Origin of the sequence: Nocardia sp. NPDC006982, from assembly GCF_042869435.1 — a bacterium.
Lineage (GTDB): Bacteria > Actinomycetota > Actinomycetes > Mycobacteriales > Mycobacteriaceae > Nocardia.
On the sequence record NZ_JBIAFV010000001.1, the window covers coordinates 505,322 to 620,664 of the forward strand.

General features: G+C 66.9%; 79 protein-coding genes and 1 pseudogene. 27 read left to right on the forward strand and 53 right to left on the reverse strand.

Features of this window, described 5'->3' with window-relative positions:
* Window positions 1–142 precede the first annotated feature (142 nt).
* Window positions 143–5,605 carry a carboxyl transferase domain-containing protein gene (locus ACFYOW_RS02385; protein ID WP_387283748.1) on the reverse strand — a complete coding sequence of 1,821 codons (5,463 nt, stop codon included), beginning with the start codon at window positions 5,603–5,605 and terminating at the stop codon, window positions 143–145.
* Window positions 5,606–5,944: 339 nt separating this feature from the next.
* On the opposite strand from ACFYOW_RS02385, the gene ACFYOW_RS02390 reads away from it, so the two are divergent.
* Complete coding sequence (locus ACFYOW_RS02390; RefSeq protein ID WP_387283749.1) at window positions 5,945–6,316, forward strand: hypothetical protein; 372 nt, start codon at window positions 5,945–5,947, stop codon at window positions 6,314–6,316.
* A gap of 5 nt (window positions 6,317–6,321) precedes the next feature.
* Here the strand turns inward: ACFYOW_RS02390 and ACFYOW_RS02395 are convergent, their stop codons facing one another.
* From ACFYOW_RS02395 to ACFYOW_RS02410, 4 genes are all read right to left on the reverse strand, one after another.
* Window positions 6,322–6,471: a hypothetical protein gene (locus ACFYOW_RS02395; protein ID WP_387283751.1), complete on the reverse strand. Its 150-nt coding sequence runs from the start codon at window positions 6,469–6,471 to the stop codon at window positions 6,322–6,324.
* A gap of 337 nt (window positions 6,472–6,808) precedes the next feature.
* A complete protein-coding gene (locus tag ACFYOW_RS02400) occupies window positions 6,809–7,435 on the reverse strand; it encodes a hypothetical protein (protein WP_387283753.1) in 627 nt (208 codons plus the stop codon).
* 103 nt (window positions 7,436–7,538) lie between these two features.
* Window positions 7,539–8,360, reverse strand: a complete 822-nt coding sequence (locus ACFYOW_RS02405) for an LLM class F420-dependent oxidoreductase (protein WP_387283754.1) — start codon at window positions 8,358–8,360, stop codon at window positions 7,539–7,541.
* Window positions 8,361–8,494: 134 nt separating this feature from the next.
* Window positions 8,495–9,772, reverse strand: coding sequence for a lipase family protein (locus ACFYOW_RS02410; protein ID WP_387283756.1), 1,278 nt, complete (start codon window positions 9,770–9,772; stop codon window positions 8,495–8,497).
* Between the two features lie 490 nt (window positions 9,773–10,262).
* Between ACFYOW_RS02410 and ACFYOW_RS02415 the strand changes: the two genes are divergently transcribed.
* Window positions 10,263–10,586 carry an LLM class flavin-dependent oxidoreductase gene (locus ACFYOW_RS02415; RefSeq protein ID WP_387283758.1) on the forward strand — a complete coding sequence of 108 codons (324 nt, stop codon included), beginning with the start codon at window positions 10,263–10,265 and terminating at the stop codon, window positions 10,584–10,586.
* Between the two features lie 75 nt (window positions 10,587–10,661).
* Here ACFYOW_RS02415 and ACFYOW_RS02420 read toward each other — a convergent pair whose 3' ends face one another.
* Window positions 10,662–11,141 carry a hypothetical protein gene (locus ACFYOW_RS02420; protein WP_387283760.1) on the reverse strand — a complete coding sequence of 160 codons (480 nt, stop codon included), beginning with the start codon at window positions 11,139–11,141 and terminating at the stop codon, window positions 10,662–10,664.
* A gap of 21 nt (window positions 11,142–11,162) precedes the next feature.
* Here ACFYOW_RS02420 and ACFYOW_RS02425 point away from each other — a divergent pair, with 21 nt between their 5' ends.
* From ACFYOW_RS02425 to ACFYOW_RS02465, 9 genes are all read left to right on the forward strand, one after another.
* Window positions 11,163–11,699: a VOC family protein gene (locus tag ACFYOW_RS02425; RefSeq protein WP_387283761.1), complete on the forward strand. Its 537-nt coding sequence runs from the start codon at window positions 11,163–11,165 to the stop codon at window positions 11,697–11,699.
* A gap of 342 nt (window positions 11,700–12,041) precedes the next feature.
* Window positions 12,042–13,613 (forward strand): LVIVD repeat-containing protein, encoded by a 1,572-nt coding sequence (locus tag ACFYOW_RS02430; protein ID WP_387283762.1) that lies wholly within the window; start codon window positions 12,042–12,044, stop codon window positions 13,611–13,613.
* Window positions 13,610–14,257 carry a DUF305 domain-containing protein gene (locus ACFYOW_RS02435; protein ID WP_387283764.1) on the forward strand — a complete coding sequence of 216 codons (648 nt, stop codon included), beginning with the start codon at window positions 13,610–13,612 and terminating at the stop codon, window positions 14,255–14,257. The genes ACFYOW_RS02430 and ACFYOW_RS02435 overlap by 4 nt, the downstream gene beginning before the upstream one ends.
* A gap of 152 nt (window positions 14,258–14,409) precedes the next feature.
* Complete coding sequence (locus ACFYOW_RS02440) at window positions 14,410–15,153, forward strand: hypothetical protein (RefSeq protein WP_387283766.1); 744 nt, start codon at window positions 14,410–14,412, stop codon at window positions 15,151–15,153.
* The gene (locus tag ACFYOW_RS02445; protein WP_387283768.1) at window positions 15,150–15,899 is read left to right on the forward strand and encodes a hypothetical protein; all 750 of its coding nucleotides are present in this window, start codon (window positions 15,150–15,152) and stop codon (window positions 15,897–15,899) included. Before ACFYOW_RS02440 ends, ACFYOW_RS02445 begins: the two co-directional genes overlap by 4 nt.
* Window positions 15,900–16,020: 121 nt before the next feature.
* Window positions 16,021–16,539 (forward strand): cytochrome c oxidase subunit 3, encoded by a 519-nt coding sequence (locus ACFYOW_RS02450; RefSeq protein WP_387285979.1) that lies wholly within the window; start codon window positions 16,021–16,023, stop codon window positions 16,537–16,539.
* A gap of 4 nt (window positions 16,540–16,543) precedes the next feature.
* Window positions 16,544–16,831 (forward strand): cytochrome C oxidase subunit IV family protein, encoded by a 288-nt coding sequence (locus tag ACFYOW_RS02455; RefSeq protein ID WP_387283769.1) that lies wholly within the window; start codon window positions 16,544–16,546, stop codon window positions 16,829–16,831.
* A 119-nt stretch (window positions 16,832–16,950) separates the two neighbouring features.
* Complete coding sequence (locus tag ACFYOW_RS02460; protein WP_387283771.1) at window positions 16,951–17,274, forward strand: hypothetical protein; 324 nt, start codon at window positions 16,951–16,953, stop codon at window positions 17,272–17,274.
* A gap of 670 nt (window positions 17,275–17,944) precedes the next feature.
* Window positions 17,945–18,607, forward strand: a complete 663-nt coding sequence (locus tag ACFYOW_RS02465) for a S1 family peptidase (RefSeq protein WP_387283773.1) — start codon at window positions 17,945–17,947, stop codon at window positions 18,605–18,607.
* Window positions 18,608–18,628: 21 nt separating this feature from the next.
* On the opposite strand, the gene ACFYOW_RS02470 is transcribed toward ACFYOW_RS02465, so the two are convergent.
* From ACFYOW_RS02470 to ACFYOW_RS02535, 14 genes are all read right to left on the reverse strand, one after another.
* Entirely contained in the window at window positions 18,629–19,321 is a 693-nt protein-coding gene (locus tag ACFYOW_RS02470; RefSeq protein WP_387283775.1) for an FHA domain-containing protein, read from the reverse strand.
* 258 nt (window positions 19,322–19,579) lie between these two features.
* Entirely contained in the window at window positions 19,580–21,211 is a 1,632-nt protein-coding gene (locus tag ACFYOW_RS02475; RefSeq protein WP_387283777.1) for a tetratricopeptide repeat protein, read from the reverse strand.
* Window positions 21,208–23,028 carry a hypothetical protein gene (locus ACFYOW_RS02480; RefSeq protein ID WP_387283779.1) on the reverse strand — a complete coding sequence of 607 codons (1,821 nt, stop codon included), beginning with the start codon at window positions 23,026–23,028 and terminating at the stop codon, window positions 21,208–21,210. The genes ACFYOW_RS02475 and ACFYOW_RS02480 overlap by 4 nt, the downstream gene beginning before the upstream one ends.
* A complete protein-coding gene (locus ACFYOW_RS02485) occupies window positions 23,025–24,317 on the reverse strand; it encodes an ABC transporter substrate-binding protein (RefSeq protein WP_387283781.1) in 1,293 nt (430 codons plus the stop codon). The genes ACFYOW_RS02480 and ACFYOW_RS02485 overlap by 4 nt, the downstream gene beginning before the upstream one ends.
* 52 nt (window positions 24,318–24,369) lie before the next feature.
* Complete coding sequence (locus tag ACFYOW_RS02490) at window positions 24,370–24,660, reverse strand: gas vesicle protein K (protein WP_387283783.1); 291 nt, start codon at window positions 24,658–24,660, stop codon at window positions 24,370–24,372.
* Entirely contained in the window at window positions 24,653–24,889 is a 237-nt protein-coding gene (locus tag ACFYOW_RS02495) for a gas vesicle protein (protein WP_387283785.1), read from the reverse strand. The genes ACFYOW_RS02490 and ACFYOW_RS02495 overlap by 8 nt, the downstream gene beginning before the upstream one ends.
* Complete coding sequence (locus ACFYOW_RS02500; protein WP_387283787.1) at window positions 24,886–25,680, reverse strand: GvpL/GvpF family gas vesicle protein; 795 nt, start codon at window positions 25,678–25,680, stop codon at window positions 24,886–24,888. The genes ACFYOW_RS02495 and ACFYOW_RS02500 overlap by 4 nt, the downstream gene beginning before the upstream one ends.
* Window positions 25,673–26,065: a gas vesicle protein GvpJ gene (gene gvpJ / locus ACFYOW_RS02505; protein ID WP_387283789.1), complete on the reverse strand. Its 393-nt coding sequence runs from the start codon at window positions 26,063–26,065 to the stop codon at window positions 25,673–25,675. Before gvpJ (ACFYOW_RS02505) ends, ACFYOW_RS02500 begins: the two co-directional genes overlap by 8 nt.
* 2 nt (window positions 26,066–26,067) lie before the next feature.
* Window positions 26,068–26,388 (reverse strand): gas vesicle protein, encoded by a 321-nt coding sequence (locus tag ACFYOW_RS02510; RefSeq protein ID WP_387285980.1) that lies wholly within the window; start codon window positions 26,386–26,388, stop codon window positions 26,068–26,070.
* 14 nt (window positions 26,389–26,402) lie between these two features.
* A complete protein-coding gene (locus ACFYOW_RS02515; protein WP_387283791.1) occupies window positions 26,403–26,660 on the reverse strand; it encodes a gas vesicle protein GvpG in 258 nt (85 codons plus the stop codon).
* A gap of 2 nt (window positions 26,661–26,662) precedes the next feature.
* Window positions 26,663–27,421, reverse strand: a complete 759-nt coding sequence (locus tag ACFYOW_RS02520; protein ID WP_387283793.1) for a GvpL/GvpF family gas vesicle protein — start codon at window positions 27,419–27,421, stop codon at window positions 26,663–26,665.
* Window positions 27,421–27,825, reverse strand: coding sequence for a gas vesicle protein GvpJ (gene gvpJ / locus ACFYOW_RS02525; RefSeq protein WP_327099535.1), 405 nt, complete (start codon window positions 27,823–27,825; stop codon window positions 27,421–27,423). Before gvpJ (ACFYOW_RS02525) ends, ACFYOW_RS02520 begins: the two co-directional genes overlap by 1 nt.
* Window positions 27,822–29,012 (reverse strand): SRPBCC family protein, encoded by a 1,191-nt coding sequence (locus ACFYOW_RS02530; protein WP_387283794.1) that lies wholly within the window; start codon window positions 29,010–29,012, stop codon window positions 27,822–27,824. Before ACFYOW_RS02530 ends, gvpJ (ACFYOW_RS02525) begins: the two co-directional genes overlap by 4 nt.
* A gap of 5 nt (window positions 29,013–29,017) precedes the next feature.
* The gene (locus ACFYOW_RS02535; protein WP_387283796.1) at window positions 29,018–29,683 is read right to left on the reverse strand and encodes a hypothetical protein; all 666 of its coding nucleotides are present in this window, start codon (window positions 29,681–29,683) and stop codon (window positions 29,018–29,020) included.
* A gap of 700 nt (window positions 29,684–30,383) precedes the next feature.
* Here ACFYOW_RS02535 and ACFYOW_RS02540 point away from each other — a divergent pair.
* From ACFYOW_RS02540 to ACFYOW_RS02565, 6 genes and pseudogenes are all read left to right on the forward strand, one after another.
* Window positions 30,384–31,583 carry a PucR family transcriptional regulator gene (locus ACFYOW_RS02540; RefSeq protein WP_387283798.1) on the forward strand — a complete coding sequence of 400 codons (1,200 nt, stop codon included), beginning with the start codon at window positions 30,384–30,386 and terminating at the stop codon, window positions 31,581–31,583.
* 155 nt (window positions 31,584–31,738) lie between these two features.
* Window positions 31,739–33,193 (forward strand): dihydrolipoyl dehydrogenase, encoded by a 1,455-nt coding sequence (gene lpdA, locus ACFYOW_RS02545; protein ID WP_387283800.1) that lies wholly within the window; start codon window positions 31,739–31,741, stop codon window positions 33,191–33,193.
* A gap of 9 nt (window positions 33,194–33,202) precedes the next feature.
* Window positions 33,203–34,270, forward strand: a complete 1,068-nt coding sequence (gene pdhA, locus ACFYOW_RS02550) for a pyruvate dehydrogenase (acetyl-transferring) E1 component subunit alpha (protein ID WP_387283801.1) — start codon at window positions 33,203–33,205, stop codon at window positions 34,268–34,270.
* A gap of 41 nt (window positions 34,271–34,311) precedes the next feature.
* Window positions 34,312–35,295, forward strand: a complete 984-nt coding sequence (locus ACFYOW_RS02555) for an alpha-ketoacid dehydrogenase subunit beta (RefSeq protein ID WP_387283803.1) — start codon at window positions 34,312–34,314, stop codon at window positions 35,293–35,295.
* Window positions 35,296–35,306: 11 nt separating this feature from the next.
* Window positions 35,307–36,581, forward strand: a complete 1,275-nt coding sequence (locus tag ACFYOW_RS02560; RefSeq protein WP_387283805.1) for a dihydrolipoamide acetyltransferase family protein — start codon at window positions 35,307–35,309, stop codon at window positions 36,579–36,581.
* Between the two features lie 35 nt (window positions 36,582–36,616).
* Window positions 36,617–37,007: pseudogene (locus tag ACFYOW_RS02565) on the forward strand (bile acid:sodium symporter family protein); the annotation flags it as partial.
* 37 nt (window positions 37,008–37,044) lie between these two features.
* Here the strand turns inward: ACFYOW_RS02565 and ACFYOW_RS02570 are convergent.
* From ACFYOW_RS02570 to ACFYOW_RS02580, 3 genes are all read right to left on the reverse strand, one after another.
* Window positions 37,045–37,437 (reverse strand): MarR family winged helix-turn-helix transcriptional regulator, encoded by a 393-nt coding sequence (locus tag ACFYOW_RS02570; RefSeq protein ID WP_387283806.1) that lies wholly within the window; start codon window positions 37,435–37,437, stop codon window positions 37,045–37,047.
* A 44-nt stretch (window positions 37,438–37,481) separates the two neighbouring features.
* Entirely contained in the window at window positions 37,482–37,937 is a 456-nt protein-coding gene (locus ACFYOW_RS02575; RefSeq protein WP_387283808.1) for a hypothetical protein, read from the reverse strand.
* 509 nt (window positions 37,938–38,446) lie between these two features.
* Window positions 38,447–38,611, reverse strand: a complete 165-nt coding sequence (locus ACFYOW_RS02580) for a hypothetical protein (RefSeq protein ID WP_387283810.1) — start codon at window positions 38,609–38,611, stop codon at window positions 38,447–38,449.
* Here ACFYOW_RS02580 and ACFYOW_RS02585 point away from each other — a divergent pair.
* The 4 genes from ACFYOW_RS02585 (at window position 38,610) to ACFYOW_RS02600 (ending at window position 44,187) form a co-directional block, all read left to right on the forward strand.
* On the forward strand, window positions 38,610–38,753 hold the full coding sequence (locus ACFYOW_RS02585; protein WP_387283811.1) for a hypothetical protein: 144 nt from the start codon (window positions 38,610–38,612) through the stop codon (window positions 38,751–38,753). The genes ACFYOW_RS02580 and ACFYOW_RS02585 overlap by 2 nt on opposite strands.
* Window positions 38,754–39,227: 474 nt before the next feature.
* Window positions 39,228–40,652, forward strand: coding sequence for a CHAD domain-containing protein (locus ACFYOW_RS02590; protein WP_387283812.1), 1,425 nt, complete (start codon window positions 39,228–39,230; stop codon window positions 40,650–40,652).
* A 329-nt stretch (window positions 40,653–40,981) separates the two neighbouring features.
* The gene (locus ACFYOW_RS02595) at window positions 40,982–43,237 is read left to right on the forward strand and encodes a serine/threonine-protein kinase (RefSeq protein ID WP_387283814.1); all 2,256 of its coding nucleotides are present in this window, start codon (window positions 40,982–40,984) and stop codon (window positions 43,235–43,237) included.
* A gap of 47 nt (window positions 43,238–43,284) precedes the next feature.
* The gene (locus tag ACFYOW_RS02600; RefSeq protein WP_387283816.1) at window positions 43,285–44,187 is read left to right on the forward strand and encodes a class I SAM-dependent methyltransferase; all 903 of its coding nucleotides are present in this window, start codon (window positions 43,285–43,287) and stop codon (window positions 44,185–44,187) included.
* A 21-nt stretch (window positions 44,188–44,208) separates the two neighbouring features.
* Here ACFYOW_RS02600 and ACFYOW_RS02605 read toward each other — a convergent pair whose 3' ends face one another.
* On the reverse strand, window positions 44,209–46,374 hold the full coding sequence (locus tag ACFYOW_RS02605; RefSeq protein ID WP_387283818.1) for an acyltransferase family protein: 2,166 nt from the start codon (window positions 46,372–46,374) through the stop codon (window positions 44,209–44,211).
* A 225-nt stretch (window positions 46,375–46,599) separates the two neighbouring features.
* Between ACFYOW_RS02605 and ACFYOW_RS02610 the strand changes: the two genes are divergently transcribed.
* Entirely contained in the window at window positions 46,600–47,010 is a 411-nt protein-coding gene (locus ACFYOW_RS02610; protein WP_387283820.1) for a hypothetical protein, read from the forward strand.
* Window positions 47,011–47,279: 269 nt separating this feature from the next.
* Window positions 47,280–63,713 (forward strand): amino acid adenylation domain-containing protein, encoded by a 16,434-nt coding sequence (locus tag ACFYOW_RS02615; protein ID WP_387283821.1) that lies wholly within the window; start codon window positions 47,280–47,282, stop codon window positions 63,711–63,713.
* A gap of 18 nt (window positions 63,714–63,731) precedes the next feature.
* On the opposite strand, the gene ACFYOW_RS02620 is transcribed toward ACFYOW_RS02615, so the two are convergent.
* Window positions 63,732–64,379, reverse strand: coding sequence for a TetR/AcrR family transcriptional regulator (locus ACFYOW_RS02620; protein WP_387283823.1), 648 nt, complete (start codon window positions 64,377–64,379; stop codon window positions 63,732–63,734).
* Window positions 64,380–64,526: 147 nt separating this feature from the next.
* Here ACFYOW_RS02620 and ACFYOW_RS02625 point away from each other — a divergent pair, with 147 nt between their 5' ends.
* Window positions 64,527–65,192: an SRPBCC family protein gene (locus ACFYOW_RS02625; RefSeq protein ID WP_387283825.1), complete on the forward strand. Its 666-nt coding sequence runs from the start codon at window positions 64,527–64,529 to the stop codon at window positions 65,190–65,192.
* Window positions 65,193–65,209: 17 nt separating this feature from the next.
* Here ACFYOW_RS02625 and ACFYOW_RS02630 read toward each other — a convergent pair whose 3' ends face one another.
* Window positions 65,210–65,815, reverse strand: a complete 606-nt coding sequence (locus tag ACFYOW_RS02630) for a helix-turn-helix domain-containing protein (protein ID WP_387283827.1) — start codon at window positions 65,813–65,815, stop codon at window positions 65,210–65,212.
* Window positions 65,816–65,902: 87 nt separating this feature from the next.
* Between ACFYOW_RS02630 and ACFYOW_RS02635 the strand changes: the two genes are divergently transcribed.
* Window positions 65,903–66,403, forward strand: a complete 501-nt coding sequence (locus ACFYOW_RS02635; protein ID WP_387283829.1) for a DinB family protein — start codon at window positions 65,903–65,905, stop codon at window positions 66,401–66,403.
* Between the two features lie 23 nt (window positions 66,404–66,426).
* The gene (locus tag ACFYOW_RS02640) at window positions 66,427–66,717 is read left to right on the forward strand and encodes an alpha/beta fold hydrolase (RefSeq protein WP_387283831.1); all 291 of its coding nucleotides are present in this window, start codon (window positions 66,427–66,429) and stop codon (window positions 66,715–66,717) included.
* Between the two features lie 69 nt (window positions 66,718–66,786).
* On the opposite strand, the gene ACFYOW_RS02645 is transcribed toward ACFYOW_RS02640, so the two are convergent.
* The 9 genes from ACFYOW_RS02645 to ACFYOW_RS02685 are packed head-to-tail and all read right to left on the reverse strand — an operon-like array spanning window position 66,787 to window position 95,173.
* On the reverse strand, window positions 66,787–74,418 hold the full coding sequence (locus ACFYOW_RS02645; protein WP_387283832.1) for an amino acid adenylation domain-containing protein: 7,632 nt from the start codon (window positions 74,416–74,418) through the stop codon (window positions 66,787–66,789).
* On the reverse strand, window positions 74,415–84,797 hold the full coding sequence (locus tag ACFYOW_RS02650; RefSeq protein ID WP_387283834.1) for an amino acid adenylation domain-containing protein: 10,383 nt from the start codon (window positions 84,795–84,797) through the stop codon (window positions 74,415–74,417). The genes ACFYOW_RS02645 and ACFYOW_RS02650 overlap by 4 nt, the downstream gene beginning before the upstream one ends.
* Window positions 84,784–85,629: a 3-hydroxyacyl-CoA dehydrogenase family protein gene (locus tag ACFYOW_RS02655; protein WP_387283836.1), complete on the reverse strand. Its 846-nt coding sequence runs from the start codon at window positions 85,627–85,629 to the stop codon at window positions 84,784–84,786. Before ACFYOW_RS02655 ends, ACFYOW_RS02650 begins: the two co-directional genes overlap by 14 nt.
* A complete protein-coding gene (locus tag ACFYOW_RS02660) occupies window positions 85,626–89,930 on the reverse strand; it encodes a condensation domain-containing protein (protein WP_387283838.1) in 4,305 nt (1,434 codons plus the stop codon). Before ACFYOW_RS02660 ends, ACFYOW_RS02655 begins: the two co-directional genes overlap by 4 nt.
* Window positions 89,931–89,944: 14 nt before the next feature.
* A complete protein-coding gene (locus tag ACFYOW_RS02665; protein WP_387283839.1) occupies window positions 89,945–91,798 on the reverse strand; it encodes a non-ribosomal peptide synthetase in 1,854 nt (617 codons plus the stop codon).
* Window positions 91,795–92,820 (reverse strand): HAD-IIIC family phosphatase, encoded by a 1,026-nt coding sequence (locus ACFYOW_RS02670; protein WP_387283841.1) that lies wholly within the window; start codon window positions 92,818–92,820, stop codon window positions 91,795–91,797. Before ACFYOW_RS02670 ends, ACFYOW_RS02665 begins: the two co-directional genes overlap by 4 nt.
* A gap of 3 nt (window positions 92,821–92,823) precedes the next feature.
* Window positions 92,824–93,807 (reverse strand): 3-oxoacyl-ACP synthase, encoded by a 984-nt coding sequence (locus tag ACFYOW_RS02675; protein ID WP_387283843.1) that lies wholly within the window; start codon window positions 93,805–93,807, stop codon window positions 92,824–92,826.
* The gene (locus ACFYOW_RS02680) at window positions 93,801–94,898 is read right to left on the reverse strand and encodes an acyl-CoA dehydrogenase family protein (protein ID WP_387283845.1); all 1,098 of its coding nucleotides are present in this window, start codon (window positions 94,896–94,898) and stop codon (window positions 93,801–93,803) included. The genes ACFYOW_RS02675 and ACFYOW_RS02680 overlap by 7 nt, the downstream gene beginning before the upstream one ends.
* Window positions 94,895–95,173: an acyl carrier protein gene (locus ACFYOW_RS02685; protein ID WP_387283847.1), complete on the reverse strand. Its 279-nt coding sequence runs from the start codon at window positions 95,171–95,173 to the stop codon at window positions 94,895–94,897. Before ACFYOW_RS02685 ends, ACFYOW_RS02680 begins: the two co-directional genes overlap by 4 nt.
* Window positions 95,174–95,346: 173 nt before the next feature.
* On the opposite strand from ACFYOW_RS02685, the gene ACFYOW_RS02690 reads away from it, so the two are divergent.
* Complete coding sequence (locus ACFYOW_RS02690) at window positions 95,347–96,414, forward strand: serine hydrolase domain-containing protein (RefSeq protein WP_387283849.1); 1,068 nt, start codon at window positions 95,347–95,349, stop codon at window positions 96,412–96,414.
* 11 nt (window positions 96,415–96,425) lie between these two features.
* Here the strand turns inward: ACFYOW_RS02690 and ACFYOW_RS02695 are convergent, their stop codons facing one another.
* The 18 genes from ACFYOW_RS02695 to ACFYOW_RS02780 form a co-directional block, all read right to left on the reverse strand.
* Window positions 96,426–97,934 (reverse strand): serine/threonine-protein kinase, encoded by a 1,509-nt coding sequence (locus tag ACFYOW_RS02695; protein ID WP_387283851.1) that lies wholly within the window; start codon window positions 97,932–97,934, stop codon window positions 96,426–96,428.
* The gene (locus ACFYOW_RS02700) at window positions 97,927–99,162 is read right to left on the reverse strand and encodes a hypothetical protein (protein ID WP_387283853.1); all 1,236 of its coding nucleotides are present in this window, start codon (window positions 99,160–99,162) and stop codon (window positions 97,927–97,929) included. Before ACFYOW_RS02700 ends, ACFYOW_RS02695 begins: the two co-directional genes overlap by 8 nt.
* An 11-nt stretch (window positions 99,163–99,173) precedes the next feature.
* Window positions 99,174–100,625 carry a serine/threonine-protein kinase gene (locus tag ACFYOW_RS02705; protein ID WP_387283855.1) on the reverse strand — a complete coding sequence of 484 codons (1,452 nt, stop codon included), beginning with the start codon at window positions 100,623–100,625 and terminating at the stop codon, window positions 99,174–99,176.
* 27 nt (window positions 100,626–100,652) lie between these two features.
* A complete protein-coding gene (locus ACFYOW_RS02710) occupies window positions 100,653–102,224 on the reverse strand; it encodes a serine/threonine-protein kinase (protein WP_387283857.1) in 1,572 nt (523 codons plus the stop codon).
* 4 nt (window positions 102,225–102,228) lie between these two features.
* Complete coding sequence (locus tag ACFYOW_RS02715) at window positions 102,229–103,419, reverse strand: hypothetical protein (RefSeq protein ID WP_387283859.1); 1,191 nt, start codon at window positions 103,417–103,419, stop codon at window positions 102,229–102,231.
* 11 nt (window positions 103,420–103,430) lie between these two features.
* The gene (locus ACFYOW_RS02720) at window positions 103,431–104,912 is read right to left on the reverse strand and encodes a serine/threonine-protein kinase (RefSeq protein ID WP_387283861.1); all 1,482 of its coding nucleotides are present in this window, start codon (window positions 104,910–104,912) and stop codon (window positions 103,431–103,433) included.
* A 233-nt stretch (window positions 104,913–105,145) separates the two neighbouring features.
* Window positions 105,146–105,568 (reverse strand): tautomerase family protein, encoded by a 423-nt coding sequence (locus tag ACFYOW_RS02725; RefSeq protein WP_357473228.1) that lies wholly within the window; start codon window positions 105,566–105,568, stop codon window positions 105,146–105,148.
* Window positions 105,569–105,596: 28 nt separating this feature from the next.
* Window positions 105,597–106,298: an SDR family oxidoreductase gene (locus ACFYOW_RS02730; RefSeq protein ID WP_387283864.1), complete on the reverse strand. Its 702-nt coding sequence runs from the start codon at window positions 106,296–106,298 to the stop codon at window positions 105,597–105,599.
* 221 nt (window positions 106,299–106,519) lie between these two features.
* Window positions 106,520–106,741, reverse strand: coding sequence for a hypothetical protein (locus tag ACFYOW_RS02735; protein ID WP_387283866.1), 222 nt, complete (start codon window positions 106,739–106,741; stop codon window positions 106,520–106,522).
* Between the two features lie 141 nt (window positions 106,742–106,882).
* Entirely contained in the window at window positions 106,883–107,698 is an 816-nt protein-coding gene (locus tag ACFYOW_RS02740; protein WP_387283868.1) for an alpha/beta fold hydrolase, read from the reverse strand.
* A gap of 30 nt (window positions 107,699–107,728) precedes the next feature.
* The gene (locus tag ACFYOW_RS02745; RefSeq protein ID WP_387283870.1) at window positions 107,729–108,937 is read right to left on the reverse strand and encodes a cytochrome P450; all 1,209 of its coding nucleotides are present in this window, start codon (window positions 108,935–108,937) and stop codon (window positions 107,729–107,731) included.
* 5 nt (window positions 108,938–108,942) lie between these two features.
* On the reverse strand, window positions 108,943–109,398 hold the full coding sequence (locus ACFYOW_RS02750; protein WP_387283872.1) for a PaaI family thioesterase: 456 nt from the start codon (window positions 109,396–109,398) through the stop codon (window positions 108,943–108,945).
* Between the two features lie 4 nt (window positions 109,399–109,402).
* Window positions 109,403–111,142, reverse strand: coding sequence for a fatty acyl-AMP ligase (locus tag ACFYOW_RS02755; protein ID WP_387283874.1), 1,740 nt, complete (start codon window positions 111,140–111,142; stop codon window positions 109,403–109,405).
* Window positions 111,139–111,864: a thioesterase II family protein gene (locus ACFYOW_RS02760; protein ID WP_387285982.1), complete on the reverse strand. Its 726-nt coding sequence runs from the start codon at window positions 111,862–111,864 to the stop codon at window positions 111,139–111,141. Before ACFYOW_RS02760 ends, ACFYOW_RS02755 begins: the two co-directional genes overlap by 4 nt.
* 10 nt (window positions 111,865–111,874) lie before the next feature.
* Window positions 111,875–113,134 carry a cytochrome P450 gene (locus ACFYOW_RS02765; RefSeq protein WP_387283876.1) on the reverse strand — a complete coding sequence of 420 codons (1,260 nt, stop codon included), beginning with the start codon at window positions 113,132–113,134 and terminating at the stop codon, window positions 111,875–111,877.
* A complete protein-coding gene (locus ACFYOW_RS02770; protein ID WP_387283878.1) occupies window positions 113,131–114,030 on the reverse strand; it encodes a class I SAM-dependent methyltransferase in 900 nt (299 codons plus the stop codon). Before ACFYOW_RS02770 ends, ACFYOW_RS02765 begins: the two co-directional genes overlap by 4 nt.
* Before the next feature lie 2 nt (window positions 114,031–114,032).
* Window positions 114,033–114,290 (reverse strand): acyl carrier protein, encoded by a 258-nt coding sequence (locus tag ACFYOW_RS02775; protein ID WP_387283880.1) that lies wholly within the window; start codon window positions 114,288–114,290, stop codon window positions 114,033–114,035.
* A gap of 12 nt (window positions 114,291–114,302) precedes the next feature.
* On the reverse strand, window positions 114,303–115,280 hold the full coding sequence (locus ACFYOW_RS02780; RefSeq protein WP_387283882.1) for an acyl-CoA desaturase: 978 nt from the start codon (window positions 115,278–115,280) through the stop codon (window positions 114,303–114,305).
* Window positions 115,281–115,343: the final 63 nt, after the last annotated feature.

A 115,343-nucleotide genomic window follows, 5' to 3' on the forward strand; every position in this document is an offset into this window, starting at 1 on the left:
CCGGTTTTTGTGTGGCTTGGTGTTACCTTTGTCAGACAAATGAAACATTTCCAGCCGCATGGGGCCACTGGCACAAAAACGGCGGCCCGACTCGGGAGCGATATCGCTCCCGAGTCGGCCGACTGTTTCAGCACTCAGATGGTCAGCCGGGCAGACCAGCCTCGATGGCTTCGATGATGCGGGGGCGCAGTTCGGCGGCGCGGATGATGGCGTCGACCGAACCGACCTCGACAGCGCGCTGAATGTTGTGCACGCGGTCGAATTCCGCCGCGACCTCGCCGAGTTTCTCCGTGCGAACCGACGACCGGACCTCGTCGCGTTCCGCCGTCAGAGCCGCACGGTCGGCACCGAGCGCATTCGCGGCACGTGCCTCGAGATCCCGCACGCGCTGATCGGCCGCGGTACGGGCATCGACCTCACCGGAGAACACCACCGCGGCCGCCGGAGCGCCGCCGAGCACCGAGGCGAACGAGCCTTCCAGCGCGAGCACGGTCATACTCGGGTTGAGCAACTTCGAGAACACCACGAACGCGCCGCCGTGATAGCGCGAGATCACGCAGAACACGATGGGGCCCTGGAAGTTCACGATCGCACGGCCGATCTCGGCGCCGTACTCGAGCTGCAACTTCCGCATCGATTCCGGCGAGCCGTCGAAGCCCGACAAGTTCGCCAGCACCACCAGCGGCCGATTGCCGCTGGCCCCGTTGATCGCCCGTGCGGCCTTCTTCGAGGACTGTGGGAACAACGTGCCCGCCGTGTAGGTGTCCGGTCCGTCGGTGGAGGGGTAGCCGCGGCGCGGCACTCCCCTGGATTCGATGCCGAGCAGGCACACCGGAATACCGCCGAGCCGCGCGTCCTGCACCACGGCCGTCTCGGCGTCGGCCATCCCCGCCCAGCGTTCCAGCACCGGGTGGTCCTGATCGGCCACCGCCCGCATCACGGTCCGGATGTCGAACGGCTTCTTGCGGTCCGGGTTCGCCGTGGCGGAGAAGATCTCGCCGACCGTGGTGAAGTCGCTGCCCGCCACTACATGCGGGAAGTCGGAGACGTCGCGATCGATGGGGTCGCTGGTCTGCGACCGCCGCGGCGACTGCTCGCCGGGCGCCACATAGGTGTGGTCGTAGTGCGACATCAGCACGTCCCGCGCGGCGTGCAGGTTCGGCGCCCAGTACTGCGCCTGCCCGTTCGGGCCCATCACCCGGTCGTAGCCGCCGATACCGAAGTTGTCCTCGGCCGACACACCGCCGGAGAAGTCCAGCGCCTGCTTGCCGGTGAGCACCATCGCCGAGTCCGGCGTCATCACCAGGATGCCCTTGGTGTGCATGAGCATGGTGGCTTCGGCGTTCCAGTACGGCTGCGCGCCGACGTTGATGCCCGAGACCACGATGTTGATCTCGCCGCCGTCCTGGGTGAATTCGACGATCCGCTTGAGCGCCGCCGCCACCCAGTCCATGTTCTCGGTGCCCGACTGCATCGAGATCCGGGCGCCGGAGGACAGCGCGTACCACTCCAGCGGCACCTGCATCTGTTCGGCCAGGTCCATCGCGGCGATCACGCGCCGGCACTCCGGTTCTGAGAGCGCGCCGAGCGATTTCGTCGGATCACCGAGCAGCACCACCCTGGTGATGCCGTCCGGGTACTGCTCGGTCGGCGTGGTGACCACACCCGCGACGATCGCGGCTTTGTTGCGTCCCTTGGGCCGGTCGACCGGGACGAGCGTGTGATCGGCGTCGAGGTCGTACTCGGCGAACTCACCGAGCAGACCGGTCAGTTCGTACGGGTACACGGTGTTGCGGCTACTGGCCCGCAGCACCTTCTGCCGGTACTCGTCGATCGGCTCGACCACCTCGTCGGACCGCTCACCGATGGTCACCTCGGTGCCGCCGGTGGCGTCGAACGAGATGCGCACGGCGACCTTGATCAACTCACCGGTCTTCCGGTCCTGGTGCCGCGCGATGAGCAGGATCTCCTCCAGCCCGGCACCCGCGGTCGTCGGCGCCACCCGATCGACGATCATCTCCAACTCGGCGCGGGTCATCTCGACCGGTGGCCAGATGTACATCACGATGCGGTTGGTGTGGAACCGCTTGGCCGACGGCCGCTGCGACTGCGCCCGGCGGATCGAGTCGAGGCAGGTGGCGATGGTGCTCTCGGCCGTCGGCAGCGCCAGCAGCCGGCCGTCGTGCTCGCGCAGCGCAGCCAGGTCACGCACCTGCGCGAATGCGACGAGACGCTCGTCGGACGCATTGTCCTTCGCGATGCACCGGAACAGGTAGATCTCCTCGTCCGAGGACGGGAGCCGGGTGAGGTCGAACTTGCGCAGCCGCTTCATCTGCATCCGCTCCGCGATGTACGGATGCAGGCCGCGGATCAACCGCTCCTCGGCCATGCCGGTGGCGGACGGGCGGAAGGTGAAGTGATGGTGCATCACCGCACCGCCGCTGCCCGCGACGGTGGCGGTGATCCGGTGGATCTGGTTCGGCAACGGCCGAGTACCGAGCACTTCCTGCAGTGCTGCCGCCATCGCGTCGAAGTCCTCCGGCTGCTTTTCCCAGCTCAGGTAGATGTCGACTTCGATGGACGCGGCCACGGTCGCCAGTTCGGTGAGACCACGCAGCACGGTGTCGAGCGCGTCGAAACTCACCGCCGCCGATACCAGGCTCAGGCCCCGGCGCTCGGCGACCACGAAGGTGCACCCGCCTGCCTCGCGGGTGTGCACACCGGCCAAACCCTTGTTGCCGTAGTACCGACGGGTCAGCACCTCGAGCATGGCGGTGTTGTCGGCACTGCCGCGCACCAACCGCTGACCGAGCAGCCGCACCAGCGGCTCGGTGCTGCGCACCATCTCGGAAATGCGCTCGGCGCGGTCGGGCGTTTCCGGGTACGCGTCGAGGTGGCTCAGCTGTTTACGAACATTGGTGTAGACGCGGGCGCGGTTGCGCCGCAACAGCGGCTGGCCGAACCAGGAGTACACCAGACCGCGCGTGAGGTCGGCGATCACAGGGAAGCGCACCTGCGTCGCGGCCACCAGCCGCTCCAGCGCGAGACCGACCGGCTCGCGCAGCGCCCGGTCGGGCACCGGCTCGCCCAGCCACTCGCGCAGCAAGGTGGTGATGACCGTGACGGTGTCGGACGGCCGTTGCTGGGCGAGGAAGATCCGGAAGACAGCGGCTTCGAGTTCTGGGGAACGATCCAGTTCGGTGACGCCGTAATGCCCGAGCGCCTTGGCCAGCTTGGCTTGGTACGACTCCGGCAGCCCGGCCCGCTCGACATCGAGGCTCTGCAGGTAGGTGTGGAAATACTCGCGGGCGCTGTGGACGTGGCCCTGGACGCCGTCCTCGTCCCACGACCGGTTGTGGCTCAGTTCGGACAGGTCGGAGAACATCTGCACGAGTTCGATCTCGTCGGCGAGGGGCCTGCGGTTGTCCGCGATGGCCGCCCGGCGCACGGCGAGGTAGTGGTCGAGCACGCGGCGCTCGTTGTGCGGGTCGACGTCGAAGCCGAGCAGCAAGCTGCGCAGGTCCTGCAGGCTGCGGGCGATGCCCTCGTGCGGTCGGTCCGGTGCGGGCTCGTCGGGCAGGTCCAGTTCGACCGACGCGACTTCTTCGGCGTCCGCGGCCTCGTCGTCCTCGACGAGCGGCTCCAGCCGCAGCAGCGGCGCGCCGGTCTCGACCTGGGTGCCGACGGTAACAGCGCATTCCTTCAACCGAGCCCGGAACGGCGCGCGCAATACCGTTTCCATCTTCATGCTCTCGAGTACCAGCACCGGCGCACCCGCCTCGACCTCGCCGCCGACCTGCAGCGGCGTGGCAACGACCAGCGCGGGAGCAGGCGAGCGGACGACGCCACCCTCGTCACGGCTGATCCGATGGGTCACACCGTCGACGTCGACCAGATGGATCGGCCCGTGCGTGCCGGTGATCACGCGGTAGCGGACGCCGTTGACCACGATCTGCCCGGTGTGGCGGTCGAAACGCTCGAGATCAATATCGGCGGCGCGCATCTCGCCACCCGCTTCGATGCCGACGCGGAACCGGTGCGCACCGATCCGTGCCACGCGCACCCGGTATCCGACGCCGCGCAGCTTGAGGTCGTGCGGGCGACCGCTCTGATGTTGCACCTGGGGACGGCCGCCGGCGGCCGTGGACAGCAGCCGGTGCCGCTCGACCCGCTCGTCCTCTTCATAGGCATCGATGGCGGCGACGGCCACCGCGACCGCGGAGTGTTGATGCGATACCAGGCGTCCCTCGGCGCGCACACGATCGATCCAGCCGGTGTCGGCGCTGGCGTCGATCACCTCGGGCTGGTTCAGCAGATCGAGCACGAAGCTCTTGTTCGTCGCGCCGCCCTCGATGACGACCCGGGTCTGCGCCATTGCCCGGCGCAGCCGGCCCAGCGCTTGCTCGCGGTCTCGTCCGTAGGCGATGATCTTGGCAATCATCGAGTCGAAGTCGGCGGGAATCGTGTCGCCCTCGCTGACACCGGTGTCGACTCGAATGCCCGGCCCGGCGGGCAGATCCAGCCGGGCGATGCGGCCCGGAGCGGGCGCGAAGTCGCGGTCCGGATCCTCCGCGTTGAGCCGGGCCTCGATCGCGTGCCCGCGCTCGGCCGGAGGTTCGCCCTCGAGCTTGCCGCCCGATGCCACCAGCAGCTGCGCCCGAACCAGGTCGAAACCGGTGGTGTACTCGGTGATCGGATGTTCGACCTGCAGTCGGGTATTGACCTCGAGGAATGCGAACAGCTCGTCACCCGGGTGGTAAAGGAACTCGACGGTCGCAGCGCCGCGATACTCGACCGCGATCGCCAACCGCTCGGCCGACGCCTTGAGTTCGGCCGCCTGCTCGGGGCGCAGCACCGGAGACGCCGACTCCTCGATGACCTTCTGATTGCGCCGCTGTACCGAGCAGTCGCGGACGCCGAGCGCCCACGCGGTGCCCTGGCCGTCGGCGATCACCTGGACCTCGACGTGCCGGGCGCCGGTCACCAACCGTTCCAGGAAGACCACGCCGCTGCCGAACGCGCGCGCGGCTTCCTGACGGGTGCGCTCGTAGGCATCGACGAGCTCGGCCTCGTTCGTGATGACCCGGATACCCCGGCCGCCACCACCGGCGGTCGCCTTCAGCATCAGCGGGTAGCCGATCTCGGCTGCGGCCGCGATGGCGGCGTCGACGGTCTCGACAGCACCGCGGCTCCACGGCGCGACCGGCACGCCGACTTCCTCCGCGATCAGCTTCGCACCGATCTTGTCACCGAGCTTGCGCATGGCCTCCGGACTGGGGCCGATGAAGGTGACGCCGATCTGCTCGCACAGCTCGGCGAATGCCGGATCCTCGGCGACGAAACCCCAACCGACCCATGCGGCGTCGGCCTTGGTCGTCACCAGAGCGCGCTCGAGCGCCTTCAGATCCAGATACGGGCGCGCGGACGCCGGACCGAGGTCATAGGCGATGTCGGCCTCGCGCACGAATGTCGCGTTCCGGTCGACATCGGTGTGCAAAGCGACGGTTTCGATCGGTCGCCCTGTCTCCGCGGCCAGATCTCGGACGGCATGGATGAGGCGCATAGCGGCCTCTCCCCGGTTCACGATGGCGATGCGGCTGAACACGCGCCAACTCCTTCCACTCCACAGCACTGGCCCGGTCGGGCGACGGTTTGCGACTGCCGGTCCGGCGTAGTTTGCACTCCTACTGCGCCCAAGTACACAGCGTCAGCTGGTTACCCGCGCGTATCGTGGGAAATTCCTCATTTATGTCTATGACACTAGTGGCGGAATTCCTCGGTCGGCAGGATTCCAGTACCGTACCCGTGATCGAGTCGTAGCCGAGTCGCGTATCGATCAAGGCAATCAATCGAGAGGCAGCGTCGATTCGCGTCCAACCATCGTCAGATGCGTTGACCTGCAACCTTTCTCTCGGGTTCGAGCGCAGTGTGGGAGGTGATCTGTGTGGCCGACATTCTCGATGTACTGCATGCGCGCTGCGCCGAGGTCGCGGGCGAGGCGATCCTCTCCGGCGAGGAACACCCGACCCTCACCCTGACCACACGTGAGGTGGCCGACCTGCTCAACCATATGGCCGACCTGCGCCGTCGCTGCCACGACATCGACCTCGCCTACCGCGATCTCGACCATCGCTACACCGCGCTCCGCCGAGCGACCGGCGATGCCACGGCGTCATTGGATCGGATCCGTGCCACGCTGGCGCAGCGGACCGCGCACCCGGAAGCGCTTACGCGCCAGGCCTGCACGATCGCCCGTTTCGCTGCCGAGAACCTCGAGGCCGCGAGTATGGACCCCGAGACGACGTCCGGCCCTTGATGCGGTTATCGGGCGCGCGGTAGCACCGATCCGAGTCCGGCGACAGTGAACGACCGCGTGGTGACCGTGACGTCGGTGTCGGTGAACCGACGTCCGCCCAGCTGCTCGGTGATGAAATGCCGGATCGGTTCGGGTTGGTCCGCAAGGCCGTTCATTATTTCGGACGGCACCTACCGCCGAATCGTTCAACCGCCGCTGGTCCTTCGCCGTCCGCGACGGACTGCGCCAGCTGCCGCAGCAGCGGGGGATCAGCGATCAGCCGCGGCACCTCGACGGCACCGTGGTGGTGCGCAGATACACCTGCGCGGGCAGTGCGATGCCGGCGGGCGGTAGCCCCTTCCAGGCCCGCGCTGGACTGGTCGTTTCCGATCTCGGGAGTTCCCAACCGTGCCGAGCAAGGCGCATGGCGCGTGTTCGGCAGTCGCGGAATACGTGGTGAGCGTGGTGAATCGAGCGTCGGCGCGGTGGGGAACGCGAATCGAACGAGAGTTTTCACAACCATCCCAGCGAACCGAAGACGATGAGAGCCACCGCGTCTACTCCGAGAATCGCGCCGACGACAACGGCCTTGGCGCGCACCGTGGGCAGATCGTGCACCCAGAAGCAGGCCGCGAAGAACGGCACGTAGCCGATCAGCCAGATCAGCGGCGGGAAGCCCGCCTGCCACCAGGACCAGTCCCAGGTCAGCACGCCGATCTTGTTGAGCACGATCTCGACGCCAACGGCCAGTGCCGCGTTCACCGCCACCAGCACCGGCCGGTTGGGTAGCCCGAATACGCGTATCTCGCGCGGCGGCAACAGCTTTGCGGCCGCGACGCCCATGATCGCGAACATGAAGCAGATCTCGATATTGAGTCCGATCAGGATCTGATAGGCGGTCGGCCCCGTCGCGCCCCACACCGGCGCGCGATCGGTGACGTGGAAGAGCACGGCGTTCCAGATCTCGTTGAACCAGTCCGTCCCCCACAGCGCCAGCCCACCGAACAGCACATTCCAGTTCCGGCGCTCCACCTCGGTGGCATACACGTAGAGCACGATCAACAGTAGCGGGATCACATGCCACTTGAACTGGCTCGAATCACGAACCAACTCCAGCGCCGCACGGGCGTTATCGGTCACTGGCCAGCCTCTCTTCCGATGACCGCAAACCCCGAGAGTGTGTTACATCGCTACACTCATTGTCAATCTGTCATGGTGCGAGTGTCGGGATCGAGCTAGGCCCTCAGCCGAGGTACCGATGGGCGACTCGGGTGATTTCATCGAGGGCGCGCAGTGTTTCCGGTTCCGGGCGGGTCGGCACGCTGAACACCAAGCGCTGCACCCCGGCCTCGGCGTAGCCGTCGATCAAGGCTGGATCGACGGCGGCGAACGCGACGGTGACAGGCAGGTCGTATCCGTCGAGTCGGGCCAGTTGGGCCGGTATCGCGGCGGGATCGGCCACCGCGGTGGGAAGCCAGCCGAGGCCGTGGCGGATCGCGCGTTCGGCCGCCGCTTCCGCGCCACCGATGAAGATCGGCGGGTGCGGGGTTTGCACGGGTTTCGGCCAGGCGTACATCGCATCGAAATCGATGAAACGGCCATGATATTCGGCGACTTCCTCGGTCCAGATCGCCCGGATGGCGTCGAGTTGCTCATCGAGCAGCGCGCCGCGGGTACGCGGATCGGTCCCGTGATCGGCCATCTCCTCGCGATTCCAGCCCGCGCCGACGCCGAATACGAAGCGTCCCTGCGAGATTCGGTCGAGCGTGGCGACCTCCTTCGCGGTATGGATGACATCGCGCTGGATCAGCAGGGTGACCCCGGTGCCGAGGATCAACCGATCGGTGACCGCTGCGATGGCGCCGAGGGTGGCGAACGGATCCAGCGCGCGGTAATACTCCCGAGGCAATTCGCCTCCACCCGGGGCCGGGGACTTCCGGCTCGCGGGGATATGCGAATGTTCCGGCAGGAACAACGATTCGAATCCTCGCTCCTCCAACGCCACACCGAGTTTCGGACCGCTGATTCCCTCGTCGGTAACGAAGGTGGTGATGCCTATCTTCATGACCCGAATACTCGAACCTTCACACAAGTGTGAAGGTCAAGCCGAGGACGTTGTGAGGTGGAGTACCTCCGCGTGCGGGACCGGCGGCTCGAACTTTCGACCGCCGAACCCCAGGGCGGGCAACGCCGATACCTTCAGTCGATGGTGCATCCCGTCACGGGGGTTCCGTTCAACCGGTCGACGAGGTAGCCGATCGCGTTGTTGGTTCCATAGCCGTCGATCAGCTCCGGACCGAAGTGGTTCGGGATGGTGGCCCCGGGGAGGATGGACGGCAGCTCGTTGGTGTGGAAGGTGACGGTCGCGCCGTGGCCGCACCAGTCGGTCGCCAGTTGCCTGGCCTGGCCGTGGGGGACGGTGTCGTCATTGCGGCCGCTGGTGATGAACACCGGACTGGTCGGCTTCAGTGAGCCGATGCGCAGCCGGTCCAGAATGCCGCCGAGTTCCGGGATCTCGCGCAGATGATCCGACATCGCGCGGTGGTCGACGGTCAGGTCGGCGGATCGCATGAACGGGTGCAGGAAGATGACATCGGCGATGCACTCGTCGGCCAGCTCACGCAGCAGCGCCTTGCCCTCGGGCGTGGTGCGCGCGTCGAGTTGCGGCTGCAGTTCCGGATGTCGGGCGAGGATCCCGTTGACGGCGAATCCGGTCACGCCGCTGATGAGCACTCCGTCGACCTGCCGCAATATCTCGGAGAGGTCCACGGTCGGCGCACCGGCCCAGGTGCCCTTCAGATTCAATTCGGGGGCGTAGCCGGACTGCATCTCGGCGGCCGCGGCGGTCGCCCCGCCGCCCTGCGAATAGCCCCAGAACGCGAGTGGGGTGTCGGTTCCGCTGCCGGACAGCGCATTCGCCGCGCGGGCCCCGTCGAGGACGGCGTGCGCCTCCTCGATGCGGTTGACGTAGGTATGGATGCCAGGTGTGCCCATGCCGATGTAGTCGGTGACGAAAACGCGCGCGCCCAAGGAATTCCACGCCAGCGCCGCGAGCGCCTCCTGATTGACCGACAGCGCCGGCGGCGTGACGCGGGCGTAGACCCCCGTGGAGAAGGCCAGCGACATCGCGCACTGATCGCCTTGTCCCGTGGTGCCGGGGGCGATGATGATGGTCGGCCGCGGACCGGATCCGCGCCAGGGCTGGTCGGAGTCGATGAAGATGCCGGTGGCCGCGACCGGGGCGTCGTCCTCGGTCCGCGTTGTGTACATGACCTGTTTCGCCGGTATCGGCCACTTGCCGTTGTCCGTCGGCTGCGCCAGGTACACCGAGGTATCGACCGTCTTGATAACGGCTCCGCGTGTCGCGTCGAATTGTGCAGGGGGAACGTAGAAATCGTTCACAGGGTCGGCCGAGGCTTGCCCCGGCCCGACGCAGGCGACCACAGCGGCCAGGCTCAGCGTGCTCACGGCGGTCATCACATGCCGAAACCGGTTCGGCCGCCGCCGATTCGCCGCGGACCAATGCCGTTGTCCTGACATCATTCTTCTTTCTCTGCGGAGCTCTTACGCGCATGAACCATGCGTACATATGTGGTGAAAGGAGTTGTGCTCCACACGAAACGGACGCGGCAGGTCGCGTCGATGATGTAGACGCCTCGACCTGAATCGCGGTCCGGGCGATCGCCGCACGAGTTGCGTGCGTCGTCGATTTCCGAGTAACCCGGTTATTGGTGGTAACCAAGTTATCACAGCTTCGTCATCGACTCCCCGACAGTCGGTCGCGGTCTTTCCACTGAGCGGAAGTCGACCGGGGATGGGCCATCCATCCGTTGGTATGAAGGTTGCGGGCCAGCCGGTCTATGCAGCTTTCGCCCCGAGGGGCGCACAGCAGTGCCGCCTATAGATCACAGACGATCGAAGGGATGAACTGATGCCGAAATAGTCGCAGGTTTCGAAATGCCGCCGCATGAGTGAGATCGAACTGTCGTGCGCATTGCCGCCCGGTCCGGAATTCGCGGATCTGGCGGCACTGGCGGAATCCCTCGGCTATGCCCGGGTATGGATCTACGGTTCCGCGCCGCTGTGGGAGGACCCGTTCGTTCATCCGGCGCTGGCAGCGCAGCGGACCAGCCGGATCGGTCTCGGCACCGCCGTACTGATTCCGACCGAGCGTTCGGAAATGGCGAGTGCGATCGCGATCGCGACCATCACACGCCTGTCCAGCGGCCGATTCCGCGCGTGTTTCGGTACCGGACTCACCGCAAGACTGGCATGGGCCAGCGCCCGATGACCTTGCGCGCCTTGGCGGAATACGTCACGGCCGTCCGCACCCTGCTCGCGGGCGAGACACCGCTGTCATCGACGGTCAACCGGCCCGAATGCTGCATACCACCGGACTGGCCGCACCACGCCCGATCGATACGCCGTTGTGGCTGAGCGCTTTCGGCCCGCGCGGCGCCGAGCCGGCAACCTCGGTGGCCGACGGTGTCATCGGACCGGTCCATCCCACCTTGCCCACCGCCATCACCGTCTCCGGCACGGTGCTCGAGACCGGCGAAGACCGCGGATCGAATCGAGTGCGCGAGGCGATCGGGCCTGCCGGGTCGTCGACTGGCATGTCGCCTATGCCGCCGTTGGTGCGGCATTCGAGGGTCACTTCACCCACCTTTCCGACCGCGATCGCCTGTTGCTCGAGCACATCGATGTCGCCACGATGGTCGGCGAGCGCTCGGAAATCGCTGCGGCAGTGGCTAACCTGGCCGCGGCGGGATACCGCGAAGTCGTGTACATGCCGACCGGTCCCGATGTAGTCCGCGAACTGCGGACGTTCGCATCGGTCGAGCACTGAGGAAACGGAGCAACTTTCGTGCCAGTCCAGCGCCTGAACCACGCCGTCCTGTTCGTCTCCGATGTGGAGCGCTCGGCCACGTTCTACCGCGAAGTCCTCGGCTTCCGACAGATCGGCGCAATTCCGGGTGGGGTCTTCCTGCAGGCGGCCGGTTCGGCCAACGACCATGACCTGGGTTTGTTCCGATCCGCCGAACCGGCCGCGACGCATCGCACCGGACGAGTCGGGCTGTACCACCTGGCCTGGGAGGTGGACACGCTGCGCGAGTTGGGGCGGGTCAAGGATGCACTGCGGACGGCGGATGCCCTGACCGGAGCATCGAATCATGCGGTCACCAAGTCGCTGTACGGAGCCGACCCCGATGGCATCGAATTCGAGGTGTGCTGGTTGGTGCCGGATGCCGCGATCGAACAGGAGTTGCGAGGTATGACCGCACCGACCATGCCGCTCGATCTCGCGGCGGAGATCACCCGATACGGTGCGGATACACCCGGCGGCCAGCGTACGGATCATGCGGTCTGGCAGCGCTTCCTCGCAGGTGAGACCGCCGACTAGCCAGCGCTTCGAACGCATGCAGCGCATCGGCATAGAACGTTTCAGCGTCTTCGGCCTGCCACGGATCGAATTCGTCGACCCGGCAGCGGATCTGGGCGTCCACAACATATGACCCGTCGCGAAATCCGGGGATATGGGCAGCACGGTCTTGACTCCGGTGGGTGCCTCGCGCACACTACCGAGTAGTAACCGGACAGCACAGTCCGGATTGTGAGATCGCACAGCCGCCACCATGGCAGTCGCATCTCGATGGATTTCCGCAGCCGCCGATCCACGGACCACCAGCCCGCGGCCGACCGGAACGACCGACACGAAAGGCCACCCTCTTCCCCGAGGGCCACCATGACATCATCGTTGCTCCCCCTGGCTCGGCGTTCCCTGGTGACGGTCGCGGCCACGGCACTGCTGTTGCCGACCGGGACCGTTGCCGCCCAACCGCAGTCGGACATAACCGGCAGTGTTCGAGAAATCTCCGGGCTCACCGATATCGCTGTCGCCCGCGCCGAGTGCGGCCCCGGCTCCGACCCGGAATCCGGACACCAGGGCGACGTACCCGCCGCCGATCGGAACAACGGCCGCAGCACCCTCGGCTACCGCTGCAATATGTCGCAGGTCGGCAATTACGCAGGGCGCGGCGGAGGCATCTCCTCGGTCAGCTTCGACCACTGCGTCTACGTCGGCACCTTCTTCCCGGGCAACCTGCTGGGGGCCGAACAAGGTGTGCAGGTGCTCGACGTCTCCGATCCCGCCGCGCCGGTGCTGGCCGAAACGTTGAACGAACCGGCAATGCTGGCCGGCACCTGGGAAAGCTTGAAGGTCAACGAAAATCGCAAGCTGCTGGTCGGTGCGGGTGCGCCGGTCCTGACCGGCGCGGGTCTGCTTTCGGTCTACGACATCTCCGATTGCGCGCACCCCCGGCTGCTCAACCCGGGCACCGGGACCAGTTTGAACATGCCACTGCCGATCACCGCACACGAGGGCGGCTTTTCCCCCGACGGCAAAACCTACTGGAGCTCGGGCGTCGCCCCGGGCCTGGTCAGCGCGGTCGATCTCACCGATCCGGCCGATCCGCGCGTCATCTGGCAGAACCTGCCCGGATTATCCATGCACGGCTTCGGATTCGGCCCCGACGGCAACACCATGTATCTCGCCAATAACTTCGGCGGACTCATGGTCCTCGACATCAGCGCTGTCCAGCGCCGCGATCCGAATCCGCAAGTGCGCCAACTGGCCAACATCGCCTGGACCGACGGTTGGGCCACCCAGCACAATATCCCGGTCACATATCGAGGCACGCCCTACGTCTTCGCCACCAATGAGGCCGGATCCGGCGGCGTAAAGCTGTTCGACGTCTCCGACGCAACGAATCCACGCCTGCGCAACACCATCAAGCTCGAGATCGATCTGCCCCAGAACGAGGACATCGCAATGGCTTCCGCCGCGGGCGGCTCGCTGTTCGCCTACGACGCCCACTACTGCGCCGCGGATCGGCCTGCCGATCCCACCGCACTGGCCTGCAGTTGGACCTCCTCCGGCATCCGCGTATTCGACGTCCGCGACCCGCTCGACATCCGCGAGATCGCCTACTACAACCCGCCCGCGCGCACCGGACACAACACCGAGCTGACGAACTCTCCGCACGCACTCGCTTCGATCATCGGCCCACCACTGCTCGCGTCCCCGACGGTGGTCCAGACCATATTGCAGGGCCAGTTCGATATGTCCGAGGCCGCCGGTCCGCGCACCGGCATGCTCGCCTTCGGCGATATCTCCTCGGACTGGTGCTTCTCGGCGCCCGAATGGCGTGGCAACCAATTGTGGACGACCTGTGCCGATAATGGATTCCTTGCGCTGCAACTGGATTCCAGCGTCTACACCCCGCCTGCCGACCAGCATTCGACCATGGGCTCATGACCCGGCGGACCTGGATCAAGAGTGCCGCGCTGGTCAGCCTGGCCGTGCTGTTGCTGGCGGTCGGTGCGGCCATCCGACCGCTGCTGATAGCCGATGACAAGCCCGCACCGCCCGTCCTCAGCAGCACCGAGATCGGCTTCGTACAGGATATGGTCGCGCATCACAGCCAGGCACTGGTCATGACACAGCGACTCGACACCGGAGTCGATCCGACGGTACGGGCGTTGGCACAACAGATTTCGGATGCCCAGCGCACCGAGATCGGAATGTTGCTGGGCTGGCTGCGGATGGCGCGCGTGGTCACGATCAATCCGCACCCGATGGCCTGGATGCATGCCGACGAACCGAACCTCACCCAGCATCAGCACGCGACCAGCACCGGCGCTGCGACCGGCGACCTCATGCCCGGCATGGCGACCCAGGCCGAACTCGACGCACTGGCGGCGGCGCGCGGTGCCGACGCGGGAGCACTGTTCCTGCAACTCATGCAGCGCCACCATGCCGGTGGCATCCGGATGGCCCAGGCGGCCGATCGCCAATTGTCCAGCGGCATCGTCAAACAGGCGGCACGCGACATGATCGACACCCAGAGCAGAGAGGTCGGTCTGCTGATGCTGTTGACGCAGCGCAGCACCCCGAGCTGACCCAGCACGGTCAGCGTCAATCATATTACCGAATTTGGAGAATTAAGTTATCCAATCGGCTAGCCTTAGGCACGATCGGCCGGGAGATTCGGGCCGGACCCCCGCGTCGCTCGGATCGACCAGGTTGCAAGACATTTCGAATCAAGGGCGTTATGCAGACGATCGCTGGACCGGAACGAGCCCCCGCCCCGACCGCAGTGACAGCACAGCGGATCGGTCTATGGCTCCTGCCGGGTTTCGGGGCCGTGCTGCTGATCGCGTTCTTGGCATTTCCCGGGTTCTTCCCGCCCATGTCACCGGAATTGACCGCCGACCAGGTGGCCGATTTCTACCGGCAGCACACCGCGACGATCCGGTTCAGCATGATCACCTACAACCTCTGCGGGATCATGCTGATCCCGTTCTTCACGGTGATCGTCGTCCAGATGAAGCGCATGGCAACGCCGAGTCAGGTACTCGCCTACAGCTACCTGGCCGCGGTGGTCACCGGCGCGACACTGTTCGCGATCGCCGATATCTTCTGGCTCGTCGCGGCATTCCGCGCCGAACGCGACCCGCAGCTCGTCCAACTGTTGAACGACCTGGCCTGGCTGACATTCACCGCACCGGTCGGCATGCTCGTCGCCGAGGGAGTCTGTCTGGCGCTGGCCATCTACCTCGACCGCCAGCCTCGGCCGATCTTCCCGCGCTGGGTGGCACATTTCAGCCTGGTCGTCGCCCTCGCGATGACGCCGTCGGCGTGCTCGGTCATTTTCCGTAGCGGCCCGCTGGCCTGGAACGGTGTGGTGTCGTTCTGGCTGCGGATCGTCGCCTTCAGCCTCTACCTCGCCGTGATGTTCTTCGTCGTCCGCGCTGCCGTCGCGCGCCAAGCCGACGAACAAGGGCGGGCGCGATGACCACCGCAAGTACGGCTTCGACCGCTGTCGCCCTGAGCAGTACCGGAAACCGCAAGACCGACCTGTGGATCTGCTGGTGGTCGATACCTATCTTCTACAACGTATTCGGGCTGATCTTCGTCGCGCTGACCCGGGTGATGCCACCACCGCGACCCGATATCACCACCGCGCAGATCGTCGAATTCTTCCAGGACCACTCGCTGACCATACGGATCGGTTTCGCGCTGCTGATGGCGGTCATCGGTTTCACCGGACTGGCCAACGGCCTGATCGCCTACCAGATGAAGCGGATGTCGGTCAGCCCGGTATTCGCCTACGCCTATATCGCCGCGCTGGCCGTCGGCGCGATCCCGGGGTGCTTATTCGCCGCATTCGCCTTCCTCGCGGCCACCTTCCGCCCCGACCGCGACCCGCAGCTCGTCGCCATGCTGTACGACCTCGGCCTGCTGTCGTTCGTCGGCTCATTGGGCTGCTTCGCCACCCAATGCATGGTGCTGGCCCTGGCGATCTTCCTCGACCACAACGGCATTTTCCCCAAATGGCTTGCCTACATATCGATTTGGATGATCGTCACCGAAATCCTCGCCGCCCCGGTATGGGTTTTCCAATCGGGCACCCTGGCGTGGAACGGCGCCATCAGTTTCTGGCTGGGCACTGCGATATTCGTCGGGTGGGAGATATCCATGATCGCCCTGCTCTACCGGGCGATCAAGAATCAGCCTGCCGATGAACAGGTACAGGACTGACCCGGCGCGATATCGAACAGGACCACACGCGATGACGGATACCGACCAAACGACCGACGACGGGTCCGACGTCGGCAACCTCGACCGACGGCTCAGCACACACCTGCCCGGCGACATCGACATGTGGATCTTCGTGCTCGGCGACCTGATCATCTTCGGGATCTATTTCCTCATCTTCCTGGTCGACCGCGACCGGCACCGCGACCTCTTTCTGGAATCCCAGCAGCACCTCAGCCTCAACATCGGATTCGTGAACACGCTGGTGCTGATCACGAGCTCCTGGCTCATCGCACGAGCCGTAATCGCCGCGCGCGCAGCCGATCTCGACCGATCACGGCGGCTGGTCATCTCCGGCGGCGGCTGCGGGGTGCTGTTCATCCTGATCAAGGCATACGAATGGACCGTGGAAGTCGGACGGGGAATGACGTTCCCGCACAACGACTTTTTCATGTACTACTACATGCTCACCGGCATCCACGTATTCCACGTCGGGCTCGGGCTCGTATTCCTGGCCGTCGTCTACGCCCAGCTCCGCAACCCGCACCGCCGGATATCGCTGGTCGAGGCCGGAGCCGTCTATTGGCACATGGTGGACCTGCTCTGGCTCATCATCTTCGCCCTCGTATACGTGATGAGGTGACGCGATGAACCCGACAGCCGCCGCACGGATCACCTACGTCTGGGCGACCCTGTGCGTCATCACCCTGCTCTCATGGTTGCTGGGTCACACCGACCACGCCGCCCGGCCGAGCGCCGACACGACGATCACCGTCGCCGTGTTGACCATGGCAGTCATCAAGGGGCGACTCGTCATCCAGTACTTCATGGAAGTACGCACCAGCCCACGGTGGCTGCGCCTTTTCACCGACATCTGGCTGCTCGCCTTCTGGGTCACGGCGCTGGCCATATACCTGGCATTGGCGGTGAACTGATCCGCGAGCGGGTGTTCGGCCCGGGATCGCCATCGTCTGATTTCCGCCAATGCGACGTCTTGGCCCACGCCCGCGACCGCGAACGGTTCGATTCCCAAGCGTTCGGCCGGTCCGGTCCCGTGACCGCCGATCACCCGTTGCAGATCGGTGAGTTCTTGTTCGGACAACACCGTCTCGGTCGAGCGGAGCCGACTCAGGAGTCGCAGTTCTTCGAAGCCCTGCACATTCGCGAGCAGTGTCGCGACTTCGCGGCCGAGCAGTGCGGCCTCGGCCGCCGGATCGGCGGCGAATATCTGCCGCAGCATCAGCAGCCCGGTATGTGCCTTCAATTCGTCCGCCCGCTGGCCGAACTGGATGTCGATGACGCGCTCGAGTTCACCGATGCCGCTACGTGCGATCAATTCGTCGACCAGAGCCGCCGAATCGCTGGTTCCGGACCGTAATCTAGTCAGCGCCATGCCGATTCCGAATAACCCCAGACGCCTGACGAGGTGCTGTCGTGCCGCGGAATCAATCGGCAGATAGTCGGCACGCTGGAATCGGTCGGCCGAGAGCATGGCCAATTCCAGATCGGCCGGTGCGACCGTGGCAAGCTGGCGAAGGGCCACGAACTCGCTCTGTCGAAGAATTTTCACGGTAAACGCGAGCAAACCCGCAACCGGCACGGCCGCCTGACACAGGCCCGTCGTTTCCAGTCAGCGAGGTGTGAGTGTTTCCAACCCGTGGGATGATGATCTTCCGCGCACTCTACGAGAAGAGTTGGTGGTGTTCATCTGCGGGAAGCCTTCGACAGATGAGGGCGTCCCTGAAGCTCAGTTGAAGGAAACCATCATGATCAGCACCAAAATTCGCGCAGCCGTAGCAGCGGCAGCGCTCGCACCGATGCTTGCTCTCGGGTCAGGCGTTGCTACCGCTGCTCCCGCCCCGGCCGCTCCCCCTGCGCCTGTCCAAGTGGCACCCGCCTCCGAACAACTCCCCCCGCAGGTCGAGCCTGCCATTTTGTGGTGGAACCCATTCCTGTGGTGGGTCTGCTTCGTACCGCCGATCTTCCCCTTCGGTACGGGCATCTGCCTCGCGTGACCGGATAGTTGCAGCTCAGCGATTGGATTGGCCATGTTCAGGAAGCTCGCGAGGGCTGCGGCTGTGCTTGCAGCATGCGCAGCGTCGGCCGGGGTGCAAGTAGGCACTGCGCATGCCACAGACCCGTCGGTACTCGGCGGCGGTTCCGGCATTATCGTCAACGACCAGGGCGTCTGCACGCTCACCACGATCGGGCACGATACCGCGGGTCGGCTGGTCGGGCTCACTGCAGGTCATTGCGGTGATGCGGGTACCACGGTCGTTGCCGACGCCAACCGTGACGCCGGCGTCGTGGGCACCTTCGCCTATGCGAACAACGATATGGATTACGCCGTCATCGTGTTCGATCCGGACAAGGTCGTACCCGTGAACCGCGTGGGTAATACGACGATTACCGGATTGGGCGGTCCGGCGCAGTTCCCGGATATCGCGTGCAAGGAAGGCTATACCACGGGCCAGACCTGTGGACTGGCCTACGGTGATGTGTACCAGACCAACACCTGGACCTGGACGCAGATATGCGTCCTGCCCGGTGACTCCGGCGGCCCGGTCGTGGTCGGCACAACGCTCGTCGGCATGGTGAACGGATACCTGAGGGTGCCGTGCCTGGGACCACAGCTCGGCGCGAATATCGCCGCCATCATGGACGACGTCGATGCGCGCGGTGGGATCGGAGCGGGTTTCCGCCCGATCTAGCGGCATCACCGCACATTCCAGCTATCGCCCGTGGTGATTGACGATCACGCCGCTGTCGAGTGCGCGCTCGACCAGAAACATGCGTTTTTTGTTCTGTGGGAAGGATTCGACGTCGAATATTTTGAACAGCGCCCGCATGTGGGTCTTCACCGTGGCGACGCTCAGGCAGAGATCGTGTGCAATCTGCCAGTTCGATGCGGGGTAGGTGAACCCGGTCTCAGCGTCGTACGGGCGACATAGTGCCTCGAGAATCAGATACTGAGCGTCGGTCAACGCGGTACGTGCCGGCACACCGGCCTGGGCAATCGTTCGTTCATCCTCGGATGGGTGGCCGTCTGTGAAGATGAATACCGATTTCCCGAGCCGGATCGTATCGCCGGACTCGAGTTTGCGATGTCCGCCGACGCGCTCGCCGTTGACGAAGGTCCCGTTTGTCGACAGCCCATTATCGATGACGACCCAGCAGTCGCTCACTCGCTTGATTATGGCGTGCAGACGCGAGACGGTCGCGTCGGCGGCCACGGTTATGTCGGCTGCCTCCGACCGTCCGATCGTCATCTCGTGCGTGTCGTGATCGAGTGGAATCTCGCGCCAATTTCCGTAGCCGATCCGCTGCGACAGAGTCCCACCACCGGCTGACTTTTGCCGCGCATACCCGCCTGCGTCTGGATAGGGTCCGTGACGCAGCGCCTGTTGTCCGTATGACGTGGACATGATGCGTCTTTCCCGATCCGAGGTACGTCATGAACTGCGGGCACCGATTTATAAGATCAGAATGCGCCATCCAAGCCGCCCAATGTAAGAATTCAACTAACTTGGTATGCGGGTTGGGGGTCTGATGGTTCCCGAGGTCTCACTTTCGCAAATATTCCGGACTATGCGTCCGGCATCCAGATGTCGGGTTGATCGTTCGGTCGCAACTCTTGCCCGGAGCGACACCGACTACCGAGTTCCACGTCTCGGTGAACCCGGCTATTGCGGATCCGGGGCGGCCAGCGGCCAGCGATCCACGGTGTGCAGCGTCGAACCTGCCTGGCGCGCATAGTGTTCGGCGTGCAGAGCGGCGGGGTGCAGTCGGCGGGCGGCGGCCAGCCATCCGCCGGCCTGCCGGAGAACTTCGGCGCGGGTGAGCGCAGGGTCGTTACCCAGCAGCAGACCACCGTGTTCAGGGGCGAGGACAACGGCCGATCCGAGGTGCTGCAGGCAGCGGCCGGTACCGAGATCATCTTCGAGCTCGCGGTAGGCGGTGAGAGCGCGTTGCCAATGCCGAAGCGCCCGGCGGGGTTCACCGCGGGTCCACCAGAGCACGCCGAGTGTCTCGCGCGTCTGGGCCCGGCCATCAGGGTCGCGGCCGTCGCGGGTCAAGGATTCGGCCAATTCCAGGCGGTCCTGGGCGGCGTCCAGCCGACCCTGATGTAAGTGGACGACGGCCAGGTTGATCAGCGTGCACACCACTGCGGCCAGATCCGTACGCGGGAGCAACCACCAGGCCGCTTCGAGTTGTTCGGCCGACTCGGACAGCACGGCCGGACTCGGCGGCGCGGTTTCGAGACGATGCAGCGCGGTGTAGTGCGACCAGCGCGCGGACAGACTGGTGGACAGGGTGCGTGGCCGATATTTCGGCGGTCGTCGACGTAACCTGCCGGCCCGGAGCGCGGCCAGTTCACTACGCAGCGGGAAATCGTCGGTATCGGTGAATTCGCACAGCGCCTGCGCTACGCCGTAGGCATTCTCGGGTAGGCCCTTCCGGGCATACCAGACGTCGAGGGCGTCCGCGATTCTGGCGAGTTCGTGTACCGCCGCGTTCGGAGGCCGCGTTCCCGGATTCGGGAAGAGCGTGCGCAGATACTCTCCTTCCGCTTCGAACCAGCGTCGCGCCCCCTTGGCGAAACGAACCGTTTCCAAGGCGATCGCCCAGCGGCTGGCCCGGTCCGCGTAGTGGTGCAACAGTGCGGACAGCGCCGCCCGCCAGTGTGGTCCGCACACGACCTCCGCGGTGAGTGGCAGCTGCGGGGCCTTACGCAGGCAATATCGGTCGGCGCCGAGATAATCTACGACTCCGCGTACCTCGAGGTCGGCCAGCAATAGGGTCGCGGTGCGCCCGTCGGGTGTGGAATCCGGGGGCAACCGGGTCGGTGCCGCGAGGATGGCAGACAGCACCGCGAGCAGAGCGGCTGTCTCGAATTCCTGAACCGGCAGTTCGCGCAAAGCGGCGAGGATGGCATCGTGATCGAGTTCGGAAAGCTGCTGCGGCGGATCAGGACAGTTTCTGGCGTCGACGAAGCGTACCGGCTCGCCCGGTTCGACGAGTTCGGCGATCAGGGCGAGTTCCCTTTCGGTGCGCACTCTTTCGCGAAAGCTGTCTATGCGTCGGTAAGCCACATACGCGCCGGCGCCGAGCACGGCGACGATGGCAAGTCCGCGCAGCAACCCGCCGATCACCTTGACGACATCGCTGTCGCCGAGCGAGTTGACCACGATATTGCGACCGAGTTCGAGTACCAGCGCCCACGCGACGACCTCCGCGGTGCCGAGCACGCCCTCCCAGATCGACGAGCGCGGCGTGCTCTGCTGCGGCGCCTCATGCCCGCGTGGCGTCGTCACGACAGCGTCCCGCCGGTCAGTCCCGGTACCAGCCAGCGCCGCCACGTGGCAAGCAACAGCAGCACGGGCAGCACGGCCGACAACAGCGACCCGGCCGCCAATTCCGCGACGTTCTCGTTGAATTGCCGTGCCTCGCCCCACAGCAGCAGCGACCAGGGGCTGGCACCCGCGCCGTTCATCATCAGACCGATGAAGAAGTCGTTCCACACCTGGATGAATTCCAGTACCGCGACCGCCACCACGGCTGGGCCCGCCGATGCCAGCAGCCGCCGCGTCACGGTTCCCGGACTGGCCAGCCCGTGCAGCGCCGCATCGGCCGGCGTGTCCGGTGGGGCCAGCATCGCACCGCGCAGAATCAGGATCGCGATCGGCAATCCCGCGGCGGCGTGCACGAAGATCAACGGAATCCTGGTGCCGGACAGGTTGAACGTGTCGATGAACGTATCGAGGGAACCGAGGTAGCTCTGCGCGGGCAGCACCGACAGGACGACCAGGAAGACCACCGCGATCCGCGAGACCACACCCTCCTGACGCCCCGCGGCCAATCGATGCGCCACCGGAAGTGCGGCCGCCACTACCACGATCGTCGCCAACCCGGCCACCAGCAACGTCGTCTGCCATGCCGCACGGAAGGATTCATCGCGCCACATGCCGGTCAGCGCGGAAAGCCCGAATCCCTTGGGGCCGTTCAGACAAACGGCGATGAGCACCAGGATCGGCACCAACGCGAACAGCGACACCGCGGAGATCCCGATCGCGCGCACCGGACCGATGCGGCGACTGACATCCACCGGCGGTGAAACCGCCGCGTAGGTCTGCCCGCCGCGCTGACCGCGCACGCTGGTCCGCGGCAGCCAGGCCACGAGACCGACCAGCACCGCCAACGGCAACGCGTACGCCGCGGCGACACCCGCGCCGAGATCACCATCGGTGGCCAGTCGCCACCACTGCACGGTCGCACTGTCGAGCTGATATTGCATCGAACCGGGTACCCCGATCAGCACCACATCGAAGACCCTGGCCGCGGCCACCGCGACGACCAATCCCAGGATGAGCAGGATCGGACGCACCAACTCCAGCAGGCGCAGCAGTGGAAAACGCTTTCCCTGCCCGTGCAGATAGCCCGACCGCACCGGATCCGCCTCGATGGCACGGATATCGGCGCGCAACAAACCGGTCAGGAAGCCTAGCCAGGTCCACAGAAACGCCGAACCGAGCATCAGCGCGAACCAGATCCGGTACCCGCCAACGCTTTCGATGCCGAACCGGGCGGCGAGTTGCTGGAAGATTATCCGGAAGGCGACACCCGAGACGAATGCCGAAATACCGAACGGCACGATCAACGGCGCCCACAACCTGCGCGAATCGCGTGAGAGCCAGGCGATGCCGACGGCGACGAGCAGCAGGACCAGACCGAAGACGACCCACAGCATGGTCAGCAGGTACGCCCATCGTCCGTCGCCGGCCAGGGCGTCGGCGAGCGACCAGAGCCCCAGCGCGATGAGCACGGCGCAAACCGCCAGCACCGACCGGCGTGCCCGACTCGGCGATCCACGCCTGCGAATCAGGGTGAAAGCAACGGCACCACAGGCAACAAGCATGCAGGAGAACACGATTCGCGGACGCGCGGGCACCGCGATCGCCACCGTCCACACCGCGGGCGCCACCAGCAATGCCGCGATCAACCCGACCGCCAGCAGACCCGCCCAACCGAGCCAGCGATGCGGCCGACCACCCGGTATGAGTGGGCCGCGCATCCGGCGAGTCGCGAGCTCGATGCGCAATCCGTTGGCACGGAAGTCGGCGACGCCCGTCATCGGCGGCTCCGCTCGAATCCGTCCAGTGCGGCGATCGCGCGATCGATCGCGGCATCCGGCCGCTCGGCGGTACCGTCACCGATCGCGACGAGAAAGTCGGTCAGTATGCGCCACAACCCGTTACGGCCGCCGACCGCTCCCAGCTGATCGGACAGATCGAACGCGCTCCACGGGCTCTGCGAACGCGCGATCGGTTCCAGCAACGCCGAATAGCGCACGGTGGTACGGGTATTCGGGGCGATGAAGCCGCCCTCGCCCTGAATCCACGGCAGCGGCGCCTCCGGCGCGGCCAGCGCCGCCACCACCTCATCTGCGCGCGAGCCGGCGTATCTGGTCACCACCATGACATCCCCGCCCACAATCCGTGGCCGTTCACCACCGAGGTCGGTGACCGGGAAGGGTGCGATACCGACCACCTCCTCCGGCCGTCGACCCGATGCTCGAAGGCACTCACGGACAACGGGTTCGGCGAAATCCGGTGCGATCACCATGGCGGCGCGGCGGTGCTCGAACACCTCTCGAATCGCGTCCGGGAACTGACGGGTCAACGCCACCGCGACGCCGCCCGCGATGGCATGCCGTCGGCCCCACAGCCGGGCGAGATTTCCGAACGCCGCGCGCACGGCAGGCCGGTCCCAGACGCGCTCCTGCGTGGTGGTCGTCAAATCGTCGTAGGTGCGCGCAGATTCGGCGCGCAGCACATTCTCGAAGACATCGGTCAGTACCCAGCCGTCCGCCGCGGCGAGGGCCAGCAACCGGATCGGCGTGCCCGCCAGCACCTCGATCCGGTCGACCCAATCCGCGATCGTCCAATCGGCGGGGTCACCGAGGTGGTACTTGTCGACGGTCTGCCGGTCGTACCAGACCAGTGACTTGTCGGCGGCCTTGAACGGCACCCCGTACGGTTTTCCGTTGTGGTACAACAGCTGTCGCCACAATTCGGGATACCGTGCCCCTTGGTCGTCGGTCCACAGCGCGTCGGGGACCGGCCGAAGCTTACCGTCGTCGACGAGTGCGCGAACCTGGCCGGCCTGTGGCAGCAGCACGATATCCGGCGCCGACTTCCCGCCCGCGCTGAACGCGGTACCGACCTCGTCGCCCATCGGAATCACATCCACCGATCGCGCGAAGGGCATCGGCTCCAACACTTTCCGGAAAGCAGCCAGCTCCGCCCCACTCCACGACACCCCGATTCGGATCGACCCCGAATCGCCCCACAACAGCTGCGGCGCACACGCGGCCAGCGGCAGCACCCAACCCGCTTGCAGCAAAGCTCTTCTCGTCCCCATGCTCCCCCAACAGAGCGGTGATGGTGTCGCCGAGGATTATTGCATCACGCTGCTAGTCGGGAAGAAGCTTTCCCAAGGGACCCAGGTCGATGTTGAGATCTTCTGGGGTGAGGCCGAAATGGTCGCGCAGTTCCTCCATGCGTTGTTCGAGCAGCATCAGGGTGGTGCCGATGCGTTCGATCTGGGTCTCGGTCAGCTCGCCTTCGTCCACGCGCCGCAGGGCCTGCCGTTCCATCAGCTGCCGCAGCAATTCCACCAGTGTGAGCACGAGCGTGACGAGCCCGCGCTCGACGGATTCGGGGTTGGTATCGATACGCGGTGCAATGCCACCGATTTCAGTCATCGCGGGGCGGTTCCAGTTCAGGGTGCGCCGCCGCGGATTCGACCGAGAAGGCCGACAGCGTACTGACGGATGACACGAGGGCTCGCAACGAGATCGCGACCAGGTCTACGTCCGCGATGGCCAGCCTGATGTCGCCGGTGATGATGACCCCGTCGGCCAGCACTCGGTCCAACAGATCGACGAGCGCGACCCGGCGCTCGCCGTCGACGCTCTGGTCGGCGGGTCTCATATCGGCTCCTGGTCCACACCGGCGAACGAATACGGCGGCCACGGACCGGTGATTTCGAGCCGGACGCCGGGCAATTCCTTACCGAGTTCGTCCACGATCGCTGCGAAATCATCGGCGTGGTCGTCATCGACCAGATAGGTGCCATTGAGCACCATCCAGTCACGGCGTCCGCTCAGCGCCGGATCCGTCGCCGCTTGCCGACGTCCCGCGACGGAGTGTCGAACCAAGTTCGCATGGATCTCCTCAGCCCGTTGTGCCGCGTCGCGCTCCACAGTTGCCTGTGCGGACAGTTCCGCGCGGCGACGGGCCAGATAAGCTGTGCCCCTGCCCTTTTCGGCCCCCATGCCCGCGGCCCTGGCATCGGCCACGGCGGCGGTAAGGGCGGCGCGGTCGGTGTAGGCCTTCACTCCCCACTCGGTGCGGCCGGTCACCAGGGTCAGCGCTGCGGTGAAGTCCGCACGCCTCGCGTCGAGCAACTCGCGCACGCGGTCGTCATCGAGAAAGACCGTGGCCAGGCGGAGCGGGACGGTCGGGCCGCGGCGCACCAATGCCGACACGACGGCATCGTGCGCCCGTGCCGTCGCCGCGAGCCAGTCCAGATCCTCCAAGTTCCGGCGTAGGGCCTGCTCCCCGAATACTGCGAGGGGCACCGATCCGACGAACGCCGCCAGCGCATCCGAGACCAACGTGCGTACCGGCTCGCCCGCGACGCCGGTGATCGAGTCCAGCCCCGCCGCGGCGTCGGTGGCGCGAGTCACCGCGTACAGCCAGACGCCGACCCCGTCAGTCACGCTCCCTCGATTCCTCGGGTTCGCGGCGGCGTTCGATGGATTGGCGGCGCTTGCCTGCGGCCTCGAGTTCGGCGATTCGGTCGCGCAGTTCCCGGTTCTCTAGTTCGAGGTCGTGATCCTGCCGCTCGAGCGTGCGGGCTTTGCTGTTGAGCCAGGGGTCGGTCTCCCACCAGTCGATGCCGACCGCCTTGGCTGTCTCCAAGGACGCGATGACCAGTCGCAGCTTGATCGTGAGCAGTTCGATGTCGAGCAGATTCACCTGGATGTCGCCCGCGATCACCAAACCCTTGTCGAGCACCCGTTCGAGGATGTCGGCGAGATTCGTCGACTGATATCCACCTCCGTACGGCTGCGGTACGGACGACTCGCCTCCGACCACCGTCATCGTCAGTCTCTTCCGCCGATATCGGTGCTGCCGCGGTTGTAGCGCCTGGTTCTGCGGTAGGCCAGCAGGTTTCCGTCCATATCGAGCTCGAGCTCGTAGAGCGCCAGCATGTCCGACGATGCGGGGATACGGCGATCCTCGAGCACCTCCATCTCGACCAGCCATCCGTCCTCGATCGGCTCCATGGAGGTGACTCCCTCCACGTGCTTCGAGGTAAGTTCCACGAGGATCTCGATTGCCGCGGCCGAGGCCTGCGCCGCGGTGATGGGAGGCGGTTCGTCCGACACCGAGTCGACATCCTCGGGGTTTTCGGGAGTGGTCATGCGTGCCACGCGAGTCACTCCTTCCGGTTGGGCGCCGCCGTGCCGCCTGGCGGCCGGAGTCTGCGATCGAGGACGGCCCGCTGCGCTTGTTTCCGCTCTTCTTCGGACAGGCGACCGGCTGTCGCGGCCGCATCGATCTCCTCGAGTTCGCGTCGCATTGTTGCGGGATCCTGTAGCTGCTGCTCAACCTGGTCCTGGATCAGTTCGCCCAGCCAGATCACGCCGCGCACCGGAGCGAGGGGCAACGACAGGATCGATGACAGCAGACCCATGGTCAGCTCTCGGGTGCCTGCTTCATCACGAAGTCATAGGCCGCCATGGGTCCGAGCAGAGTCAGTTCGACGCGGTCGTCCCAGTCCGCGGCGAGCCGGCGCAACACATCCTCCAGATCGCCTTGCCGACTGCTGTCGAGCAGAACCGCGACGTGGACCGCGTCCTCCTCATGGGTGGGCTGGCGCTGGTTGACGAGCGGATCGAAATCCTCGAGTTCGGAAATCACCCTGCGGGTGTCCTCGGCGCGTTTGGCTTCGATCGCCTGATTGATCATTTCGCCCAGTGCGATTCGGGCATCGCGGGTGGCGTCTTCGGGTTTGTCGTGGATCTCTTCGCGTAGCCGGGCGACTTCGGCGTTTTCGTCGAGGAGTTCACGCAGTACGGCATTCTCGACGTAGCGCCCCTTGATCACGAACTGCGCACGACCCTCGAGTTCCTCCAGCGCGGCGCGGAACTCGTCCTCGTGTTCGCCGAGCAACTCGTTCTCCACCGCCTCTTCATCGGTCATCACCGCTCCGAAGCGCAGCGGCAGCACCGGAACCACGGCCGCCGACTCGTCCAGCAGCTTGGCGTGCGCGGCAAGGTCATCGGGCTCGCCGAGCGGGTGATCGGTGGCGATGTCACTGACCAACGCGGCGATCTCGCCGTGCCGCACCACCGCGACATCGCTCGGGGGGTCGCCGATACCACTGGCATGCGGCTGCGGCTCCACATCGGCGGGCACGATGCCGTAGACGTATACGGCGTGGGCGGTAGCCATCATTCCTCCCTGCGCCGTGAAGACCGGGGTGCTGTTTGGCGCTTGTCCTCGACGTCGTCGAGGAAGCTTTTGACTTTCTCGCCCGCCGCCTCGAGCGCACCCTTCGTCTTGTGCTTGCTCGCGCCTTCGGTGACGTCGCCGACGATATCGGTCAAGCCCTTGGGTTCACTGGTGGAAATTTCGAGCCGGTTGACGGCCTCGGCGAAGCGCAGATACGTGTCGACGCTGGCCACCACGACTCGGGCGTCGACGGTCACCAGTTCGATGCCGACCAACGACACGCGCGCGAACGCGTCGATAACCAGTCCTTTGTCCAGAATCGTGTCCACCACGTCGGCAAGGCTGGAGGAATTCGGGCGCGCCATCGTGCCGGTTCCGCCACCGCCTGCGGGTTCGATGGTCATGTTCGTGTTCTCCTCTCGCTCGACCGGCGGGCCGCCGTGGTGCGGCGCTGCGAACCCGATCGACGGCGGGGCGGCGGGGACGCGGTCTGCTCGTCCTTGTCTTGCTCGTCCTCGTCTTGCTCGGCTTCGTCGTACTCGTCGGACTCCTCTTTGCGTTCCTCTTCGTCTCGATTTTCGTCGTCCGCAGTTTCGGCCTCGGCGTCTCGATCTTCCTCGTCCGCAGTTTCGGCCTCGGCGTTCTCCTGTTCCTCGCGCCGTGCGGTCTCGTCGTCCTTGACGACCTTGCTGTCGTGGATCTCGCCGTGCCAGCCCACGATGTCGTCGGGGTGCAGCACAGCCTCGGTCATGACGTGCCGCTCGAATTGCTTCAGTTCCAGGCGGCATCGGCGACCGGCCGCGCGCCACAGATTGGCTGTCTTCTCGAAGACGCCGTTGGGTTGGTACTCGAGCACTACGAGGATGCGGGTGAGATCCGGTGTGATCTCATGGAAGCTCACCGCGCCGTCGATGTAGCCCTTGGCACCTGAGGAACGCCAGACGATCCGCTCAAAGGGCACCTGTTCGAGGATCGTGGATTTCCAAGTCCGCCTGGACCAGAACACCTTGCCGGTCCAGGTGAGTTTCTCGTCGGACTCCTGCTCGACCTGCTCGATCTTCTTGGTGAACTTCGGAAAGTCCGCGAACTGGGTCCACTGGTCGTAGGCGAGGTCGATCGGAACGCCGAGATCGAGTTGCTCGACGATATTGGTCGGTTTGCGCTTCTTGCCGCCACCCTTGCCCTTGCCCCCGGTCACGGACTCCTTGACCGATTCGAAGTTGTCGCGGACGGAGTGCTTCAGCTTCTCCATGCCCGCACTCATCGTCGCTCGCAGCGGCGAGGCGCCTTGGCTGAGTTTTTCCACTCCCGTTATCGCCGAAAGTAGATTTCCCCCACCGTCTTCAGCGTATTGATTCAGCCGGTCGGCGGCATTCGATACCTTCCCCGAGAGCCCGGAAGCCGCGCGTTCGGCCAGGGTCGCGGTGAGATTCTGCACCGATTGCTGCAGCGGGCCGGTCGGGACCGCTTTTTGGGTCTTCCTCTGAATGGTCGATCCGGCCCCAGTCGCGGCTTTTGTGGCCCGGCCCGCAGAGGCGGCGGCCTTCTTGCCGACTCCGGTCGTCGCATCACGCAGTGTCTTGGCCGCCATCGGCCTCATCTCCTCGTGCGTCGCACCGGCGCTTCGTCGGCTTCATCGGTATCGACGCGACTACGGCGTCGGCGGGCCGAGGGTGCCTTAGGCTCGACGGACCTGGGCGCACGGTCCGCGGTCCGGGAGCCCGTCCTACGCGTGGCTGTACGCGTCCGGCGTGCCCGCGGCCGCGCGCTGGTCCGCTCGGAGTCCTCGTCGTACTCGTCTCGGGTTCGGTCGGAGTCGTCCTCGTCGTACTCGTCCTCGTCGCCTTCGTCCTCGGCCGGTTCTTCCTCAGCGGATTCTTCTTCGGCCAACTCGTCCTCGGGCCGCTCGTCCTCGTCCTCGTCCGAAACCGGCTCCTGCGACTCGGCTCGGTCCTCCTCCGCGTCGGGTATCGCACGCTGCTGCAACCGGGCGTTGAGCGCGTCGATGCGGTTGCTGGCAGCGGTGACTGCGGCGGAGCGCACAGCGCCCACCAACTCACCCTTGACGGTATCGGTGATCTGGGTCAGCTCCTGCGACGATTTGAGCAACGACGTCCCGCGCTCGAGCAGTTCCGCAGGCATTCCCGTCGACCGCCTCGACATCGCCGCCCCTGCCAGCGCCAACGCGAATCGCATCTTTCGCGTGCGCCCCAGCACGTAACCGATGCCCACCCCCATGGCAATTCTTGCTCCACCTTTCACAGCTCACTCCTTGCTCGCCTCGACACCCAAACGCATCAGCGAAGCCCGGACGTCCGAAACACAACGCCCCAGAGTGGGATAGATCGGGACGCAGAATATTTGGCAAACTTCAGCGTATTCCTGGTTACCGAATAGGTCCATGGGTGCGGCCAGCGAAAAGCGGTCGAGATGGATGTCAGTGCCGCCCGAAACCGTGAGACCGTCGATGGTGGACCAGTGTTGTTCCGGTTGGTTCGCTTCTGCTAACGACGCTGGATCAACCAGGCCTGACAGATGCCGTGGAAACCCGGACCACGACCTGCGCAAGGTCCAGGCACATCCAGGTCGAAGCCGTCACGGCCGGGCTGCGGACTTCCGACGAAGTCACCGTCTCGACCCGTCGCCGATCAAGCTCGGCCTGTATCACTCCGGGCCAGCCGCATGATCCGCGATGCCGTCGCGGCTGTTACCGCACTCGCGTCGACTCCGCCCATGACCGGCGACGAGTGGTACCGAAACTCGCCGACAACGGTCGAGACCTGCTCGCCGTCTCCCGCGACTGGCAACGGCGATGCTTCGATCAACTCACCGCGTCCCGGCACGAACGCGACCGCCGCCTACCTGCAACGCCTCGCCGACGGTACAACCACCTGCCCCTCGAAATCTCTTGGGACGGTGTCGCATATCGACGTCGCAACGGCACTGAGTAGCGTCGACTGGTATGGCTACACCCCAGCATCCGGTCGCCACGGCGGGTACACGGAAGTTGGCCGCGGCCTGCCGGGCGGAGATTCCAGTGCTGACCCGGCGGTTGCTGTCGGCGATTTTCACCGATAACCCGGAGTGGACGGATTACACCTCGGTGCCGCGCAAGGAGTTGCGGGAAGGGTGCCGGCAATATCTGACCCGGATATTGGATCTGCTGGGCGGGGCGGCGACCGATCCCGAACACGATGATGTGGCCGCGGCGATCGGCAGGCATCGCGCTGCGCAAGCGGTGCCGTTGGAGGCGATGTTGCGCACGTTCCGCCTCGGCGGCGGGATCGTGTGGGAGGCGTTGCTGGACAAGGCCGAGGCGATCGACGCGCGGGAGGTCCGCGAGGCGGGTACCGCGATGTGGACGGTTATCGATGGGTTGTCCTCGGCATTGGTCACGTCGTATCGCAATGCCGAACTCGAACAGGTGCGCCACGACGAACGCCGCAGGCATGCGCTGATCGAGGATCTGCTCGCCGGGCGTGCGCACGATGCGACCTTCGCCGCACGGGTGGCGCGCGAGCTGAACTTGCCCGCCCAGGGGGCCTATCTGGTGGTCGCGGTCCGTGGTGGCGAGGGACGGCCGCTGCGAGCGGGCACCGAAACCGCATTGGGCGCATTGGGGATTCGGTCGGTATGGCATGACCGCGTGGATGCCACGATCGGGCTGGTGTCGCTGGCCCGTCACGACAGCGCTAGCGTGCTGGCTCATCTTCGCCCCCAGATACGTGGACTGGCCGGCGCCTCCCCCGCTGTCGCGGGACTCGCGGATGTCGATACCGCGCACGCGCTCGCTCTCGTCGCGATGCAGACAATGCCCTGGGACGCAACAGGATTGGTCGCCTTGGACGAGCGCTATCCGGAAGCGCTGCTGGTCCGCTCGCCCGATCTGACCGAACTGCTGGTCACCCGGACCCTCGGCCCGGTGCTGGCCCTCCCGGTCAAAGAGCGTGACTCGCTGCTGCACACCCTTGCGGTGTGGCTCGCGGAGAACTGCTCGGCCGCCAATGCCGCGCCGCGTCTGCATTGCCACCGCAATACCGTGATCAACCGGTTGCAGCGCGTCTCGACCCTGCTCGGTCGTCCGCTCGACGGACAACGCTCCTATCTGGAGCTCTCGCTCGCGCTCGCAGCGCTCCGACTCGGCGAATCAGAGTGCCGGTAGGCAGGCGTGGAATTGGGCTCAGCGCCCATTTTCGAGACCGATTTCCTGGGCTTCGGAGTGATTGTCTGTGCGCTGGGTGGTGACCAGACTCGTCGATGATGACTCGCGCCATACCCGTGCCGAGTCGAAATCGTTCGAGACGAGGAGCACCACGAGTGCCGGACTTCGATCTTTTGGTGGTCGGTGGCGGCCCCGGCGGCTATGTGTCCGCCATCCGCGCGGCCCAGCACGGCTTGACGGTCGCCCTGGTGGAGAAGGAACGGCCAGGCGGGGTCTGCCTGAACTGGGGCTGCATTCCGACCAAGGCCATGCTGCGATCCGCGGAGGTTTTCCAGACCGTCAGCGCCGCAGCGGATTTCGGTGTCTACGCCGACAATGCGCGCTTCGACTTCGCCGCTGTGCGCCAGCGCAAGGACGGCATCGTCACCGAACTCACCGACGGTGTCGCGGGTTTGCTGGCGGCAAACGGCGTGACGGTCATCGAGGGCCATGCCCGGTTCATCGGTCCCACCACCGTCGAGGTGCACGAGGTGGGTCCCTCCCCTGTCGGTCCGCAGGGCCCGCGCTACGCCGCCGCCCCGACCACGCCGATCCGGCAGGTCAGTGCGCACGACGTGATCATCGCGACCGGCTCGGTGCCCGCTCGTCTGCCGATTCCCGGCGCGGACCTGCCCGGCGTGATCACCTCCGACGGCGCATTCGGGTTGACCGAGGTGCCGAAGCGGCTGGTGATCATCGGCGGCAGCGCGGTCGGCGCCGAATGGGCCAGCCTGTTCGCCACTTTCGGCGCCGAGGTCACGATCGTCGAAATGCAGGACCGCCTCGTTCCCGCGGAGGACACCGATATCGGGACCGCGCTGGGCCGCTCCTTCAGCAAGCGCGGCATTTCGGTGCTCACCGGGTCGACGGTGAAAGCCATTGCACAAGAGTCGAATCAGGCCCTGCGTGTGACTGTCGACGGCCCGCAGGCGCGCGAGCTCGATGCCGACGTGGTGCTGGTCGGTGTCGGTCGGCGTCCCAACACCGCCGACCTCGGCTTGGACATTGCCGCAATCGCCACCGACGACCGCGGATTCATCACCGTCGACGAGCAGTTGCGTACCGGTACCGCACACGTCTACGCCATCGGCGACGTCACCGGTCGGGCGCTGCTCGCCCACGTCGCCTCCCATCAAGGCCTCACCGCCGCCGACGTGATCGCCGGACATCAGGCGCATATCGATTACACGGTGATCCCCGCGGCCACCTTCACTCATCCGGAGATCGCCAGCGTCGGACTCACCGAGGCCGCCGCCCGCGCTGCCGGGCACGAGGTGATCACCGCGCGCTTCCCGTTCGCGGCCCTGGGGCGAGCCAAAACCTTCGGCGAGACCGAGGGATTCGTGAAACTCGTTGCCGGGCAACAGCATCAGGAAGTCCTCGGTGTGCACATCATCGGGCCCTCGGCCAGCGACCTGATCACCGAAGGCGCGCTGGCGATTTCGCTCGAGGCGACGCTCGACGAGCTGGCAGGCACCATCCACGCCCACCCGACCCTCGGCGAGATCGGCATGGAGGCGGCGCTGGCCGGACTCGGGCTGCCCGTACACATCGCGCCACGCAAACGCTGAGGAGCCACCGTGACCACGACCACCGCACCCCGTAAGACCACGTCGAAGGCCGCGGCGCGCAAGCCGTTCGCCGGTACCGATCCCGACACCCTGCGTGGCTACTTCCGCGACATGCTGTTCGTGCGCCGCTTCGAAGAGCGCACCGCGCAGGGCTATACCCAGGCCAAGATCGGCGGCTACTGCCATCTCAACCTCGGCGAGGAAGCCACCGTCGTCGGACTCGCCGCGGCGATGCGCCCGACCGACTACCTGTTCACCAACTATCGCGAACACGGCTACGCGATCGCCAAAGGCATCGAACCCGGCCGGGTAATGGCCGAGCTGTACGGCCGATCCACCGGCACCTCCAAGGGGTGGGGCGGCTCGATGCACATGTTCGACACCGCGACCCGACTGCTCGGCGGATACGGCATCGTTGGCGGGCAATTGCCATTGGCCGTCGGCGCAGCACTGGCGATCGACTACCGGGGCGGCGACGATGTGGTGGTCTGCCAAATGGGTGATGGCACAACCAATATCGGGGCATTCCACGAATCGCTGAATATCGCGGCACTGTGGCGGCTGCCCGTGGTGTTCCTGGTGATCAACAACCAGACCGGCATGGGCACTACCGTCGAACAGTCCTCTGCCGAACCCGACCTCTACAAGCGAGCCGGCGCATACCGGATGCGCGGCGAACGAGTCGATGGGACCGATGTACTCGCCGTGCGGGATATCGCCACCGAACTGATCGAAGCCGCTCGCCGGGAGGGCAAACCAGCCCTGCTGGAAGCCGTCAGCCACCGGCTCAAGGGACATTCGGTGGTCGACCCGGCGAAATACCGTAGCGCCGAAGCGGTTTCGACCGCACGCGAATCCGATCCGGTCGCCCAGCTACAGCGCGAGCTGATCGCCGCCGGTTTCCTCGACGAGGACACCGTCGCCGCCATCGAAGCCGAGGTGCGCGAGGGCGTCGACGCCGCCGTGGCCTTCGCCGACGCCAGTCCACACCCCGAGCCGACGAGCCTGTTCGACTACACCTACGCCACCCCGGTGGCCGGTGAATCCCGAAGGCTGCCAGCCGATCCGCTGTTCTGAAAACACTTCCCGCAACCGCTGAGGACACCACCGTGCCTGTCATGACCTATCGCGAAGCGCTGCGCGAAACCCTGCGCGAGGAGATGCGTCGCGATGACGACGTCCTGCTCATCGGAGAAGAGATCGGCATCTTCGAAGGCTCCTACAAGATCACCGCCGGACTGCTCGCCGAATTCGGCGAGAAACGAGTGCGCGATACCCCGATCGCCGAAGAGGGATTCGTCGGCGCGGCCATCGGCGCCGCGATGCTCGGTCTGCGCCCGGTCGTGGAACTCATGACGATCAACTTCTCGCTGCTGGCACTGGACCAGATCGTCAACCACGCCGCCAAGATCTACGGCATGTTCGGTGGACAGACCAGCGTGCCGATGGTCATCCGCACTCCCGGTGGCGGCGGCCAGCAACTGGGCGCCACCCACTCGCAGAACATCGAGCTGTACTACGCGTTCGTGCCCGGCCTGAAGGTCGTCGCCCCCAGCACTCCGGCCGACGCTCGGGCACTGCTGCGCGCCGCGATCGAGGACGACGACCCGGTGCTGTTCCTGGAGAACCTCGCCCTCTACAACACCAAAGGCGAAGTGCCCGAGGATCTTCCGTCCGCCGCGATCGGCAAGGCAGCGATAACGCGTCCAGGGACCGATATCACCCTCATCGGCTACTCGCGCATGGCGACGATCGCCACCCAGGTCGCCGAACGCCTGGCCACCGAAGGGATCTCGGCCGAGGTCATCGACCTGCGCAGCCTGCGCCCCCTGGACCGCGACACCATTGTCAGCTCGGTACGCAAGACCGGGTGCGCCGTGGTCGCCGAAGACGACTGGCTCACCTACGGCATCGGCGCGGAAATCGCCGCCTCCATCTCCGACGGCGCCTTCGACTACCTCGACGCACCAGTCCGGCGAGTCGCCGCCGCGGAAGTGCCGCTGCCCTACGCCAAAACTCTCGAACAGATCGCGCTGCCGTCCGCCGAATCCCTTTACACCGCCGCCGCGGAAACACTCGCGGCCGTCGGCCGACGCCGCTGAGAGGACTTCACATGCCCGACATCATCATGCCCCGCCTGTCCGACACCATGGAGGAAGGCGTCGTCGTCGCCTGGCTCAAGCAGGTCGGCGACAAGGTCAGCCGCGGCGATATCCTCGCCGAAATCGAAACCGACAAAGCGCTGATGGAACTCGAAGCCTACGAGGACGGCATTCTCGAACAGATTCTGTTCGAGCCGGGCTCGCGGGTCCCGATCGGCAACACGATCGCGCTGATCGGCGACGGAACCGGGTCCGCGGCGGGCGGCTCTGCCGGACCCAACGCCGCTGCTGCCGAAAGTGGTGCGGCATCGAGTGATACGACGAAGGACCAGCCGGCCGCTCCGCCGGGAAGCGTTGGTACACAGAATACTCCGATCGACGCATCGGGAACTGTTCCCACGGCTACGGAGGCGGGAACTCACAAGAAGTCCTCACCACTGGCCCGCAAGATCGCCCGCGAACTCGACATCGACCTCGCCACCGTAACCGGCACCGGCCCCGGCGGACGGGTCACTCGCAATGATGTCGAATCCGCTTACCGCACTATCGAATCCACTCCTGCCGCACCGCCGGTAGCATCGGTGACCGCCGCGGGCGACTACGACGAGATCCCGCTCAGCACCATCCAGCAGGTCTCGGCCAAACGCCTCACCGAAAGCAAACAGCAAGCCCCGCACATCTACTTGACCAGCGCAATCGACGTCACCGACCTGCTGGCCTTCCGCGCCGAGATCAATCGCACCCTCGAGCAAGCGGGCAAGGCCAAGGTCAGCGTCAACGACCTACTCGTCAAAGCGGTCGCCACCGCACTGCGCACCGACCCGGCCGTCAACGTCTCCATCGCCGACGACAAACTCCTGCGGCACCGCGGAATTCACCTCGGCATCGCCGTCGCCACCCCCGCAGGGCTACTCGTTCCCGTCGTCCGCGACGCCGACCGCAAGAGCGTCTCCGAAATCGCCACCGAAACCCGCGACAAAGCCGAACGCGCCCGCGACCGCAAACTGCGCGCCGACGAAATGAGCGGCGGCACCTTCACCATCTCCAACCTCGGCATGTTCGGCATCGAACAATTCACCGCCGTCATCAACCCGCCGGAATCCGCCATCCTCGCCGTCGGCGCGGCCAAAGACGAACTACGCCTGGACAACTCCCAGGTGGTCACCCGCAGCATCCTGCGCGTCACCCTCTCCGCCGACCACCGCGCGATCGATGGCGCAACCGCGGCACGGTTCCTCCAACAGTTGACCGAACTCCTGGAACATCCCTTGCGCATCATCACCTGACCGGTCCTTCTCGCTGAACGGAAGGACCAGACCACCGCGCCGCGCGCCAACCCAGGACTGTCGCTATCGCGCTGGTGTGTCAGCTGCTCGTGCTGCCGGCAATCGCGTTCGGTCTGGTCCTGCTCTTCGATCTACCGCCCCGCCCTCGCCGTCGGCATGCTGCTGCTCGCGTCATCGCCGGGCGGTACCATGGCCAACCTGCTCAGTCACCTGTTCGGCGGCGACGTCGCACTCAATGTGTCCCTCACGGCCGTCAATTCGATCATCGCGGTGGTTACCGCACCCCTGATCACGAACTTCGCGATCGACTATTTCGAACCCGAAGCCGGTGCGAGCGGACTGGGCCTGCAGTTCGGCAAGGTGATCCAAGTGTTCGCGATGATCCTGATCCCGGCCGCGGGCGCTGTCGGCTGGCTCATCACCCGGCGACACGCCGCGGTGCGCACCGAAGAGGGGGACGGTCTCAGTCGCCGAATTCGGCATTGAGGCGGTGCAGGAGTTCGGCGAGTGTGGCCAGGTCGGATTCGGGCCAGCTCGACAGTCGTTCGTGCAGCACTCGGCGGCGGGCGGTGCGGGTCGCGTCCAGCCGCTGTTTACCGAGTGTGGTCAGCGCGAGCAGTTGGGCGCGACCGTCGTCCGGATCGGGTTGCCGGTCGATCAGTCCGAGTTCCTCGAGTGCCGAAAGCTGGCGTCCGGTAGTGGCTTTTCCGATGCGGAAGTAGCTGGCCAGGTCGCTGGGACGGCTGGGGCCGATGGCGTCGAGCCGCATCAGGAAGGCGTAGGCGGCGGGTTCGAGACCGGGATGGACGCGTTCCGCGGACTCGAACGAGGTTCTGCGGCTGCGTCGCAGCGCCACAAGGAGCTCCGATCTGCATGCGGGCCAGTCGAGGGCAGGACGAGCTAAGACAGGAGACGTCCGGCCGCGTCGACGACGGGCGTTTCAGCTGCGGTACGTCGGGGGAAGTTGTCCGCACCGTGCAACCAGGGTTTGGTTGTGCTCAAGAAGATCGAGGTGTTGAGGACCATCAGCAGCAGGCACAACGGCGGAACCGCACCCATGATTGCTTTGGCGGCCAGCGAAAGCTCGCCGGGATCGGTTGCGTTGAACGCGTTTCCGAGGACGCCGGCGGCGACACCACTCAGCAGGAGAACCCCGAAGTACAGTCGGATGATTCCGGTCCGATACGGCAACGTTCCGACCATCACATAGCAGTAGGCGATCTGAAAGACCGTGAGGCCCACCACGATCGGCCACAGCCACGCGATGGCCGACGGCGTTCCGGCCAACCGTGCCAGATGGTGTGCGAACGCGAAGGATGCGACCGCCGCCACCGCAATCAGGACCGAGGCGGACACGACAGCGACTCTGTTGACCGAGAGCCGCTCAGTCCATGGGTTCATCCGTTCCTCCGAGTTGAGAAGACTTGAGAATGGCTGGAATTCGTCGCCGCGGACATCGAAGAGCAACATCCCGGCGAAGACGGCGGCGACCGATGAGGCTTGTTGCCGCCGCGGTCCCCATGTTGAATCGAGCGATATCAGCTGGGGCAGTGGGCAATCCAGGTTCGCGAACGGCGGGCGCAGATCGCACCGAGCGTCGCGCCTTTCTGCCTGGCTCTGGGTGTGGTGCCGTCGAGCCAGTCGCGTGCCCAGTCGGACGTGCCTGCGCGCGGCGGACGCGTCTGCTTACCTGTGCTCGGCCGATAGCTGCGCGCGTCGGATTTTCAATGCGTCTACCGCCGTGCGGATCTGGCGTAGTTCGGCGGTTTCGGCAACACGAGCGACGATCGCACTGGTCACGACGGGCCCCTTCGGGTCTTGTCTCTCCTCGGGACAGCTTGGGCTCGCACAGTATGCCCTCGCCATCACACCGACACGCGGAATACCGACATTCTTCGGCTACCGGACTGATCACGATCCATGCCGTAGGTTGCGGGCTGGTGCCGAATCAGCTGCCCCGCAGCGGGTTTCGGCGGCTGAGCGGAAGTCGTCGCCGCGACGCCCGTCGACTCCGGTAATGAATGAGTCATGACTGCTCCTCCGATGAAGTCCGGCACCGCGGGGCGCACTCTCGCCCCGCGAGCCAGGATCGCACCCGCACTCCGCCGACTCACCGAATTCGCAACCGATGTTTTTCCGGTTTGCACGCTGAAGGTCAACTGCCGCAACTAATTTCGTCGACCAGTGAAGTCGAATCACCCGCGACGCCGCCCAGTCCCATCGCGATATCACCCCGACCTTCACCGGCGATCGGTGTTCGACGCAGGCCCGGGCACGGCACCCCGCGATGGTGGTCGCCACACGAGAGTTGTCCGAAAGCGACAGGTTCCGGTCGAGGACAGTGGCCGCGATCGCCGACCGGGCAGGCGTGCCGGCGGAGAGTGGCAGTCGGTACAAGGGCGGCGCCGGCCGAGGCCGTGTTCGACTTCGTGATCGCAGGCGATGACGAACCGGTAATGGTCTACGAGCAGCCCGAGCAGAAGGCGATGCTCACCGACCCGATGTGCGCCGCAAGATCGAGATCTTCATCCACGGTCCGTCGCTGCGGGTAAGGGCTGTTGAGCCCGGCCGAATACGCGACGAGATCGAGCTCGATGCGGGCGACGCCGACTGTTTCAGGTGAGGTAGGCCGGGAACGCCCAATTTATGGAGGAAGTACTGGAACGTGAAAGCAAATGGGAGGTCGACGGGGTCTTTTCTCTTCCGGCATTGGACAACCTCGTCTCCGACAGTCGTATCGAGAAGACGTCGGTCGAATTGACCAGCACCTATTTCGATACCTCCGAGCGAGATCTGCTCGCTCACAATCTCACCCTGCGCCGCCGGGAAGGTGCCGACGAATCCGGTTGGCAGTTGAAAGTCCCCCATCCGAGCGGTCGCACCGAATTGCATGCTCCGCTCTCGGAGGAACTGCCGCCCGAGTTCGTCGAGCTGGTCACCGGCGCGGCGCTTGGCAAACCACTGCACGCGATCACCACGATTCACACGCTGCGCAATCGCCACCGCGTACTCGGGCCGGACGGCGAATTGATAGTCGAAGTCGACGACGACATCGTCGATACGACACCGCCTGACGGAAGTTCCGTCGCCTGGCACGAGATCGAGGTGGAACTCGGCCCGCGGATCGACGCTGTACCCGAGGCACTGGTCGACAGTCTCGCCGAGGCGGGCGCACGCAGGTCGGAGTTTCCCTCCAAGCTGTCCCACGTGCTGCCCGCGCAGCCCAGGCCGGTCACCGACACTGCGGCGGAGCGCGCCATCTATGAATACATGACCGCGCAGATCGACTTGATCTTCGCCGGTGACGTCGCTTTGCGCCGCGGCCAGGAACCGATCCACGACACCCGCGTCGCGACGCGACGCCTGCGCAGCACCCTGCGCGTGTTCAAAAAGCTGTTCGACCGCTCCGCCATCGGTGCTGTCGAAGACGAATTGAAGTGGTATGCAGGGTTACTCGGCGATGTGCGCGACTGCCACGTGCAACATCGCCGTCTGGCCGACCAAGTGCACAAACTGCCGCCCGAACTCGTCCTCGGCCCGGTCGCCGCGCGCATCGACGCGACGATTCTGTCCCGGCAGGTGCCCAGCCGCAACGCACTCACTGAGGCCATGGACTCGACTCGCTACCTGGAATTGCTGGCGACCCTGCATGCCTGGCAATCGCACCCGCCGTTCGACAGGCGACTTCGCAGACGTGAACCCGTGAAACGAGCTCGCAAGGCCGCACGCAAAGCCGATCGCCGGCTCGCGACCGCCCTGCACGACCATCGACACGCGTCATTGCACCGCGCCCGCAAGGCCGCCAAACGAGCCCGCTACGCCGCCGAACTACTCGAGCCCGTGGGAAAGCGCAAGCAAGCGAAGTCGAACATCAAGTACTACAAGAAGATTCAAAGAGTGCTCGGCGACTACAACGACGGCATCGTATCGTCACGATTCCTGTGGCGCACCGCGACAACCGCAGGCACCGCAGCGGGCGAGAACGGATTCACCTTCGGCCTGCTGTACGCAAACGAAATACACGCCGCCGACGATGCCCGGCGTAAGGCCGCCAATATCGCCACGAGGTAACTGTGCGGTCAAGAAGTCTCTGGCCGGCTCACGTTGGGTCTGCGGCGCATCATCGCCGACCATCAGCGGCGTGCGATCCACTCCGCATGCGCACCGACACCGGGCACCACCTGCTCACCCTTCCGACAATGCCCAGCGTATCGCCAACAAAGGCGAACGGTCCGCCGGTTCCCATCGCGAGTTCCGAGGCCCGGTTCACCAAACGAGGTCGGGGGTGGACAAATGGGCACAAGGGCGAAAGGCTGTTGGTGAAGTGCCAGCTACTCGCCGGAGGGATCCGATACCCCTCGGTGCGGAACCCAGGCTAGACCACTTCGAAGCGAGCGACGATGGATCACAACCTCGGAGCGAGCACACCCGGCGCCGGTGTCGCCCGCGCGACGGCAACGCAGACCGCGTTGACGACCCTGGTTGCCCAGTTCGCCGGGGACTGGAAAGCATCGAGCGAACCGCCCGATCTGTCGGCCCACCTGCCCGTCGAGCCCGCGCTGCGGCGGACCACGTTGATCGAGCTGATCAAGGTAGATCTGCACGAACGGTGGCAGCGCAGCGACGACGCGCTGCGCCTTGCCGACTATCGCGAACGGTTTCCGGAATTGGGCACTGCCCCGTTGCCGCCGGATCTCATCTACGAGGAGATCAGTGCCCGCAGCTGTCGCAACGACGTCGACCTCACCGAGTACGAGCACGACTATCCGGCCCAAATGGCCTGCATCACCGAGACTTCCGATGTCGGCGGCCTGCGCAGCACGCTGCTGGCCGACCCCGGGGCACTCGATGCCCTCGAGGCCATCGGTACGGGCGCCGCCGTCGACGATTTCGATCTGCTGCTGCCGCTGGGCCGCGGCGCCTTCGCGCGCGTATTCCTGGCTCGGCAGCGATCGCTGAGCCGGCTGGTGGCTGTGAAGATCTCCCGCGACCGCGGCACCGAACCGCAGACGCTGGCCCAGCTCGACCACGATTACATCGTCCGCGTCTTCGATCAGCGTCAGCTCGCCGAACAGCATCTGAAGCTGATGTACATGCAGTACGTGCCTGGCGGCACCCTGCTGGGTGTGCTGCGGCAGCTGCACAGCACCCCACCGGTCCGACGCAGCGGCAAGCTGCTGCTGCAGGCCATCGACGCCGCCACCACGAGCGCGGGCGTGCTCGAGCCGCAGCACTCGCCCGCGCGCGCGGAACTGGAACAGCTCACCTGGCCGGAGACCGTAGCCTGGTTGGGCGCCCGGCTGGCCACCGCGCTCGATTACGCCAATCACCATGGTGTGCTGCACCGCGACATCAAACCCGCGAATGTGCTGCTGACCGCCGACGGCCAGCCCAAACTGGCCGACTTCAACATCAGTTTCAGCCGCCACCTGCCCGGTGCGAACCCCGTCGCCTACTTCGGCGGCTCCCTGGCCTACATGTCCCCCGAACAGCTCGAGGCCTGCCACCCCACCCTGGCCACCACTGCCGCCGATCTCGATACCCGCAGCGACCTCTACTCGCTGGCTGTGGTCCTGTGGGAACTGCTCACCGGACGGCGACCGTTCGACGACGAGTTCGGAGCGGGCGAATCGGAGCAATCGTTGCAGGCGATGATCGATCGACGCCGCCGGCTCGTCGATGCGACCCTGGAGGCCGACCTGCCCCCGGACTGCCCGGCCCTACTCCGGCACGCACTGCTCACCTGCCTTGCGCCCGACCCTGCCGACCGTTATCCCGGCGGCGCCGAACTGGCCCAGCAGCTGGAATTGAGCCAGGACCGGGCCGCCCGCGATCTGGTCGACCCGCCGGCACACAGCCTGCGGGCACGGCTGCGCATGCGGCCGATCCCGGTGGTGATTCCGGCAAGCATGTTCGGCCAGGTCGCGGCCGGACTGTACCTCTCGGCGCACAACGTCCGGCTGATCCAACTCCAACTGGGCTCCGAGGCTGCCGGGCGGCTGACCCACCTGGGGTACGTGGTGATCGCGATCTCCTATCCGGTCGCCATCGCCGGCCTGCTGTATTGGTGCCGCAACGTCTTCCTGGTGCCCGACGGCCTGCGCCGGGGCAAGCAATTCGACGAGGCCACCCTCGCCCGGGCGCGCGCCGACACCCTGGCCTGCGGCGACCGGATCGCGGCGGTCGCGTTTATCGGATGGATCCTGGCCATGGGCATCTTCGCGGTGAAGTTGCTGTCGCTGGGGCCGATACCGGCCGGGCTGCTGGCGAATCTGATTGCCTCTAGCCTCGTCGCGGCCGCGGTGGCGGTCGTGTACACGTACTTTCCGGCCACGTTTTTCGTCTTGCGCTGGTACTATCCGGGTTTGGTCGCCGCCGGTCACATCTCCCCCGACGACGCCCCCAGGCTGCATCGGCTGATCCGGCGCAGCCGCGTGTATCTCGGTGTGGCAGCATCGGTTCCGCTGATCGGCGTGTCGTTGGGGCTGATATTCCTGACTCCGCATCAGCAGCACACAGTGATCGGCTCGATAGTAGCCCTCTGTATCGGTGGGCTCATCGCGTTCGCCGTCGCCCTGCGCACCTTCTATGCCCTGCAATCGGATCTGGCGGCCCTCGAGCGCATCGTGAACCCGCATTACCGTACCCACACCTGACCGCTGAACGACCTGCCATTGATCGCTGACACCATGGGGTGATATTTATGCGAACGGACGGAGACAGCTGGGACATCGTGACGAGCGTGGGTCTGACTGCCTTGGGCGTCGCCACGTTTCGCGCACTCGAAACGCTCGATCCCGAGCCGATGATCCACGACGAGTTTGCGGCGTGGTTCGTCGAGGCCGCGGGTGAACCGCACTTTCTGCAGACACTGGAGGAACCGGCGTCGGCGGGCGCGGGCGGATTGTTCGGGCGGTTCATGGGAGTTCGGACAAGATTCTTCGACGAGTTCTTCGCCGCGGCGTGGCAGCAGGGTGTGCGCCAGGCGGTGATCCTGGCATCCGGTCTGGATGCGCGGTCCTATCGGCTGGATTGGCCCGCGGGCATGGTCGTCTACGAGATCGATCAGCCCCGTGTGCTGGAGTTCAAGGACCGGGTGCTCGCTGAGCACGGTGCTGTGGCCACGGCCGATCGGCGCGCCCTGGCGGTCGATCTGCGCGACGACTGGCCCGCCGCACTGACTACTGCCGGCTTCGATCCGGGGCGTCCGGCGGCGTGGTCGGCCGAGGGCCTGTTGCCGTTCCTGCCGGGTTCGGCGCACGACGCATTGTTCGAACGCATCGACGCCCTGTCCGAACCCGGCAGCTGCGTCGCCGCCGACGACTTCGGCCGCGGCATGGACCAGCGCCACTTCGACATGGAGGAAAAGTTCTTCGGCCCCAACCCATTCGGCAACTTGAACGTGCACGACCTGTGGTACGACGACGCCCGCGCCGAGCCCGGGGACTGGCTGTCTCGGCACGACTGGTCGGTCCACCGCGTCAGCCCCTTCGATCTGGCCGCCACCTACGGCCGCCCGATCACCGACTTGCCCACCGACCTGCCTGCCGAACTGCTCGACCGGCTGCAGCAGGCGGCCTACATATCCGCCGAGAAGCACCGGTGATCCCGGACCTGCGTGGCCGACTCAGCCGTCGGCGAGTGCACGGTCGGCGAGTGCGGCGATGACCGGTCCGAGTGTTCTGGCGTAACTGACGGTGAGGTGGTTGTCGTCGCGGTACACCAGGTTGTCACCGATGATGAGTGGGCAGCTGGCGGCAGTACAGAACAGCGAGGTCAGATCGGCGTACTGGCCGCCGCCGGTGGTAGCTGCCGCCTGCTCAGCGGTTATACCCGCGTCGTCGACCGCTTCCGGCCGCGCCGGCGTGCATGCCGCGGCATTGTCGATATGTTCGGACAGGCACGAAGGCACAGTGGTGTGCGGATCGGGGATCGCCCCGAGCACGAGGACCGCCGCCCCGGTCGCTCGCAGCTGGCCGACCAGGCGGTTCAGGCTGTCGATCCAGGCCTGGTCGTAAGAGACGAAGCCGAAGTCGGCGCCGTAGCGCCGGGACATGCTCACCACGATCAAGCGGGGGCGTTCGGCCTGCAACCTAGCCAAGATCTGACCGCGCCACTGCTCGCATTCGGTGTACTCCCGTCCCAGGTAAGGGCTGGTGATGGGCAAGCCGAGCAACGGACAGGTGACCTTGGCCATGGTTTCCAGCCGCCAGTGCCGCTGCGCGGCGATCGACTCGAACGCCGGATGCCACATCGCGGCGTGTGAATCGCCGACCAGGGCCACTGTCGTGGCCGAGTCCGGATCGCCGGAGGCGCACTCGGCCTGTCCCACGTCACGCCACGATCGCACGCAGCCGTCGACGAACACGCCCGCCTTGTCGCCGGGCGCGTCGGCCAGCGAGGGGGTGAGATTCGAAGGGACAGCACGGATTTCGGCCGAGGCGGCGACTGCGGCCTGCGTCTGCGCGGTCAGCTGCCGGACCGTCGCGTCGTGCGCGTCCGCGCTGGAGGGGGCCGGTGCGGCCGGTGTGGCGAGCGTGAGAGCCGCGGCCGCTGCGCCGCGGCCGACCGGGACGGGAGTGAGCACCAGCAGCATCAGTGCGACACCACCGGCGACCGCGGTGATCGCGCCACCACAGGCGAGGCTGCGTGCGGCCGACCCGCGCAACGCGGCCGCGAAGCGAACCGGGTTCTCGACCAGCCACAACGTGAGCATGGCGAGTCCGCCTGCCATGATAACCGCGCCCATAGAGCCACCTCGTCCGAGTTGATGACCGAGCACGCACGGCGCCAGCAGTAATACCGGCCAGTGCCACAGGTACCACGAGTACGACACGCGGCCGATCGCCCGCATTACCGGCACCGCCAGTCTGCGGCCAACCCCGAATCGTGTTTCCACACAACCCGATACGATCACCAGGGCGGTACCGAGAACGGGCAGCAGGGCCGCAGTGCCCGGATATGGTGTCTTCCCGTTCAGCTGGGTGCACGCCGCGACGATCAGGGTCAGACCGATCCATCCGGCGGGGGCGGCGACCGATTTCGGCAACCGGGACCACGCACCGGCCGACAGCGCGATCATGCCGCCTGCGCCCAGCTCCCATGCCCGCGTCGGCAGCGAGAAGAACGCCCACGGTGGCAGCGTGTGGGTCCAGGTCAGCGAGATCGCGAAGGATAGCGCGGCGACAACCGCAAGAACGACCAGGTACGGGAACACAGCGGCCGATCCGATTGCGCGCCGCCGCGCGAACCACGCCGTGCCGGCGATCAGTGCGGGCCACAACAGATAGAACTGCTCCTCCACACCGAGCGACCAGTAGTGCTGAAACGGCGACGGAAGCGTATCGGTGGCAAGGTAGTCGGTGCCGTGCAGTGCCAGCCGATAATTCCCGGCGTACAAGGCGCTGGCGATTCCGTCGCCGAGGACTTGGCGAGCCTGCAGCGGCGGGAGCAGTACCGCCGCGCCGATCGCCGTGGCAACCACCACCACACCAGCCGCGGGCAGCAGGCGGCGGGCCCGCGCGCCGTAGAACCGGAGCAGCCCGACAGTATCGGCGCAAGCCGCTTCCCGCCAAAGGATTCCGGTGACGAGGAATCCGGAAATGACGAAAAAGACGTCGACACCGATGAATCCGCCCCCGACCCCGGGCGTGTTCGCGTGAAAAAGCACGACGGCAAGCACGGCGACTGCTCGTAACCCCTCGATGTCGGGCCGAAATCTCCCGTGCGGTGTCGCTTCGAGCGCCTGATCAATCCGCCGATCTATCAAACCGCCGCTCGCCGCCACCGTCATGCGCGGCATTGTTATCGGTATCGCTGGCTAAGTCACGGCAACTCACCGCGCGCCAAGCGCCCGACCTCGATCTTTCGGCACCACAGGCAGATCGAGTTCGGTATCGGGATCTCACTGTGCGCCGAGCGCGCGGCCGTCTGCGACGCTACTGTGGTCCAGCCCACAATCAAGGCCGACTACCGCGCGGGGGAAGCGCGGTCCATTCCGGGAAGGCGCAAGGCAGCTATGTCGCGAACGATCCTCTACCCATCCGACGAGTTGATCCGCACCGTGACCGCCACCTTGCTCGGAGCCAACGAGCAGTCGGACTCGAGTCCCCTCTTTTTCGGCCTCACCCTGGCGGGTCCGGATCAGATCGGCGTTCTCACGCTGCCGACATCCGCTGATCCGCCGTTCCAGGATTTGGCGACGCTGGTCTTCTCGCGGGCGCCCCGTAAGACGCTGTGGGGGTTCGGATTCCACGCGGAAGCGGCCCTGATGCGGACCGCCGACGCACGGGGCAATCTCTGGTCGGCGTCGCGGGAGCGCCCCGGCGCCGATGTCGTGGAAATATTCCGGTCGGCCGATCACGGTGTGCCGGACGATCCGATCGATCGAGAGCTGTGGGTCGCCGCACTGGCTCTCGCAGCGCTCTGAGCAAACGGTGAGCGCCCTGCCCCGGATGCAACCCATGTGACGTCACGACGCCGGTGCCTGTGATTTGATAGGGCACAAATACTCCAAAATCGATACCTTCTCGCTTTGTTCGACACTGGTCCGCCAACGGTGTGCCGGGATCCAGCCGGGTTCGTGGGTTTCGGCAACACCTGTGGGGCTCGACGCGAGAGGACTGTAGTACTCGAATGGATAGGGTTCGTCGAACTGTTCGGAGTCGAATTCGTCGCAAATCGAGTAGCCCGCTCTTCATGCAGTTGTTGGGGGCCGCGGTCGAATCCGCGGCCGGCTCGATCGCAATCCGCTACAACCCGACCGGCGAACCCGCTGATCAGCGCGAACTCACCTACACGGAGCTGGACGAGTCGTCCTCGCGACTGGGAAGGGAACTGATCGGGCGGGGCGTGGGCCCTGGCGACGTCGTTGCCGTCGGCTTCACTCGCTCGATCGAATCCGTACTGGCCGTATGGGCCATCGCCAAGACCGGCGCGGCGTATGTGCCGGTCGACCCCACCCTTCCGCCGGAGCGCATCGAATTCATCGTCGCCGACTCTCGGGCGGTGCTGGGGCTCACCGATTCGACGCATCGCTCGCGGTTCGGCACCGAGATCTACTGGCTCGACGTCGATGATCCGCTGCACCGGGAGCGGATCGCGGCACGACCCGCACATCCGATCTCCTATGTCGACCGGGTGGGCACACCGACCGAACAGCATCCGGCCTACGTCATCTACACCTCCGGCTCCACCGGTCGCCCGAAGGGCGTTGTGGTGACTCACGCAGGTCTTGCGCTGCTGGTGAACGCTCAGCGAGAGCACTACGCGGTCGATAACGATTCGCGGGTGCTGCACGTTTGTTCGCCGAACTTCGACGTCTCGGTGCTCGAGCTGCTGCTGGCCTTCAGTTCCGGCGCGACGCTCGTGGTGGCCCCGCCGACGGTGTTCGGCGGCGCCGAGCTCGCCGACCTGTTACGCCGTGAGCGTGTCACGCACATGCTGATCACGCCTGCGGCGCTGGAGTCGGTCGACCCGGTCGGACTCGACACGTTGCGGGTCGTGGTCGTCGCGGGTGATGCGTTCGGCCCACGGCTGGTCAACCGATGGGCGGTCGCCGGGCGGTCTTTCTACAACGCTTACGGGCCCACCGAGGCCACCATTCTCGTCACTGGTAGCGCCGAGTTGGTGCCCGGTCAGCCGATCACCATCGGTAGCGCCCTGCCGGGTGTCGGCGCGGTGGTGCTCGATTCGCGGTTGCGGCCGGTACCCGCCGAAGTGATCGGCGAACTCTACCTTTCCGGTCCCGCGCTCGCGCAGGGTTACCTGGGGCGGGCGGCGCTCACGGCGGAACGATTCGTGGCGAATCCGTTCGGCGGGGAAGCAGGCAACCCCGGCGCACGGATGTATCGCACCGGCGATCTGGTGCGGCGCCGCAGCGTCGACGGCGCAATCGAATATCTGGGACGCTCGGATTTCCAGATCAAGATTCGCGGCTTCCGTATCGAACTGGGTGAGATCGACGCCGCACTGACCGATCACCCCGATATCGAATACGCGGCGACTCTCGGCAAGCTCGCGCCCTCCGGCGCGACCGTACTGGTCTCCTATGTGCTTGCGCGCAACGGTATTTCCCTCGAAGCCGGAGAACTCCTGCGCTTCGCCGGAGCCGCATTGCCCGGCCATATGGTGCCGTCCGCGATTGTCGTGCTCGACGCGATCCCCTTGTCCGCCAATGGAAAGCTCGATCGGCAGGCATTGCCCGAGCCGGTGTTCGAGGCGGCGGTGTCGCGTGCCCCCGTGGGCGCCGTCGAATCCCGGCTCGCCGAGTTGTATGCCCAAGTGCTCGGTGTGCGCGTCGGGGCGGAGGATTCGTTCTTCGCCGCCGGTGGAGACAGCATCCTATCGATCCAGTTGGTCTCGCGGGCCCGTGCGGCAGGGATAGTGTTCACCCCCCAGGATGTGTTCGAGCAGCGCACCGTGGCCGGGTTGGCGCGGGTCGCGGTTGTCGGTGCCGAACCCACGCCGACGCTCGCGGAGTTGCCCGGCGGCGGTATCGGGGAGATTCCGCTGACACCGGTGCTGGCCGCCCATCTCGTCGGGGGGCGGTCGTTCGGCCGGTTCACCCAGCACATGGTGCTTGCCCTACCCGAGCACATCGACCGGACGGGTTTGGTCGCCACGCTCGCCGCGGTGCTGGACCACCACGACATGCTGCGCGCACGGCTGTGGTCCGCCGACGGGCGATGGCAGCTGCACACCTTGCCGCCGGGTGTGGTGGACGTGGACACGCTGCTCACTCGTATCGATGTGCCCGCCGGACTGGACATAGATGAGTTGTGCGGAACAGCCAGTGCGGCAATGGATTCCGCCCTCGACACGCTCGACCCGGCGTCCGCTCGGATGATTGCCTGCACCTGGTTGTCTCGGCCGGACGGCCGGGACGCGCTGATCATCGCCGCGCATCACTACGTGATCGATGGCGTGTCGTGGCGCATTCTGATCTCGGACTTGGTGACCGCGTGGGCGCAACGCGATGGTGGGCACCGGATCGACCTGCCCGGCGTCGGCACGTCGTTCCGACGGTGGGCGCACGGTCTGGTCGAGGCGGCGACCGCCGCGGACCGTACCAGCGAATTGCCGTACTGGCGGCAGGTTCTGAACGTCGCTGATCCCCTGTTGGGCGCTCGGGCACTCGACCCGGTTATCGATACAGCGGCCACGGTGCGGCATTTCACCGTCTCGGTGCCGCCCGAGATCACCCATGCGGTGTTGACCGAGTTGCCGAGGTTGTATAGGAGCGGAGTCAACGACGGTCTGCTCGCGGCATTGGCGCTCGCGGTGCGCTCGTGGCGGGCGAAAAGAGGAGTCGATGCCGCGGCCACGCGAATCCGGCTCGAGGGACACGGTCGTGAGGAAACCGCCGTTGCCGGCGCCGACCTGAACCGCACTGTCGGCTGGTTCACCAGCATGTATCCGGTGGCGCTCGATCTGTCCGGCATCGACGCCGATGCCGCATGGAACACCGCCGACGCGACCGCGGCGATGCTCAAGACGGTGAAGGAGCAGCTGCTCGCGGTGCCGGATAAAGGCATTGGTTTCGGCATGCTGCGTCATCTCGGCACCGATACCGCAGGCGAACTCGACGGTGCGCTCGGCCAGATCGGTTTCAACTATCTCGGTCGGATTTCCGCAGGCGACGTGCCGGAGGGACTGACGGATCACAGTTGGCTGCCGACCGCCGACTGGGGCGCCCCGGCAGCCGACCAGGATCGGGCGATGCCCGCGGCCGCCGTGGTGGACATCAACGCGATCGTCACCGATACCGACGCGGGCGCGCAGATGAATGCGTCGTTCGCGTACGCGTCCGAGATCCTCGACGAAGCCGCTGTGCGGGAGCTGGCCGAGTACTGGGTGGCCGCACTCACCGTGCTTGCCGGACATGTACACGATCCGGCGGCCGGTGGCCTGACTCCGGCGGATGTCCCGCTCGTGCGGATCACCCAGAGTGAACTCGATATCTGGCAGCGGGAGCACCCGGGTCTGGTCGATGTCCTGCCGCTGTCGCCCCTGCAGCTCGGATTGCTTTTCCTGACACAGCTTTCCGACGATTCGGCGGATCCCTATCTGCTGCAGTTGGCGGTGGAGTTGTCCGGCGTGATCGATCTGGATCGCCTACGGCGGGCGGCGCAAGCGGTGTTGGATCGGCATGCGATCCTGCGGGCCGCGTTCAGGACTTCGGTCGAGGGCGCCCCCGTCCAGATCGTCGCGGAGGGTCTCGAGGTCCCGTGGCGGATCCTCGACACCTTGGACACCGATCCGGCGTCGCTCCTGGCCGCCGAGGCATGTCTCGGGTTCGATCCGACGGTGGCGCCGCTGCTGCGATTCACGGTGTATCGCACGGACTCCGGACGCGTACATCTGGTGTTGACCGCGCATCACATCCTGTTGGATGGCTGGTCGATGCCGTTGCTGATGAAGGAACTACTGGTTTCCTATGCGGCCGACGGTGATTCGACGCCGCTGCCGCGAGTCCGGCCGTATCGGGACTATCTCGCCTGGTTGGCCCGCTACGACCGGGACGCCACCCTGCAGACGTGGCGCGCGGCGCTGGCAGATCCGACGCCGACTCGGCTGGCCACGACCCTGCCGCCACCCGCGACGCCCGCCGACGGCCACGGTGTTTGCGCCGCCGACCTGTCACCCGTCGAGACTGCGGAGCTGTTGAAGTTCGCCGCGGCAACCGAGGTCACCGTCAATACGGTCGTCCAGGCGGCGTGGGGCCTGGTGCTCGCGGCCAGTGCCGGAGGCGATGATGTCGTGTTTGGCGCGGTGGTTTCCGGGCGGCCGCCGCAGGTCGACGGGGTCGACGAAATGGTCGGCCTGTTCGCCAATACCGTCCCTGTCCGGGTTCGGTTCGACTCCGATGCGCCGGTGCGGCAACTGCTGATTCGGCTGCAGTCCGAACAGGTTTCGTTGCTCGACGCTCATCACATCGGGTTGGCCGATATTCAGCGCGCCACTGGTGCGGGCGAGTTGTTCGATTCTCTCGTGGCCTTCGAGTCGTATCCCGTCGATACCGATGGTTTGCGGCAGGCTCACGCGACGATCGACGGGCTGGAAGTCGTCGATCTCCAAGGTCGCAACTTCACGCACTATCCGGTGGCTGTCGTGGTCGAGTTGGGCACTCGACTGCATGTGCAGGTGCAGTACCGGCGCGACATGATCACCGCCGCCGCCGCGCAGGCGCTCGCCGCGCGGTTGCGGGTGCTGATCGGTGAATTCGTTGCGACGCCGGAGCGCACACCGGCGGAAATCAATCGGTTCTTCGATGATCGCGGCGATCTGATCTCGCAGACGCGCTACTGGCGCACCGTGCTCCAGGGCCTGCCGGATGAGCTGAACCTGCCCACGGATCGCCCACGTCCTGCGATCCCCTCCCTCGCGGACTCGTGCGTCGAGTTCGAGATCGGTGCGGACCTGCAGCACCGGCTACATCAAGTCGCGCACGACACCACGGTGTTCACCGTCGTGCACGCGACATTCGCGGTATTGCTTGCGCGACTATCGGGGACCGATGACATCGCGATCGGCACCCCCACCGAAACGGGCGGATCGGTCAACACGGTCGTACTGCGCACCAGGGTGCCGGGTGAAATCTCGTTCGGCGATCTGCTCGAGCAGGCGAAAGACATTGCCCTACAGGCATTCACACGAACAGACCTGCCCTTCGACGAGTTGGTGGCACTGCTGGATCCGGTTCGGTCGAACGCACGTCACCCGCTGGTACAGGTGATGCTGTCCGCCGGTGATCGGACTCCCGTCGCACGCGGCCCGTTCGATCTGTCCCTGCACATTCGGGAGAACCGGGACAGCGCCCGCATTGTCGCGAACCTTTCCTTCGCGCCCGATCTGTTCGACCGGCGCACCGTGGAGATCTTCGCCGAGCGATTCCTTCGGCTGCTGGCGGCCGCGGTGAGCCGACCCGGGGACCCGATCGGTGAACTGCCGTTGCTCGGCGACCAGGAGCTGGCCCTGCTGACCCGGGTCCACGACAATGACGTGCGGGCGCCCCAATTACTGCCTGATCTGCTGACTCGTGGACTCGCGTTGGGCCGGGACCGGATTGCGGTGCGGTACCAGGGGCGGTCGATCAGTTACGGCGAACTCGACGAACAGTCGTCGCGGTTGGCGAGGGTCCTGATCGATCGAGGTGTGGGTCCCGAACTGCCGGTTGCGGTGTCACTGCCCCGTTCCTACGAGATGGTGCTGGCAGCCATCGCGATCGCCAAGTCCGGTGGTGCGCATCTGCCGATCGACCCGGCTCATCCCGCGCATCGGGTGCGGCACATGTTGACCGATTCCGGTGCGGCCCTGGGCATTACCGCGTCCGACCAGGTCGATCGGCTGCCCGATGCGGTGGATTGGCTGGTGCTCGATGCACCGGCGACGGCGGCGTTGCGTGCAGGCAAGTCCGCCGACGCGATTACCGATGCCGAGCGGATTGCGCCGTTACGGACGCAACATCCGGCCTATGTGATCTACACCTCGGGCTCGACGGGCCTGCCCAAGGGGGTCGCCGTAACCCATGGCGGATTGAGCGATCTGGTCGATCATTCCGTCGGCCAGTACTGTCTCGAGCCGCACCACCGGTATCTGCATATTTGTTCGCCGAGTTTTGATCCGTCGGTGATGGAATGGATGTGCGCGTTCTCGGTGGGGGCGACGTTGGTGGTCGTGCCGTCGGATGTCACGGGCGGACCGGAACTCGGCGAGCTGCTGCGAACCGAGGCGGTGACGCACACGATCATCACCCCGGCGGTGCTCGGCACGGTCGATCCGGCCGGTGTGGACCGGATGGAAGTGCTGTTCGTGGGTGGGGATGTCCTGACCCCGGAGCTGTTGGCCAAGTGGCAGCCGGGACGCCGGTTGTTCAACGCGTACGGTCCGACCGAGGCGACAGTCATGTCGTCGAATGTGGAACTGGTTGCGGGGCAACACATCACGATCGGCAGGCCGATTCTGGCTAGTTCGGCGTTCGTGCTGGATTCGCGGTTGAATCCGGTACCGCCCGGTGTTACGGGTGAGCTGTATCTGGCCGGCACCGCGCTGGCTCGTGGCTACTGGAACCGCGCCGGGTTGTCCGCACAGCGGTTTGTCGCCAATCCCTGGGGTGGGCCGGGTTCACGGATGTATCGCACCGGCGACCTCGTGCGCTGGTACGCGACACCGGAGCAGCGGGCAGGGAATCTCGCCGTTCCGTCGGCGGATTGGCAGCTCGACTATGTCGGTCGCGCTGATTTCCAGGTGAAGGTCCGTGGTTTCCGTATCGAACTCGGCGAGATCGATACCGTGCTCGGCCGACATGCCGATATCGATTTCGTGGTCACGCTGGGTCGCGAGACGCCCAGTGGCGCAACGGCATTGGTGTCATATGTGCGGGCGGCGCCGGGACGGGTGGTGGATCCGGCCGGGCTGCGGGAATATGCGGCCGGGATCCTGCCGTCGCATATGGTGCCCACGGCGATTGTGGTGCTGGACCGGGTGCCGTTGACTTCGAACGGAAAACTGGACCGTAAAGCGTTGCCGGAGCCGGTATTCCAGACGGCGGTGTCGCGTGCTCCGGTCGGCGCGGTGCAGTCGCGGCTCGCCGAACTCTTCGCGCAGGTGCTGGGTATGGAACGGGTCGGAGTGGACGATTCGTTCTTCGCGCTCGGCGGTGACAGCATCATGTCGATCCAGTTGGTGTCGCGGGCCAAGGCGGCGGGGATGGTGTTCACCGCGCGGGATGTGTTCGAGCAGAAGACAGTCGCGAGATTGGCTCGCGTTGCCGTGGTCGGTGCGGAGTCGGCGGCGATTCTTGCCGAGTTGCCCGGCGGCGGTGTCGGCGCGGTTCCGTTGACTCCGGTACTTGCCTGGTTCCTCGCCAACGGTTCGTTCGGTCGGTTCGCCCAGAGCATGGTGCTCGGATTGCCGGAGGGGATCGATCGCGCGGGTGTGGTGGCCACTGTCGGCGCGGTGCTCGAACATCATGATGTGCTGCGTTCGCGCGTGTGGCAAGCGGACGGGTCGTGGCGGTTCGAGGTGTTGGCGCGTAACGCCGTCGAGGCCGACGCGCTGGTCGCCGAGGTCGAGGTGCCCGCGGGTGTCGACGAGGCCGAGCTGAACCGAATTGCCAACGCGGCCATGGATTCCGCGTTGGCCACGTTGGATCCCGCTGCGGGCCGGATGATCGCGTGCACGTGGCTGCGCAGACCCGATGCGCCCGATACTGTCGCCGTCACGGTCCATCACTATGCGATCGATGGTGTGTCGTGGCGCATTCTCATTCCCGACCTCGTGCTCGCGTGGGCGCAGCGCAGCGCCGGGCAGCCGGTGGCCTTGCCCGCCGTCGGCACCTCCTTCCGGCGCTGGGCGCACGCCTTGGTGGAAGCGGCCGCCACACCGGACCGTGCCGAGGAACTCGGCTATTGGCAGCGGGTGCTGGCCACGCCGGATCCACTGTTCGGCGCGCGTGCGCTGGACCCGGTCGCCGATACCTTCCAGACCCGGGGCGTATTCGATATCCGGGTTCCGGTCGAAGTCGCCGACGCGGTGCTCGCCAAAGTTCCGGCGCTATACCAGGGCGGCGCCAACGACAGTCTGCTCGCAGCGCTCGCGATGGCGGTGCGTTCCTGGCGGGCGCGGCGCGGCATCGATGCTCCGGTCACTCGACTGCGGCTCGAGGGGCACGGCCGCGAGGAAGACGCGGTGCCCGGCGCTGACCTGACTCGCACCGTGGGTTGGTTCACCACCATCAGTCCGGTGGCCATCGACCTGTCCGGAATCGACACCGAAGCCGCCCTCGCCGGTGGCGAGACGACCGCCGCGGTGCTGAAATCGGTGAAGGAGCAACTGCTTTCCGTGCCGGATCGAGGCATCGGTTTCGGCCTGCTCCGGCATCTGAATCCGGACACCGCCGACGCGCTGGCCGGTGATCTCGGGCAGATCAGCTTCAACTACCTCGGCCGTGTTTCGGCGGGTGCGGTGCCCGACGGCCGCTCGGCCTGGTTGCCGACCGGAGAACTGGGAACCATTGCCGCAGAGCCGAATCCGGACCTGCCACTGTCCGCGGTGATCGACATCAACACGATTGTCAGCGATACGGCGGATGGCCCGCGGATGGTGGCGTCGTTCGCTTTTGCCGCCGCGATCCTCGACGAGGCGGCGGTGCGGGAGTTGGCCGAGGACTGGCTGACCGCACTCACCGCGATCGCCGACCACGCGAAGGATCCGGCTGCCGGCGGTCTGACTCCGTCGGATGTGCCGCTGGTGCGGGTCTCTCAGGTCGAGTTGGACCAGTGGCGGCGCAACCATCCTGGACTGTCGGATGTGCTGCCACTGTCACCGCTGCAGAATTCGCTCCGGGTGCTCATCGAGCTACTGGACGGTTCGATCGACGCCTACATAATCCAGCTGGCAGCGCGGCTGACCGGCGAGCTGGATATGGGCCGGTTGCGCCGAGCCGCGCAGACCATTCTGGACCGGCACGCGAACCTCCGGTCGGCCTTCGTCCCCATGGCCGACGGGACGTCGGTGCAGCTGGTGATGGACGGGGTCGAGGTGCCGTGGCAGGTTGTCGAGGGCGTGTCCGAGGACGAGCTGGCGGAGCTGCTGGTCGCCGAGCGGCGACGCGGATTCGATCCGGCGGTGGCGCCGCTGCTGCGATTCACGGTGTACACCAACGACTCCGGGCACCATACTCACAGCCATCTCGTGTTGACCGGACACCACATTCTGCTCGACGGCTGGTCGATGCCGCTGTTGATGAAGGAGCTCCTGGTCCTGTACGCGACCGGCGGCGACACGTCACTGCTCGCACCGGTCCGGCCCTACCGCGACTACCTGCGGTGGCTCACCCAACAAGACCGGGAGGCCGCGGTACGCGCCTGGTCGGACGTGTTGACCGGCGCCACCGCGACCATGCTCGCCCCTGAACTGGCGTGGCCCGCGGCGACCGGTGACGGGTTCGGCGTCGTTGAATTCGATCTGTCGGCCGCACAGACCTCGGCGCTTACGGCGTACGCGGCTACGGCCGAGGTCACCGCCAATACGGTGATACAGGCGGCATGGGGTCTGGTCATCGCCGGTAGCACCGGACGCGACGATGTCGTCTTCGGCGCGACCGTCTCGGGCAGACCGCCGCAACTCGACGGTATCGGCGACATGATCGGCCTGTTCGTGGATGCCATCCCGGTACGGATCCGGTTCGATCCAGACACGACAGTGCGGACCCTGCTGACGGGTTTGCAGGGCGAGCAAGCGTCGCTGTTGGACCATCACCACCTCGGACTCGGCGAGATCCAACGCGTCGCCGGGCTGGGCTCACCCACCCCGCCGACTACGCAGGCTTCGTCCGCCGGCGTCCCCCATGACGAGCTGTTCGACACAATGCTGGTCTTCGAGTCCTACCCGGTCGACGCCGAGGGGCTACAGCAGGCCGGCGGCGCCATCGACGGGTTGCGGATCGAGCAAATGCGCGGAGCCGACTTCACGCACTATCCGATCACCGTTGTGGTCTTCCTGGATACCCGGACGCTGGTGCAGGTGAAGTACCGGCGCGATATCGTCGCCGACCAGACGGCACAGGCCGTGGCCGATCGGCTTCGCCGCGTGCTCAGCGATCTGCCCGCGACACCGGACCGTACCGCGTCCGATGTCGCGGTGCTGTGCGACACCGAATCGGACGACCCGATCACCAGGTCTCGGTACTGGCGCACCGCATTGGCGGACCTGCCCGATCGGCTGGAGCTGCCCACGGACCGGCCGCGCACGGCGCTGCGGTCCGATGTCCGTGGGCGGGTGGAGTTCTCGGTACCGAACGAGGTACACCTGGGTCTGCGACAACTTGCGCACACGGCGGGCGTGACATGGACCGCGGTGGTGCGCACGGCATTGGCGGTAGTGCTCGCGCGGCTATCCGGCTCCGACGACATCGCGATCGGCACTCCGCTGCCAGGCGATCGCCATGCCGAGCTGGTGCTGCGCACCCGCGTGGATCGGGCCGCGCGCTTCGCCGACCTCCTACCGGAGGCACACCAGCGTGAGCTGCAAGCGTTCACGCACGCGGGTATTCCGTTCGACGAGTTGGTCGATCTGTTGGGTGCGCGGCGGTCGCCGGATCGGCATCCCCTGTTCCAGGTGGCCCTGTCGTTCCAGAGCCCGCCGGATGCGGTCGGTGATCTGGCGCTGGCGATCTCGGCCGCGGATGGCGACTCGGACCGGATGCGCGGCGAAATGTCTTTCGTGCGTGATCTTTTCGATGACGGTACGGCGCAGATGTTCGTCCGGCGGTTCGTCCGGGTGCTGGCGGCGGTCGTGGACGAGCCCGCGACGCGGGTGCGCGATCTGCCGCTGTTGGTCGACGACGAGTACGAGTGGCTGCCCCGGATGGGCGGCGGCCCCGCGGCTGCCGTCGGGATGCTGCCGGATCTATTGACGCGGGGAGTCGGTTTCGGGCGTGATCGAGTCGCGGTGCGCGACGCGGGGCGCGCATACACCTACGGTGAGCTCGACGAACTGTCGTCGCGTCTGGCGCGCGTACTGATCGATCGAGGTGTCGCGCCCGAGACGGTGGTGGCGCTCGCGATGCGACGTTCGTACGAAATGATCGCCGCGGTATGGGCGGTCGCCAAGGCGGGTGGCGCATATCTGCCGGTCGATCCGAGCTACCCGGTGGACCGGGTGCGGCACATGGTGGCCGATTCCGGTGCGGTGGTGGGCATTACGGTCGCCGAGCACGCAGATCTGCCCGACACGGTGGATTGGCTGGTGTTCGACGATCCCGCGGTGCTCGCACACTGCGCCGCCCACTCGGCGGCCACGGTGACCGACGCGGACCGTCGTGCCCCGCTGCGCATGTCGCATCCGGCCTATGTGATCTACACGTCGGGGTCTACCGGACTACCCAAGGGGGTCGCCGTCACCCACGCCGGGTTAGGTGGACTGGTCGGCCACACGGTCGACATGCTCGCACTCGGGCCGCAACATCGGATGCTGCATGTATGTTCGCCGAGTTTCGACCAATCGGTCGAGGAGTGGTCCAGCGCGTTCTACAGCGGTGCCACCCTGGTGATCGCCGCGCCGGATATCGTCGGCGGCACCGAACTTCGTGACCTGCTGCGCGGCGAACGGGTGACGCATACGATCATCACCCCGGCACTGCTCGGCACCGTCGATCCCGCCGGACTGGACGACTTGGCTGTGGTGTCCGCAGGAGGCGAAGCCACCACTCCTGAACTGCTTGCCAGGTGGCAGCCGGGTCGCCGCTTCATCAACGGATACGGTCCGACCGAGGCGACGATCGGCGCGACCTATACGACTCTGCTCGCGGGACAACGGGTAACGATCGGCCGTCCGGTCCCCGGCGGGTTGGCGGCGGTGCTCGATGAGCGGTTGCACCCGGTGCCCGCGGGTGTCACCGGTGAGCTGTATCTGGCGGGCCCGGCACTGGCCCGCGGCTATCACGGGCGTTCCGGAGCGACGTCGCAACGTTTCGTCGCGAATCCGTGGGGTCCGCCGGGCGACCGGATGTACCGGACCGGCGATCTGGTCCGATGGGTCGAGGTAACGAATGCCACGGCTACCGGTTGGGAGTTGGAGTACCTGGGCCGCACGGACTTCCAGGTGAAGATCCGTGGCTTCCGCATCGAGCTCGGGGAGATCGACGCGGTGCTCGCCGCGCACCCCGACGTCGACTACGCGGTGACCATCACGCGCGAAAACCCCAGCGGGGCCACGATTCTGGTGTCGTATGTGATGGGCCGGTCGCTGAATCCGGAGCAACTGACGCGGTGGGCTGCGCGGAGCCTGCCGTCGCATATGGTTCCCGCGGCGGTCGTGGTACTCGACGAGATTCCATTGACCGCGGTCGGCAAACTCGACCGAAATGCCCTCCCCGAACCGCAGTTCGCGGCGCGCACCTACCGGGAACCGTCGACGGCGGCCGAACGGGCCGTGGCCGGTGTCTTCGCCGAGGTACTGGACATCGAGCGGATCGGCGCAGACGACGATTTCTTCGAGCTGGGCGGCAATTCGCTGCTCGCCACGCGGGTGACCGCTCGCCTCGGCATGACGCTGGATGCCCGGGTTCCGGTGCGTGTGTTGTTCGCCGCGCCCACCGTCGCGGGTTGTGCGCGAGAGGTGGCGAAGCTCACCGGTACCGGGAGTCGCCGCGCCCTGGTGGCGGGCCCACGGCCGGAACGTATTCCGCTCTCGCCCGCACAGCAACGGATGTGGTTTCTCAACAGGTTCGATACCGAGTCGACCGCATACAACATTCCTGTCGCCATCCGCCTGACCGGCGAACTGGATATCGCCGCGCTGGGGCAGGCCTTCACCGATGTCGTTGTGCGCCATGAGATCCTGCGAACCATATATCCGCAGCTAGGGGATGCAGCGGATCCGGTGCAGGTCATCCTGCCTCCCGGTCACTCCCAGGTACCGCGGCTGGAGGTTCGTACCGTCAATGCCGCCGAGGTGGAATCGGCTGTGCTGGAACTGGTTTCGACGACGGCCTTCGACGTGACCGCCGAGGTGCCTGTCCGCGCCGTGCTGTTCCGGGTCGCGGACACCGAATTCGTGCTGGCCATGGTCGTCGACCACATCGCGGGTGACGGCTACTCCGGTGGCCCGCTCACTCGTGACCTGGCGTCGGCATACGCGGCTCGTGCATTGGGCCGGGCCCCGGATTGGTCGCCGCTGGCCGTGCAGTACGCGGATTACACGCTGTGGCACCGTGCGTTGCTCGGCAATGCGGACCAGCCGGGGTCGATGGCGGCCGAGCAGATCGCCTACTGGCGGCGAGCCCTTGCCGACCTGCCGGATCAGCTGGATTTGCCGACAGACCGGCCCCGGCCGGCGGTGCAGTCGTTCGCAGGTGGCCGAGTGGAGCTGCACATCGATGCGCGTGCGCATGCGGCGTTGGCGGGGCTGGCACGAGCCGAGGGCGCGACGCTGTTCATGGTTGTGCATACCGCGCTGGCGGTGTTGCTGGCTCGCTTGTCCGGCACCGACGATATTGCGATCGGTACACCGATAGCGGGCCGGGGTGAGGCGGTGCTGGACGATCTGATCGGCATGTTCGTCAACACCCTGGTGTTCCGCACCCGGGTGGATGCGGGTGCGGGTTTCACGGAGTTGCTTGCGCGGCAACGCGATATCGATGTCCAAGCCTTCGCCCATGCCGATGTGCCGTTCGAGCAATTGGTCGAAGTGCTCAATCCGGTGCGCTCGACGGCGCGGCATCCGCTGTTCCAGGTGGGGCTGTCGTTCCAGAATCTGGCCCCGGCCAGGATCGAGTTGCCGGGCTTGACCGTCACGGCGTTGGCACAGGATCGACAGCTGTCGCAGTTCGATCTGCATGTGATCATGGCCGACAGCTATGCCGAGGACGGTGCGCCGACGGGTATCGGCGGCTTCTTCACCTACGCCGCGGATCTGTTCGACGAGTCGACGGTGCGGAGTTTCGTGGACCGGTTCGTCCGGGTCCTCGATGCCGTGATCGCGGATCCGCAGGTGCCGGTCGGTGCCATCGATCTGCTCGCGACCGGAGAAAGCACACGGATCCTCACGGCATGGAACGACACCGCGCACCAGGTGAATACGGCCGCCACCTTAGCGTCGCTGCTCGACGAGACAGTCGCTGCCACACCGGAGTCCACGGCGCTGGTCGCCGCCGACGGCACTCGAATCACCTACGGTGAGCTCGATGGACGCGTGAACAAGGTGGCGCGGTACTTGATTTCGTCGGGTGTGGGCCCGGAGTCGCGGGTGGCATTGGCCATTCAGCGTTCGATGGATCTGGTCGTCGCGATGTATGCGGTCAGCAAGGCCGGCGGTGTGTACGTGCCGATCGATCCGGAGCAACCCGCGCACCGGACCGACTACATACTGAAGACGGCGGCACCGGTTTGTGTGCTGACGAATACCGATGCGGATTTCGGAACCTCCGCTGCGCCGGTGGTGCTGATGGATCGACTGGACCTGTCCTCGGTGGACGCGACCCCGATCACCGACGCGGAGCGGATCGCGCCGTTGCGCGCCGAGCACGCGGCCTATGTGATCTTCACGTCGGGCTCCACCGGTCGCCCGAAAGGGGTCGCGGTCACACACGGTGCGATTGTCAATCAGTTGCTCTGGAAGACAGCGCAATTCGGATTGACCGCCGATGACGCGCTGTTGCTGAAGACGGCGGCGACGTTCGATTTGTCGGTGTGGGAATTCTGGTCGGCCGCGGTCTGCGGCGGCCGCCTGGTAATCGCCGCGCCGGACGGCCACCGCGACCCGGCATACCTGAACGAGCTGATGACATGTGCGGGCGTGACCACCCTGCACGCGGTGCCGTCGATGCTGGACGCATTGCTGACCAGTCGGCTGCCGGACTCGTTGCGCCAGGTGCTGGCGATCGGTGAGACCCTGCCTGCCGCGCTGGCGCGCCGATTCGCTGCCGCGGCGCCCGATGCGTCGCTGTACAACCTGTACGGTCCGACCGAGGCGGCGGTGTCGATCACCAGCCATCAGGTGGGCAGGTTCGATGAACTGGCCGTGCCGATCGGCAGACCGGCGTGGAACAATCAGGTATACGTGCTGGATTCGCGGTTGCGCCCGGTTCCGGCCGGCGTCGTGGGTGAGTTGTACTTGGCCGGAGGACAGTTGGCGCGGGGCTACTTCGGTCGCGCTGACCTGACGGCGGATCGTTTCGTCGCCAACCCGTTCCAGCCGGGTGCCCGGATGTATCGCACCGGCGATCTGGTGGCATGGAATGCCGAAGGCGAGCTCGACTATCGGGGCCGTACCGATTTCCAGGTGAAGATTCGTGGCTTCCGAATCGAACTCGGCGAGATCGATGCGGTACTGGCCGCCCATGCGGAAGTGGATTTCGCCGTCACGATCGGCCGGGAGAATTCCGCTGGGGCAACGGTTCTGGTGTCGTACGTGGTGGCCGCCCAGGACCGGGTGATCGATCCGGATCGGCTGATCCGCTGGGCCGCACGGACCTTGCCGTCGCATATGGTGCCCGCGGCGATCGTCGTCCTCGACGACGTCCCGTTGACCCAGGTCGGCAAACTCGATCGCGCGGCGCTGCCCGAACCGGAGTTCGGGACCCGCGCCTTCCGCGCACCGACGACAGCGCTCGAGACCATGGTCTGCGAGATTTTCGCGGAAGTACTGGGTCTGGATCGCATCGGATTGGATGACAACTTCTTCGAACTCGGCGGGAATTCACTGATCGCGACCAAGCTGACGGCTCGGTTGAGCGAGGCGATGGCCGAAACGATTCCGGTGATGTGGGCGTTCACCGCCCCCACCCCCGCGGGCATCCTCGCGGAGTTGCGTGCGCGCGGCGCGGCGGGCGCCGGTGCCGACGCGGCATTCGATGTGCTGTTGCCGCTGCGGGTTTCCGGCACCGCCGAGCCGCTGTTCTGCATCCATCCGATCGGGGGCATCGCGTGGTCGTTCGCCGGGCTGGCAGCCCATCTCGATGCGGATCGGCCCATTTACGGACTCCAGTCACCCGCGCTGAGTTCGACGGACCCACTGCCGGATTCGATCGAGGATTGGGCGCGGCACTACGTCAAACACATTCGTGAGGTTCAACCGGAGGGTCCCTACCACCTGCTCGGCTGGTCACTCGGCGGTGTGCTCGCCCATGCCATGGCCGTCCAACTCCAGGACGAAGGCGCGCAGGTGGCGCTGCTGGGCATGATGGACAGTCGACTACTCGACATCGGCGCCGGATCCAAACTCGCGGGGATCAAGGTTACGGTGCCGGACCTGCTCGGTGGACTGCTCGGCGCTCGGGCCGCGGAATTCGGCCTGGACGAGACGGTGGAATTGTCCGAGCTGGCACAGCGATTGAGCGCGCTCCCCGAGCCGTTCGCATCCTTCGGGGCCGCACGGATCGAACGGGTCGTGGCCGCGGCGATCGATTCGGCGGCTCTCGACGTGGCATATCGAGCGCGGTCATTCGATGGCGACCTCGTCTATTTCACTGCGGCCCACGACGATCCGACGGGTTCCGTCGGCGCCGCGACCTGGACGGCAGCAGTGGCGGGTTCCGTGCACAACCACCCGGTGGCCACCACACACTGGCGGATGACCACTGATGCGGCGCTCCGGAGTATCGCGGAGGTTCTGCACGAGTGGTTGTGACACGCTGCTGCGGCGTGGTCAGTCTGTGATGAGGGTCTCGAGTTCGTCGGCGAACAATAGGGCGGGGTCGAACTCCATTCCGGTGAAATGCCCGGCGAGTTCGAGGGAGAGGACGCCGTGCAGCCGGGTCCAGAAGGCCACCGCTCGGTGCAGAGTTGTGGCCGGTACCGAGGGGGCGCCGGCCCATCGGCGATGGTGTTCGAGGTGGGTGTCGAACGGTGTCGTGCGTGGGTCCGCGGGCAGCGCGGAGAATGCCTCGATCAGCATCGTCATGATCTCGTTCGAGATCTCGGTGGTGTCCTCGGGTGCGTGGTAGCCGGGGACGGGCGTGCCGTAGATGAGGAAGTATCGCTGCGGGTCGGCCAAGGCCCACTCCCGTAGCGCGTAAGCCAGTCCGGCCAGGTCGGCGCCGGAGTCCCGGGCCGCGCGCAGCGTGTCGGCGAGGCTGCGGTAGGCGTCGCGAATGAGTTCGGTGATCAGTTCGTCGCGGCTGGCGTAGTACCGGTACAGAGCGGGGCCGCTCATGCCCACCTGTTTGGCGATGGCGTTGAGCGACAGCGCGGACGCCCCCGCCGTGGCGATCTGCTGCCAGGCGCACTGCTTGATCTCCGCCCGCATCTGCACTCGATAGCGCTCCCGCGGGGTCTTCGCACCTGGGTTTGCCATGGACCGCTCCCTTCCCGGCTGGACGCCACGCTCTTCGGTTAGAAGGTATCACTTTTGCTCTTGCTTCTCACGCCCTGAGCGTTATAACCTCTAACCATTGCAATAGATGCTCACCAGTTGGTGAGCCCGTCGATGAGGAGCAGAACCATGAACAACACTCGCCTGTCCAGCACCCCGAACGCGCACGCCGAGTCCGGCACCATCCGTCGCCGCGGGCGGGCCGCCCTGCTCGGGATCGCGTTGTCCGCCGCATTCCCGAGCGCCACCGTCACCTCTGCACATGCCGACGGCCCAGCCGACTCGACTCCGCTGACCTGCGAGGGTGCGGGCATCGACACTGCCGCACCGATTCATTACCGGACCGAGGCCCTGATCAAAGCGCCGCTGGACGTCGTCTGGAATCTGCAGACCGATGTAGCACACTGGCCGTCCTGGCAGCAGCCGGTCACCAGCATCGAGCGTCTGGATTCGGGGCCGCTGCAAGCTGGTTCGCAGTTTCGATGGACCACTCCTGCCCCCGCCACCGCCACGACCCCCGCGACCACCCTGACAATCACCTCCACCGTCCAGCAGCTGCAACCCGCGCGGTGCATCCGCTGGAGCGGACCGGCGATCGGTGATGGGATGCGCATCGACGACGGAATTCATGTCTGGACCTTCACCCCGGTGGACGGCGGCGTCCTGGTGCGCACCGAGGAGAACTGGAACGGAGCACAGGTCGAAGCGGACGTGCCGACCTCCACCCACTTTCTCGGTGCCGGTCTCGAAGCCTGGCTGGCCGACCTGCGGACCGCCGCAGAAACACAGCGCTGACGGTTATTTCGCCGAGCTCATCGCCAGCTACCGCCATGCGACGACCGATGAGGGTCGACGCGCACGTGCGCTCGCATTCCTTGCAGGCCGAACAGGATAAGTAGTTCGACTACACCGCCGTCGGCGCTGCCCAGCCAGTGCGGCAAGGACGTGTCGAACTCGGCGGCCTCCCCCGGCGGCAATGTCATGTCCCGCTCACCGAGCACCAGCCGCAAGCGACCGTTGAGCACGTACAGCCATTCGAAGCCTTCGTGAGTCTGCGGGGTCGGTTCGAGCGGTTCCGGCTGAGCGGGAATGATCATCTTGAACGCCTGTATCCCGCCCGGCCGCCGGGACAGCGGCACGAAGATCATCCCGGACCGCCGGATCGGCTTCAGGTGTATCCGCGGGTCGCCGGTGCGTGGGGCGCCGACGAGGTCGTCCAGCGGAATGTCGTAGGTGCGGGCGAGCGGCAGCAGCAACTCGAGGGTCGCTCTGCGCTGCCCACTTTCCAGCCGGGACAGGGTGCTCTCCGATATGCCGGTCGCCGCCGCGAGGTCGGCGAGGGTGATGCCGCGGTCGCGCCGCAGCGCACGCAGCCGCGGCCCCACCGCGTCGAGCACGTCGTCCGTTTCGCGATCCACGGGGCCATCTTGCCGGAACAGCAAGATCGCGTGCCAGATCGTAGTGAGCGTGGCAAGACTGGGCGCGTGCCGACCACAGGAGGCTTGATGAGCACCACAACGCGCCGCAAACTCCGCGGCGACACTCCGCCGCCCTCGACCGGAAGCACCGAGACCGAAATCCTGCGCGGATTCCTCGACTACCTCAGGGCCGCGATCGCCGCGAAGGTCGAGGGTGCCCCCGAACCACAGGTGCGAACTGCCGCAGTGCCGTCGGGCACGAACCTGCTCGGGCTGCTCCAGCATCTGACCTTCGTCGAACGCTCGATGTTCCTCGGGGACAACGTCATCGACTGGCAGGCGACATTCCAGGCCGCACCAGCCGACAGCGTGGCCGATGTGGTCGCCCGCTACCGAGATGCGGTCGAGCGTGCCAACGAAATACTCGACGGCTGCACCGATCTCGGCGCACCCGTCCCTCGACCGCGGCCGGACCGCCCCGCTCCCAGCCTCCGCTGGGCACTCACCCACATGATCGAGGAGACCGGCCGTCACGCGGGCCACGCCGACATCCTGCGCGAACTGATCGATGGCACGACCGGGCGCTGAGTTCTACTCCAGGACAGGAACACATGATCACCACAACCCAGCAACCGACGCACCGCTTCCTCCGCGCAGCGTGCGCGGTCGCTACCGTCGTGCTCACCCTGCTGATCACGGTCGGCACCGCAGCCTGCTCCACGCCGGCCTCCACCGATGTCGCCCCCTACGCTGTCGCCACTCAGGGAAATCCACAGTTCGAGAACACCTTCCGGCACGAGTTCGCCGACATCGATGGCGTCCGTATGCACTACGTGACCGGCGGCAGCGGCACGCCGGTCGTGCTGATCCACGGCTGGCCGCAGACCTGGCCGCGCGCATGACGAACATCGTGCGGGCGGTCGACGTGCCGCACGCGGGGCACTGGCTCGTCGAGGAGAATCCCCAATTCATCACCGCGGAGCTATTGCGTTTCCTCGAGGGATAGCCCCGCCATCGGGGGTGGCGCACATCGCCTCCAGCGCAATGGTCATCGCGGCGACGACGGACTCGACCGTCGATTGATCGAAAAGCTCGGCGGCGTAGACCATCTCGCCGCGGATTCCGGCACATTGTCCGTCGGGGTGGTATTCCTCTCGCAGGTTCAGCAGTAGCTCGAAAGGGGTTCGGCGCACCGCTACCGGCCGGTGCCGGATCGCGAATCCATCCGGGGCCGTGCCGGTGTCGAATCCGCGCAGATAGGTCACCATCACCTGGAACAGCGGATGATGGATCCGGGAGCGTGGCGGGTTCACCAGCGCGACAAGGCGATCGAAGGGAAACTCCTTGTTCTGGTACGCGCCGAGGACACGCTCGCGGACCTGATGGACGAGTTCGCGATGGGTGGGCGCCCCCGACAGGTCGAGGCGCACCACCGCGGTGTCGACCACGCACCCGACGACATCCTGCAGCCCTTCCGAATCGCGTCCGCTCAATGCCACGCCGATGGGCAGATCGGTGCCGGCGCCGTGACCGTTCAGCGCTATCGCGAGTGCGGTGTGCACCAGCATGTAGATGCTCACCCGGTAGTCGAGGGCAGTTCCCGCGAGCCTGCGATGGATGTCGGCGTCGACGAGAACGGGCACCGACGCCGCCGTGTTCGCCCGCCGATCGGCGCGGGGACGGTCGACGGGGAGCACCGGCTGTTCCGGCATGCCGTCGAGCATGGTGCGCCAGTACCGCTTCTGCTGCTCGAGCACGTGGGTATCCGGGCCGAGCAGCTGCCGCAACCACATGGCGTAGTCCGCGAATTGCGTTGCCGGACTGGGCCATTGCGGCACCTGCCCGGCCGCCCGCGCCCGGTAGGCGGTCAGGAAATCACGCTGGAGAATGCCCATGGATTCGCCGTCGCCGCCAATGTGATGGACCACCCCGAACAAGACGTGATGCTCGCGACTCAACCGGTACAGGCGGGTTCGCATCGGCTGCTGCACCGTCAGGTCGAACCCGTGTCGCATCTCGGATTCCATTGCCCGCTCGACACTGTCGATACCGTCGGCGTCGACGATGCGGAAATCCGGCTGTGCCGACTCGATCGGCAAAATCCGTTGCACCGGGCTGTCCACCGCATACGGCAGTACGGTGCGCAGGATTTCGTGCCGCGCGATCAGATCGCCGATCGCCGCCTGAACCGCCGCCGCGTCGAGTGGTCCATGGATGTCGAGCGCGGTCGCGATCAGGTAGTCGGGTTGTTGCCCGCCGAGATAGTTCACCGTCCACAGGCGCGACTGCGCGGGCGAGAGCGGGATCGGGTCGGTGCGTGGAACGTGCGCGAAGCCCGGCCGGGCGGTCCCCGTGCCCAGCCCGCGCCGATCGAGCGCCTGTTCCAGTGCGGCGATCGTCGGTGACTCGAACACATCGCGCAGCGACACCTCGACGCCGAGTGCGGACCGGAGAGCGGCGACAACGCGAATCGCGGACAGTGAGTTGCCGCCGAGTGCGAAGAAGTCGTCGGTGACTCCGATCTCCCGGCCGCCGAGCGCCTGCGCGAAGGCTGCCGCGATGACCTGCTGACGCGGTGTTCGGACCGGAACGGGAGCAGCGCCGGGCGGCATCGGGAGCGCGCCGATATCGACTTTGCCCGTGCTGGTCAACGGCAGTTCGTCGACCCGCACGAGCACCGACGGCACCAGGTAGGAGGGCAGGCTCGCGGCCAGCCGGGTCCGCAGTGCCGCGGTGTCGACCTGGTCGCGCCCGACAACATAGGCGACCAGTGACTGCCCGCCACCGGCCCGCCGCAGCGTGACGATCGCCGCGGCAATGCCGGGCTCGCGTCGAATCGCCGCTTCCACCTCCCCGGGTTCGACCCGGAATCCATTGATCTTCAACTGCCGGTCGGCGCGGCCGAGGAAATGCAGCAGTCCCGCCGCGTCCCATCGGCCGAGGTCACCCGTGCGGTACACGCGGGCACCCGGCGGTCCGTACGGGTCGGCCACGAACCGCTCCGCGGTGGCGGCCGGGGCCCGGTGGTATCCGTTGGCGAGTCCCGCACCGGACAGGTAGATCTCCCCGGCCACGCCGGAGGGCACCGGTCGCAGCGCCGAATCGAGCACGGTGACCCGGGTGTTGTCGGCCGGACGGCCGATCGGGACGGGCAGTTCGGGAGACGCGTCATCGGGGATCGAGAAGCTCACCGCGAAGCTCGTCGCCTCGACGGGCCCGTACAGGTTGCGCACCGCAGGCGGGTGCTCGCCCTGGCGCACGGCCACCGCGGCCCGCGGCGACAGCACGTCCCCGGCGACCGCAAGTTCCGACAGCCGGGCGAGCTCGTCCGGAGCCTGCTCCGCCAAGAGGTGAAACAGGCCCGCCGACAACAGCATCGACGTGACATGTCCCGCGCGCAGCACATGCGCGTAGTCGTGGACATCGAGCACGCCGGGCCGCGCGATCACCACGGTGCGTCCGGTGAGCAGCGGCAGCCACAGCTCGTACACCACCATGTCCCACGTGTACGGCAGATGCATCAGCACCCGTTCGTGCCCGTCGCCTTGGCCGACGCGATCGCGCGCTCGCGCAACGATATTGCGGTGGGTCACCTCGACGCCCTTCGGCGCCCCTGTCGACCCGGATGTGAACATGAGCGTCGCGACCGCGTCGGGGGCGATGGCAATGCCGAGGTCGCTGTCATCGTCGGTCGCCGCGGCCGCGCCGTCCAGATCTTCCAGCACCAAATCGGTTCGGGTGAAACGCAGCAGCCGCCGCACATGTGCGGGCGGATAGCGGTCGCTGAGCGGTACGCACACCGACCCCAGTTTGTAAACGGCGAGAAAGGCGACCACGAGATCGACCGAGCGCGGCAGCGCGATGCCGATCGGAACCCCCGGTCCGGCGCCGCGGTCCTGTAGCCACCTGGCGACACGATTGGCACGTGCGTTCAATTCCGCGTAGGTGATCTCCACATCATCGGACCAGATCGCGATGTCCTGCGGGCACTGTCGCACGACCGACTCGAAACAGTCTGCGATGCTTGCGTTTTCGATTTCGGTGCACATACCGCGTCCGGCAGCCAGCAGCTCGATCCGGCGCGCGGGCTCGAACAGGGCGACTCGCCCGACCTGCGACTGCTGTCGTTCGGCGAGCGCCTCGCAGGCGGCCAGGATCCGGGACCACAGGTCGTCCGCGTCGGCGAGGCAGTCGATGCGGGCGACCTGCACACCGATCCGGAAGGTCAACTCGCCGCCGCCGGGGACGATGACCACCGTCAGCGGAAAATGCGTTCCGCCACGGACTTCGACGGACTCGACCGAGAAGTCCGCGTCCGGGTCGTCGAGCAGGTCGGTGTCGACGGGGAAGTTCTCGAAGACGAGCGAGGTGTCGAAAAGGTCGGTCTCCCCCGCTGCGGACGCGATGTCGGGCAGGCCGAGATGGTCGTGCTCCATCAGTTCCGCGCGCCCGGTCTGGATCCGGGCGGCCAGGTCGAGTGGAGACTCCCCCGGAGCCAAACGCACCCGCAGGGGCACGGTGTTCATGAGCAGCCCGACGACGTCTTCCATCTCGGCGCCCGCACGACCGGATACGGTGATACCGAAGACGACGTCATCGTTGCCGGTCAGATTCGACAGCACCATCGCCCACATGGCCTGCATCAGCGAGTTGAGCGTCAACCCGCGTTCGGCAGCCCGTTCGCGCAGCGCGGTGAACATGGCCTCTGGCATTCGGAACGTGTGGTCTTCGGGCCGCTGCCACGGCTGCCGATCAGCCCGCGCCACCTTGCTCGGTTCAGCGCCGACGAGCGCCTCCCCCCAGGCCCGGCGGGCACTGTCGCGGTCCCGCGCCGCGGACCATTCCAGAAACCGGCGCAACGGTGTCGCGGGCGGCAGCTCGATGCCGCGGTAGCCGATCAGCAACTCGCGCAACAGGATTCCCAGCGACCAGCCGTCGAGTAGCGCGTGGTGGTGGGTGAGCACCAACGTGGAGCGGCGCAGCTCGGTGCGGATCAGGGTGACCGTGAGCAGCGGCGCGACGAGCGGGTCGATCGTAGTGCCCTCCGCGCGCACCCGGTCGACAGCGCGCTGTTGCTCGTCATCCGTCGATCCGACGAGATCAACTACCCGCCAAGGTAATTCGAAGTCCTCGTAAATCTCGTACCGCAGCTGCGCGCTGTCGTCGGCGACGAAGGATCCCATCAGATGCGGGTGCCGCGAGAGCACGGATTCCAAGGCGGTGCGTAGCCGATCCGCGTCGACCGCGCCGTCCAGTTCGAGTGCACACTGGACGATGTAGGGGTCCTCGCCGTCGATTTCGTACAGGGAGTGGAACAGCAGGCCGGACTGCAATGGTGTCGCGGGCAGGAAGCGGCCATCGCCCGTTGTGGCCGTGATGCTCGCAGGCGCGGCGACCGGCCGGGCAGTGCCGACTGTGCGCGCGAGCGCGCGCACGGTCTGGTGTTCGAATACATCCCGCGGCGACATGGCCAGCCCGGCCGTCCGCGCGCGATCCGCCAGTCGGACGGCCAGAATGCTGTCCCCACCTGAAGCGAAGAATCCGTCGTCGATGCCGATGCCGTCATGTCCGAGTACGTCGACGAACAGCGCGTGCAGCCGCGCCTCGATGTCGGTGCGCGGTGGTGCATCGGCGGCACGTGCGGCACCGTTCGTGGCGATGGCACGCAGCCGCCGTTCGTCGATCTTGCCGTTGGGTGTCATCGGGATGGTGTGGACGGCAATGATCGCGGATGGAATCGCGTGCGCGGGAAGCAACTTGGCGATGCCGGCGCGAGCGATGTCGACGTCGACTCCGTCGCCCGTGACGAAGGCGACGAGCCTGCGGTCACCGGGTCGGTGCTCGATGGTCAGGACCGCCGCCGCATGCACAGCCGATTGTTCGCACAGGGCGGCCTCGACCTCGCCCGGCTCGATCCGGAAGCCACGCACCTTCAGCTGCCGGTCGGCCCGGCCGAGATATTCGAGCGTGCCCGTGCCGGTCCAGCGCGCCATATCTCCGCTGCGATACATGATGGTGCCGGGCGGGCCGTACGGGTCGGCGGTGAAACGTGCTGCGGTGCGCCCGGGCCGGCGCAGATATCCCGCGGCAACGCCGGGTCCGGCGACGTAGAGCTCGCCAGGGATGCCCGGCGGACACGGGCACAGCGTGGCGTCGAGCACGTACACGGACTGGTCCGGTAGCGGTGTGCCGATGTCGCCCGCCGACGGGTTGCGCGGCAAGGACGTTCCGGTGCTGAACACCGTCGTCTCGGTGATGCCGTACATATTGACCAGATGCGTCCGCTCCGGATCGCGTCTCGACCACCAGGCGGCCAGCCGCCACGGCTCCACCGGTTCGCCGCCGAAGATCACGTAGCGCAGCGACAGCTCCGCGCTCGCGGCGGGTCTGCCGGTCAGAGCGTCGACCAGCATCCCGAATGCGGACGGAGTCTGGTTCAGCACCGTAACCCGTTGCGCCACCAGCAGATCCAGGAAATCGCTCGGCGAGCGCGCCACCTCCGCGTCGACGACGACGAGCTTGCCGCCGTGGCACAGGGCACCCCAGATCTCCCACACCGAGAAGTCGAACGCGGTGGCGTGGAACAGGGTCCACACGTCGTCTGCGCCGAACCCGAACCACGACTGTGCCGAGGCGAGCAGTCGAACCACGTTCGCGTGCGTGACCACCACACCCTTGGGCCGATCGGTCGTGCCCGAGGTGTGGATGACGTAGACAGGGTGCAGCGCGGACGGGCGGGCCGCGGGCTCGGCAGGTGTGACCGGTGGTCGGTCCCCGATTCGCAGGACGGGTACCGCCGAGAACGAATCCGGCAGGGCGACTCCCTCTCCGGTGACGATCAGCGCGGGGGTCGCATCGGCGACGATGGCCCGCAGCCGCTGCTCCGGATAGCCGGGGTCCAAAGGAACGTAGGCGGCGCCTGCCCGCAGCACGGCGACCATGGCGACAATGAGGTCCAGGGATCGGGGCAGCGCGAGAGCCACGAATTCCCCTGCACACACACCGTATCCGGCAACGAGCTCAGCCAATTTCCGGCTGCGCCCGTCCAATTCGCCATAGGTGAGCGACTCGGCGCCGCAGACGACGGCGGTGGCATCGCCGCGTGCGGTGACGGTCCGCTCGAACCAGTCGACAAGCGTCTCCGGCAGTTCTGTGGAGAGGGCGGGTGGCGCTGGATCTTCTGGGAAGGATCGGAGTTCCGGCTCCGACAGTATTCGCGGCGCCGAGTCCGACAGCGTTCGCAATGCCGAGTCCGACAGCGTTCGCGGAACAGGGCGCAGCAGGACTGCCAAGGCCTGGTCCGCCGGTGTTCGTAGGCGGCCGACCGGGAGATCCTCCGGGGCTGCGGCTATGGCGGCGATCGTCTCGGTTAGCCGTCGGTGGTGCGCGGCCAGGTCGTGCTCGGAGTACCTGAGCGTGCTGGATTCCAGTACCAGGGGTAGGACCGGCTCGCCGTTGTCGTATACACCGATCGTCAGGTCGTCGGAGCGGCCGGCTGATAGATGGCGCAGAGTTGCGGTTTCGGTGCCGAACCGGAGGTCCTTCTGCATGGGCAACACATTGATCGTGGGGCCGACGACACCGCCCCCGACATCGCCCGCCCTGAGGTCGGCGAGCATGTCGGCCTGCTGGTAGCGCTGGTGGCGCAGGATGATCAGGGATTCGGCACGCACCGCTGCGACGAGTTCGCCGATGGATGCGGACGGGTCGACCGGTATCCGCAGCGGGACGATATTCGCGGTGACACCGAGCGCGGTGCGGGAGCGTTTAGCTGGCACCGCGAGGCCGAGCGTGACCATGTGCGCGCCCGAATCAGCATGCAGCAGTACCGCGATCGCGGCGAACACCCAAGCAGGCCACGCGGTTCCCGACGCGTCCGCACGGGCTCGCAGAGCATGCCACGCCGGTGCATCGAGGGCTCCGACGTACCTGATGTAACGGGGCCCGTCGGTCGCGGCCGGGATCCCGGCGAACAGCGGCGCATCGTCCGGTCCCGGGATAGCGAGCCGTTGCGCCCAGAACCGCCGATCGTCGGCGAACCGGGCGGAGGCGCGGTAGCGAAGATCCTCGGCCACGAAGGATTCCACCCGGTCGAACACCGATTCCGGCACCGGCCGACCGGCGACCAACTCGGTGTAGGCGTCGGCGACCCGTTTGACCATGGCGGCCGAGGCAGCGCCGTCGAGAACCGCGTGATGCGATTTGACGAACCACGCGGTGCCCTCGGCACCCAGATCGATCAGATGGTGTTCGAACAGCGGTGCCCGGGACAGGTCGAAGGGCCGGTCGAGCGCCGCGTACATGTAACGCATCGCCTCACCGTGCGGGTCGGCAGAGTCGCGAAAACTGTTGCGGTGCAGGGGCCAGTCGGCCACGTCCGCGAGGATCTGGACGACCTCGCCCTCGGCATCGGTGTCGAACCGCACCCGCATCGTCTCGGCACCGGCGACGACGATGCGCAGCGCCCGCTCGAACGCCGCCTCGTCGACCGTGCCGTGGATGTGCACGTATCCGCCGATGACGAACCGTCGCCCGGTGTCGTCGAATTGCTGGGCGACCCATACGTGTTGCTGAGCTCTCGTCAGCGGCAGGCTCGACGTCATCGCAGTTCCTCGATGGCGGCATGCGGATCGCGCACGAACGCGGCGAGCAGGTTCCGCAGTTCGATGCCGAGCGCGGCCACCTGTGTTTCGTCGAAAAGGTCACGCAGGTAACCGAATCGGATGGTCAGCGAGGTGCCCGGATCGATGGTGAGCGTCAGCGGATAGTGCGTGGCGTCGTGCAGTTCGACGCCGGTACCGGTAACGCCGCCGACCGCAGCGGCCACTGCGGCGAGCTGCTCGGCATCGACCGGATAGGACTCGTACGCCAGGGCCGTGTCGAACAGCGTGTCCCGCAGTCCGGCGGCGGCGTGGATCTCGGTCAGGCCGAGGTGGTGGTGCTCGATCAGTTCCGCCTGCTCGGTCTGTACGGCACGCATGAGCGCCGCCGTCGGCATGTCCGCGGCGATCCGTACCCGCACCGGCACGGTGTTGATACACAGTCCGACAATCGATTCGACACCGGGCAGTGCGGCCGGACGGCCCGAAACGATCGCGCCGAACACCACGTCCGCACGGCTGAGCCTGCGCCCCAGCAGGATCGCCCAGGCGACCTGCAGCACCGTATTGACCGTGATCCCGAGTTCCATCGCGGTCGAACCGAGCGCAGCGGTGGCATCCGGGTCGAGCGCCCACCGGTATTCCGCTGTGGTGGCGGTGATTTCCCGGTTGCGGGCGGCCGGGGCGACCAGTGTCGGCGCGGGCACACCGTCCAGCTCCCGCCGCCATGCCGACGCGGACGCCGTCGCGTCGCGGTCGTGGTTCCACGCGAGATAGGCGCGGAACGATCCCCCGGGCGGCGGCAGCGGATCGTCGGAGGCATAGAGCGCCATGAGATCTCGCAGCACCAGGGGCACCGACCAGCCGTCGAGCAGAATGTGGTGGTATGTCGCGATCAATACGTATGCCGAATCCCCGACGCGGGCGAGAGTGAATTTCATCAGCGGCGGTCTGGCCGGGTCGAACCAGTGGGCGCGGTCTCGGGCGAGGAGTTCGGACAGTTCGCCATCGGCGCGCAGATCCACCTCGCGCCACGGGAGTTCGACCGTCTCCGGCACCACCTGCCGGGACGTGCCGGTGCTGTCGGCCACGAATGCCGCGCGCAGATTCGGATACCGCCGCAGTATTTCCCGCGCGGCCCGGTGCAGCCGATCGCCGTCGACCGCTCCGTCGATACGGAGTACCGCCTGCACGTTGTAGACGTCGACCGCGGTGCGACCGGACGGTAGCGGCTCGGCGAGCATGGCGTGCAGATACAGACCCGGTTGCAGCGGCGCGAGGGGCCACACATCGGTGAGCCGTCCGTAGGCGCGCTCCCACCGGGCGATGTCGGCCCCGCTCACCTGGACCAGCGGGAAGTCCGAGGGAGTGTGCCCGCCCGCATGCGCGGTCCGGGCGTGGGCGTTGATCGCGCCGAGCGCGCTCACCCACAGGTCGGCCAGCTCCGACACCTCGGCCGCTTCGAGAAGTGTTTCGGGATAGGCGAATCCGGCGCGGAGCCGGGAGCCGGTCACGATCGCGTTGATATCGATCGCGGCGGCCGCGGGCAGGTCGGGGTCCGGATCGGCCTGCGTCGTGCGGACTCCGGCACCGCGGTCGTCGACGCGCCCGAGGTAGTTGAAGCCGATCTGTCCGGGCATCGGTCCCGGCAGCTGTTCCGCGGTGTCGGGGTTCAGGTAGCGCAGCAGTCCGTAGCCGATCCCGCGATCGGGGATGGCGCGCAACTGTTCCTTGACCGCCTTGATCACCGCCCCGGCCGCGTCGGTGCCGGCCAGTGCCTCCGCCGTGTCGATATTGGTGAGGTCCAGCCGGACCGGGTAGAGCGATGTGCACCACCCCACCGTGCGGGACAGGTCCGCGCCGGGCGTGATCTGCTCTTCGCGGCCGTGGCCCTCCAGCCGCAGCAGCGACACCGGTACGTCCTCGCCCCGCCGTGCCCGCCATACCGTGAGCGCGACGGCCAGCGCGGATATCAGGATCTCGTCGACTCCTGCGTGGAACAGGCCGGGTACGGTCCGCACGAGCGCCTCGGTGACCGTCTCGTCCACGGTGACCTCCACCGTCGCGATGCGCGACGCGATATCGATACCGGGGTCGAGTGGCCGGGACCCGAGCAGCGGATCCGGTGTCGCGCAGATGCGCCGCCACAGACCGAGTTCGGCGAGCCGGCTGGGATCGCGCGCCGCATCGACCAGGGCGTGCGACCACCGGCGCATGGAGGTGCCGGGCGGATCCAGTTGCGGCGGTGCATCTTTCGCGCTCGGCTGCATGGCGGCGAGCAGGTCGGGAATGAGGATTCGCCATGACACGCCGTCCACGGCGATGTGATGTGCGCAGATGACCAGTCGGCCGGGCACGCCTGTGCGCACCGGCTCGAGCCAGACGAACTGCACCACAACACCGGTCGCCGGGTCGATGCGGTCCAGTGCGGCGTCGACCTCCGCGGCGGTGACCGCCTGCAGGGTGTCGGCGTCATCGGTTTCGCACCGGCGCAACAGCTCCGCCGGGTCGACGGTATCCGGCGGCGAGGTCTCCAGCCGCCACTCGCCTGCACCGTCGCGGAACAGCCTGCTGCGCAACATGTCGTGCCGGTCGACGACCGCCATGACCGCGGATGTCACGGTGTCACGGTCGATGCCGAGGGGCAGCTCGACGGTGAGGGTCTGATTGACGCGACGGAAGGTGCCGCCGCGTTCGGTCATCCAGCGCACGATGGGTGTGAGCGCCAGCTCGCCGACACCGCCGCCGGGCAGTTCCCGCAGACGCGGCACCCCGGCGCCGGAATCCACCGTCCGTGCCGCAGCGGCGATCCCGGCCACCGTGCGGTGCTCGAAGACGTCCCTCGGTGTGACGTGCAGGCCCTTGGCCCGCGCCCGGGAGGCGAGCTGAATGGAGGTGATGCTGTCTCCACCGAGGGCGAAGAAGGAGTCGTCCACACCCGCCCGGTCGACGCCGAGCACCTCGGCGAACACCTCGGCTATCGCCCGCTCGGCGGCGGTGCGCGGTGCCTGCGCCGAGCGCGCCCGGAAGACTGGATCGGGCAGCGCCGCACGGTCCAGTTTGCCGTTGGAGGTCAGCGGCAGCGTATCGATCGCGACAATGGCGGCCGGCCGCATGTAAGGCGGAACCCGCTGCGCGACATGAGCTTCCAGTGCCGCGGAGTCGAGTATCGCATCCGGAGTGGAAACCGCGTACGCGACCAGTCGCGTCCCTTCGGCACGAGCCACCACGGCGGCCTGCGCCACCGATTCGTGTTCGAGCAGTGCGGCCTCGATCTCGGCCGGTTCGATCCGGTAGCCGCGGATCTTCACCTGTTCGTCGCCGCGCCCGAGGTATTCGAGGTGCCCGTCGGCGTTCCAGCGCGCCAGGTCGCCGGTGCGGTACATGCGGTTGCCGGGCGCTGCGAACGGGTCGGCCACATAGCGGTCCGCGGTCGTCGCCGGGCGCGCGTGATAGCCGCGGGCGATCTGGTGCCCGGCGAGGTAGAGCTCGCCCGCCGCGCCGACCGGCGCCGGGCGCAGTCGCGAATCCAGCACGCGGACGGTCGTTCCCGGCAGGCCGCGACCGATGACACTGGCCCGCGCCGATCGGGCGCGTTCGTGGTCCACCGCCAGGTGCGTGGCATGCACCGCCGCCTCGGTGATGCCGTACAGATTCGAGATCCGCGTCCCGGTGGCCGGGCGGGCGTCGTACCACGCACGCAGCCTACGCAGATCGAGGGCCTCGCCGCCGAGCACGATGTGCCGCAGCGCGGGTCCGGTGGCGGCACTGTCGTTGTCGAGCAGCGTGTAGAACGCCGAGGGTGTCTGACTGAGCACCGTAATCCGTTCTCGCGCAAGCAGTTCACCGAACTCCGCCGGCGAGCGCGTCAAGGTGGAATCCACGATGACGAGCGTGCCGCCGGTCGCGAGCGCACCCCACATCTCCCATACCGAGAAGTCGAAGGCGTGGGAGTGGAACATCGTCCATACGTCGTTGTGGTCGACATCCATTAGCGGACGGGTGGCGGCGAGCATCGCGACGACATTGCGGTGCGTCACGCACACGCCCTTCGGCCACCCCGTCGAACCGGAGGTGTACAGCACATAGGCGACGTTGTCCGGGCTCGGCGGCGCGGGCGTGATGTCGGGCGCTACCAAACCGTCCGCATCGTCTAGTACAAGGCACGGCAGGTCATTCGCAGGCAGCGCTGCGCGGTCGGCCGCTGTCGTGACTATGCAGTCCGGATCGGTCTCGGCGAGCACGAATTCCAGGCGCCGCACGGGATTGTCGAGGTCGAGCGGAATGTAGCCCGCCCCGGACCGCAACACACCGAGCATCGCCACGATCAACTCGACGGAACGCGAAACGGCCACGGCGACCAGCGATTCGGGCTCTACCCCGCGGGCCGCGAGGGCATGCGACAGCTCGGCGGAGGCATCGTCGAGCTCGCGGTAGGTCACTGCGCGGGACCCGTGCCGGACGGCGATGCCATCCGGTCGAGCGGCCGCCTGCGCCCGGAAGAGGTCGACAAGGGTGGCGTCGGGCACTTCTCCGCGCCGCTGCCAGCGCTCCAGCACCAGATTTCGCTCCGCCGCACCGAGCGGATCGATATCGGCCACCGTGATATCCGGACTCTCGGCGATCGCCAGCAGCACCCGAACCAGGCGCTCGCCCAGCCGGGCCACGGTCGCCTCGTCGAGCAGATCCGGACGCCAGCCCGCCAGGATGTGCAGTCGGTCGCGCTGCCGCACGGTCAGCGTCAGCGCGTAATGAGTTGCCTCCCGGGACCGCAATCCGGTGATGGTCATGTCGGCGGTCGCGGCGGCGTCCGCGCGCAGCCGCGCCGCATCGAACGGATACGACTCGACGACCAATAGCGTGTCGAACAGGCCGCGTTCATCGACGTCGCCATGCGAAACGATGTCGGGAAGCCCCACGTGGTGGTGCGCCGCCAGCTCGAACTGTTCACGCTGCACCCGGCGTAGCAGCGATCCCACGGTTTCGTCCGGAGCCAGCCGAACCCGGACGGGCACGGTATTGATGAACAACCCGACCATGGATTCGACGCCCGCGAGGTCGGCGGGGCGACCCGATACGGTGGTACCGAAAACGACATCCGCCCGATCGGTCATGCGCGCCAGCAGGATTGCCCACGCGGCCTGCAGCACGGTGTTGACGGTCACCTCGAGCTCGGTCGCGAGGCGGGAAAGCCGTTGTGTCCGTGTCTCGTCCAGCGTGATCTCGTGCTCCAGGGGTAAGGTCGCCGGTGCGCCCACGGGCGCTTCGCCCGCCAGCAGCGTCGGCTCCGGCATATCACAGAGCGCCCGCGCCCATGCCTGCCGGGATACCGACTTGTCCTGTCGGGCAAGCCATTCCACGTACCGGCGATAGGGCCGCGGCGGTTCGCCGGTGACACCGGCATATCCGGCGACGATCTCGCCCAGCAGTCGCGGTATGGACCAGCCGTCGAGCAGCAGGTGGTGATAGGTGACGATTAGCTGGGTACGGCCCGGGCCGACGCGGGCCAGCAGGAACCGCAACAGCGGCGGCCGTTCGAGATCGAACGGCGTCACGCGTTCGGTGTCGAGCACGCGGTCGAGCTCCCCGGCCGGTGCCTCGGCCAGATCGACCTCCCGCCACGGCAGTGCCACCTCTCCGGGAACGAGCTGGATGGGAGTCCCGTCCCGGTCGACGACGAATGCGGCGCGCAGGTTCGGGTGCCGCTCGAGCACGGCCGCCGCGGCCGATCGCAACCGGGTCGCATCGACAGTGCCGTCCAGGGTCAGCACCAGCTGCACTGTGTAGACGTCCACCGCGCCGGGATCGAACATGGCATGGAACATCATTCCGGCCTGCAGCGGCGAGACCGGCCACGCCTCGGTCAGCGCGGGATACCGCTGCTCCCAGGTCTCGATATCACTCTGGGCGAGGGTGACCAGCGGGAAGTCCGACGGGGTGTACCCGCCGCGCGTGCGTGGATCCCGCGCATGCCGGGCGACGGCGGCCAGCGCGTCGCGCCACAGTCGAATCAGCTCCCCGCCCGCCGCGTCGGTGAACAGTGTGCGCGCGTAGCCGAAGCTGGTCCTGAGCCGGTTGCCGAGGACGATGGAATCCACTTCGATGGCGCCGAGCGCGCCGCGCCGCGCGTCGGGCCGGATCGGCAGCATGGCGTACTCGGGTGCGGGTAGCCAGCCGATTCCGGCCACCTCCTCGGGGAGGTCGACACCGGTGATGTGGCCGAAGTAGTTGAACGAGATCTCCCCCGGCTCCTTGCGCGGCAGCGCCGAGGCCGTCTCCTCGTTCAGATATCTGAGCAGGCCGTACCCGAAACCATTGTGGGGTGTGGACCGCAGCTGTTCCTTGACGGCCTTGAGGGCAGTGCCCATGGCGGGGCCGCCGGCGAACGCGTCGTCGATATCCACCCCGGTCAGATCGAGCCGCGCCGGGACGATCGAGGTGAACCAGCCGGTGGTGCGGGACAGGTCCGCGCCCGGCACCGCGTCCTGCTCGCGTCCGTGGCCTTCGAGGCGCAGCAGCACCGACCGCTCGCTTTCGCCGCGCCGCGATCGCCATCGGATGACCGCGAGCGCGAGCGCCGTCAACAGCGCATCCGCCACCCGAGCGCGGTAGCGGCCGGGTATCGCGGTGATGAGCGCGGCGGTGTCACGCTCGTCGAGTTCGATCGGGGTGTGCGCCACATCCGCGGCGAAATCCCGGTGCGGGTCGAACGGCCGGTCACCGAACGAGGGATCCGGCCCATCGACGATCTCGCGCCAGAGCGGCAGCTCCGCCACCCGGTCCTGGTGTCGCGCGGCGTCGACCAGCGCATGCGCCCACGCCCGCATGGATGTTCCGACGCCGGGCAGCGCGGGTGTGCTCCCCGCCGAGACGGCCGCCCACGCGGAGACGAAGTCGGGCAGCAGGATTCGCCACGAGACGCCGTCGACGGCAATGTGGTGCGCGGCGATGATGAGTAGCCCGGGGGACATGCGATGCTCCGGGGTGAGCCAGACGAACCGCAGGACCGCGCCGGTCGCCGGATCGATCCGGTCGACCGCGGCATTCAGTTCGGCGGTGGCCAGGGCCGCGAGGTCGGCGCCGTCGAGGTCGGCGTCGTGCACGACATGGTCGATCAACGAGTCGACGTCGACGCTGCTGGGTGGCGCGACTGTCAGATGCCACTCGCCAGTGGCATCGCGGAAGAGCCGCGACCGCAGCATGTCGTGGTGATCGACGACGGCGGAAATGGTGGAAACCAATGCGCCGCGGTCGATTCCGCCGGGCAGATCGACCGTGATCGACTGACAGAAGCGGTCGAAGTTGCCGCCGCGCTCGACCAGAAAGCGAATCACCGGCGTGAGGGGCAGCTCCCCGACTCCGCCGCCCGGTAGCTCGGCCAGCCGCGGTGTTTCGCCCCCGTCGGCGGCCTCGGCGATAGCCGCCAGCCGTGCGACGGTGCGGTGCTCGTACACCTGCTGCGCCGTTACCGCGATGCCGCGCGCCCGTGCGCGGGACACCAGCAGGATCGACATGATGCTGTCGCCCCCGAGAGCGAAGAAGGACTCGTCGACGCCGATGCTGTCGCGACCCAGCACCTCGGCGAAGACGGCGGCGAGTTCGTGTTCTGTCTCAGTGCCCGGCGCACGGAAGGGAATGGGCTCGAATACGGGCGCCGGCAGCGCCTTTCGGTCCACCTTGCCGGAGCGGTTCACGGGCAACTCGGTGAGCACGACGATCGATGAGGGCACCAGGTGACGCGGCAGTGCCTCGCTCAGCCGCTGTTGCAGTGCCGCCGGGTCGATGCGATGCCCGGCGGCGGCCGTGACGTAGGCGATCAGTCGATCGCCCACCGCCCCGTGGTGGACCGCCGCGATCGCCTGCGCGACGGAATCCTGCCCGGCGAGGACCGCCTCGAGCTCACCGAGTTCGATCCGGATACCGCGCAACTTCACCTGAAAATCCTGGCGGCCGAGGAACTCCAGCTCCCCGTGCCCGGTGGCGCGCACGATATCGCCGGTGCGGTACAGCCGCCGTCCTGTACTGCCGAACGGGTCGGCGACGAACCGCGTTGCGCTGTGCCCGGGCCGGGCGAGGTAGCCGCGAGCGAGCGCCGCGCCGCCGAGATAGAGCTCGCCGGGTGCGCCTGCCGGGACCGGCCGCAGGCAGGCGTCCAGCACATACGCACGCGTATCCCAGGACGGCGCGCCGATCGGGACCGTGTCGATGTCGTGCGCGCCGACCTCGTGCCGAGTGACCGCGACAGTTGCCTCCGTCGGGCCGTAGAGGTTGTCGTATCGGGCGCCCGGCGCGACGGCGGGCAGCTGCGCGGCGAGGGCGGGCGTCATCGCCTCACCCGCGACGAGTACGCGGCGCACGCTCGCCGCTAGCGGTTCGGCTACCGCCCGCCGGTGTGCCGCGAGCGTAGACGGCGTGAATTGCACTGTGGTAACGGCATTCTCGGCGATAAGACGCACGAGCTCGACCGGATCCCGGTACGCGCCGGAGTCGTCGACGACGGCTTGCGCCCCGGAGGTGAAGGGCCACAGCACCTCCCATGCCGAAACGTCGAACGACAGCGCGGTCTTGCGCAGCACGACATCGGTGTCGCCGAGTCCGTACGTGTGCTGCATCCAGCCGAGGTGTGTGCATAGGGCGGCGTGCGTGACGCCGACGCCCTTCGGCCGTCCGGTCGACCCCGATGTGAACAGCACGTACGCAAGGTTTTCCGGGCGGAGCGGGACGACCCGGTCTGCATCGGTCACCGTGGCGGACGATTCACCGGACAGGTCGAGTTCGTCGAGGTGCAGCACCCGGATTCCCGGCGGCGTGTCGAATCCGTCGCGCCGGGTCGTCAGCACGCACACCGGCCGCGTGATATCGAGTAGATAGGCGTGGCGCTCGCGCGGATGGTCGGGGTCCATCGGCAGGTATGCGCCACCGGTCGCCAGTACCGCGTGTACCGCCACGATCTGCTCTATCGATGGACCGATCGCCACTGCCACCAACTGCTCCGGTCCCACCCCGAGGCGAATCAGACTGCGCGCCAAGCGATTCGACGCATCATGCAGCTCCGCGTAGGACATGCGGCGCCCGGTGCCGACAAGCGCGACGGCGTCCGGTGAGCGGGAAGCCTGGTCCGCGAGCATGGCTGCCAGCGTCACCGTCGGGACTTCCGCACTCGGGCCCGCGAGGTATTCGATGTCATCGGGCCCGGTGAGGCCGATGCGGCCGATCGGCGTGCCCGCTGTGCGGGCGAGCCGATCCAGCAGCCGGACGATGCGGTCGCGATGCACCCGATGCTGCTGCGCGGCAACGGCAATACGCCAGCCGCCCGCCGCACGGTCGTCGACGCAAACGATGAGCGCGTCCCCCGGCCCGAAGGACGCGGTCACCGCGAATGCGCCCAGCCGGTCCAGTGCCGCACCGGTAAGCATGCGCACCGAGAGCGGCCATTGCCCGTGCACCGGCGATTCGGACCAGGGCTCATCGATGTCGGGGATGTACCGGTGTCGCCGTGCCCGGCGCAGATCCAGCCCCACCTGTTTGGCGATCGTGTCGAAGCTCGCGTGCGACGGTACCGAAATACGCAGCGGCACACGGTTTTCGCCTTGGGCGACCGCGACCACATACTCGCTCGTCATCGTCAGCCGGGATCCGTAAACGGCCAGTGCGGCCAGCACGACGGCGGCAGCGCCACCGCCGCAGGCCCGCGCGATCCTGGTCAGCTCGGTCGATGCCGTCACCTCGGTCCACAGTCCCGCGGCCACCGAAGCCGGCTCGCTGTCCGCCGGGATCGGTTCGGGCCGGGCCGCAGCGGCCAGGGAGCGCTCCCAGTAGGCGCGATCGGGAGCCCATGCGCCCGACTCGCGATAACGGCGCTCGTTCTCGAGCCGGTCCGCGATAAGGCCGAATGGCGCGCTCGCAGGCGGATCCGAGCACACCCCATCCAGTACCTCGCGCACCCTGGCGACGATCGCGAGCATTCCGGATTCGTCGTTGATCAGGCAGTGGTAGCGCTGGAACCAGCCGAGCCGGTCGTCCGCGAGCCGGAAGAGCACCTGCCGATACAGCGGTCCCTGGCCGATATCCAGTGCGCGCGACCGCTCTTCCGCGATCCACGACGACACCAACCGGTCCGGATCCCCGCCGACGGCATCGATCACCTCGGTCGGTACCGGCATGGTCTCGTAGACCCGCACGGCGCCGGTGTCGTCGCCGCGAAAAACGCTGTGCAGCAGGTGGCATTCCCCGATGACGGTATCGACGGCGGTTCGCAATGCCTGCGCGTCCACCGGGCCGCTCAGCTCGAGATATAGGTCGACACAGCGATCACCGGCCGCGAGCACCGCGCGCTGCGCGTCGCTCGGTGCCCACGCGTGCATCGTCTCAGCGATAGTCATGGAACCCCTGTCCGGTCTTGCGCCCGAAGTGTCCGGCGTCGACGAGTGCCGCGAGTGCGCGCGGCACGCGGTAGTGGGACTCACCGGTCTCGCGTCGCAGCACCTCGATGGTGTCGGCCACGTTGTCCAGCCCGATCAGGTCGGCGGTGCGCAGCGGGCCCATCCGATGCCCGAGGCACTGCTCGAACAGGGCATCCACCGTCGCGGCGTCCGTGCCCGTATCCAGCGTTGCCGCGGCCTCCGCGATGCTCAGCATCAGTACGCGGTTCAGTACGAAACCGGGACGGTCGCCGACGACGATCGCCTGCTTGCCGAGCGCGGCGATCAGGTCGGCGGCCCGCACCAGAGTGTGCGGTGCGGTCTGTGCGCCACGCACGACTTCGACCGCGGTCGTCAGCGGCGCCGGGTTCATGAAATGCAGTCCGAGCACCCGATCCGGTCGTTCGGTCACGGCCGCCAATCGTGCGATCGGGATGGCGGACGTACACGACGCGAGCACGGCGTCTGCGGGGCAGTGCCGGTCCAGTTCGCCGAACAGCTGCTCCTTCAATGTGATCCGCTCGGTCGCGCACTCGATGACGAAGCCGACGGCGCTCAGCTCATGGATCCGCTGCACCCATCGCACCCGCCGGCCGATGCCGGGTGCGGTCCGGCGATCACCGCGCCCCAGCAGCAGCGCCAAGCGCACCGTCTCGTCGAGGCCGCGTCGCGCCCGCTCGGTGGCGCTCCGATCGGGTTCGACGACCTCGACCTGATATCCCGCCTGCGCGAGGCACTGCGCGATACCGCTGCCCATGGTGCCCGCCCCGATCACCGCGACAACGCCGTTCATCGGGATACCTCCGTTCCCGCGATACTCCGCAGAGTGATATCCGGCACCGGATCACCCGGCGTCTCCGGTAGGGCGCGCAGCAGCCGGACGAGATCTCCGAGCATGTCCCGCGCCGTGGATTCGTCGAACAGTTCTGTGGCATAAGACAATTCGATGAGAGCGAGGTCGCCGGTCCGCGCCAGGTCGAGCGTGAGTTCCGCGGTATCCGGGCGGCCGGCGCGGTAGCGGATCGCCCCATCGCCGGTGGTGGCCGCCGGTGTTGCCAATGCCGCGGTGACCCGCGCGAGCAGTTCGGCCCCGGTCGGCTCGTCGGCGAGGTCGATGCGGGCCGCACCCGTCGCGAGTCCAACCTCGACCTCGTCGGAACCCGCATACCAGGCAAGCAGCGCGATCCACGCGCCGAGCAGCTCCGCATCGCCGGGCACGATGTCCAGCCGCGCACGAACCGCCGCGGTGGTGTACCGCATCGCGGCGCTACCGCGCGGTCGGTCGGTCGGGATCTCCAGTGCCGCTGCCGGTTCCGGTGCCGTCGCGACGGTCACGAGCTCGTCGATCGGACGGTCGGGGGCCGACTCCACCAGCTCGGCGAGGATATCGAGATAGGCGGCGGCGAAGCCGGCGGCCGTGCGCTGGGTGAACAGCTCGGTGCTGTACTCGAAACAGGCCAGCATGTCCTGGCCGTCGCTGCGATCGTAGGTAATCAGACTGAGGTCGAATTTCGCTGTGCCTGCGGGCAATCCGCCGAACGCGTTGTGTATCGAATGCTCCAGGTCGAAGAATTCCGTCTCGCCGTCGCCGAGCGGATTGCCCGTACCGGCAAGTTCCTGATGGACGTAGAGGACGTCGAAGATCGGGGTGCGGGACAGATCGCGTTGGTCGTCGAGGGCGTTGACGACCCGTTCGAACGGGATCTCCTGATTCTCGAGCGCTCCCAGCACGATTGCGCGCACCCGCTCGAGCAGATCGGCCACCGTCGCGGGACCGGAGAGGTTGGCGCGTAGGGCGACCGTGCTGTTGAAGAAGCCGATGAGCCCTTCGAGCTCGCGGCGGGTGCGGCCGGTGGTCGGCGTGCCGATCACGATGTCGCGTTGCCCGCTGCGGCGCGCGAGCAAGACGTACAGGCCGGTCAGCAGGACCACGAACAGCGACACCGACGCCCGCTTCGCCACCGTGCGCGAGCGCTGCAGCAGCTCGGCCGAAACCGTGAACGGCTCCAGATCGCCGACGAACGTCTTGCGCGACGGCCGTGGAAAATCGGTGGGCAACTGCAGTTTCGGCGCATCGCGCAGCAGGTGCACCCAGTACTCGAGCTCGTGCTCGATGGCGCCCGACTCGAGCAGGTCGCGATGCCAGCGCGCGTAGTCGCGGTAGCGGATCGACAGCGGTTCGAGCGCGGCGACCCGGCCCTCCTGCCGGGCGGCATACAGCTCGGGGATCTCTCGAGCGAGGATGCCCGGGGTGGCGCCGTCGGTGACGCAGTGATGGCAGGTCACCTGCAGCACATGCGCGTCTGGTGACAGCGTCACCAGCAGCACCCGGACCAGCGGGTCCCGGGCCAGGTCGAATGGCGCCAGGGCGGCCTGGCGAATCAACTCGCGCGCGGCGGCGACGGGGTCGACCGCATCGGAAACATCTGCGACACGGAAGAATTCGCCGAGGGACGGACGTACCCGGACCGAGGGCCGTCCGTCGATCTCGACGAGGTTGTAGCGCAGCGGTTCGTGTCGCTCGGCGAAATCCTCGAAGGTTCCTTTGACGGCCGCGATATCGATCGCACCCCGCAAGACATTGACCACCGGGTAGTTGTAGAGGGTCGTATCCGGAACGAGCTGGTGGTGGAACCACATTCGCTCTTGCCCGGCCGACATGACCAGCTCGTCGGTCGGCGTTATCGGCGACGGGCCCGGCTGGGCCACCGCCGGGACGGACCCGGTACGCAGCAACTCGGCGAAGTCGGCGACCTTGGGTCGCTCGTAGACGTCGAGCAGTTTCGGCCGGAATCCGTAGGTATCGGCGACGCGCTCGACCAGCTGCACGGCGATGATCGAATTACCGCCCAGGTCGAAATAGTCGTCGTCCGGGCCGATTTCGGTCTCCGCGTGCAGGAGTTCGCGCAGCGTCGCACGCAACCATTCCGTCGTATTCTCCGGTCGTTCCGCAGTGGACCGCGGAGCGGGGACGCTGGCGGGCGCCGCCGCCGTGGGCAGCTCGACCCAGCATCGGGAGCCGTGCAGCGGGTGTCCCGGTAGCCGCACCCTGCGGCCGTCATCGGCATTCACCCGCGACCAGTCGAGGTTCACTCCGCGTTCGTAGAGGCGGCCGAGGATACCGACCGGACCACCCGAATCGGCTGCGCCGAAAAGGATCTCCGCATCGGGACGGCCCGCCAGGTCTTCGGCGAGCAACCGGCCCAGCATGCCCTCCGGGCTGGGATCCACGAACACGACCGGCCCATCCCGCAACAGCGCGTCCGCCGCCGTGAGCAGTCGGGACCGGTCCACAACCGGCGCCGCCGCGGCGGTGGCCAGTTCGTCGGGATCGACGGGCGCCGACGATCCGAGCAGGTACCGGGCCGCGAACTTCGACGCTCCCCCGCTCAGTATCGCGGCGAAGCCGATTCCGCAGGCGCGCAACCGATCTTGTATCGCTATCTGGCCCGCGAGCACATCGGCGACGGCTCCCGTCGCGGGCACCTGATCGGGCAGCCGGGCGGGCTCTACCCCGGTGGCCGCCGCACCGGGCGAGAGAAGCAGCGCCACCCGCGGCGGGACCGGCTGCTCGCCGTCCGGATCGATCTCGACACCGCGCCGCACGAGCTCATCGACGAAATCGTCGGTGTCTGTGGCGCATACCGCAACGCGATAGCCGTAATGCGTGCGGCCCCGACCGAGCGTGAACGCGATGTCGGCGAGATCGACTGCGCCGCCGCGCAACTCGGTCGCCAGATCACCGCACAGCTCGGCGAGCGCCGCCGGGGTCCGCGCCGAAACCCCGACCAGCCGGTGCCCCGGCTCTCGCGGTCGTTCGACCACCGGATCGTCGGGCGCCTGTTGCACGACACAGTGCGCGTTCGCACCGCCGAGGCTGTACGAGCTGACTCCGGCCAGACGCGGCCCGTTCTCGGCGGACCACGGCCGCGGCTGGGTGAGCACCTCGATCCCGGCCGCGGCCAGATCGAAATCACCGGTGGGACGGCGGAAATGCAGCGACGGATACAGGCGGCCCTGGGCGACCGTCAGTGCGGCCTTGACCAGTCCGGCGACTCCTGCGGCGTGATCGAGATGCCCGATATTGGTCTTGACCGACCCGATCGGCAGGGGCTGCGACCGTCCTCCGAAGACGGTACGCAGGCCCTCGAGCTCGACCGCATCCCCGAGCCGGGTGGCAGACCCGTGTGCCTCGAGGTATCCGGCATCGCGCGGATCGGTGCCCGCATTCCGCCAGGCTTTCGTGATCACCCGTGCCTGGGCGGCGGCGCTGGGGGTGCTGATCGTCGCGGAAGCGTGCCCGTTGTGCAGCACCGCACTGCCCCGGATGACGGCGTAGACGGGCGCGCGATCGGCGCGGGCTCGGCCGAGCGTGGTCAGCAACAGGGCGGCGCCGCCCTCGCCGGGCACCGTGCCGTCGGCGTCGGCGTCGAACGCCCGGCATTGTCCGCTGGGCGAGGCGATCTCCGTCATCGTCTGCGCGGTCCATTCCGGAGATCCCCCGGCGCGCACGCTGACCCCGCCCGCAAGCGCGTAATCCGCGTCGCCACAACGTAACTCGCGACAGGCGTGGTGGACGGCGATGAGCGAGGCATTGCAGCCGCTATCGATCGCGTAGCACGGACCGGTCAGTCCGAGCAGATGCGCGATCCGGGCGGTGACGCCGAAGGGCAGGTTGCCCAGCATGCTGAGCGGGCCGGGATCGACCGCCATGGCGTGGTAGGTGGGCATCGGTGCGCTGAACACCACCGCGGTCGTGGCCTTGCGCAGGGTGGCGGGCGCGTATCCGGCGTCCTCGATCGCCCGGTGCGCCAGTTCGAGCGCGATGCGCTGTTGCGGATCCATCAGCGACGCTTCGCGTTTGGACAGCTCGAAGAAGGCGTAGTCGAAGGTGTGGATGTCGGCCAGATGTCCCATGGGCAGGTAGCCGACGGCGCGGTCCAATGCGGTCGCCTCCGCGCGGGCATCCGGCATCGGCCCGATCGAGTCCCGGCCGTCGGCGAGATTCGCGCGGAATTCGCCGAGGTTCGAGGCGTCGGGGAAGCGCACTCCGATGCCGATGATCGCGATGTCGTCGTTGCTTGCTGTATTCACGGTTACGGTGTCCTTCACACCTCGAAAGCCAATGGCGTGCTGTCCGCCGGCTCGGACTCGAATCGGGTCGCCGGATCCGGCGACAGCGCGCCCGCCTGTGCGGCCACTGTGTCGAGGTCGAACAGCATCCCCACCGAGATCGCACCCGGCCATCCGGCCTCGAGGCGCAGATGGAGTGCGACCACCCGATGGGAGTTGCCGCCTACGTCGAAAAACCGGTCCCCACGGTCGAATTCGTCGTGCAGGAGTACCTCGGACCAGATCTCGCCGATCGCCCTTTCCTGCTCGGTCCAGCCATCTCGTGACGGGGCCGTGCGCCGTTCGGGGCGGGAGCGCAGCAGCGCACGCAGCGCGGCTTCGTCGAGCTTGCTGCTTCCCGGTGCGATCGGCAGGGTACCGACCGCCACGAACCGTTCCGGAACCGATTCGGGCGCAAGGTGTTGCGCGCAGTATCGGGTCAGCGCAGGGGCGGTGGGCGGCGCGGCGCCGGGCGCGGGCACCCAGAAGGCGGCCAGGTACACGGCATCGTCGGAGTCCGTCGCATCAAGCACGACCGCCTCGTGCACCGCGGGATGTCCCTGCAGCACCGTCTCGACCGCGGCGCGTTCGATCCGCACGCCCCGGACCTTCACCTGGCTGTCGGCCCGACCGTGGAATTCGATGTGACCGCTTCCGTCGAGCCGCGCGAGGTCTCCGGTGAGGTACATGCGCCCGCCCGCCACGGTCGAGAACGGGTCGGCCACGAATCGGGCCGCGGTCAGTCCGGGCCGTGCCGCATAACCGTCGGCGACCTGTCCACCTCCGAGGTACAGGTCGCCGCGTGTGCCCCAGCGGACCGGCCGCAGCGAGCGATCGAGAATGTGCGCCGTCGTGCCGTCGGTCGGTGTGCCGATCGGCACGACGGGCTGCGGCGCCTCCGGTACGACGTGGCAGATGCAGGTGACGGTCGCCTCGGTCGGGCCGTATTCGTTGTGCAGGCTGGTCGAGGGCAGGACCTCGCGGTGCTGCTCGACGAGGCGAACCGGTACCGGCTCACCGCACAGGGTGACGACGCGCAGCGTCGATTTCAGCTCACCCAGTCGCGGCAGCAGCAGCCGGTAGAACGAGGGCGTCGCAACGAAATGCGATACGCCATGGCGGACAGCGAGTTCGGCGACCGCGTCGACATCGGGCAGCATCCGGGCGTCCGGGAGCACGCTGGTACCGCCGACGGTGAGCGCCCAGGCCAGTGCCGAGAGAGAGCCGTCCCAGATCAGTCGCATCGCCGAGAATGTCACGAGTTCGCCGTCGGTGTACGGATAGTTCCGTGAGCCGATCAAGGTGGCGAGGTTGGCCCGGGACACGACGACCGCCTTCGGCTCACCCGTGGAGCCGGAGGTGGTGATGACGTACGCGGGCGCGCGCAGGGACGGCTGGTCCGGCAGTGCCACAGCGGGTGGCTCGGTGTCCTCGCTGATATCGAGCACCGCTGCCGCCGTGCCCGTCACCAGCGCGGCCACCTCGCCACGCGCAGTGGCATCATCGCGCCCATCGATGATCAGCGCGGTGCAGGTCGCGACCGCGACCACCGAACGCACCGCCGACACCGGACGGCCCGGTTCGACCACGCACCACGCCGCGGCCGCGCGCAGAGCCGCGATCATGCCGATCACGGTGTCCAGGCTCTGCCGCTGGTACACCATGACGGTCTGTCCAGGCCGAACGCCTGCGGCGACCAGCCTGCGCGCGAGATGCGCGGTGGCGGTGTCGAGTTCGCGGTAGGTGAGCGACCGGTCCCCCACCACGAGCGCGGTGCGGTCGGGGACCCGCTGGGCCTGGTGCAGGATTCCCTGCAGCAGGTCCGAATCGCTACGCGATGCCGTGCTCATCGGATCACCTCGACATGGCCGGTTCCGCTCATGTCCTCCGGTGGCACCGTGCAGACGAGCAGGACACGGTGACCGTCGGATTCGCGCACCTCGAATCCGGCGAACCGCAGGGTCACGAGCATCACCCGATTGACCGGGGTCGCCACGAATTCCGCGGTCGGCCGCCGGCCGGCCGCGCGTGCACGCCGGACGATTTCCCGGATCAGCGCCGTGCCGACGCCGCGTGACATCACCCGGCAGGACATGAGCAGCAGGAGCAGCACCGAGTCGGAGCCACGGATCTCCGAGACCGCCAGCCCGATGGTGCCGTAGCCGCCGAATCGGTCGCGCAGGGATGCCACGAGCACCTCGTGGCGTGGTGACGCGCGCAGTTCCCGCAGTTCGTCGATGTCGAAGGTGACCCCGGTGGTATTGAGCTGGTGTGTGCGGATGGTCAGCTCGTTGGCCCTTGTGAGGTCCGCCTCCGATGCCTCGCGCACGGTCATGACCAGGCCCAGCGAGGTAAGGAAGTCCGCATCCGATCCGGCGAATTCGGCCTCGCCGACGCGGCGGGCCCGCTCCGCGCGATAGTACGACCGGCGGTGCCGCGCTTCGGATGTCACTGTCTCGGGTGTGAATTCGGGAAGGTTCGGCAGGTCGGGTATGCGATCGGCCGGATAACACCGGACCTCGGGGCAGGAGTTCGCCACCTCGGCCAGTTCGACCGGATCGTTGTCGACGAACGCCACGGTCTCGCGCCCGATATTCAGCGATTCGGCGATCCGGCGGATCGCCGCCGACTTCGGGCCCCAGCCGATCTCGACCGCCGAGAACAGGTCCTCGATTCCGTGCCGACGCAAATGCGCTGTGGCGGCGGATAATTCGCCACGGCTCGCGACGGCGTGCAGGATTCCACGTTCGTCGAGGGTCCGGATCGCCCGCAGCACTTCGGGTTTCGGAGTTCCGCCGTCGGATTCGAGGACGACGCCGGGCCAGACAGTGTCGTCGAGATCCCAGACCAGGCACTTCACCGTTGCCGCCATCGCTCAGACCCTTCGCATCAGGGCGGCGCTCCACGCGGCCACCGGGCTGCTGTTCAACAGCAGCGCATACTCACCGGAGGTGCGGGTTGCCGCCGCGGACTCCAGGTTGACCAGCATGTCCACCGAACCCAGATGGCCGTATGCCGCCAGATTGCCCCGGCACGCCTCGTCGATCGTGGCGTCGAGAGCCTCCTCCCAGAAGGCGAAGGCACCGCCCGACAGGTTCTGCATGAGGATCGGTCCGACCGAGCCGAGCCGGATGCCATTGCGTTGCAGCAACTCCGGAATCATGACGTCGAACCTCTTCTTGCTCTCGACCGCGAGCCGGAACGAATAGGTGGATTCGTCGGTGCATTCCTCGGTCCACGCCGCCGACGGCGTGTCGCGGTAGTCGATTCGGAACAGGTCCGCGTACTTGCCGTCGCTGCGCAGGATCTGGTCGACGAACTCCCAGCGCCCGTCGCCGGAGGCAGTGACGAGCAGCGCGGCCGCACCGTCGCCGAGCAGCGTCATGGGCGGGCGGTAGCGATTGCGGGTCGGGGTCTTGGCCGCGGCGACGACGAGCACCGTGCGGCACCCGGCATCGGCGCGCAGCAATGCCACGGCGAGGGTCAGCGCGGCGGAGACCGATACGCAGCCGAGGTCGCCCACGCCCGCGGTGAAGGCGCGGGTGGCGCCGATCCGGTGTTGCAGCCGTGTCGTTTCCGATGCGAGCAGGTACTGCGGCGCGCGTCCGGCGACGAGCAGCAGCGCGTCGATGTCAGTGGCGTAGAGCCCCGCCTCGGCCAGTGCCGCCGTCGCCGCCGCGGCGGCCAGGTCCACCTCGGACAGCTCCCCTGCGGTACACACCGACTCGATGCCGAGTGCCAGCGCGTGTTCGCGTCGGTGCGCCGGAAGTTCGTCCAGTTCGGCCAGGGTGGCCACCTGCGCGGAGCCGGCGGGGAACCACGCCGCCACCGGACCGAGCCGCACCGGCCCGTTCACCATCGCGCACCCCGCAGTACGTGCTCACCGATGGTCACCTCGGCGACCTCCTGTGCTCCCTCGATAATCTGCATGACCTTCGCATCGCGGTAGAACCTGCCGACGCGGCTGTCCGGAGCGCACCCGGCCGCGCCGAGTACCTGCACCGCCCGTTCACTCACCGTGGCCGCGGCGCGGGACGCCGCGTACTTCGCGGCGATCGTCGCGACGAGGGCATGCGCGGATCCGGCGATCCGGTTGTCGGTCGCGCGTTCGCAGATGGCTTGTGCGCCTTCGACGTCCACCCAGCAGCGGCCGAGCGACGCACGGACCACCTGGTGCTCGGCGAGTGCGGTACCACCCTGGACGCGGGTGGCGGCGTGCGCGGCGGCGTCGGCGAGACAGGCGCGCGCGATCCCGACACACCCCCACGCGACGGTGAACCGCCCGTGGTCCAGGGCCGTGCCGACGACGTGAGACAGGCCGAATCCCGGCGGTGCGATCAGTTGCGCGGCGGGTATGCGCACACGGTCGAACCGAATGTGCGCCACCCTGGCGCCACGCATGCCGAGCTGCCCCTCGACCGGCTGCACGGAAACACCGGGACGGTCGCGCTCGACGAGTGCGGCACACAGCCCACCGGCCGCCGTGCCGAGTACCAGGAAAACATCGGCGACCTGGCCGAACGTCACCCACAACTTGTGCCCGGACACGATGTGGTCCGCACCATCGGCCTCGAAAGTCGTTGCGACACTGGCCAAGTCGGTCCCCGTCCCCGCCTCGGTCGCCGCCAGCGCGGCGACGACCTCCCCCGCGGTGAGCCCGGGCAGCCAGTCTCGGCGCTGTTCGGCGGTTCCCCACCGATCCAGCGCGGCGGCGACCATGCCGTGCACCGTGACCAGTGATCGCAGACTCGTGCAGCATTCCCCGAGCATCGCGGCGAGTCGGCCGAGTTCACGCGCATCCAGACCCGCACCACCGAATGTCACCGGCCGATCGGCACCCAGCAGCCCGGTCCGGGCCGCGAGCGTGATCATCTCGTCGGGCAGGCCTGCGCGATCCCACTGGGCCGCATCCGATTCCGCGGCCGCCACCACCTTCTCGACGTCGATCACGACGGCCCGTTCCCGGACTGCTTGCGCTCGACATACGCGGCCGCGCGGGCCGCGGTGCGGAAGTTGTCGAGATCGAGATCCTCGACCTCGACCGAGATCCCGTAGGTCTGCTCCACGTGTACGACGATCTCCAGTGCCCGCAGGGAGTTGACCAGTCCCAGCGCGAAAATATCGTCGTCACTGCCCAATTCGGCGGCGGCGATCGAACCGAAGTACGCCCGCAACTCCTCGACCAACTCCGCGCGGCGTACCACGACCGGCTCCACCTGTTCCACGCGCACCCTCACCTCTCGACGTCATCCCGCTGGCGAACGGTCGTGCGCCCTCGCAGAACACGACAACATGGGCCGTGATCACCCGACAAGACCCGGTTTCCACCGTCCACATCAAGGGGGGCGGCGGTGAAAATCATTGGTGCCGTGGGGTGAACGCGGTCTACGGTGGGCCCGTGTTTACCGATGTGCGGGGTTCCTACGACGCGCGGTTCGCCGGTGTCGCCGAGGCACTCGCGGCATCGCTGAACGCCGACGATGTCGGCGCGTCGGCAGCGGTGTACATCGACGGCGAACCCGTGGTCGATATCTGGGGTGGTTATGCCGACGCGGATCGCACCGTGATGTGGGAGGCGGACACCATCGTCAACGTCTGGTCGACGACCAAGACGATGGTGGCATTGTGCGCGCTCATATTGGCCGACCGTGGCGAACTCGATCTGAACATGCCGGTCGCCAGGTACTGGCCGGAGTTCGCGGCGGCGGGCAAACACGATGTGCTGGTGCGGCATCTACTCGGTCACACCGCAGGTCTGCCGGTATGGGACGACCCCGTCGCAGCCACCGATCTGTACTCCTGGCCCACCGTCACCGCGCGTCTCGCCGGACAGTCACCCCAATGGGAACCGGGCACCGAAGGGGGTTACCACTCGATCACCTTTGGCTTCCTCGTCGGTGAGGTCATCGCCCGGGTGACCGGACGCAGCGTGGGCACATTCTTCGCCGAGGAAGTGGCCGCACCGTTGTGCGCGGACTTCCACATAGGACTCGCCCCCGAGCACGACCATCGCGTCGCCGCGCTCATCCCCGCGCCCGAGGGGGACCGCCCCGACGGATTCTCGGTCGGAGTATCCGACGCCAACACTCCGGCGTGGCGGCGCGCGGAGATCCCGGCCATCAACGGTCACGGCAACGCGCGCTCGGTCGCCGCGATCCAGTCGATACTCGCCTGCGGCGGCAGCGTCGGCGGTGTTCGCCTCCTGTCGCAGCCCGGTTGTGACCGCGTATTCGAAGAACAATTCCATGGCCGGGATCGTGTGCTGGAACAGCCGATCCGCTGGGGCATGGGCTACCGCCTCGAGGGTCGCACCTGCTCGTGGGGCGGATGGGGCGGCTCCCTGGTTCTCGTCGATTTCGAGCACCGGATGGCGGTGTCCTACGTCATGAACCAGATGCTGTGGACCGACGACAACATGCGAGCCCTGAGCATCCTGATCGCTGCCTACGATGCGCTGACCGCCTGACGGCGACCATCTCACACGGGCGCATTGCGCCACCAGCGCTCATAGAGGTCCTGGCCCGAGGTCCCGCCGGACACCCCCATGGTGCAGTTCGCCCGCGCGGGGTCGTCGAATCGGAGCAGTAACTCTCCAGTGCGCCCCGCCACGCCCGTGGTGTCGTACCAGGTCGCGTGCCCCTGTCCCGTCGGCCGCTCCCAGCTTTCTTCACCGACCAAGGTGTTATCCAGCGACGGCACGAATTCGTCGGCCGGTTTGTCGATCCCGCACCGCACCAGGATTCGGGAAACCGGATCTCGGTTTCCGTTGCAGGCCAGCGAGTTCATCGAATCCCGCGTCTGTCTCGCGTCGATCGGCCGCTGATCGCCATCGATCGCGACGCATCGGAGGCCCTGATAACCGCTGTCCGTCTGCGTTTTCGGAAGCAGTTGCGGGAAGGCCTTGATCACCCGCTCGTGCGCCGCCCAGGAATTCGGGTCGACCGGAGCCGTCGCGGACGGCACGCTCGACAGCGCGTCCGGCGCCGACGCCGGATGCTGGGTCGAATTACGGTTCAGCACAAAAATACTCGCGATCGCCAAGACAGCCACCGCCGTCACGACACCGACCCCGATACCGACGTTCCTGCGCCGGGCCGGTCGGTGGCCCATCGCCGGGACCGGATCCTGAGTGAAGCCGAAAGCCGTTGCCGCCGCGGCGGCGAGCGCACCACAGGTCGGGTAGCGCCGCTGCGGATCCTTGGCCAGCGCGCGAGCGATCACGTCATCGATCTGCCCGGGCAGTTCCGGGACGGTCGTGGTCGGCCGGGGCGGCGGATCCTGCAGGTGCGCCGTGATCACGGCATCGGTCGTCGCGCGCGGGAATGGTTTCGCGCCGGTCAGCAGTTCGTAGAGGGTGCAGCCCAGCGAGTAGACGTCGGCACGGTGATCGACCGCAGCTCCGGTCAACTGCTCCGGCGCCGCGTAGGGAATGGTCGCCAGGATCGATCCCGCCTGGGTCAGCACCGTCGTCGCGGCCGCGGCCTTGGCGATACCGAAGTCGGTGATGGCGACCCGATCCGGTTGTCCTGGAATCGATTCGACCAGAATATTGGCCGGTTTGACGTCACGGTGCAGCATGCCTGCCCGATGCGCGTGATCGAGGCCGCGAGCGACGGCGCCGATGATATGCAGGATCCGCTGCGGTGACGCCGCCGCGCGGCGGCGGATCAGTTCGGCCGCGTCGGGGCCGTCCATGAACCGCATCGCGATCCACAGCCGTCCGTGCTCGATGCCGCGGTCATAGACGCCGATGATGTTCGGATGATCCAGCCCGGCGGCGAGTTCGGCCTCGCGGACGAAGCGAGCCCGGAACTCGGGATCCGTACTGTATTCCGCCGACAGCACTTTCAGCGCGTCCCGGCGCGGCAACCGGGGATGCGCTGCCACATACACCGTTCCCATGCCGCCGCTGCCGAGCAACCGCTCGATCCGATACCCCGCGAAAACCGTTCCCGGCAACAACTTTCGGGATGGGCTGCTATCCACTGCGCACCAGCAGCGCGTATTGGGCGGCAATCAGCTGATGTGCGTCCGTCGGATTCCGGCCGACGATGGTCGCGGAGTACCGGCCGTAGAGGACGTGGCAGAGGACCTGGGCCGGCCACTCCGGCTGCGCGTTGATGCCGTTGCGGCAATACACGTCCGGGACCCCGGCCGGCGCGGCGATTCTCTTGGTCGGGTCCGCCGCGCGCATCTCCTCGATGAATACCCGGCGCGCGCTGACGGCATCCGGAAACCGCTCGAGCAGGTTGTGACCGTTCATAGCGACGATTTCGATCGGTTCTTTGAAGCCGAGGTATTTCATCAGCCGCGTGGCATGCGGGCCCAGCACAACACCGCTGATGCGGAGGCCGGACGACCAGCCCGCATTGTCATCGGTGTCCGATGCGATAACCGTCGGATACGACCAGTGCCCGGCCCCGTAGGGCAGCAACCGCGACAGCATGCGGTCCTGATCCAGGGGTAAGTCGGCGAACCGATCCGGCGCGGTCTCGTGGAAGTCCCGCAACCTTGGTAGCTGGACGTCGAATGCCTTGCGCACCAGCGCGGTCAGTACCGCTTGATCTGGTGCGGTGTGCCCGGCCAGCACGCTGACGACGAACGATCCTTGCGCGATCGTCGCGGCCATGGTCGGCACCGCCGGGCGCCAGTGTACGAAGGCCGACGGGTACTCCGCGAGCCGTACCGGTACATTGTCCGGGCTGATCGCGGCATCGGTGGCGTCCATCTGCCGAGCCGCCAACTGCGCCGCCATGGCATCGGGAAAGCGCAGCAGGATCACGGTCAAAAGCCGCCCGGCGCCGATCTGCGGCGGCGCCACGCCGAAGTCGACATCGCTGCCACTGACCGCGAATCCAGCCAGCATGCCATGCGATTCGAGCACGTCACGGACCCGCTCGGCCAGAATGCCCGCCGCCTTCAGCGGGGTCGGCAACGGCGCGATCCGGTCGACGACGCCGTTGGTCAACGCAGGGTCGACCTCGACGGGGTCGAGTGCGGCTTCAGCCATCCGCATCGATTCCAGCACTCGCCCGTACTTATCGGTGCTGGTGCGCGGCGGCGACAGCGGGTCGACGCTGTTCGATCCGACGTCGAGCGCCGCCAGGTCGAGGTGTTCCGGAGTCGGCTGGCCGGGCCGTACACACCCGCACAACACTGTGAGGGCCGCGGCCAGTACGGCGAGGGCTCGTATACCTTCAGCGCGCGAATACATCGGTACCCCTGTCATAGCGGTGCATTCGGCCACCACCGTTCCCGGAGCACGGAACCGGAGATGGCACCACCTACGCGCAGGCGGCAGAAGTTCCGATCCGGACGGTCGAACATCACGTCGAGTCTGCCTACAGTCACGCCATCGTTCGTGGTGACAGTTCCCCACCGCACCCGCCCCGCGGCGGAGCCGCGAGACCACAGTTCCTCCCCCTCCAGCTGCATGGTCATGGACCAGGCGGGAATCGGTGTGCGGTCCGAATTACAGATGACCACAACCACTTCCGCTGGGTCCCGGTCGCCGAGACAGATCACGCCACCAGTCGGGACCTGCTGATCGAAGGAGATGAAGTTGTTGTTCTGGTCGGTGTGCAGGCAGGTGTTGAGTTCCTGATATCCGACGGCCGCCGGCGCGACCGGCAGCAGGTTCGGAAAGGTCTCGGCGGCAAGGGCGGCCGCGCCCCAGGCTGCCGAATTCGTGGCGACCCAGGTCGGGCCGGTCTCGGACGATACCGCCGAGTCGCCGCGACCGAGGCCGACGGCCAGCGAAACCACCACCGCCACCAGCACAATCGCCGCGATCGCCGCGCCGGCCAGAATCCCGCGGCGACGCATGGCACCGGGGGCGGCATCGGCCGACAACGCCGCGTGCGCTGCCGCCGACAACGCACCACAGCTCTGATAGCGGTCGGCCGGGTCCTTGGCCAGCGCCGTGGCGATGACCGAATCCAATCCGGTCGGTAACCGGGCATTGTCGAGGGTCGGGCGGGGCGGTTCCTCGTGCAGGTGCGCGTACATCACCGCCGCCGGACTGCTGCGCAGATACGGCACCGAACCGGTGAGCAGCTGATACAGCGTGCAGCCGAGCGAGTACACATCGGCACGGTGATCGACCGTCCCACCGCTGATCAGCTCGGGCGGCGCATAAGCCAGCGTGGCGGTGAACCCCCCACCCTCGGACAGGGTTCCCTCCGCAGCGGTGCGCGCGATACCGAAGTCGGTGACCAGCACCCGATCCGGCTGCCCCGGTTCTTCGGCGAGCAGCAGATTCGCGGGCTTCACGTCACGATGCTGCAGGCCGACCCGATGGATCTCATCCAACCCCTGCGCGGCCTCGGCCACGATCCGCAGCGCGCGCTCGACCGGGATCGTCGCGTCGCGGCGGATCAGATCGGCGACGTCGCCGCCACCGACGTACTGCATCGCGATCCACAATCGGCCGTCGTGCTCACCACGGTCGCGCACCGCAACCACATTCGGATGCTGCAACCGCACCGCGACCTCGGCCTCGCGCAGGAACCGCGCCCGGAATTCGGCGTCGCTCGCGTGCCGGTCGGACAGGATCTTCAGCGCATCGTGACGGGGCAGCCGGGGATGGTGCGCCAGATACACCTCACCCATACCGCCCGCGCCGAGCCTACGTTCGATCCGATACCCGGCGAAATCCGTACCGTCCGCGACAGTCACCGGCGCTGCCCTCCTTCTCCTGCGCGATCAGAACGGTGCATTGGGCCACCAACGGTCGTAGAGGTCCTGACCCGAACTACCACCGATCACGACAACCATGCAGAAGTTGCGTGTCGGCTCATCGAATTCGAGACCGACAACCCCGAGCTGCCCGCTGTAACCGAGCATGCTCGACCAGACCACCCGGCCGCGACCAGATGATCGTTCCCACCGCTGATCGCCGAGGACGACGACCCCCTCCTCCTCCACCAAGTGATAGGGGGTCCGGCTAGCGGAACACTGCACGTCCACATCCCGTATCGGGTTCTCGTTGCCGGTGCACCGCATGTGGGCGATGTTTTCCGGCACCCGGTTCAGATCGGCCGCATTGCCCTTGTCGTCGGTGGCGGCGCACCGGATGCCCTGATGACCGGTCCGGGTGGGCGTGGCGGGCAGCAACTGTGGCAGCGCGTCGACGACGAAGGCATATCTCCCCCAGGTCAATCCGCCGGCGCTGCTGGTCGGCACGGTGGGATTCGCCGTACTTCCGCTCGAATCACGGTTCCACACCACGACACTCGTGATCGCCAGCACCAGCGCGATCACCGCCGCCCCGGCGACGGCGGCGTACCGTGGCCGCCGCCGGGGTGGATTCGGCAGCGGCGGTGGCACTTTCGGTGTCGCCTTCGGTGCGGGCGGATCGGCGGCAGTCGGCAGCGCGGGCGGTGGCGAGGGTAGCTCCGGCGGCCGGACCGCGAAAACGGTCTGCTCCACCGGGAACCCGAAAGCACTCGCCGTCGCGGCCGCCAACGCCCCACAGGACGAATAGCGGTCGTCCGGATTCTTCGCCATGGCCCGCGCGATCACCGCGTCGATCGCCGCGGGCAGATTCGGCCGCGCCGCACGTGCCCGCGGCGGCGGCTGCATCAGATGGGCCTGCATCACCGCGACCACCGACTCGCGCGGGAACGGCTTTGCGCCGGTGATCAGTTCGAAGAGGGTACAGCCCAGGGCATAGACGTCGGCGCGGTGATCGACCCGCTGGTCGGCAAGCAGTTCCGGCGCGGCGTAGGCGAGCGTCGCCACGACCGTCCCGACCTCGGTCAGCGCGGTGCCGTCACCGGCAGCCCTGGCGATCCCGAAATCTGCCACCAGTACCCGATCCGGAGCGCCCTCGAGGTGTTCGATCAGGATGTTCGCCGGTTTGACGTCCCGGTGCAGCATGCCGGATCGGTGTGCCTCGTCCAGACCTCGCGCCGCCTCGGTAACGATGTGCAGCGCGCGCTGCGGCTCCACCGCGCCGTCACGACGGAGCAACTGGGCCGCGTCGGTACCGTTCACGAACTCCATCGCGATCCAGAGCCTGCCGTGCTCGATACCGCGGTCGTGCACCGCGACGATATTCGGATGGTCCAGCCGGGCGGCCAGTTCCGCCTCTCGCAGAAACCGGGCACGGAATTCGTCGGCGGCACCGCAGTTCTCGGGCAGCACCTTCAGTGCGTCGTGGCGCGGCAGACGTGGATGCCGGGCCACGTACACCGTGCCCATGCCGCCGGTGCCCAGCACGCGCTCGATCCGGTATCCGGCGAACATTGTTCCAGCACTGAGTATTTCAACCATGCGCCTACTCGCTGTTCACCAGCAGCGCGTACTGCGCCGCAGCTCGTTGCTGCACATCCCGATAATCCCGGCTGAAAACCAGTGCGACATAGCGTCCTTGCCGGAGCAGGCAATCGAACCGGCTGGGGGCATCGCGGGAGTTCAGCGCATCCGTGCAGCGGACGTCCACGAGACCAGCCGGTGCCGGAACCTGCACTCGCCCTGCGGGGGTATGCAGGCGGGCGAAGTACTTCTGGGCGGTGGCCGCGTCGGCGAAGCGCATCAGCCGGTCGAAGCGGTTGAGGCTGAGGAGTTCGACCGGCTCTTCGGTAGTTCCGTTGAAGCGCTCGGCACCGCGGGGTCCGTACACGATGCCGCGGGCCTGGACCAGGCTGCCCCATCCCGCGTTCTCCGCCAAGTCGCCGAGGATCACCACCGGGAACGGCCAGCGCCCGGGCGCTTCCGGCACCATTCGCCCCAGCATGCCGTCGCGATCCAAGGACAGTTCCGCGAACCTGTCGGGCGGCGTGGGCGCGAAGTCGCGCAGCAACGGCACCTGGACGTCGAATGCCCTGCGCGCCAGCGTGATCAGGGCATTCAGGTCGGGCGAGGTATGCCCGGCGAGCACACTGACGACAAACGCGTCCTGTGCCACCGTGGCCGCGATCGTCGGCACTGTCGGACGCCAATGACTGTGTGCCATCGGGTATTCGGGGATCGTGACGGCGACATTGTCCGAGCTCACCGCGGCATCGACGGTATCGATTTCCTGCGCGGCCCGCTGCGCCGCCGCAGCATCCGGGAAGCGCAGCACCATGACCTGTAGCAGTCGGCCGCCGCCGATAGCCACCTGCGACGGGGTGTCGGTAGCACCGACGCTGAAGCCCGCCAGCATGCCGTGCCGTTCGAGGACCGCGCGTACCGGATTGGCCAGCAGCGCGGCGGCTTTCGCCGCGGTAGGCAGGGGGACGGCTCTGCTGGCGCTGAGCGGGATCTGCAACGCCTGATCCACTTCGGCCGGATTCAGCATGATTTCCGCCATGCGCACCGATTCGAGCACCCGGCCGTGGTACTCACTGCCGTGCGCGGGCGCGAGCAGCGGGTTACGGCTGTACGGACCGACATCGAGGGTAGCCGGGTCCGGTCCGGGTACCGGATTCCCCGCTACCGTGCATCCCGAGGTGACGGCCAGCGCCACACCCAGGGCTACGGCCATGTGCGCGAGCCTCACAGCGGAGCCTCCGTCCACCAACGGGCCCGCAATTCGGCCCCGGTCGGGGAACCGGTGACGACGATGTAGCAGAAGTTGCGGCCCGGGTCGTCGAAGTACAGCCGAAGGTGTCCCACTACCTTGCCCTCGACCCCGAGATAGGTTCCCCAGTGCAGATTTCCGCTGCCCGACGGACGGGTCCAGTGCTCGTCGCCTTCGGCTCGATCGAAGGTGACCGGTGGGGCGATGGGCGAGCGGTCCGCATTGCACACCAGATCCAGCGTGATCACCGGTTCTCGGTTGCCCAAGCAGGTGATCCGGCCGATCGGTACGAAGACATCGACCGGGACGTCCTTGACCCGCTCGTCGACCGGACGGCAGGCATACATCTCCTGGTAGCCGGTGCCGAACTGGGAAGCGGGCAACAACTCGGGAAACGCCTGCGCTACATAGGTATACGCGCCCCAGGACACCACATCCACGCCCGTCTGCGGGCCGAGGGTAGTCGCACTCGACGCCTGCTCGGCGGAACCGTCGCGGCCGAATCCGACCAGCACCGCCGTCGCCACCGCGACCAGGACGGCGGCGGCCCGGGCGGCGCCGATCATCAGTCGGCGTCGCCGGGTGGCCCGGCGCGGTGACCGGCCGGCCGCAGGGATCCGGACCGTCCCCTGCGCTGCTGCTTCCGCCGCGGCCGCCAATGCACCGCAGCTCGCGAACCGCTCGGCCGGATTCTTGGCGAGCGCGGTGGCGATCACCTCGTCGAATCCCGGTGGCGTCCCGGCGTTTTCCAACGTGGGCGGGGTCTCGTGCAGGTGCGCGTACAGCACCGCGGCCGGGGTGTCGCGGGCGAAAGGTACCGACCCTGTCAACAGCTCGTACAGCACGCAGCCGAGCGCATACACGTCGGTCCGGTGATCGACCGGCCCACCGCCGATCTGCTCGGGTGCGGCGTAGGCCGGCGTCGCGCTGAGCCCGGCGCCGGTCGATGTCGTCGGTTCGTCGGCGGAGCGGGCAATGCCGAAGTCGGTGACCAGCACCCGGTCCGGGCGTCCGTCCTGTTCGGCGACGAGAATGTTGGCCGGCTTCACATCCCGATGCAGCAGGCCCGTGCGGTGCAGCGCGTCGACCCCCTTGGCGACTTCGGTGATGATCCGGACCACCCGCTCGAGCGGTAGCGCGGCAGGTCCGCGCCGGATCAGCTGGGCGAGATCGACGCCGTCGACATATTGCATCGCGATCCACAACCGGCCGCTGTGCTGGCCGCGGTCGCGCACCGCGACCAGGTTGGGATGGTGCATACGCGCCGCGATCGAGGCCTCGCGCAGGAATCGGGCGCGGAACACGGGATCGCCGGTGTGCCCGTCGGACAGGATCTTCAGCGCGTCCTTGCGGGGTAGGCGCGGATGCCGGGCGAGAAACACTGTGCCCATGCCACCCATACCGAGGCGTCGCTCTATGCGATACCCGGCAAAATCCATGCCCTCAGTGACAGTCAACCGCACTGCCTTCCCGCCCGAATAGCGCCGGGACCCTTCCGGCGCATGCCGGCTGACCATCCGCGAGGTCGTGCGGTGAGGTGCAGCCGATTCGGAACGGCGCAGCCGACGGGGCGACTATAACAACAAGACGGTAGTCACCAAAGCGGAGAACATCGAGCCGCGCAGGTGCGGTGGAAAGCCCAGTGCGCCTCGCGAATCCGATACCTCGGACAAGTGCGCCGCCGCCGACTTCAGTACGGGATCGGCTTGTTCTCCTTGGCCCAGGCCTGCTCGATATCACTGCCGATCGGCGGCGGGAACAGCCCTGCGATCATCCAAGTGTCGCGGGCGACCTCGTTGATATTGAATTCGAGGTGCAGGCCACGGTCGTGCGTATAGGGGGCCATGAGCATGTCGAGGCCGCGCGTCATGCGCTTTCGCATTTCAGGGTCGTCGAGTTGCCGGGCGAGGTGGTCGATGGTGATGCGCACCGAGGCGGCGGTGGGTTCGCCACCCACGTAGAAGGAGTCGGCGGGGAGTTCGTGGAAGAGGGCTACAGCGTAGAACTCCGGGAGGCCGACGCGGGCGTAGTAGGCGGTGATGTCCCGGGCGAAGTTCTGCTTGTCCTCGGGGGTGTAGGTGTTTGCGGGGTGGTAGATGTGCCAGAGCGGCATGGCGAATTCCTTTGGGCGAAGCGGTGTCTCAGCGACGGAAAGGAAGGACGAGGTTTTCGACGGGACCGGAGAGGGATGCCTTCACCTGCCGGGTGAACTCATCGACGAGGACTTCGTGTGCACCCTGTTCCAAGCCATCGGCGAGTGCGGCGGCGACCGTGGCGGGACTGAGCTTGACGGCGTCTATGGCCTTCACCATGTCGGTCTCGGCGAAGCCGAGGTGGACGCCGACGACCTGGGTGCCCTGCGCCGCCAGTTCGATGCGCAGGGAGTTGGTCAGAGACCACAGGGCAGCCTTCGACGCACCATAGGCCGCGGCCCCCGAGCTCCAGGACAGCACGGAGTGGATATCCACCAGTGCGCCACCACCATTGGCGGCGAGGATGGGAGCGAAGGCCTGGGCGATGCGCAGGGGACCGAAGACGTTGGTCTCGAATGTTTCGACCACATCGGCCATTTCGGCATGCAGTAGCGGCGCGGGGCGCAGTACACCCGCGTTGTTGATGACGATGTTCACATCAGCGGCCCGATCCGCCACCGCCGCAACCGAATCCGGGTCGGTGACCTCCAGTTCGAGCGGGACGACACGAGAGTCATGGCCCGCCTCGGGCTTGCGGGCGGTGGCGTAGACCTTGGCCGCGCCACGCGCCAGGAGCTCCTCGGTGAACGCGCGGCCGAGGCCGCGTTGCCCGCCGGTCACCAGGGCGATAGCGCCTTCGATTGTGGTCATGTCTGCCTTCCTGATTCGTTCGCCGTAGCTGACTATATAACACTATAGCCAACGCTCCGCTCACACGACAACGCCGACCCCCAGCGCGGCATTCGACGCGGCGGGTCAGCGGCAGACGGTGGCGGGGCGCGACTGAAGCACCACTGCCGCGCCCTGATATCCAGGTGCCGAGCCAGCTGACGTGTTCGAATCGGGTGCGGAGGCAAGTCGGCGAGCGGATCTCAGCGCTCGTTCGAGCCCACTTCCGGAAATCGGTCGAGCAACTGAGCCAGGCAGCGGCGCACCTCGCGCACTTCCCGATCCAGCAACCGGGCCTCCGTGCTCGCCCGCGGCGCCCCGCGCCGGGTCAGCTGGGTTCGCAGCATTGCATCCAGGGCAGCGGCCTCGGCTTCGAGCAATCTGTAGAAGACGCGCGCCTGCGCCACATCGGATTCGTCACGCACTCGATGCTCGCGTCAGGCTGTCCGTCCCGACCGGCATCGAGCAGTTCGACATTCGTACATCTGACAGACACCCATGATTCATATTGTCCGGTGTCTGCCTGCTGGTCAATCGGTCGGCTCATGGCCGGTGGTCAGGATCGGTCAATGGTCGCCGAGGAAATCCTGTAGCAGTGCCGTGATCGCGGTCGGCTGTTCCAAACTGCTGGTGTGGCCACAATCGGCGATGGTGCGCAGTCGAGCGTCCGGGATCAACTCGGCGATGCGCTCGGATCGTGCAGGCGGCGTCGCTGTGTCTTCGGCGCCGACGACCACGAGCGTCGGCACCGTGATGGCGGTGATCTCATGCTCGACCGACGCACGATCGGCAACACCGAGGACCGCCTTGCGCACGGCCGCACGATCGCAGCGCCCCAGGCCGGCGGCCCACTTGTCGATCACGGGTCTGTTGGCGGGGTTCGCGAGGAAACTCGGACCGAAGAGGTGGGGTTCGATCTTGCCGAGAATCGGTCGGGCACCGAACAGTCGCAATGCCAGCGCCAGCCGCTTGTACTCGCCGATCTTGTTCGGATCCTCTGGCTCGGCGCTGCTGTCCAACAACGTCAGTGTGCGTAGCAGCGCTGCGTGACGCGCCGCGATTCGCTGCCCGATGAAGCCGCCCATGGACAGACCGACCCAATGCACCGGAGCAACCTCGAGGCGCCGGAGCACCGCGACGGCGTCGCCGGTGAGGGTGTCCATGTCATAGCCGCGGGTGGTTGCCGGAGTCGCGCCCTGCCCTCGCCAGTCGATCGCGATGCAGCGGTAGTGCGCGCGCAAGACCTCGATCTGCGGCTGGAACATCCAGCCGCCGAACAGCAGTCCATGGCCGAACACCACGGTAGCCGCCTCCGGTCGGCCGGCCGGGGCTCCGGTGTCGGCGTAGGCGATCTGTGCGCCATCGATCGTTATTGTCGGCACGATTCTGCCCGTCTCCCGAAAAACTTTGCGCTACACCGAGATTGACAGTTCGGCGGGGCCACGCACATTGATCCGGCCGTTCCAGCGCAGCTCCTCGATGACGGCGTCGGGGAAGCGCTCCACGAAGTGCGCGAAGGCGACTCGGGCCTCGAGCCGAACCAGCGCCGCACCAAGACAGCGGTGGATGCCCGCACCGAACGAGAGGTTCTGCTGCGCGTTCGGCCGGTCGAGGCGCAATTCGTCGCCGTCCGCGCCCCAGAACTCCGGATCGCGATTGGCGGCGGCGACACAGGCGAGCACCAAACTGCCGGGCGGGATCTCCGCGCCGCCGATGGGCAGGGGTTCGACGGTGATCCGGCGCATCAGTTGCACCGGGGTGTCATATCGCAGCAGTTCCGCGACGGCGTTGTCGGCAAGTCCCGGGTCTTCCCGTAGCCGTCGGGCCTGGTCGGGATGTCGCAGCAGGGCTGCGATCCCGCCCGCGAGGTGATTCACGGTCGTTTCGTGGCCCGCGATGTAGAGCAGCATGACCTGGGCGACCAGTTCGTCCTCGCTCAAGACATCGCCCTCGTGTTCGGCGGTGATCAGCCGGGTCAGCAGGTCGTCGTCAGGGGCGGCGCGCTTCCAGCGGACCAGTTCGCCGACCATCGCGAACAATTCCTGGTTGGCCGAGCGGACTTTGGCCTGCAGGTCCGGATCGGAAAGGGGTTCCAATGCCAGCACCAGAATCGCGGTGAGTTCGCGCAGCCGGGTGTGCTCGACTACCGGGACACCCAGCATCTCCGAGATGATCCCGAACGGCACCGGAAACGCCAGTTCCGCAACGACATCCGCGGTGCCCGCCTCGGCGATGCGGTCCAGGGCGGCGTCGACGAGTACCTCGACCCTGGGCTGCAACGCCTCGATTGCGCGGGTCGTGAATGCCTTGGCGACCAGGCGGCGCAGGCGGGTGTGATCGGGCGGATCCCGGTCCAGCATGGATAGTCCGCGCATCATGCGGTTTTCTTTGCCGAGCTTGCTGCTGTCGCTCTTCCACGACGGCAGCCGGGTCAAGTACTGCTCGTCGACGGACTGCGCCGAGCGCTGCAGCCCGGCGACATCCTCGTACTTCGACACGATCCAGAACCCGAGTGGATGCTCGTGCGTGGGTGCGGTGCTGCGCAGCCCGGCATAGTGGGGATAAGGATCCGCGGCGAAGCCCGCGGCGAACGGGTCGAACACGAATGCGTCGGAGGTCATGGCCACTACTCCCGGTCCGATTTGAACAGCTTCACGTTTCGCATGGTCACAAGTGCTGTGGCACAGAGTGTTTCGCCGTCTTCGTCGACCGAGTAGACATCTGCCGCGGCGATCGTGATGAGCGCGCCCGGCTTGATCACCCGGCCGCGAGCGACGACCTTCGGGCCCTTCGCCGGGGCGAGGATCTTCACCGTGTAGTCGATCGTCATGTTCACCCATCCCGGCTGCAGCAGGGTCCCGGCCGCGGAACCGGCGGCGAAATCCGCCAGGGATCCGAGCACGCCGCCCTGGAAAAACCCGTCGTGCTGGGTGAGTTCCTTGCGATGCGGCTGGACTATCTCGGCTTCGCCGGGAGCCACTCGCCCGAATTCGAAACCCAGATGTTGGGCAGCGGGCATGCTGAGCACCGCGCCCGTCACGGCCGCTTCGAAATCGGGGTTTTCCGCTTGCCAGATCTGCATGTGCTCAGCTCCTTGCTCGAAGTTCTGCGGGTTCTTCGCCATGCGGTGACCAGGTCCCGAATCCGCCTGCCAGATACCGTTTTCTGGCCGCTGAACGCATGATCTTTCCACTGCTGGTCTTCTGCACCTGGCCGGCCGTGGTCAGCACCACCTCGCCGATGGCCAGTTCGTGCTCCTGCACGACCGCCGTCCTGACCGCGCCCACGATGTCGGCGACATCGGCCTCCGGCGCGTCACGCTTGACGTCTTGCACCACGACGAGCTTCTCACCGTCACGACCGGGCACCGAGAACGCCGCACCACCGCCGATCCGCAGTGCGGAATGCGCGGTCTGAACGGTGTGTTCGATGTCGTGCGGGTAATAATTCCGCCCGCGAACGATGATGAGGTCCTTGAGCCGCCCCACCACATACAGCTCACCGTCCACGACTAAACCGAGGTCGCCGGTGCGCAGGTAAGTTCGTGCGGAATCGGCGGCGCATCGCGCGTGGAAGGTCTCGGCATTCGCCTCGGGATTCTTCCAATAGCCCTGTGCGACATGCTCTCCCGACACCCAGATCTCGCCGATTCGATCCGGCGGGCAGGGCTGCCCGGTTTCGGGATCCACGATGCGCAGTTCTTGCTCCGCAAGCACACGCCCCGAGCCGACAAGGGTGCGGGCCCGGTCCGCTGCGGCATCGGCGTAACGACCGTATGCGAGTGCGTCGTGATCCACGTCGAGCGTCAGCGGACCGCGCCCTTTGCGGCTGCCCGCGACGAGCAGGCTGGCCTCGGCGAGGCCATAGCACGGATACAGCGCCCGAGCATCGAACCCGTGCGGTGCGAAGGTCTTCGCGAACCGGGACAACGTCTCGGCGCGGATCGGCTCGGCTCCGTTGAACGCCACCTGCCAGCTGCTCAGATCCAACTCGGGCAGCTCTCCCGCGGCGCGCGCGACACAGGCGTCGAAAGCGAAGTTGGGGCCACCGCTGGTGTGCGCGCGATACCGGGAGATGACCTCCAACCACAGCAGCGGTCGGCGAATGAACGTCGTCGGCGACATCAGGATGCTGGTCGCCCCCACATACAGCGGCTGCAGCACATTGCCGATCAAACCCTGGTCGTGGAAGAAGGGCGCCCAGCCGACCACCGTCGAGTCCCGGTCGTGGCCGAACGCCTGCCGAATCATCTCCTCGTTCGCCATCAAGTTCCGATGCGTGACCATGACCCCTTTGGGAGCCGCGGTGGAACCGGACGTGTACTGCAGGAATGCGACGGCATCGAGCTCGGCGACGGTGGGCGTGACGCCCGCCCCCACCGCGGGCAACTCGTCAACGGCAAGCCAATGCCGGGCCGCGCAGATCGGCGCCAGCGCCGGCCGCAGCGTCGCGATCATGGCACCGAGCGTCAGCACCGCGACGGGCCCGCAGTCGACGGTGATGGCTCGCGTCGCCTCCTGCACCTTGTCACGGCGCGGCGGATTCAGCGGCACCGCGATGACACCCGCGTAGAGACAGCCGAAGTACGCGACGATGAAATCCAGGCTCTGCGGGAACACCAGCAGCGCGCGGTCCCCCGGCGCGCACCGCGATTCGAGCTCCGCGGCCACCGCCAACGCCCGGTCGTGCAATTCGCGGTAGGTCAGTGTGGTTGTCTCCGAACCGTTCTCGTCCAAGAACACATAGGCGGTCCGGTCGGGCTCATCGACGGCGCGGCGCTGCAGGACGTCGGGAAGCAGGATGGGGTGCGGCACGTCGGTCCTCACAACAATGCGGTAGTCATCGCCGCCGCGATGGCCACTCGATGCCGATGGTGGAAGTAGTGGTCGCCGGAAAATCCGTGGATCGCGAAGCCGCCGCCGGTCAGCTCGTGCCATGCCGCGATCTCGGCCGGGTCGACCACCGGGTCCTCGGTGCCGTAGAACGCCGTGATCGGGCAGGCCAGCCTGGGCAACGGCTGATAGTGGTATTCCTCGGAGAGCTCCAGGTCGGCGCGGGTCACTGGTAGTGCGTAGCGCAGGAAGGCGGCGCTACGTCCCGCCGCACCCCATGCGTTCATCGCGGTGAGCGCCGCGGCGAAATCCTCCTCGGCCAGATGGTGAATCGGTGTGCGGCTCGAAAACAATTGCGGCGCACGGCGGCCGGAAACGAACAGGTGCGTCGCCGGTCTGCCCGCCGCCGCGAGCGCGCGGGCCAGCTCGAACGCCACCAGCGCTCCCATGCTGTGGCCGTAGATCGCCACTCGCGCACCGCCCGGCTGCTCGAGCTGCGGCATCAACCCGTCCACCGCGTCGCCGACGCGGCGCAGCGCCTGCTCGCCGGACAGATCCTCCCGGCCGGGGAGCTGGACCCGGACCGCGGCGATGTCCGGCGGGAACAGGTCCAGCCAACGGTTGAACGATGACGCGCCCGCACCAGCGTGGGGTATGCAGACCAGCTGTACGGGCGACTCGGCGCGTTCCGGCCGCAGCCACGTCCTCTCGTCGATCGCAGGACGGTCATCGGACGCTCCGGAGTGTGACCGGTAGGTTTTTCAACCCACGAACAATGAAACTGTGGTCCTGCCATGCCAACTCACCATCCGGAAGCTCCAGGTCCTGCGAGTGCCGGTACAAGTATTCGAAGGCGATCTCCGCCTGCAGTTCGGCGAGCAGCCCACCCAGGCAACCGTGCATGCCGTGGCCGAAGGCGAGATGATCCCCGGCGGTGCGGGTCAGATCGAACTCGTCGGGTCGGTCGAAGACGGCGGGGTCACGGTTGGCGGCGCCCAGGCACACCAGGACTTGGTCGCCTGCCGATATCCGTTTCCCATCGATGTCGGTGTCGCGGGTGGCCAGACGTTTGGTCAGCTGGAGCGGACAGTCATAACGCAGCGCCTCCACGACGGCGGCCCTGACCGACGTGGGCCTGCGCCGCAGCAGCGCGGCCTGATCCGGATGCCGCAGCAGTGCCAGCACACCGTTACCGATCAACGATTTCGTAGTCTCGTTGCCCGCGACGAAACACATGATGCAGACGAAGATCAGCTCCTCGTCGCCGAGCATGTCGCCACCCGCCGTGCGCGCGGCGAGCAGCCGACTGATCAGGTCGGCGCCGGGCCGGGATCGGCGCGCGGCGAGCACCCCCTCCAGGGCGGTAGCGAACTCTTCGACCACCGCACAGACGCGCACGAAGTCCTCGGCCTTCATCAACCCCGGCTCCAGCAGGAACCGAATGTCGTGGGTCCATGGGCCGACCCGCTCGCGCAGGTCACCGGGCAGGGCCATCCATTCGCACAGCACCGTCACCGGCAATGGCGCAGCCAACTCGGTGATCACGTCCAGGCCGCCCGCGTTCCAGGCTCGCCGCATCAGATCCTCGGCGACCCGGGTGACCAGAGGGCGCAGGTCTGCGACCGCCCGGTCGGTGAACACCCGATTCACCAGTCCGCGCAGCCGCGCATGGTCCGGGTTGTCGGTGAACACCAACGACTTGCGGCCCAGCCGCTCGATCCGCGCGACATTGTGCTGCCCGAGTCGCTGGGCCTGCTCGCCCACCAGCCTCGGAATCAGTCCGGCGCTGTACGAGCGGTCGTGCAGGACCCCGCGCACATCGCTGTGCCGGGTGAGCACCCACATGCCCAGTGTCTTGTGCACCGGCTGGACCTCACGAAGTTGCCGGTAGAGCGGGTAAGGGTCGCAGCGGAACTCCGCGCTGAACGGGTTGAACCGGACTCGTGGCCGAATCGGCTCGGCCTGATCGGGTGTTCGCACCGTCATCCGGCCCGCACTCCTCGGCCGAAGAATCCGTCGCCATAGGGCGCCAGCACGATCCGCAGCAGGCCGATCTTGCCCATCCGGAAGCCGAGCGCGGAGAGCTTGAGGTAGCGCTCGTAGCGAGCGACCACCTCGGTGCCGACGATCTCGGCGGCTTCCGCACGGTTCGCCCGAAGTCTGCGCGCCCATTCCTCGCAGGTCCACGCATAGTCGAGACGCCCATTGGTGAGAGAGCGGATCTCGAAGACGCCTTCGGCCGCGGCCGCGATCTCGGCGAGCGTCGGCAGGTCCGCGTCGGGGAAGATCTCGCGCTGCATGAACGTGCTCGCGTGCTCGCGCTCCATGTTGGCGTAGACGATCGTTTGCAGCGACAGCATGCCGTCGTCGTTCAGCCAGCTGCGGCAGCGGGTGAAGAACTCCCGGTACACCCGGAGCTTCTCGGCAGGCGAATCATCCGGCCGGGCAAAGTGTTCGAAGGCGCCGATCGAGATGATGCCGTCGAAACGGATGTCCGGCGCGTAATGCATCCAGTTCTCCAGCCGCACTTCGACGCCTGAAAAATCGCGCGACCGCACGAACTCGGCCTGCTCGGCGCTGAGGGTGAGCCCGACCGACCGCGCGACCGCGTGCTGCTGCGACAGGCGTTGCAGGATCGCGCCCCACCCGCACCCGATGTCCAGCACCGCCGCGGCGCCGTCGGCGCCGATCGCGTCCAGATGGAACCGCAATTTCCGTTCCTGAGCGGCTTCCAAGGTGTCGGCGCTGTTCTCGCGCATCGCACAGGAGTAACTCAACGACGTATCGAGCCACAGCCGATAGAAGTCGTTGCCCGCGTCGTAGTGGTGCCTGATCGCGGCAGCCGCCGCATCAGCCCGATCGGTGCCGGTCGTCGCGGACACGGCTACGCCACGCTCCGCCGGCTCTGCTCGTGCAGATAGCCGGCCACCGCGTTGATATTCGGGTTCTCGAAGAGATCCTCGGGCGCCAGATCGACGCCATAGCGCGCCTCGGCTTCGATCAACAACGCGACCGCTAGGGCGGAGTCGACTCCCATCCGGTCGAAGTCCGCGGCCGGGTCCACCGCTTCCGACGGAATCTCGAGCAAATTTCCGAGATATTCCCTGCACCACAGGACGATGGCGTCTCTACTCGTGTCCACTGTGTGTATTCCTCACGCTGCGTTACCGACGGGTTCAGAGTTTCCGGAAATACGTTTGGCGGCCATCCGCGGCGCGGACGGCATTTTCAGATCCGAGGCCAGACCGAATATCTCCAGCAGTTTGATGAGCCAGAAACCGGGGTCGAGCCGGTACCAGTCCAAACCGAAGGACGGCGATTCGGGGAATGCGTGATGGTTGTTGTGCCACGACTCCCCCAACGTCACCAGGGCGAATATTCCGCCGTTGTGGCTGTTCTCCCGCGATGCGTAGCGGCGGGTACCGAACATGTGCAGGAAAGAATTGATCGCCCAGACGATGTGCTCGAGTACGAAGATCCGCACCAGACCGCCCCACAGCAGACCACTCACCGCTCCGGTCCAGCTCAGCGAAACCAGCCCGCCGATCACCGTGGGGATGAGCAGCCCGAGCCCCACCCAGTAGTAGTAGAGGCGGGCGATCCGCACCAAGCCGCGATCCTTGATGAGGTCGGGAGCGTAATGCACGACGTTCGGGTATTCGTGGCGGCGCATCCACAGGAAATGCGAATGCACGAGGCCCCGCAGCGCACCGAGTAGACCACCGCCGGAAAGGTTGGGCGAGTGCGGATCCCCTTCGCGATCGCTGTATTCGTGATGCCGCCGATGCAGCGCCACCCAGGACACCACGCCGCCCTGTCCGGCCATCGACCCGAATATCGCCAGCAGCCCGGCGACCCACGGCACCGCCTTGAACGTGCGATGGGTGAACAGCCGGTGATAGCCGACGGTCACGCCGAGCCCGGTCACCAGCCACATCGAGAACAGCAGCACGAATTCGGTTACGCCGAACGGGTGTACCGCGAGAAACGCGAATGCGCAGGCCGTGCCGAGAATCGGCAGGATATCGAAAAGAAGAAAATGCCGACGCTGCAGCCGATGAATGTATGGACTGCTGATCGTTTTCCTGCGCGGTTCGGGCAAGTCGCCATTCGGATGATTATCTTCGGCCATCACTCGACTACACCTCATCGGTCCGAGACCGTTTTCGCCAGCGGGACCCCTCGACCGTAACCT

Excerpts from the sequence above, each read along its gene's own strand:
- ACFYOW_RS02395 (WP_387283751.1), bottom strand. The coding sequence starts at position 6,471 with ATGAACGGCCTTGCGGACCAACCCGAACCGATCCGGCATTTCATCACC.
- ACFYOW_RS02405 (WP_387283754.1), bottom strand. The coding sequence starts at position 8,360 with ATGAAGATAGGCATCACCACCTTCGTTACCGACGAGGGAATCAGCGGT.
- ACFYOW_RS02560 (WP_387283805.1), top strand. The coding sequence starts at position 35,307 with ATGCCCGACATCATCATGCCCCGCCTGTCCGACACCATGGAGGAAGGC.
- ACFYOW_RS02590 (WP_387283812.1), top strand. The coding sequence starts at position 39,228 with ATGGAGGAAGTACTGGAACGTGAAAGCAAATGGGAGGTCGACGGGGTC.
- ACFYOW_RS02555 (WP_387283803.1), top strand. The coding sequence starts at position 34,312 with ATGACCTATCGCGAAGCGCTGCGCGAAACCCTGCGCGAGGAGATGCGT.
- ACFYOW_RS02450 (WP_387285979.1), top strand. The coding sequence starts at position 16,021 with ATGTGGATCTTCGTGCTCGGCGACCTGATCATCTTCGGGATCTATTTC.
- ACFYOW_RS02480 (WP_387283779.1), bottom strand. The coding sequence starts at position 23,028 with ATGACGGGCGTCGCCGACTTCCGTGCCAACGGATTGCGCATCGAGCTC.
- ACFYOW_RS02650 (WP_387283834.1), bottom strand. The coding sequence starts at position 84,797 with ATGACTATCGCTGAGACGATGCACGCGTGGGCACCGAGCGACGCGCAG.
- ACFYOW_RS02610 (WP_387283820.1), top strand. The coding sequence starts at position 46,600 with ATGTCGCGAACGATCCTCTACCCATCCGACGAGTTGATCCGCACCGTG.
- ACFYOW_RS02455 (WP_387283769.1), top strand. The coding sequence starts at position 16,544 with ATGAACCCGACAGCCGCCGCACGGATCACCTACGTCTGGGCGACCCTG.
- ACFYOW_RS02435 (WP_387283764.1), top strand. The coding sequence starts at position 13,610 with ATGACCCGGCGGACCTGGATCAAGAGTGCCGCGCTGGTCAGCCTGGCC.
- ACFYOW_RS02600 (WP_387283816.1), top strand. The coding sequence starts at position 43,285 with ATGCGAACGGACGGAGACAGCTGGGACATCGTGACGAGCGTGGGTCTG.
- ACFYOW_RS02605 (WP_387283818.1), bottom strand. The coding sequence starts at position 46,374 with ATGACGGTGGCGGCGAGCGGCGGTTTGATAGATCGGCGGATTGATCAG.
- ACFYOW_RS02725 (WP_357473228.1), bottom strand. The coding sequence starts at position 105,568 with ATGCCGCTCTGGCACATCTACCACCCCGCAAACACCTACACCCCCGAG.
- ACFYOW_RS02730 (WP_387283864.1), bottom strand. The coding sequence starts at position 106,298 with ATGACCACAATCGAAGGCGCTATCGCCCTGGTGACCGGCGGGCAACGC.
- ACFYOW_RS02710 (WP_387283857.1), bottom strand. The coding sequence starts at position 102,224 with ATGGTTGAAATACTCAGTGCTGGAACAATGTTCGCCGGATACCGGATC.
- ACFYOW_RS02750 (WP_387283872.1), bottom strand. The coding sequence starts at position 109,398 with ATGCAGATCTGGCAAGCGGAAAACCCCGATTTCGAAGCGGCCGTGACG.
- ACFYOW_RS02640 (WP_387283831.1), top strand. The coding sequence starts at position 66,427 with ATGATCACCACAACCCAGCAACCGACGCACCGCTTCCTCCGCGCAGCG.
- ACFYOW_RS02655 (WP_387283836.1), bottom strand. The coding sequence starts at position 85,629 with ATGAACGGCGTTGTCGCGGTGATCGGGGCGGGCACCATGGGCAGCGGT.
- ACFYOW_RS02440 (WP_387283766.1), top strand. The coding sequence starts at position 14,410 with ATGCAGACGATCGCTGGACCGGAACGAGCCCCCGCCCCGACCGCAGTG.
- ACFYOW_RS02620 (WP_387283823.1), bottom strand. The coding sequence starts at position 64,379 with ATGGCAAACCCAGGTGCGAAGACCCCGCGGGAGCGCTATCGAGTGCAG.
- gvpJ (WP_327099535.1), bottom strand. The coding sequence starts at position 27,825 with ATGACCATCGAACCCGCAGGCGGTGGCGGAACCGGCACGATGGCGCGC.
- gvpJ (WP_387283789.1), bottom strand. The coding sequence starts at position 26,065 with ATGACGGTGGTCGGAGGCGAGTCGTCCGTACCGCAGCCGTACGGAGGT.
- ACFYOW_RS02540 (WP_387283798.1), top strand. The coding sequence starts at position 30,384 with ATGGCTACACCCCAGCATCCGGTCGCCACGGCGGGTACACGGAAGTTG.
- ACFYOW_RS02415 (WP_387283758.1), top strand. The coding sequence starts at position 10,263 with ATGAGTGAGATCGAACTGTCGTGCGCATTGCCGCCCGGTCCGGAATTC.
- ACFYOW_RS02495 (WP_387283785.1), bottom strand. The coding sequence starts at position 24,889 with ATGAGACCCGCCGACCAGAGCGTCGACGGCGAGCGCCGGGTCGCGCTC.
- ACFYOW_RS02765 (WP_387283876.1), bottom strand. The coding sequence starts at position 113,134 with ATGACGGTGCGAACACCCGATCAGGCCGAGCCGATTCGGCCACGAGTC.
- ACFYOW_RS02515 (WP_387283791.1), bottom strand. The coding sequence starts at position 26,660 with ATGGGTCTGCTGTCATCGATCCTGTCGTTGCCCCTCGCTCCGGTGCGC.
- ACFYOW_RS02665 (WP_387283839.1), bottom strand. The coding sequence starts at position 91,798 with ATGAGCACGGCATCGCGTAGCGATTCGGACCTGCTGCAGGGAATCCTG.
- ACFYOW_RS02520 (WP_387283793.1), bottom strand. The coding sequence starts at position 27,421 with ATGGCTACCGCCCACGCCGTATACGTCTACGGCATCGTGCCCGCCGAT.
- ACFYOW_RS02430 (WP_387283762.1), top strand. The coding sequence starts at position 12,042 with ATGACATCATCGTTGCTCCCCCTGGCTCGGCGTTCCCTGGTGACGGTC.
- ACFYOW_RS02490 (WP_387283783.1), bottom strand. The coding sequence starts at position 24,660 with ATGACTGAAATCGGTGGCATTGCACCGCGTATCGATACCAACCCCGAA.
- ACFYOW_RS02745 (WP_387283870.1), bottom strand. The coding sequence starts at position 108,937 with ATGACCTCCGACGCATTCGTGTTCGACCCGTTCGCCGCGGGCTTCGCC.
- ACFYOW_RS02615 (WP_387283821.1), top strand. The coding sequence starts at position 47,280 with ATGCAGTTGTTGGGGGCCGCGGTCGAATCCGCGGCCGGCTCGATCGCA.
- ACFYOW_RS02510 (WP_387285980.1), bottom strand. The coding sequence starts at position 26,388 with ATGACCACTCCCGAAAACCCCGAGGATGTCGACTCGGTGTCGGACGAA.
- ACFYOW_RS02485 (WP_387283781.1), bottom strand. The coding sequence starts at position 24,317 with ATGGGGACGAGAAGAGCTTTGCTGCAAGCGGGTTGGGTGCTGCCGCTG.
- ACFYOW_RS02595 (WP_387283814.1), top strand. The coding sequence starts at position 40,982 with ATGGATCACAACCTCGGAGCGAGCACACCCGGCGCCGGTGTCGCCCGC.
- ACFYOW_RS02675 (WP_387283843.1), bottom strand. The coding sequence starts at position 93,807 with ATGGTGAACGGGCCGGTGCGGCTCGGTCCGGTGGCGGCGTGGTTCCCC.
- ACFYOW_RS02670 (WP_387283841.1), bottom strand. The coding sequence starts at position 92,820 with ATGGCGGCAACGGTGAAGTGCCTGGTCTGGGATCTCGACGACACTGTC.
- ACFYOW_RS02635 (WP_387283829.1), top strand. The coding sequence starts at position 65,903 with ATGAGCACCACAACGCGCCGCAAACTCCGCGGCGACACTCCGCCGCCC.
- ACFYOW_RS02645 (WP_387283832.1), bottom strand. The coding sequence starts at position 74,418 with ATGACGTCGAGCCTGCCGCTGACGAGAGCTCAGCAACACGTATGGGTC.
- ACFYOW_RS02580 (WP_387283810.1), bottom strand. The coding sequence starts at position 38,611 with ATGACTCATTCATTACCGGAGTCGACGGGCGTCGCGGCGACGACTTCC.
- ACFYOW_RS02585 (WP_387283811.1), top strand. The coding sequence starts at position 38,610 with ATGACTGCTCCTCCGATGAAGTCCGGCACCGCGGGGCGCACTCTCGCC.
- ACFYOW_RS02470 (WP_387283775.1), bottom strand. The coding sequence starts at position 19,321 with ATGTCCACGTCATACGGACAACAGGCGCTGCGTCACGGACCCTATCCA.
- ACFYOW_RS02625 (WP_387283825.1), top strand. The coding sequence starts at position 64,527 with ATGAACAACACTCGCCTGTCCAGCACCCCGAACGCGCACGCCGAGTCC.
- ACFYOW_RS02780 (WP_387283882.1), bottom strand. The coding sequence starts at position 115,280 with ATGGCCGAAGATAATCATCCGAATGGCGACTTGCCCGAACCGCGCAGG.
- ACFYOW_RS02700 (WP_387283853.1), bottom strand. The coding sequence starts at position 99,162 with ATGTATTCGCGCGCTGAAGGTATACGAGCCCTCGCCGTACTGGCCGCG.
- ACFYOW_RS02445 (WP_387283768.1), top strand. The coding sequence starts at position 15,150 with ATGACCACCGCAAGTACGGCTTCGACCGCTGTCGCCCTGAGCAGTACC.
- ACFYOW_RS02465 (WP_387283773.1), top strand. The coding sequence starts at position 17,945 with ATGTTCAGGAAGCTCGCGAGGGCTGCGGCTGTGCTTGCAGCATGCGCA.
- ACFYOW_RS02530 (WP_387283794.1), bottom strand. The coding sequence starts at position 29,012 with ATGGCGGCCAAGACACTGCGTGATGCGACGACCGGAGTCGGCAAGAAG.
- ACFYOW_RS02410 (WP_387283756.1), bottom strand. The coding sequence starts at position 9,772 with ATGACCGCCGTGAGCACGCTGAGCCTGGCCGCTGTGGTCGCCTGCGTC.
- ACFYOW_RS02715 (WP_387283859.1), bottom strand. The coding sequence starts at position 103,419 with ATGGCCGTAGCCCTGGGTGTGGCGCTGGCCGTCACCTCGGGATGCACG.